This window comes from Reichenbachiella sp. (genome assembly GCF_965233835.1).
GTDB lineage: Bacteria > Bacteroidota > Bacteroidia > Cytophagales > Cyclobacteriaceae > Reichenbachiella.
The window spans coordinates 430,858-546,200 of the sequence record NZ_OZ247585.1; the positions used below are offsets into that span (position 1 = coordinate 430,858).

The window sequence follows — 115,343 nt, forward strand, 5'->3', positions numbered from 1 at the left end:
TATTATCAAGCCGGTGCCACCGGACTCACTTGGCAAACAGATGATCTCTATGGGTTATCTTCTTTGGGCTACACAGAGGTAAAACCACAGTTTGTTGACCTCAACAATGATCAAAAACTAGACTTGGTTTTTTCACTGGTGAATGATGCGCTTCAGGTTCAGCTCGCTTACATAATAAATGCTGGGGAAACGCTAGAATCTTTTAACACATCCCAAATTCAATTTCTTGATACCGAAATATCCAGACTTGATGACTTCGTGCTAGATGATGTAGATAGTGACGGTTTTCCAGATTTGTTAATAGGACTATCAAATGGGCAACTCAATTATTATGGAAATTCTGGTTCTCAAGAAAATCCAACCTTTGTTTTAGATAGTGAGGCCTTTCTGGGTGTTGCTGCGAATAACAGCAGAAGCAACTTATCCCTTGCCATAGGAGAGTTGGATGGCGATGACCAAGCGGATTTGATAACTACTGATCGGACTGGAGAAATAACAATTTATTCAGCCTACCAAACTGGCACTGGCACAGCACAATCTTCTTTGGTCAGCACTCCCTATTCAGACCTACTCACTTCCACACGACTAGGCCGAATATCGAAACCCGCTTCAGGAGAATTATTAGGCCGCAATGTGATTGCCATTGGTAGTATTCAGGGTGGTGTCAGGTTGTATGCAACTGGCAGCCCTTCTGGAGGAACTGGATTAACATTCGTAGCCTTTCCTGTACCAAGCAATGAAGACAAAACGGTTAGTTTTCAATCTAACTTTTCAAATACACAAGTTGAGATTTATTCCTTAACCGGAAACAAGGTAACCGAGTTTGTACTTTCTGCCAACGTACCACAATCAATTGATTTGAGTTTCTTAAAAGAAGGATTGTACTTGGCAAAAGCCGAGTATGAAAGTCAACATTGCACCATCAAAGTTGTGGTTAACTAAAAACTATTGACAAATCTAACAGCCAAAGGAAACCACTCTATTATTCACAAAGAGTCACGGTAAAATTCCCATTGACAGAGGAGGAATTATCGTCACCATCTCGAATATCAAGTCTTCCCCTTACTTCCGAACTCGAAACACTTAAAATTTCAATGGCACCTTCTACAGCAATAATATTCAATCCGAACTCTCCCCCATCAGGGTCATAGAAAGTGGCTGTTTGACTATTGTCGAGGTCTTCGAAATCAAATTTTAATTCATAAAGACCTACTTCATTGTCAACAGTAAAAAAAATATTCAAACCATTGATAGAAAAGCTCTCGCACGGCACATAATCAGTATCTGCACCTAGGCTAACTGAAAGTTCTCCATTTGAAACTGATGATCTACCAGAAACAAAGGACCAACTTTTACCATTAATCAGTCCTTGTGCTGTTTGGTCTTTAAAGTCATAAGCAGGTCCTTCATCGTCATCTCCACAACTGAAAACCAGAAATGCAAATGCTAATATTGTTATTCTTGAAAATAAACTCATAATCCGTATGGTTAATAGGTTAATGAAAAATTGTCGCTATCTGCTACAAAAGGAAATTTTGTTCTAAATTCATCTTGCTGAGCTTTGCTCAGCCTTTGTATAATAATACCTTCCTGATCATCCTTGAAATCTAGCGTCTCGCCTAAGTAATCACACACGCCACTATGGCCTACATAGGCGTATCCATTCCCGTCTTCACCTATTCGGTTGCAGCCCAACGTATAACTTTGATTTTCGATAGCGCGTGCCTTTAGCAAGGTATCCCAGGCATTGATTCGAGGCTTTGGCCAGCTGGCTACATATAGCAGCAAGTCATAATCAAACGATTGATTAGATGCGTCAAATTTGTTTTTGGCCCAAACTGGAAAGCGCAGATCATAGCATACTAATGGACAAATTTTCCATCCTTTGTATTCTACTACCAACCTCTCTGTACCCGCCTCAAAAAACATTTCCTCCTTAGCCAAAGAAAACAAATGTCTCTTGTCATACGTCTGAAAGGTTCCATCAGGAAAAGCCATAAAGAATCTGTTAAAGTAGTTCGTACCTTCCTTTACGATGTAACTTCCACCAACCAGGGCCTTCTTCTGGCTAGCCATTTGCAAGAGCCATTTATGGGTTTTCAGGCCTGGCACCTCCGCCAATTTTTCTGGCGTCATAGAAAAACCTGTGTTGAACATTTCTGGAAGTACAATGAAGTCAACCGTCTCATTAATACTCCAAATTTGTTCTTCAAACATGGCCAAGTTGGCATCGATATTTTCCCAATGGAGATTGGCTTGAAGGATGGCTACTGTTAGATCTGACATAGTTTCAAAGCGGCTTGTTTGAGTGTTTCTTCGCTCTTTGCAAAACAAAGGCGGATTTGCTTATTGTCTGAATGATCGGTGTAAAACGGAGATAATGGAATGGAGGCCACTTCATGATTCCGTGTGATCCATTCGGCCATTTCGCGATCAGGCTTATCGCTTATATCTGCATAAGAAAAACTCTGAAAATAAGTTCCTTTACAGGTCACCGGCTTAAACCTTGAGCCTTTCATCAAGCTTAGCAAAAGGTCTCTTTTTTCCTGAAAAAAAACGGGCAAGTAATTATAGTGCTTTGGTTCTTTTAGGTAGTCCGCCAATGCCCATTGGGTGGCTGTACTTACACTAAATACCAAAAACTGGTGTACTTTTCTGATCTCCTCGGTCAGAAAGTCAGGAGCCACAGTATAACCCATCTTCCAACCGGTAGCATGAAACGTTTTTCCAAATGAATAGATCGCTACACTCTTTTTCTTCAATTCTTCGTTTTTCAGTACCGAACAATGTGTCTCCCCATCATAAATCAGATGCTCATACACTTCATCGCTGATCACAAAGATTTCTTTATCACGGGTCAACCTTGCTAACTCCTTAATGTCATCCTCTCTTAAAATCGCACCACTTGGGTTGTGTGGTGTGTTAATAATGATAAGTTTGGTCTTGGAAGTAATTTTTCTTTCTACCTCATCCCACGGAATAGAAAAGTCATCTTTATCCAAATTAATATTGATCGGCACGCCTCCACAGAGTTGAATGGTGGGCAAATAACAGTCGTACGCAGGGTCAAAGAAAATCACCTCGTCTCCGGCATGTACAATAGCTGTGATCGCAGCGAATAAGGCTTGTGTAGCACCAGCAGTAACGGTAATGTTGTCCGGCGTTATGGCTACTCCGTAAGTATGGTCAATTTTATTCGCAATAGCCTCTCGTAATGCAGGCACACCTGGCATAGGCGCATACTGATTCATCCCTTTTTGCATATAATGATGAATGCCATCAATCAGCTCAGGGGCCACATCAAAATCTGGAAATCCTTGTGCCAAATTAATCGCACCACATTCATTAGCCATCTTCGTCATCACAGCGAAAATGGAAGTTTGGGCGTTGGGCAGTTTGGATATCATCTTATTTCTTGGATGGGATTTTTATTTTATAATCGGCATCGCACTTGCCCTTCGAGATATTGTTGAGTTTGCCCTTCAATACCCGTTTTTTAAAAGGGCTTAGATAATCTGTAAATAAGATGCCATCAATATGATCATATTCATGCTGGATGATTCTAGCTTTCATTCCATCGAATTCTTCTTCGTGCTCGACAAAGTTCTCATCGAGATAATTGATTCTCAATTTTGCAAGACGAGAAATTTCTTCCCTAATACCAGGAATACTCAGGCAACCCTCTTCAAAATTCCACTTGTCCCCTTCTTCCCAAACTATCTCAGGGTTGATAAATACTTTTTTAAAGTTTTCCATTCCCTCTTCCTCTAGAGGACTTCCGTCTACTACAAACATCCTAATGGATTTGCCAATTTGAGGAGCAGCCAAGCCAATCCCACTAGCCTCATACATGGTCTCAAACATGTCATCTTTTAGCTTGATCACATCCATGCTTCCTTCTTCAATTTCATCTGCCTCCCGCTTCAGCACCGGGTCTCCATATACTACAATGGGGTAAATCATAATCTCGATTCTAAATATGACTGCAAAATGATCGCTGCGCTTAATTTGTCAACGTTCTCTTTTTTTTGTCTGTCTTTCTTTTTCATTCCTCCTATAATCATCGCATCCATGGCCAGCTTACTTGTAAAGCGTTCGTCCACCTGATGGATTTTGTGATCAGGAAAATTTTTATTCAGCAAATTTATAAAAGACCTCACAGAAGCCGTACTGTCCGTGTCCTTATTCATCAAATTCTTAGGCATACCTATAACAAATTCATCAATGCCCTCTGTTTGATGATAGTTTTTAAGAAATTCAATGGCCTGAAATGTCCGAACGGTTTCTAGTGGAGAAGCAATAATTTGGAGTGGATCAGTTACGGCCAGGCCCGTTCTTTTGGTGCCAAAATCTATGGCCAAGATCCTGCCCATTTAGTTTTGGCTAAATGTATGTGACAGCTTTTGTTTTGCTTCTTTCTCCAACATTAGTGCCTTTGGAAAAAGAATGTTGTTTTCGATATGTGCGTGTTTTGAGAGTTCCTGATCAAATGCCTGCAACTCTTTGAACACCACTTTTAACTGAATATCCTCAATATTCTCTGTCTGGTATTCGCTCGTAATTCCTCTTATACCCTTCATTTCGTCATCAGAATCTCCATGATGTAAGGCAAATTCTTGAATTGAGAAAGATTCAATTTTGTTTATCATTTTGGCAGGAGCAATTTTTCCTGTGACAAAACATTCTAAATCCTGGATATAAGAAAACAAACGATCTTCTTCCTCATAAATGTGGTGAATAAAATCATCTACAAATAATGGTAGGACCATTTTTAGATCGTGAATAAGTTCTTTATCCAAAGGCGCTTCAATAGCATTTATTTGCTTCAGAATGAAAGGTAAGCGGTCTTTAATGAACAATTCATGAGTATGCTTGAGAAAACCAATAATCAATCGGGCAGGATACTCCTTGAGTTCTGATGATTCAAATGCAGATTGCTTCTCTGCACCCTCCATAATCTCTATCAGTTGATTTTTATTTATCTTATGCTCGTCGCAAACCTCTTGAAGTGTTTTGTTCTTTGACTTGTAATATTCTACACCAAAATAGTCTAACACTTTTGCGTAGACAAAGTTCTCATTTACTAGTACTTCGATCGATTTATTTTCCATAGGATAAATGTGCTTTCACAAATATAAAAAATTTGTAAGAGAGCTTAATACCCAACGATAAATTCAGAATGAAATTATTTAGAGTATGTCGCTAATAATTTTGCTTATTGAAACTCCTTCAGCCTCGGCTTTAAAGTTTCTCACAATTCTATGTCTTAAAATAGGCTCTGCCACAGTCTGTACATCCTCGATATCAGGAGAATACTTACCAGCCAAAAGAGCATTACATTTTGCCCCCTTGATCAAGAATTGAGAAGCTCTTGGTCCTGCACCCCACTCTAAATAGGACTTGGCAATATCAGAGGCTCGGTCAGAATCCGGTCGAGTTTTATGGACGAGGTTCACCGCATATTCAATCACATTATCAGCCACAGGCACTTTGTCTACCAGCCTTTGAAATTCAATGATTTGTTTAGCATCCAGTACAGCATTCACTTCACTAATAGCACCAGCAGCTTCGTTTTTGACAATATCAATTTCAGATTCATAAGACGGGTAATCCAGATTGATCATAAACATGAATCTGTCCAGTTGTGCCTCTGGCAATGGATAGGTCCCTTCTTGTTCGATTGGATTTTGGGTGGCCATCACAAAAAATGGCTCGTCCAATTTCCAGTGTTTCCCTGCTACTGTTGCGGAATATTCCTGCATGGATTCAAGTAGAGCCGCTTGTGTCTTAGGAGGTGTACGGTTGATCTCATCCGCCAAGATGATGTTTGAAAAAATTGGTCCTTTGATGAACTGAAAGTTTCTGTCCTTGTCCAAAGTTTCCGCACCAATAATGTCAGAAGGCATCAAGTCGGGAGTGAACTGAATTCTATTAAAATCCAAATGAAGCGCCGAAGATATAGTTCTTATCAAAAGCGTTTTTGCCAAACCGGGCACACCCACTAAGAGCGCATGGCCCTGACAGAAAATAGATGTAATCAACAATTTGACTACCTCATCCTGCCCTACAATAACTTTTGATATTTCTTCTTTTAATTTGGTATAAGCCTGATGTAAAGCATCAGCAGCTTCAACCTCGGTCGCATGTTCACTCATATAGACATTAATTTATCAAAATTCGGCAATTTTCATATTCAGGATCGACATGAATATATACTTCACCCTGAGCATCCTTAAACCACTTTGACATGATTTTGTTGCGTTTGTCAGCGACTGACGCAGCTCTAATTTTTTGGTAGTCCTGAAGTAAATTGGCCTGATGAGGAGCCACCTTATCTTTATACATAAGGATACGAACAGCATCGGTTCCATCGGCCATTCTAAATTCCATTGGCCTAGTGATACTTCCTACAGCCATCGTATCAATAGTGAAAAATAGCGTAGGGTCGATTTCTTCCACAGAAACCCTCATGGCACCCGTTGCATCACTGAAAAAACCACCATTACCTGCCGTAAGTTGGTCATCTGAATGTTCCTTGGCCAGTACTTCAAACCTCATGCTGTCCTCAATTACAGATGTTCTTAAGCTATCCAAAAAGTCTTTTGCCTCCTGAACATCACTTTCGGTAGATTTAGGAATAATAAGAATATGCCTGGAACTATAAGTGTTTCCTCTTCTTTCGATCAATTGGATCAGGTGGAAACCAAACTGTGACTCGACCGGTCTAGAAATTTCCCCTGGCTTCATGCTCAGAGCAGCAGCTTCATACTCTGGTGCTAGTTCTCCTCTTTTGAAAAACCCTAGCTCACCTCCAGCTGGTGCCGAGCCTGGATCCTGAGAATACTTTTTAGCCAATTGTCCAAAATCCTCACCATTTTCTATTCGCCTCTTCAATTCAAGCATTTGCTTGCGAATTTCACCCTTCCGGTTATCGTTTACCTCTGGGATTTTTACGATTTGTCCGATGGTCACTTCGGTAGAAAAGTAAGGCAAACTGTCGGCAGGTATTTTGCTAAAGAATTTTTTTACTTCGCCGGGCGTCACCGATACATCTTGTCCGATGGTGCCTTGCATTTTTTGAACGATCATCTGTTCTTTGATCTGATCAAAAAGTTCCTCTTTAAACTCCTCTATTGATTTATTATAAATCTCCTCCAGCCGTTCTTCTGAACCGATCTGCTGAATGAAATAGGACATTCTCCTATCCAAATTGCTTTCTACTTCAGCATCGAGCACATAGACTGAGTCAATTTCAGCCTTGGCCACCATCATTTTATTGATTACCAGAGACTCCAAAATTTGGCACTTGGCATTGCCCTGAGATAATTCGCCTCTTGACAAAAATTCGAGATAAGCCCTGTCCAACTCTGACTTCAACACGATGTAATCATCGACCTTGGCAATAATTCTATCTATCACTACTCCCTTATCATCAGATTGTGCATTGACACCTCCTACGAGGCCAATCCATAGTGCTACTAGCCCTACTTTAATATATTTCAAATTCATTATTTTCCTTCGCTACTTTATAAACCTCTTCTTCCAATTCCTTTCTCAACTCCACTTTTTTCTTGTTGATCAGAATGCTCTCAATATCATCCTTGATATAGGCTAATGGTGCAATCTGATCCGATATTTTATAATCCAATATGCGGATGAAATAGTAATAATTTTCATCGGATGTTTCTACAAAACTATTGTTCTTTAAAAAATCCGCCTTTTCTTGAACAGTTATCAATGGTGTATTACTTATTACTTCATCAAAATTGATCCAAAGTTCTGTCTCCAAAGAAGACTTAGATGCAAATCGATAACAGTATGACTGAATTTCTTCTAGGTTTGAGTCAGGATAGGTTCTAATCAATTTTCTAAAATTTTCTATCTGAGGAGCCTCTACTGGTACCATCGCAAACAAACATCTCATGATGTTTTGACGGAGTACAAAATTCTCAAACTTCTCATTATAATATTTTTCGATTTCTTCTTCAGAAGTCTCTTTATCCAAGCGTTGATTGATATAATGCATTTCAAATTCGTGGACCATTAAGGCATATCGATAATCGAGTATCTTTCGCTCAATCTTGGCTTCATCAAAATCCAATTCGGTAGATGCTCTGGCTATGGTTAGCTGTTTTTTAACCCAGGAGTCTACATACTTAGAGACAATCATACTGCTATCACCTTGGTTACCTCTGGGCGTTAAACTACTGATATCCTCATCATAAAGGAATATATCATTAACACGAGCGATTTTTACCCGGTCGTCCACTTCTTCTGTGGTATCTACCTGATAAAGATGCTCGCAGGATACGGTCAGAAACAAGGCGAGCCCGCCAGCTATGTAAAAGTTAATTTTCAAATTCTTCGATATATAATTTCAACACTGACCGATTCAGTTTCATTGGATACTTTTTACTCAATGTCTTCAGCCACTGTTTTTCTAATTCGTTCTGATAATCCGATATCACCAATCCTTTAATGCTTTCCAATGGCTTATAACCTTCTGCTTGAATCGACTCAAACGACCAAAGCGTATAATAATTTTCTCCTTTTTGAATGGAGGTACCTATCTCCCAGTGATCATCGAGCCAATCATTCTTTCGCTTCTCAATTTTTTCATCAAAAGTCTGCAAAGTTAATGGTTCTTGGCTATTGAACAGGCTATCTAATTCGGAATTTGACCTATCCAATTGAGTGCTAACACTTTGAAGCACAGCAGAATCCTTTGAAACGAACCTTCTCACCACAGCATGCTCAGCCAATTTATAGTTCTTCTTTTTATTCTTTTCATAGAACTCCTCAAGACCTACGCTATCCACCATCGCCTTGTTCCAAACTTCTTTCTCCATGAGATTGAATAGCAAAATGCCGCTGCGGTATTCATCCAATACCATTTGGTAATCGTAGTTGTTCGCTTCAACAAGCTTAAGCTCCTCATCAAAAATGCTCTTTTCTTCAAATTGGTTGTACAGCTGATCTACATACACCGGTAGCGAAGTCAGCTTTCGTTTCTTTTGTTTTTCAACAACAAAATCTAAAAAGTCATTCACGGTATAAGATACATTGTTGGTTCTAAACAACGTCTGTTTCAAATCGGCTTTTGTATCTGTATAACTCCAATTAGCCTCTAGTAAGGAAGAGTCAAAGTAAGTAATGAGCTGCTTGCGAACAGAAGAAAACGCCTTAAAACTTTGAGATGCTTTCAACTTTGACAATGCAGTAGATTTTTTGTCAGCGGCTCGAGTATCTCTAGATATTTTACTCTCAAGGTCAGCTCTCACTTCATCTAAAGGAGGGACACCCTTTTTATCAATTAGTTGTATAATGTGCCACCCGAATCTGGTTTGGATGGGAGCGGAAATATCTCCAGCGTTTTGCAAAGCAAAGGCAGCAATTTCAAATTCCGGCACCAAATTTCCAGTCCCAAACCATTGCAGCCTTCCGCCTTGTTTTTTGGTGCGAACATCATCGGAATAGAGTCTGCACTGCTCATTCCAATCGGCTCCAGCTTTCAGGTTTTCATAAATAGATGTCGCCTTGCTTTTTGCTGTCAACATAGTAGAGCTGTCCGGACTAGAGCGAATCATAATATGGGCAGCCAATACTTCTCCTCTGGCCTTTCTTTTCTCTTTGACTTCAATGATATGATAGCCGAATCGTGTTTTCACGGGACCTACGATTGAACCTGTCGCACTTTCATAAACTGCATTTTCAAATGGATAAACCATCTGCAATGCAGAAAAGTAACCCAGATACCCTCCATTTTGTTTGGCACTTGGGTCATCGGATTCTCTCGCCGCTAAAGTCGCAAAATCTTCGCCGCCCTCTATTCTCTTTTTTATATCTAAGGCTTTATTGTAGGCCTTCAAAGTATCTTCTGGATTGGCTTGTCCTTCTGACTTAATCAAAATGTGCGAAGCTGAAACTTCTTGTTTCATTCTTGCATACGCTTCCTCCACCATTTCATCATTCACCTTAGTCTGCATGAGGTATGGTTCGGCCAGCTGCTTTTTGTAAGCTTCAAACTCTTGTTTGAATTCTGGGGTTTGATCCTGGCCAAGAGTCACCGCCTCTTTTACTTTCAGTCTAAACTTCACATACAAATCCAGATACTCATTCACCTTGATTTTGGCACTATCCGCTGATGGCTCATCAGAGTTTTTTAGAAAGTAGTAATTGAATGATTTCAAATCATAAGACTCATCTCCTAATTGAAAGAGCATTTGATTCTCCAGGCTGGGTTGAGCGAAAGAGAAAATGGAGGATAAAGTAAAAATGAAAAGGAGTGAAAGTCGGGAGGGTTGGATCATTTGTCTTTAGTAAACTTTTTAATCATTCTGCAAATATTCTTATTTTCTTCATTTTTGAACTCTACAGTATCCATTATATTTTTTACTAACATGATACCCAAGCCACCTTTTTTCCTTTTGCGAATGATTTCTTCCAGATTCGGTTCTTTGTAATTGTTGTAATTGAAGCCAATGCCATAGTCTATTATTTCAAACAGAACACCGTCCTTGCCATGGTCCTCGATGAATAACTCTAAACACTCGGAAGGATTGCATTTGTTCGAATGAATAATCAGATTAGCACATACCTCGTCCACGGCCAGTATAACCTTATGTGCATCTATTTCGGATAAACCAATATCGGTCAGCACCTCCGCCACAAAGTGCCGGATTTCCTTGAGCCGCTCTCTTTTACAATTGGTTTTAAACTGATGCATTTTATTTAATGGCCTCCAAAGCCTCTTCTTTATTTTCTTTGATCGTGATCAATTGATTCAAACCTAAAATCTCAAACACCTCGTTCACCTTTGGCGCCATGCCATAGATCACGAACTGAATACCCTCATTTTCTAAGTCCTGAATGATAGACATGAATACGCCCAAACCGGCTGAAGAGATATATTCCAAGTCTGCCAGGTCCACGATAATCTTCTTACTGGACGCCATAGCATTTTTCAATCCTTCCTCTAAATGAATAGAGGACGAGGCGTCCACCTCACCCCCAATAGAAAGCTGGTAGTAAACCGGATCGTCATTGATATGATTATCTATTTTTATCATTCTAGTTAAATTTCACAATTAATAGGGTATAGTCATCATTCAATGATTCCTTACCACAAAACTCATATAGATCGTTGATTATGCCTTCTTGAATAGCACTAGGTGATTGGTCGGCGTGCTTGGTCAGAGCACTTTGTAGTCGATCGAAGCCAAATTGCTCCTTTTTATCGTTGCAGGCTTCGGTAATTCCATCGGTGTACAATACCAGCACGTCCTTGGCCTGATATGTAAACTCGTTTACCTGTACGTATTTATGGAAATTGAAGTTTCTCAAAATCCCTAATCCCAATCCTCTATTCTTAAAATATTCTGTTTTACTGGTTTCTGTACTGTAATAAAGTGATGGACAATGTCCTGCACGCGCAAAATGAACTTTTTTCTTTTTGCTATCAATCACAAAGAAAGAAACTGTAATGAACGAAGTACTTTCCAAACATCTACTTAATGCATTATTGGCGTGGACTAAAAACTCCTTGGGATCAAGATCTAACTGCACCAAACTTTGAAAGACTCCTTTCATTTGTGCCATGTGAAAAGCAGCAGAAGTTCCTTTTCCTGACACGTCTCCTATAATTAATGCTGTGCGGTCTTCGTCTAGCTGATATACATCGTAGTAGTCGCCACCCACCTCATCAGCTGCCTGAGAATAAGCGTGAATGTCGTAGGCCTCACAAGGCTCGAGTCGTTCAGGTAGCAGTTTATTCTGAACACGGTTGGCAATCTTAAGCTCCTCCTTATAGCGTTCATTAATGATAGCGTCATTGAGTAGACGAAAGTTCTCCACCGAAATACTCGCCTGATTAACGAAGGTATCGATGATGTCAATCATCTCTCTATTGAATCCATCATTTACTTCCTTGAGTAGAGCCAGCACACCAATTTTTTCTCCTTTTACCGTGACCGGAAATTGAAGAATGGATCGGAAATTGACATTCTTAAGATTCGCCGAAATTTTCAATGACTTTGGATTTCTGTCAAAGTCGGAGTTTAGTATTTTTTTAAAACGACTATTGTTGACTGCCTTGGTGATAACAGGAATTAGCTCTTGATCCAAATTGTGCGTGAGTGTTACTTCTACATTTTTACTTGGATCAGATATTTGCAACCAAGCCGCCTCAGAGTAGACGGCGCTGACCGAACTGTCTAACAGAATTTCATATACTTTTTCTTCGCTCTCTCCAGCAGGAATTGACTGACTTAATCGCTGGAAATTCACCGCTTCCTCTAGTTTCTTTTCGAATACAGAAGTAGTAGGGAGGTTAAACAGAATCACCAACAAGGCGATCACACAATAGACCACAATAAAAGTGATCAGTGCCAAAATAAATACACTATCCAAGAGGTCTCGAACCAGCTGCACTTTTTCTGAGAAGAACATCAAGGTCTTGAAGAAATACCAGATGTAGATTACTACCAAAAGGACAAACAAGATACTTCGCCACTTTTGCTTGAAATTAAGATACGCTATCCATTTGAGGTTGAATGAGAGATACAACCCAATGAGAACCAAAATTCCATACACCGATAGAAAGGCAGGATCTTGATAATCATGAGAAAACAAATCGAATATCAGCGTACCTAGCAAGGCATACTCATACAATTGCCAAGTAGCCAATAGGGTCTTCGACTTTTGATAAAGTATCAGTCTTTTCCAAACAATGAAGGTTGAGATCAAAAAGGCAATAACGAGCCCTATATTGACGTGGTAGAGAAAATTAATGATCAGGGTATTGCTTCCCACCTTACTTGAAGCGAAAATGGTAAAGAAAAACTCTATGCACAGCGTGACAACTGTGGCTATCAAACCAGACACAAAAACCCTCCAGAGCAGATCCACGAAATTGACACTTTCGGCCTGACCGATATTGAATCTATAGAACAGAATCAATGAGATGATAAACATGGCCAACAGAGCATTGGACACGAAAGGAGGGAAGCCAAAAGCGATACCATTGAGCTCACTAAATAGCGCCATCAGATCCACTATGGTAAATAGCGACCAGAAAATAATCCCGAGGATTACACTTAATCTAATGATGCCCTTTTGTGAAATCATTCAATGAGTTGATAACCGAGGCAATTTAGTTCAAACCTTATAGGTTTTCAAAAACCTATAAGGTTTAGAACAGAAAACCCCAGCCTCTTATAGAAACTGGGGTTTGAAATGTTTTAGAACAAAGGTCTTACCTACTATAATTTGGTGCCTCTCTCGTAATCTGAATATCGTGCGGGTGGGACTCAGCCATGCCTGCGCCGGTCACTTTCACGAACTTAGCTTTCTTCAAGTCTTCTACAGTTCCCGCACCACAGTAGCCCATGCCGGCCTTTAGTCCACCTGTCATTTGGTAAAGCACTTCAGATACCTTGCCTTTGTATGGCACCCGACCTACAATACCTTCTGGTACTAATTTCTTGACATCGTCTTCAGCATCTTGGAAGTAACGATCCTTAGACCCATCTTCCATGGCTTCCACAGAACCCATGCCGCGGTAAGTCTTGAACTTTCGTCCTTCATATATAATTACCTCACCCGGAGCTTCTTCTGTACCTCCCAGCAATGAACCAATCATGATACAATTGGCTCCAGCTACTAGGGCCTTCACAAAATCCCCTGAGAATCGAATACCACCGTCGGCGATGATTGGAATGTTTCTTCCTTCTACTGCCTTGGCCGCTTCATATACCGCTGATAACTGAGGCACACCCACACCGGCAATAATTCTAGTGGTACAAATACTTCCAGGTCCCACACCTACTTTGATAGCGTCTGCCCCAGCATCTGCTAACGCTGTTGCTGCTTCTGCAGTAGCGATGTTTCCTACGATTACATCTAGATCAGGATAAGCCGACTTTATTGTTTTGCAAGTATCAATTACTCCTTTTGAGTGGCCATGTGCTGTATCAATAGACACCACATCTACGCCTGCATCTATCAATTTTTGAATTCTTTCCTTAATGTCCGGAGTAACTCCTACAGCCGCACCTACTCTCAGTCTTCCAAACTCGTCCTTACATGCATTTGGCTTGTCCTTGTTCTTCAAGATGTCTTTATAGGTGATGAGGCCAGTCATTTTACCTGCATCATTTACTATCGGAAGTTTTTCAATTTTGTACTCTTGCAGGATTTCTTCAGCACCCTCTAATCCAATACCATCTTTGGCGGTAATCAGATTGTCCTTAGTCATGATCTCTTTGATCAGCAGTTTTTTGTTCTTTTGAAATCTCAGATCACGGTTGGTGATGATACCCACTAAAGTTTTGTCTTTGTCGATGACAGGAATACCACCAATCTTATGCTCTTTCATGGCAGCCAAAGCATCACCCACAGTAGCATCTCCATGAAGTGTAACAGGGTCAAGAATCATTCCACTCTGCGATCTCTTCACTTTACGTACCTGAGCCGCTTGCTGCTCAATGGTCATGTTCTTGTGAATAAAACCGATACCACCTTCCAAAGCCATGGCAATGGCCAAGTCTGATTCTGTAACAGTATCCATAGCCGCGGAGACTAAAGGAATGTTTAATTTGATGTTTTTTGTGAGATGCGTACTCGTGTCTGTATCTCTGGGTAAAACTTCTGAATAACCGGGGAGTAGAAGCACGTCGTCGTAGGTGAGTGCTTCAAAAACCAATTTAGAACTGTCGAAATGCATGTGCAAATAAGTGTTTTTATTTGCCGTGCAAAACTAGGGTCAAAAAAGTTATGATTACGCATGAACCCTCAGATAATTTTTAATGTTAGTGCGATTATTTATACAGATTCTAAATAACGACTGACATGATTCTCGTCATATAAAATATTCCTTTTTGGGTTAATTTTGCCAGTTCGAATAGTAAGAGTATGCACAATCAATTCAAGGCGGTCAGTTTATCTTATAAAAACACGCCAGTTGACGTACGGGAAATGGTAGCATTCGATGAAGCACAAAGCAAGCAGCTTCTCGAATTAGTTGAGGATTACGCAGAGATTTCTGAAGCATTGATTATTTCTACTTGCAACAGAACGGAAGTTTATTACTCCTCTCCTTCAGACCACTACGAAACTATCATCAAGTTAATTGGTGTGGTAAAAGGTATGTCTGACATTTCAGCTCACAAAAAATATTTCTCCAATCTTAATGAGCACAAACAAGCGGTTCAGCATTTGTTCAATGTGTCAATAGGCTTGGAAGCACAGGTCGTGGGTGATTTGCAAATCATCAACCAAATCAAGTCGGCTTATCAGATAGCGGCTGATCAAAATATCATAGGCCCTTTCTTACACAGGTTACTGCACACGATATTCTTCACCAACAAACGTGTAGTTCAAGAAACTGCATTTCGCGATGGCGCGGCTTCTGTCTCTTACGCTACTGTAGAGCTGATTAACGAATTGACCATCGCTCATGAGAAACCAAATATCCTGGTACTCGGTCTTGGTGAAATCGGCGAAGATGTTGTTCGGAATCTAGAACACATTGCTGAGAAAGAAGTAGTAATCTGCAACAGAAGTATTGAGAAAGCGAATGCCTTAGCAGAGGAATTTGACTTTACCGTGGTACCATTTGAAAATTACGAGCAAGCCATCTTAGATGCAGACGTGATTATTTCATCGGTCCGCGTAGAAAGCCCTTTGATCACAAAAGAAACCTTTGGAGATCATAAGATCCTGAGCCATAAATACCTTTTTGATCTATCAATGCCACGAAGTATTGATCAAGACATTGAAGAAGTAAATGGTCTTCTCCTATACAATATTGATGGGATTCAAGCGAAGGCTACTGAAGCCTTAGACAGAAGACTGGCAGCCATTCCTGATGTGAAAGCAATTATTGCAGAAGCCGTGGATGAATTTGGCAATTGGTCTAAAGAAATGGAGGTTTCTCCTGTCATCAATAAATTGAAGAATGCCCTTGAAGACATTCGTCAGGCCGAAATCTCTCGCTACCTCAAAAAGGCTAATGATGCAGAAGCTGAACTGCTGGATAAGGCAACAAAAAACATGATGCAGAAAATCATCAAATTGCCTGTATTACAATTAAAAGCCGCATGCAAGCGGGGAGAAGCCGATTCATTGATCGAGGTCCTCAACGACCTCTTCAACCTGGAAGAACAGTCGGAAAAAATCAAATCCAAAGGGTGAGTATAAAAAAGTATCCTACTTATTTATTCGCCTTCCTTTTTACACTATACCTACAACTTCAAGCAGAAATTGTGCTTTGTCAATCTGCTATTGACTTTTATAAGGAGGGAAAGAACGTTGGTTTAAAAAACAGCAATGACGAGGTTCTCATTCCTGCCACTTATGAACAACTGGGCTGGAGCAAAGGACTAAGCGTTCCTGTAAATGACATCATAGGCTACAAAAAGGAACACTGGGGACTCATCTCTATCAAAAACAAGATAATCACAGCGCCCAGATATTACTCCCTCGAAGCCTTTCACAAAAACCTTATCATTGCCTCGATAAAGGGGAAATTTTCTAACGAATTATTCTTTGGGGTCATTAACTTCAAAGGTGAAGTGGTAGTCGATTTTAAATACCACTCCATCAAACCCCTTCATGATCTATTGATTGTTTCAGAACGAAAGAGGGGTCAATCCTACTACGGGCTGCTTTCGCATCAAGGGAAAAAATTACTCCCAACTGACTTTCTTCAAATTTCTTATTTCAAAGGTGATCTCTTCGTGTTTACCAACACAAAAAAACAAAAAGGTATCATTCACAAAAATGGTTTAATCAAGATAGAAGCTACTTTGGACAGCATAGCACCTGCTTCTGACAGTTATTCGTTGATCATTAAAAGCGGTAAAATTGGTGCTATTGACTCATCAGGATCGGTACTTCACAAACCAATGTATAAAAGCATAGCTATGTTCAGTCAAACTGAGGAATTCAAGCACTATCAAATTTTTGATGCCAATCACAATTTACTCAAGGGCTTTTATTGTGATTCGATTTCTGAAATTTCTTCTGATTTGATCGCCATAAGTCGCAATGGTTTTTCGGAAATATTGAATTCTGATTTTGAAATGGTATATCGCGGGCAATCACTGAAGAAGCTCTCCGCTTTTCGCAAAAATGTTGTCGTAAAAAATGGTGTGTATCGTATCATCAAGTACAATGGCGTGCCTGTCAATGAAAGTGGATTTGACACCTTGGTGTTTGATACCAACTACATCTATGCTTCTAATAGGAACAGCTGGAGCATATTCAACAAGTTTGGTTCCAATATATCAACACTGCATTTTGACAGCCTATTGGCTGGCAGCAACAATCTGATTCCAATAAAAAGAAATGATTACTGGGGATATATCGACCATTCAGGGAAAATAGCCATTTCTTCCAAATTTGATGAAGTCGGGCTATTTATCGGCAATATTGCTCCCGTGAACTATTTGGGGTCCAAAAGAATCATTAATCAGTTTGGAGAATTCATCGGGGCCTATGAATACGATCATGTGGCTATTCAAAAATCGAACACAGCACTAGTTTCTAAAAGGGGGCGTACCGATCTGATCAACTATCAAGGAAAAATTCTGTTTCAGACTTACAATCAATTGGCTCCTAATCATTTTGGGTATTTAGAGTCTACGGCTGACGGGAAAGTTGGGCTCATTTCTCCCATAGGAGAGATTCTCCTTTATCCAGAATATGATAGTATTTCGGAACCGAAAAGTAGGCGCTTTGCGGTCGTCCACCAAGGAGATAAAGTAGGCCTAATCAATTCAAAAGGTTTTTGGATTATCCCACTCTCAGAAGACATGCAAGAGATTTGTCATGAAGGAGAGGGGTTCATCAGTATTAAAAAAAATGGACAGTATGGTTTTGTTGATTTTGGCCAGCGATTGCTCATTGCCAACAGATACGAAAAGACTAAACCATTCACCTCCGGTCTGGCGGCAGTATCCCTAAATGGCAAATGGGGATTTATCAACAAAAAAGAACAACTGATCATTCAGCCCACTTACGATGAGGTAACACCCTTCAAGAATGGAATCTCACTGGTCAACCGAAATGGAAAAATCGGAGCGATAGATAAATCAGGTAAAGTAAAAATCAAAATTGAATTTGATACCATCAACCCCACCACCCATGATTTTCTTCTTGCAGAAAAAAATGAAAAACTCGGACTCTTCAATCAAGTTGGCAGACTACTGCTCGAACCTTCCTATACAGATATTCGCCCTACCCTAGATGATCATTTTATTGTTGAGCGACGCGGGTTGTACGGGCTGATTGATTCTTCTGGTAGATACAGTATCCCATTAAGATATTTCAGCATTCAAGAAATTTCAAATGGGCGATATATCTGCTTAGAAACTGGAAATGAAGAGGTAGAATAACTAGTGATTTAATCCAACGATCACGGTGTATGCATCTTTAGGATTAAAGTATTTTTCTGTTGCTTCTCTGATGGACCCTTGATTCACTGTCCTCAAGGTTTCAAAATACTCATCGTAATAGGATGAGTCCAGGCCAGCTTCTTCTAGTTTTTTGAATTTGCCCATGAGCTGAAAAGGTGTACCGAGCGATGCTAAAAAAGATCCCGACAAATAATTGGTAAGTGTTTCTATTTCTTCTGTAGGGATCGGGTCTTGTAGCAATTTGTCGATTTCTGTTCGAATTTCAGTGAAGGTGTCTTGTGTATGTGCAGCGACTACATCGCCAGCGATCATTCCAAAAGAACTGTGTTTGAGATGGACAGGGTAGGCATGAATTCCATAAGTATAGCCCTTTTCTTCCCTTATATTCTTCATTAGTCTCGACCCAAAATAACCTCCCAACAGACTGTTTGTGATTTGATAATCAAAGTAGTCCTTGTCATTTCGGTCAGGAATAAGCCAGGCCATCCTGATAGATGATTGCATGCTGCCTTCTCGTTTTACATAAATGTCTCGAGTAGGTGATTCAAAATCAGCGGTCTTTTTTGTCGGCTCATTGGACTTAGGAAATACGAGGTTATTTTCAACCAAACCAACCAATTGATCATTTACCTGACCGGAGAGATAGATTTTAGGATTGTGAAATAGTCGGTCTGAGTAATATTGTTTTACATCAGACAATTGTACCTCATCAATATCTGAAATACTTAGTCCTTGTCCATAACTGAATTCTGCGCCATAAATAGCCTCTCTCAATTTTTTGGAGGCAAATAAATTGCTCTTGTTGTCATTCAGCGCAATCTGATCTTTACGATTCGATTTTAGGATTTCAAACTCCCTCTCTGGAAAAGTGGATTCATTGATAATCTCATTGAGCAAAGCAATGACCTGATCAAAATTTCTTTCCAAACCATACACTGCAATAGAAACATCGTCAAAGCCGGGGTTGATTTCTAGAAAAGCACCCAGTTTTTCAAAGCCCTCAGTAATTTGGTGAGCCGTTTTTTTACCTGTTCCTTCAGCTAACATTTTGGCTGTCAGCCAAGAGGTGGCCTTTTTGGATTCAAACCAAATCCCTGATTCAAATACGAGTTCTATTTTAACTACAGGCTGGTCTCCTGCACTGAGCCAAAACAATGAAGCTCCCGAGTCAAACGTTTGTCTATTGACTTTTGGTAATCCACCAAATACAATTTCACCTGCTGGTGGGGCAATGGCTCTATCTAGCATTAATTCAAAGTAGTATCTTGTACTTCTGCCTTTTCGAAGTTGAATAACAAAGAGAATCTCACAGTCTCAGCCAACGGATGATTGTTGTCTCCAGGAACCAGGTAAGAGAAGTCAATTCCAAACTTCTGATATCTGAAACCAAGACCCAAGGTGAGGTACTGTCTGCCTCCCTTATTTTGGTTTTCATAAAAGTAACCAAGGCGGGCGGCGAAAAGTTCTTTATACCAGTATTCCACACCTGTTGCTATCATAATTTCTTGCATTTCTTCAGAGAAACCATTTGGTGCATCACTAAAAGATCCGAACATTCCAGCCAATAAATTTCTGTTTGGGTCCTTGCCTTTAAAAATTACCTGATCTCCATTGTTGTCTACAACAGGTTCCCCTGTATCAGGATCTACGGCATATATTGGTGGTGTAGGCACCATCAGTTTGTTCAAGTCCAAAGCAAAGGTCAACGAGTTATAGGCATCCAGCCCTACCTTTAAGGCTGTACCTACTCTCAAGTTAATAGGAATAAAGTCAGCCTCACTTTCACTGCTATAGGTTACCTTCTGCCCGATATTAGTAATGGCCGCTCCAAAAGAAATCTCTGAATCTTTACCACTAATCACAATAGGGTTAGTATAATAAAAGCCCAAATCCACAGCGAAACTCTTCCCTGGTTTGGCAGCTCCAGTCACACTCCCAATTAAGTTCGACCAGATATATCTTGCGGTTACGCCGATACCAATTTTTTCTGTAAGCTTCCTTGAATAGGTCGCATCAAAAGCCATCTCTCTAGGGTTCTCAACACCCAATGCATTTCCTGAATTATCGGTCAATTGGATCTCTCCCAAATCAAAGTATCTCATGGATACTCCAATTGTTTGGATGCGATCCAATTTGTAATACCCAGAGAGATAAGAAAGAGACATGTCCCCTACGATGTTTTTTAGCCAGGGGGCATAAGAGAGGGAGGCACCATAGTCTTTATCAATGAAAGCCAATTTTCCATTATTCCAATGAACACTATTGGCATCTGGCGAAGTAGCAACTCCAGCATCTCCCATTCCCGAAGCTCTGGAATCTGGGGCAAAACTGATAAATGGTACGGCTGTAGTGATTACACGAGAACCCTCTTGTCCTGCTAAATCATCTAAACTAATTTGTCCAAACACAACTAGGCTAGGTAGTGAAAGGAAGGTGGTTATTAGAATCCTTTTAATTGTTGTCGTTGTCATAGATTAAAAATTAACGTGCGCAAGATAGCTAATTCATGATTACTATCCTCCTATACACTTCTCCAGCAGAATTATCTATCTGGCTTTGTACTTTGAGCCTATAAATATATATCCCTTTTCTTACTCTATCTGCACCTGCGCTATTCAAGTTCCAGTCCAATTGAAGTGTACTTTCAGAAACATTATCAAAACGATAAACTCTGGTATATATTTCTTGGCCCTGCATATCTGTGATCGTAAGAAAAACACGAAGGTCTTCTCCCAACCTATCATGCTCAAATCTTATGGTAGTTTTATCTGCAGCAGGTAGTATCGGATTCGGGTAACTCAGTACCTCGGTCAACTTAATGCCATTTTCTTCCGTGATGAAAAATTCAATAGTCTGACTGGTTTCATTATTGAGAATATCTGAAGCTTCCAAGGTCAATTGATGCCGGCCCATCTCAAGGTTTTCCAACGGATAGGTAATCCAACCTTCTTGATAAGTATCTAAAGATGCCTCATAGTATTCATTCAGGACGACAGGTTCCGAATCATCCAAATAAAGAAAAAGCTCATTCCCAAAACCAGCATTGGAAATGTTGATACCACTTTCATCTGTAAGCCTTGCAAGCAGAAGAGGTGATGGTCCTACAGTCCCTCCTGACTCAAAGGTGCTATCGTTGAGGAATAAATCAATTGCTGGCGGTGATTGATCAGAATTTTCTGACTTTTCCGATCCCCCCACAATCACTTCAGAAAAGGCGCCGTGAGCATCTATCGTAGTTAGATGATTGAGTGCATAAAAACTGAGTTTACCTTCTCCGAAGGAATAGTTGATGTTTTTGGGGACAATAAACTCAATGTCGAACTCTCCCTCTGTAACCGTAGCTCGACCCTGAAACAACAGCACATCTCTGATCTCAAAAATCTCCGTTGTCGTTTCATCACCTAAAGTCTGAAAATTAGCTGGTTTGTCATATGCAGTCAATGTCACCGCTCCACTAAATTTAGAGTCAAGAACGCCATTAGACTGAACTTCTCCGGTAATTTGATATTTACCAAAAGCCCTCAGGGTGTCTAATTGATCAATAGCTTTTCCATTAATTGACTTGAGGGTAATGGTTTGTTCAGGGTATGCAATCCGCATCATCGGGTCTCCCAGTAGCGCATAGTTCCTGTTGCCAGCACCCACGAGGCTATTGTTTTTTGTTTCTCTCATGATGTCTCCCAGCCTCTTGAATTTACCATCAATCTTTTCCATGGCCGAAAAATAAAAGGCCTCGTTGATTTGATAATTGGTATTAGAAAACACAGGTCGAGTTGCCGTGATCAAGGCAACCGATCCACCATAAGGAAGCAAAACCATTTTTTCTCCTCCTGACACTCTATTGGGGTCATCATAGTTGCCAAACTGACAAGTGGCGGTGATAAACAAAGACATCACAATGTTGTTACTCAAATCATTGATCATGAATTCATTAAAAATGTCTTCGTGCGTCAGCTGGCCTTCGTTACCATGCCCTGTAAAATTCACAATCAAGTTGCCCTGAGATATGGCTTTGAGAAAAGCTTCGGATGCTTTCGGTGATTTATTTTGATCCTGCTCATAAGCATCCAGATAGAGTTTGTTTACATTCAACTCTGTTCGTGTGGTATCCACATATTCGGCCATTTTTTCAGCGTCTTGCTGATGGATATTGCCATCACCGTCGTCAGCGATAAATGTTATTTTGTTTCTCCACTTACCGTAACCCAACCGGTTAGTTTGATACCGAATCATTTTGTTTACGACTCCTTCTCCTTCTTCATTGGTCTGAATAGGAATGCGTCCGACGCCAATTTCCATGGTGTGGTCTCCAGCAGAAGTCTCTACCCATTCGCCCTCATCATCTTCCATAAAACCAAAATAGTCATCCGACGAATAGCTCCATAGTTTATGCAAAGAGTTTCTAGACTCATATACCGGAACAAAATTGGTGGAGTTAATACTTCTATCTTTATAATCGAATGAGCAGTCTCCAAACATCAAAACGTATTTAAGCTGGCCATACTTTTCATATTGAAACCTGATAAAATCCCGGATTGCTGTCACATCCTGTGATCCACTTGAAAATTCATTGAGTATCTGATTTACGGTAACCACCTCAACTAACAAACCATCGTGCATTAACCTAAAATCTGCTAACCTTCTCGCTGATGCCAGAAAATTGTCGTGAGTGATGATAATACCATCTGCAGCAGGCAAACCATGAAGGTTTTGATTGACCACTTGTCCGACAAATAGAGGAGTCTCTTCCTGCCCTTCATTAAATGCTAAGAAATGTTGGGTTTCTGTTGTGACACCAAATGACAATTCATCAGACGCAGACAGTGCATCTATCTGATTTATCTCAGAAGGGTCTGAAATATCCCAGATTTGAGTTGATGATCCCGCTCCTGATATTTTGTACGCCTGATCGCTGGAAGTTTTGTGCCAATTCAATACGCCTGTAGACAAATTCAAACTTTTCTCAGAGAGCAAATGCGCATAATCCACGTAGCCATCACTGACTCCTGGCTCGTTAAAAGTCAGTTGTAGAGAGAGGTTATCCAAATTGCTAAGGGAAGAACTATTAATACTCAAAGTATCCTGCTTGATATCAGCCTGCGTCACATAGGTTCCAGAAGAAACCGGGTCCATTAAAACCGAACCTAAACCTTGTCCATTCAGAGACAAATCGAATGACGAAGACTCTGCAGACCGAGACATCAGACTTATATAAATGGAAACCTCAGAGTCACTCACTAAACCGTTGGCAGAAAATTCAATAGTTTGCGTTCTGTCAGAGCTTGTAAAGCGCTCACCAAACCAATGACGTCCGGAGCTAATAATTGTATTTTCCTCTAGTTCGTGTGTTTGTAGCTGTAAGTATGTATCTGAAACGGGAGCACCATTTACCGGCAGGCTGGCTTCACTTATCCTTTTACCATCCGATTCCTGAATGGTTAGAAAATAAAATGCCGTATCACTATAGACATTTCTTTCGAATTGAAACGAGTTCGATGGTAAGTCATAGCTCAGATGGTCAGAGGACTTCCCATAAAAAAGCAGATAATCGTCCGTATCAAATGTGCTATCCGATTCTCCAAAAACCAATATACTATTCTCAATAAGGTCATTAGGCCTAACTTCATCATTAGCCTGTGGTAACATTCCATTATAGAAGTTTCCATAAATGGCTAGTTTTCTAGGGTCGATGCTACTTGGATCCAATCCCATTTCTGTGAGAAAGGTATGATCAATTTTGTATGGCCCGTCTTTAAGCACAGCCAGTTTGTACCACTGACCACTGGCTAGCACTGATGAGTTTTGCCCCATTACATCATACATACTGGTAAACAAGAGCAAAAATGCCGATATGATATATAATTTCTTTTTCAACCTATTTCTATCAACGCCACCGGTTAGGTCTTTTGTTCCTTACGCTTTTGGAGCGATCAGATGTGCAAATACTGAACCAACTATATACATGACAATAATTAATGGCACAGCCACTAATTGAAAGAAAATGCCCATGACTAAACTCAAGAATAAAAAGACATATTTTGCTTCGTTGCCCTTCCAGCCATACTTACTAAACTTGAAAGCCAGCATAGGAATATCTGCTACCAAAAGAAAGGAGGTAGCAAGCGTAATACCCAATAGAGCCATCCAGTTGTTTACTACTTCATACCAAATGCCTTCTGTAGCCAAATGAGCCAATGAGATAATTAAAAAGGCATTGGCGGGCGTAGGCAACCCGTAGAACCGATCAGATTGACGTTCATCATTGTTGAACTTAGCCAATCGAAGTCCTGACATCACTGCAATTAATATGGCAGCATATTTCCATGGTGTATCTGGTGCACTAATCCATAACAATTGATACATGACCAGCGCAGGAACCACACCGAATGAAACCATATCAGCCAAAGAATCAAGATCTTTACCAATGTTGGAAGTTGATTTTAGCATCCGCGCTGAAAACCCATCAAAAAAATCGACCAAGCCTGATAAGAGTGTGTAATAAATGACAGACTCTAGTCTCCCTTCGAATATCTCCACAATAGCAAAACAGCCAAAGGCCAGGTTTAGACTCGTCAGAGCATTGGGGGTAAAGTTTCGAATATTCATTTCGACAAAGCGCAAAATGGATTGGATACTTTTTCTTTTCCTACTGTAGTAGTACCTCCATGTCCCGGGTAAACCACCGTGTCATCCTGTAAAGCAAAAACTTTCTCATGAATACTCTTGATCAAGGTATCAAAATCACCTCCTGGTAGGTCAGTTCGCCCAATGCTTCCATCAAAAAGCACATCCCCGCCGATACAAATGTTTTGTTCTTGATTGACCAATACCACGTGTCCTGGTGCGTGTCCTGGGGTAAAGAAGATATCTAAAGCAGAATTACCAAACTTTACTTGATCACCCTCAGCGAAGAATTCTTCTGCTTCCGTAGTTTCAAAATTCTGAAAGCCGTATGCAGGTGCATATACCTCCACTGACTTGAGTGTGGCTTCGTCCTCCTTGTGAATGACCAGCGAAACACCATATTTTTTCTTTACGAAGGCGTTGCCAAATACATGATCGATATGACAGTGTGTATTGATGAGTTTTACAACCTTTAGTTCATTGGACTCAATGAAGTCGGTTAGCTCATCTTTTTCGGCTTGCTCATAGCAACCCGGATCGATAACAATCGCTTCCTTGGTTTCGTCATACAATACATAGGTATTTTCCATGAAAGGATTGAAAACAAAATTCTGAATTTGGATCATATTCTTAGTAGTAAGTCCGCAATTTTGTTGGATTATTGCTCAATCGCAAATATAACATGTACGACTACTTAATCATTGGCCATGGCCTCGCGGGAGCCATACTTTCACAAAGATTGCTCGAAAGAGAGCAAAAAATCATGGTTTTGGATCAACCTGATCAAAACCACTCATCAACAGTGGCTGCCGGAATCTTCAACCCTATAACCGGCAGGAAGATGTTCAAAACATGGAAGGCGGATGAACTATTTCCCGAGTTGAATAGCTTCTACCCGAAACTGGAAAGTAAACTTGAGTCCAATTTTTTTCATCCCATTGGAGTCTATAGACCATACTTTGCCATAGATGACCAAAACGACTGGGAGGCTAAAAAATCGGATGAAAAATTTTATGCCTACATTGATAAAACCGCCACTTCTCATATAGAAGCCCACCAACTTCATGATCCACATGGAGGGTTGTTCTTGAATCAGGCCGGTTACGTAAATATTCTCAAACTTCTAAATGCCAATAAAAAGTATTTGATCGATAAGGGTTGTTATCAGGAAACAATGTTTTATGAACAGGATTTGAAGAGCCATTCTGATCACCTTTCTTTTGGTGATTTAAAATTCAAGAAAATAATATTCTGTAATGGTATTATGGCGCATCAATCCGAATGGTTTCACTGGTTACCCTTCCACCCAGTAAAGGGAGAAATAATGGATATCGAAATGGGTAAAAGACCTAAGACAATTTATAATCGAGGGGTTTTTATTTTGCCATTTGAAAATCAAAGTATTCGAGTCGGGTCTACCTATAAGCACCACTTTGATGACATGCAACCAACCGAAGCCGGACAAAATGAATTGAAAGAGAAATTGAGCGGATTGCTAAACGAAACATATCAGATAAAAGGAAGTAGAGCGGGGATAAGACCAGCCACAAAAGATCGACGGCCATTCATTGGAAAACATCCAGATAATGAACATATTTATGTCTTTAATGGTTTTGGATCTAAAGGCGTTTCTTTGATACCTGAGTGTTCAAAATTATTCACGACCTATTTGTTGGATGGCGAGGCGTTGGATACGGAGATAGATATTAGTCGTTATTACTCACATTATCCGACAAAACCCAAAAATTAACTGCATGCGTTTGAAAGCACTACTTATTGGTCTTCTTTTACTTTCTTCAATGGCTGTACAAGCTCAGGAGCATAGAAAGGTATTTGGCCAAAACAGAGTGCAATACAAAAGTTATGACTGGTACTACTACAGTACAGATGATTACGACATTCATTATTACGCGCTGGGAGAAGAATATGCCAAGTTAACGCTGGACTATCTCGACGAAGAATATGACAAGCTCACAGACATGTTGGGCTATGCTCCCTTTTCAAAAACAAAAATCTTTCTATACAATTCTCCTGTTGACCTCAAGCAAAGTAACATCGGTGTAGACGGAGCCACTTTCACCATTGCCGGTCAAACGAAGTTTGTTAAGCTTCAAGTAGAAATCGCTTACCCAGGCAGTATTGTAGAGTTCAAAAAAGAACTGAAATATCGTCTCACAAAAATGCTTCTAGACGACATGATGTTTGGCGGCAGCTTAGCAGAAATGTTCCAAAGTGCCTATCTACTTCATTTACCCGAATGGTTCATTGGTGGAGCGGCTAACTATGCAGCCTACGGGTGGAGTGTAGAGATGGATGACTATATGCGAGACTTCTTAACTAAGAGAAAAACCAAAAAATTGAATCGCCTTGAAAATGTAAGGGCACAAATGGTAGGGCAGTCAGTTTGGAATTACATCGCTGTGAAGTACGGACCAAGCAACATTTCCAATATCCTCAACCTCACAAGAATCATTAGAAACCCCGAGCACAGTATTGCTAGTTCATTGGGGATCTCTTTCAAGCAGTTTAAATACGAATGGGCAGAGTATTATAGAAATGCCAATGCCACATTGGATGCAGCCTACGATTCACCTGAAAAAGACAACAAATTGATTAACAAAACGGGCAAAGTGGCCAAGCTTACCAAAGTCCGTGTAAGTCCTGATGGAAAATATCTTGCTTACGTCAATAACTATCGTGGCAAGTACACGGTGAATGTAAGAAATCTCGACAACGGAAGAGAACGAACTGCGCTTCGTGGTGGCTACCATGTAATCAATCAGGAGGTAACTCTTGAGCTACCGATCATCGAATGGATATCCGAATCCAAATTGGGTATTATACAGAATTGGTATGGCACCAACTATCTTGTATCATATGATGTCCCAACCAGAACGAAACAAAGAAAATCACTGCTCAGGTTTAATCAAATTCAAGGCATCGGTTTCAACGATAATGGAAAACTCGCCGTACTTAGTGCTGACATTCAAGGCCAAAACGATCTGTATTTAATCAGTATGAGAAGAAATGCGGTGAAACGACTGACAAGAGATAAATATGATGATCTCAACCCAAAGTTCATCCCAGGTACAGACGCGATCGTATTCAGTTCTAACCGTCCAAGCGACACACTGAATCTTGAGCTTGACAATATCAACGATGCTCCTAACAACTTAAACTTGTTTGCCTACGACCTCGACACTACGACCAATGTAGTCTACAGAATGACTAATACACTGAGTAATGATTATTACCCTGTCCCTGTAGATCGAGAAAATGTATTCTACCTCAGTGATCAAAAAGGAATCTACAATCTTTACAAATACAACTTCTCTAACGGAATCTATAATCAAGTATCAAATTTTAGAGCCTCCTTGCAGGAGTACGATATTAATAGACAAAACCATGATTTGGCCTTTTTAATGCTGAATAAAGGCAAGTCCAGAATCTATCTTCATGAGAATTACAATTTAAATCAAACCACTTTTACACCACCTACTTTGCGCAATCAGATTGAGCAGGTAGAATTCATCAAAAAAAGAAGAGCGGAACAAGATAAAGATGATCTTCCATCTGAAGAATTGGAGTTGGGCGAGGGCCTATTTGATATTTCCTCCGAAAGCGAAGGGGTAGAAACAGAAGAGGAAGATGGCGCCTATGAAGATGTATTTATTGATACCGATGATTACCAATTCGAAGATGAACCAGAAGAAGATGAGGAAGATGGACAGGCGTTTTCTTTTCTTACTACTTATCAAAAAATGCAGCGGGAGCCCAGCGTAACTGGGCCACACCCCTATGAAACTGCTTTCTCTTCCAACAATGTTATCACCACTTTCAAAATTGATCCTATACGCGGTTTCGGGATTTTAATGGAATATGAAATGAATGATATTCTTGAAAATCATAAGTTCTACGGCGGATTTCTTGCCATCACAGACCTGAAAAGTGGCGACTTTTTTGCTGAATATCGCTTCCTAAAATATACTATAGATTTAATGGCCAGATACGATAGAAACGTTTATTTAGAAGAACGATTTGATTTCTCTGGTGCGGGAGATGAGATTATCCAAAAGTATAAAAAGAATACGTTCACGCTAGGCGCTTCATTACCACTTTCAGTAGCCACCCGATTTGATTTGCAGCCGTTTGTGACTTTCACAAGGTTCAACAATTTAAGTCCAGACGCTCTACAGAGAAACTTTCCTCCTCAAGAGCCCTATGTACTAGAATCAAAAAATACATTCACAGGAATCAAAGCCCACTGGGTGTATGATAATACATTGGCCAATGGACTAAATCTATATGAGGGAAGCCGTGCTAAAATATCCTTTGAACACTATCAAGCCATTTCCGATAACGACCTTACTTTCAGTAACTTCTCCATTGACCTACGTCGGTATCAAAAAATATCTCGAGAGCTGATTATAGCAGGCCGTATTTACTTCGGAAGATCATTTGGAAACAACCCAAAGACTTACATGCTTGGTGGTATGGACAATTGGGTAGCCAATGACAGTGAAAACACTGATCAGGTTAACTCACCACTGCACTTTAGTAACACCAAGGATAATACTGATATTCTTTTCGCTGAGTTCGTCAATTTACGAGGCTTCGATTATAACACCTTTAGTGGCTCAAACGTCTTGGCGATGAATGCAGAACTAAGGTTTCCAATATTTAAATACTTTTCTCGCGGATCCATAAAATCAAACTTCTTAAGAAATTTCCAAGCCATTGGTTTTTACGATCTGGGGTCCTCCTGGACTGGTAAGTCCCCGTTTAGTGACGATCACGAGGTAAATAGCAAGATAGTCAGAAGAGAAGGCTCTCCATTTGAGGCTGTAATCAGAACTTCGGACAATCCCTGGTTGGCAAGTTACGGATTCGGAATTCGTACTGTCCTTCTTGGCTACTATGCTCGATTTGATTTTGCCAAGCCAATTGCCGATTATGAAGTCGGAGATATGCAATTCTATCTTAGCTTAGGTTACGATTTCTAAGGCTGTTCCCAATCTGCTTCCATTTTTAAAACTGGTCTTATTTAGCGATTATTGCAAATGCTTAAATCTATGACAGGGTACGGCCATGCGAATTTTGAGAATGATCAAATGAGCATTGATGTGGAAATCAAATCCTTGAATTCGAAGTTTCTCGATATCTCTACAAAGCTGCCCAAAGAAGTGGCTGCCTACGAAAATGAAATTAAAAAAATTCTAACGGATAAAATTGTCAGAGGTAAGGTCAACTTTAATGTTGACATTACGCTGAAAAATGGTATTGGTAGTGCCGGCGTACTAAACCAATCATTATTTGATCACTACAAAAAGCAGCTGCGTGCTGCTGTGAGTCAGTCTGAATTGTCGGATACTGATTTGATCAAAGAAGTACTTCGACAACCAGATATCTTCGAATACTCTGACACCACCAATGACCTTGTAGATAAAAAGCAGCTCTTTGCCTTGATCAATCAAGCACTTGATGAGTGTGAAAAGTTTCGTATGCAAGAAGGACAAGCTGCTGAAGCTGCCCTAGGAACTTTCGCAAAGAAAATTGACGAAAAATTGACGCTTATCAAAGCCAAAGACCCAGAGAGAATTACAGCAATCAAGGACCGAATCAATGAAAGTCTGTCCGAATTAGCGGTCTCCGATAAGTCGGACCCTAACCGGTTCGAACAAGAATTAATCTACTATATAGAAAAGCTAGATATAGCTGAAGAAATTATCCGTCTACAAAACCATATTTCCTACTTCCACGAAACTCTGGCATTAAAGGAATCGCAAGGAAAAAAGCTTGGGTTCATCAGTCAGGAAATGGGAAGAGAAATCAATACTATTGGCTCAAAAGCCAACAACTCCGATATTCAAAAATTAGTGGTAGATATGAAGGATGAGTTGGAAAAGATTAAAGAACAGGTGCTTAACGTGGTTTAATCCACTCAAATTTTAGCATAAAAAAACCCTGATGGAATCGAATCCATCAGGGTTTTTTATTTCTTATCGATTCTATTAGCTCAACTTGAACGTAATAGGTAGAATCATTCTAACTTTTACAGGACGGCCTCTTTGCTTACCTGGTGTCCACTTTGGAGCATTTTTCAATACCCTTACCGCTTCTTCATCACATCCGGCACCGATACCTTTGATCGCTCTTACTTCAGTAAGATTTCCAGCCTTATCAACCACAAACTGAACGAACACTCTTCCTTCGATACCCATTCTACGCGCTTGGTTAGGATATTTCATTTCCTTTCCCACATACTTGTAGAACGCTGCCATTCCACCCGGAGGTCCTGGCTGGTCTTCCACGATATCAAAAATCTCATCCGCTACTTCTTCTTCAGGAGCTTCTTCGAATACGATATCTTCGATTACAGTTTCTTCTGTGATTTCCACATCCAAATCCACTTCGATCTCTTCTTCGATTTCTTCCTCATCAGGAATTTCTATAATCTTAGGCAATTCGATCTTTGGTGGTGGTGGTGGTGGTTGCTCGGTTGGAGGAATCTCCATGATATCCTCAAAATCATCATCCACTTGACCTAAATCAACTAATCCTCCATCATCATAAAATCTCCACTCAAAGGCAGTGATGACTAGCAATAAACTGACAGCAAGGCCAATGTTAAAAAACATCCCTGACTTTCTCTCTAGAGATATTTTCGGGTCTTTTTTTAGCTCCATGCTTATTTAATTAAATAAAATTTCTTTTCTAATAGCAACTTCAAATATACGAAAGTCCAGATTATATCTATGCTAATTCATTTTTTTTCAGCAGAATTAATCCACAATAAATCAACAATTGACAAGACCTGTGTTAAGTGTCTGATAATCTGGTACTAACTAAGTATATCGCAAGGAGCCCGCAAAGGGTTCCGCACACATCTGCCAAACCATCGTATATGTCGGTCTGCCGACCCGGTACATAAGCCTGCATCCACTCAGTAAATATTCCTAGAGTAATTCCTGTCAGCATACCCATGATAAGGCCCTTTTTAAGGTCTAGAGATAAACCAACAAAAATTGCATAGATCATAAATAGTCCAAAATGAACTATTTTATCAAAATGTGCGATGGGAATATCAAAGAGTGGTATACCGTCCGTTGGAGAGAGGGTAGCAAAAAGGATGGCGCCTGTCCATCCTATTGCTAATTTTTTTGATATGGATTTTGAAGGAATTATTTCCCGATCAACTCCTTGTAGGCATCTGCGGAAAGCAAACCGTCTTTTTCGCTCATGTCGGAAAGCTTGATTTTTATCATCCAACCATCTCCGTAAGCATCAGAATTAACAATCTCCGGTTCTGACTCCAACTCTTCGTTGAACTCTGCCACTTCACCAGACATAGGCATGAACAAATCAGACACCGTTTTCACTGCTTCTATTGTGCCGAATAGTTCACCTTTAGCAATAGTTTCGCCTTCGGTTTCGATTTCTACATATACAATATCACCAAGCTCGCCTTGAGCAAAATCGGTAATACCAACAGTGGCCACATCGCCATCTATTTTTACCCACTCGTGATCTTCTGTATAAAGTAAGTTTTCAGGAATATTCATCTTGAATCGATTTTGTTTAAATAAGAGTTCCAAAAATACGTCGATTTTCGTAAATCGATTAGCAATCTAATAAGATTATTATATCCAGATATGTGCAAAATTTATTGCGCTAAACTGAAGCGCATCTGGATACCAAATGCAGAGGAAGATCTAGGGAAAGTATTTGAAACTTTAGGTTCGTTGATGTTCTTTTCAAAGTACATCGTAATGTTCAATTTTTGATTGGCGACATAACTAACGGTGGGCCTTACCTGGTAATTAATATTTCCATTAGTCACGGTTTGAACATCTTCGATTTTTCTTTGAATCGTCTTTGTATCTCTTACGGTAAAGGTAAATCTGAACTGAATATCATTGTCTAGTGTAGTGGTTCTGCCTTTGATCTTAAACGGAATTTTCATCTTGCTTTTGGTAATTCCAAAATCAAATGCAATGTCATTACTACTCAGCTCGGTCACCTGAGAGTTGGAAAGATTAAGAGACAAGCTTCGCTCTTTTTTATACTCGATTTTCGACGTGATTTTGCTTTTAGTTCTAATATTGATTCCAATCAAGGGAGAGAATCTTTCTACCATATCCACTTGATTGATCACATATACAGGGGAAAGAGAGCCATTGTCTCCCAGCTGCGTAGCCTGAGGATAATCCAATATACTTTTATCCAGTTCGAGGTCGGATGGGTTGTTGTACAAAAGAGAATTCGTGTAATTCGTGATGCTAAAGGTCGATACATAGGCATGCGTCAAATTAATTGATGCAAACATTTCCTTTAGCGCCGGAATTTTACTCAACCCAGCATAATCTACTCGCCAATTCGGCACGGGCGTCTTTGGAAAAGGGGTCAACTTTACCGTCTCAGCACTTTTTCCACTGTATGCAGCAATAAACGCGGGTATCAAAACATCCTGCGAGTTAATATCATACTCGCCATTCGAGTTGAGCAAATTCAGTCGCTGACGAATGATATCCCGATTCTCCACGAATTTTTCAAAAGTAGGAGAGATGTTTTCCCCCTTATCTTTGGTAAAGGACGTCTTTATTGGAAGAAATGTAACTGTATAACTACCGGACCTGGATGGGGTAAGTGATCGATATGCTTGAGCTACGGTATCGTATCGATAGATTTCTTGATAGGCACTTGTCTCAGATCTTTTAGCGTCCAATTGGATTTTCAAATCCTTAAACGGCTCTACATTTGCGCGAATATTGAGGTCAACGGTCTGACTCTGAACAAATGGAGTAGTTAGCCTTCCATTTTCTACCAGCCAACCACTTTCTGCTGCTTTAAATCTGATGCTAGGATCCTGGCTACCAAAAATGAATGCCGAGCCTGGTGCATCAAAATCACTATCCATTCCAAACAAGTAGGGCACCGGAATAAAACCAGGCAGCTTGGTAGACTCTCTATGTCCATAGGTCATATTTATAGAGCGCAAGGACATGAGTAATCGCATAAAACCCTTCAAACCTGCACCTCCTCCAGAGGACTTGGTAGTGTCTACTCGTGCTGGAGCTCTAGATCTGGTGGAACTGCTTCTGGATCTTGAAGGAGAGTTGATCGATTTGAGATACTTCGACTTGTTATACAATTTGATCATATCAATTTTTCCATTCAAGTCTCTGGTACGACTATTCTCAACCAGGTTTCCAAATTCCTCTACCTGGCCAATGTTTCCTCCAGTCCACCGGTAATCTACATTGTATCTATAATCCGCACTCATCCAATCAGTCAGCGGGAGCTTATCGAGAGGTAATCTGTAGTTAGCACCAATGCTCTGATTATAGTTCTTCATTCTACCAAGCTTTTTGATGTTGTTCCAAATAGAGTCTCGCTTCGCCTGTGTATCAATGTCTCCCTCCGGCTCATCAATAATGGCATTCGCCGTGGCGTTGTAATTCACACTCAAACTTTTGAAAATACTCCAACGCACATTGTATGTCCTGTTGAAGGTAAAATACTTTTCGAAGTTCGGGTCGATTCCTGTTGTCGTTAGATCCGCATTTCTGAGCTGTCTTTTCCTAAACACCCTGTTCATAGAGGCACGCACGGAGAAATTATTGGGCAACGGAGAAAAATTGATGTCTTTGATCAGTTTCAGGTAGGGACTAGAAAGCGCTTTTGAATTTTTAAATGGTTCTAAGGATGGCGGTTGTGGGCTATAATTGTAAGACACATTTCCATCGTATTCTTTTCTAAAATCTTTTTCCGTATTTACGTCTTTGGATTTCTGTTCGGAGTAGGCATAGCTAAATGAAAAGTTCTCAATATCATAAACATGACTTTTGGCATCTGGCTTCACCTTTTCCTTATGTACATCTATAAAATTGATGCTTTTATTAACCGTCTGAGAAATTACTTTCTCTTTGTATTCGTCCCTTTGCTCTTGTTGATCGAATTTCAGTACGGAAGCCTCCAAAGGTATATCTGGATCTAGTGGATCATACTTAGGGGTTTGTCTTGACTTAGAGTAACTGACAAACATTGGAATCTTAATACCGGTGTTCCAGGGAATTAGTTTATCCACATTCATATTCATCGACAAATCATAGTCAACGGATTCGTCCCTTGTACGCTGGGAGATATTGTCCTGAATACCACCAAAACCAACACTCGTATATCTGGTCGCCGCATTAATAGTGGCAAAGTCTGCCAACTTTACGCTCATGCGCGCATTGGCCGCCCAGCCCTTTTCATCATCATAATCGGTCAATCGCATTTCGTTGGCCCAGATACAGAGAGAGTGAGGCTCGGCATTATTTTCAGATTTAGGATTTCTTATCCCAATCATCATGGTAGTTACATTATTGAGCTTCGGATTTCCTACAATAGTCAATCTGTATTTACCGTCAGATGATTGCCTACTAAATTCATCTTCCACATTCACATCACTTCCATTTCTAGCGGCTTTTACTCCATAAAGTTCATTGAGAGCAATATTGATTTCATTCTCCTCTGGCCACACATCGGTGTCTTGGTAGGGAGCGGCGTTATCCGGCGTAATTTTAAGTGGCACTTCAATTTCATAATAATTGGAAGTTTGATCCAATCCCAAACGAAGAAACCCGGTCATTTCATCATCGTTGACCATGTGGTCTTGAAATTGTTCGGCATGAAAAAACATTTTGATTCTGCCATAGTTGACTAAATCCTGAGCCACTTCTTTGTAGACTGCTCGAGCGTCTCCATCTTCCAAATCTTCCACACAAATCTTGAGAGACTGTTCGTTCACCTGGCGAGAGATGGTGGTAGTATTATCTTGATCTCTCGTAATACCTGGAGGTAGTACATAAGGTGGTTTTCCATCAGAAGGCAAACTGTTTTCCTCAATATTTACCACAGATACTTCAAAATCAGAAGTGCCTGTCTCTGGCAATACATCAAAACCCTGATCTTTTAGATTTTCGACTGATTTCCTCCACTGACTGGCTACCAATTGCATCTTCGCCATTCTAAGAACTACTGGCTGTTGCCAGCCGGTCATGTACATTCTAATAAACCTATTAGACTCTTCAGTGTATTCCCCAACGGTTCTCGTCGGTTGGTTGATTGGAATTCTAAACAAATACCAGGTGGCCTCTCCATCACTGCTCACCACCTTGTCCACAATATTGTGATTTCCAACCTGAAGAGAATTGACATCTGTCATATCTACTTCAAATTCTCGGTAAGCCTCCAATGTGTTGATATAATTGTCATCATTCAAATCTTCATTCTCTGGAATGTTTGTCGCCGATGCTGTAAAATCATTTGAGCCAGCACCAATAGGGGAGTTGCCCTCAATACCGTTGAATTTTTTATACCGTTCGAGGATTTTTGCGTTGCGCTCATCATAATTATCGCTTAGGAAGTATTCGAAATCATCTGCTGCAACATCATCTCTAGTTCTAGCCTGACCAGCGGCATTCATTCCGTCAAGACCAATGACAGACCCGAATTGTGCTCTCTCCTCTTCAGATTTAAGGCCATCTAGTCCTACATCCTGATTAGGTCTGGATGAAGCTGAGTTATCAAAAAATTCCGTCAGGTATTGTAAGGTCGTCGCCTTACCATAAGAGGTCGGCTCCGTATTTTCAAGACTTCCATCAGGAGGCAATCCATTCTCAAATTCATGCTTTCCTTCCTCAAGCAAATTCTCCGATACATCCCCCAAATTAAATATCAGTTTACCGCCCGTTGAATTGTTAGTGGGGTTGCCATTTCCATCGTCTATTACACCTCTCTCGCCTTGAATGAATGGGTCCATCATCCAAAATTCGATGTACTCCATATTATTTTGCCGAAAATTCACCTCACCGGTAATAGCACGAGTTATGGCTCCGTAGTTGTTTTGAGGATCTGGAAGTAGACCATCTTGAGTCAAGTTTGGGTTGTAATTGTATGGCCCTCTCTCTTGCGGATAGTAAGCTATATCGAAAACCGGAAGATTCGTGTTGACTACCTGTCGATCCTGCTGCTTGTAAATTTCCTGCGGCAGCACAGGTCTTACATAATGGTTTTCTAAATCTTCATCGGAAATGTTATCAGGTTTGTTGCCTCCACTCAAATAGAACGCGGACCGATCAATAATATACCAGGCCATTTTTGCTCTGCGGTAGTTGTCCGCCAGAGGGTCTGAACTATCCTGAAAACCAATCGGAGTAGAACCCAACTTCCATGGCAGGTGTCCTCCAGCTATATTGTAGGGTGTAACTGCACTCTCAAAGTCATCCAGATAAGAAGAGCTCTCTCCATTTACCTTATTCGATGTCCCAGGAAGAAGTTGTGCAAATTCCCCATTGAAGGTAACGGTTGATTTTTCCTTTGTGCTCAACAAAGGTAAGGCGTCCACCATTTTGGTCAGCATACGGGATTCTTCCTGATAATTTACATCAAATCCATACTTGGTGTTTTTTATGGGTTCGTTGCCAGCGGTATAGCGACTCACACCTCCCGGCCTTTCACTTAAATGAAATACGGTAGCCCCGAAATTGATTTTATCTGAAAAGCGGTAATCTAATCGAGCACCAGTCAACCATCTGGACCTAAAACTAAATAGATCATCTACCTCATAAGAAATATCGATTTGCTTACCTGAAGCGATCACCCCTTGATTCAGAATGGTTACCGTACCGCCTGTATTGTAATTCACTTGGTAATCTACACCCTCAGCCAGCAATTGGCTACCGGCCGTTACTCTTACGGATCCTTTGGCAATGTTGAATGCATTGAGCGGATAGACACCAGCCGCACTGGAAGAATAAGTACCATTGATAAAGAATTTGTTTTTTGCAATGTTCTGCTGTGCATCGATTTTGGATTTGTCATATAGGTCTTGAAAAACGTATTGATCCTTTAATCGCTGCTCATTATCCTCAAATTTGGATTCAAGTGTGGTGCCAAAAGGCTCTAACACTGGGAATATTACATAGCCATTGTCTACGTCAAAAGTCACCTCAGGGATAAAGTCAAACTTACCATCCTTTTGGTTGTCACCATTTACGTTCAATTGATCCAAGGCGAGTAGTTCAATCAATGGAACATTGTTGGTATTTGCTCCTTCGTTCAGGTTTGGTGCATCGTAGTTTTTAGTATCGTCACGATAATTGATTCGTAACTCAAAGCCTTCTTGGTTGATTCTGGGAGAATTGAGGGAGTAGATGTTTTTCATCATCAGATCCCAAGTCTTGATCTCCGTATTAATTCGACCGGGCCGAAGCATTTTAAGAAATATGAGGTCATCATCTGGTCGTCCGTTGTAAGACTCTGATAATTCACCCACTTTAAAGCTTTGGCCATTATAAGTATATTCAAAAGCCACCGCCAGCACCTCATCATTTTGTAGCTTACGTTGCAAACTGATATAACCCAATTTCGAGTGCCATTTGTACTCACGAGCATCTAATTTTCTTGCGGTGGGTCTTACTTCAAAATCAGTACCTACCATCATGTTTCCAGAAGCCGAACTACCTAAGAAACTCTCCACCGTCGAAATGTTCCTAACTTGACTTTCATTGGAGTTAATATAATTCCAGAGTCCATTGGCGTCATTGTCAGATGGGTCTCCCTGTGCACCTGCTCCCCATTGAATGCTATTCTGAATATTATCGACATTACCTTCTCCTAAATCCGTAAATCCAATAAAGTTTCGAACGTTGGCCGTCTCGTTGTTGGTGTTGACAACATATACCTCCACTCTGGTAATATTGACTCCGGAAGTAACTTGTGGAATATCTCGCAACCAGTTTTGGTAATTGTCTCTAAAGAAATGAGATAAGAAAAAGTGTCGTCGTTCGTCATAATCCGCCGCTCTCAGACTGAAGGGCTGACCCTCTGCGCCAAATTGGAAAGTTTTGCTTTGGGATTTGCCCTGCTGCCGTGAGGCCAAGGCTGTAACATAGAGTTTACCAAATTGCAATTGAGTTTTAATACCAAACAAACTTTGACCGCCTGTCATTAGAGAATTGGTCACATTCATACTCACATTTCCTATTTCGATCTTTTTGATAATATCCTCTTCGTATCCCGTGTACTCAACTTTCAAGTTATTTTGAAAATCGAAGGAATTGTTATTATCAAAGTTGGCGGTGATGGCTAATTTTTCTCCTACTTTTCCTACCACATTCATCGAAATTTGCTGGTTGTAGTTGAAGCCTCCGTTTCTTTGCTGGTTGATTGGGATGGCGGGATTTTCTATCCTTTGCCATCGGCCACCAAAATCAAGATTTACAAATCCATTGGGTTCAATGTCTACGTAACTTCCTCCAAAAATTCTATCGAACACTGGACTGATGTAAATCTTTGGAATGAGCCGTCTACCACTCACCGCACTTTCTCCGTCAAGACCAGCTGACCGATTCTGCCAATATTCCTTCTTCATTTCAGCATCTTGGAAGCGATTGAATTCCTCGAATGTCATCGTGGATCTTGGTCGATAATTAAGCGCACCTACTCGTTCATAGATGGTGTAATTCATCCCTGTATCTATTTCCAAATCCAGTTGCATAGAGGCGGGATCTTCTAATAGTAATGGGGAAGGGCTCTGTGTATTAGAAAAAGGATCTCCAAATCGATCTTGCTGTCTGAATGTCGGGCGATAAGAAGGCTCGTATTTTTGATTGATTACAGAATCGGCACTGACAGAATCAGCTGGGACTTGCTGATAACCGTAAGAAGAGTATGCTCCCAGCATTCCCACAAGGAGAACGAGTATTAAGGTAGGTGTTATTTGGAATTTGATTGGAGTCAAACTCTGTTGTTGCTGATTTAGGCCCTTTTCAGGGCTAATTTAATTAATTCCTCTAGACTCACTTGCTCCGCGGTTTCGTTCATAATTTTATCAATCGTTTTTTCTGCTGCTGCCTTGTTTATTCCCAAAGTTGTCAGTGCGGATAACGCCTCCGACTTGAGCGTATTGCCCGAAGAAAGTGATATCACAGGAGAAGCACCTTCCAGCTCCTCTTTACTCATTTTATCCTTCAACTCAAGTATGATTCTCTGAGCAGTCTTTTGGCCAATTCCCTTCACCCCACTAATGGTTTTTACATCACCATTTACTATCGCAGAATGGATCTCTTCAGGAGAAAGAGAAGACAATATCATTAATCCGGTAGAAGGTCCCACTCCCGAGATAGAAATCAGTTGTAAAAATCTCTTACGTTCTGATTCATCAAAGAATCCATATAAAGTATGAGCATCCTCCTTGACATGTAAGTGGGTATGAATCTTGCAGGCATCAAGTCCTTTGATTTGCCCAAAAGTGTTCAAAGTAATTTTGACTTGGTAGCCCATGCCTCCTACGTCCACAATAACATAGGTAGGATCCTTTTCTACCAATTTTCCTTCCAGATATGCAATCATTTATTTCTTCTTATTGGCGGTAGCCTGTGCGTCAACCACGGCAATAGCAGCCATGTTATAAATTTCTCTAACTGAGCTACCGGTTTGCAAAACATGTACTGGCTTCTGCATGCCCATTAGAATAGGCCCTATCGCTTCACTTGCCCCAATTTCCATGAGCAGTTTGTAAGCAATATTTCCTGAGGACAAATTAGGGAAAATTAATGTGTTAACCTGATGTCCAGCCAAATCACTAAACGGATAAGTTTTTGCCAGCATTTTTTTGTTCATGGCTAAGTTTGCCTGAATATCACCATCGATGATCATCTCAGGCCATTTTTCCTTAGCAATCTGAACAGCTTTAGCTGTCTTATTTGGCACGTCCCCTTTGGCAGAACCAAAATTTGAATAAGAAAGCATAGCCATTTTCGGTTCAAACCCGAAGAATTTAACCGCCCTATGCGTCAACTCAATAATATTCACCAATGCATCCACATCCGGGTTCACATTTACGGTAGTGTCAGCTAAGAAGAAGGTACCTTTCTTGTTTCGGACAATATACATACCTGCCACTCGCTTTAGACCTTCTTCAATACCTATGATTTGTAACGCCGGTCGAATGGTGTTTGGGTAATCACTATTCAAACCCGAAATAAGCGCATCAGCTTCTCCTGTTTCGACCATCATTGCACCATAGTAATTTCTATCGAGCATTTGATGGCGCCCCTCTTGAACAGTCGCTCCTTTTCGCTTTCTCTTCTCAAAATAGATATTAGCGAAGGAGTCAACTTTTTCTTCCTGATAAAATGGATCAATGATGGTACAATCCAAATCAAGATCTAACTCCCCTATCAGGCGTTTAATCTTTTTCTCGTTACCCAATAAGATTGGGATTCCCACTTTTTCATCAGCTACAAGCTGTGCCGCTTTCAGGATTTTTTCTTCATCTGCTTCAGCAAATACGATGCGCTGAGGGTTCTTTTTAGCAGCAGAAATGATACGTGAAATAATTCGCTTCTCAGCACCCACACGCTCCTCCAACTCAATCTTGTATTCATCCCAATCGACGATTGTAGTTTTAGCTACTCCCGAATCCATCGCAGCTTTAGCCACGGCAGAGGAGATATTGGCAATTAGCCTTGGGTCTAACGGTTTGGGAATCAAATAATCCTTGCCAAACTTGATCGATTTCTCGCCATAGGCTTTGGACACAATCTCAGGAACCGGCAATTTAGTCATTTCGGCCAGCGCTCGTACGGCCGCCAATTTCATTTCTTCGTTGATAGCCGTGGCTCTTACGTCCAATGCTCCCCGGAAAATGTAAGGGAAACCTAATACATTATTTACCTGATTAGGATGATCCGAACGGCCAGTTGCCATTACAATGTCATCACGCGTAGACATGGCCAGATCATAGGCAATTTCAGGGTCTGGATTTGCCAGTGCAAATACAATTGGCTTTTCGGCCATAGATAACAGGTCTTCAGGGGATAGCACGTTGCCCATAGACAATCCAAGGAACATGTCAGCATCTTTTACTGCTTCTGATATGGTTGAGATATCTCTGCCGGTAGCATACTTAGCTTTCATCGCATCCAGATTCTCACGATCCTTCCTGATTACCCCCTTGCTATCAAGCATGACTATGTTCTCTCGGGTGGCACCCATTTTGACATACAAGTCCGTACAGGCAATAGCCGCTCCTCCAGCACCGTTTACAACAATTTTAATATCCGCTATTTTCTTCTTCACCACTTCAAGTGCGTTCAATAAAGCCGCACTGGAAATAATAGCTGTACCATGCTGATCATCATGCATGACCGGAATGTTCATCTTTTCACGAAGTTCTCCCTCTATCTTAAAGCTTTCAGGTGCCTTAATATCTTCAAGGTTGATTCCGCCAAATGTTGGCTCCAAAGACTTTACAATTTTGATAAATTCATCCGGGTCTTCTTCGTCGATTTCAATATCAAAAACATCAATCCCTGCAAATTTTTTGAATAGTACACCCTTACCTTCCATCACCGGCTTCGAAGCCTCAGGACCAATGTTTCCCAAGCCCAAAACTGCCGTTCCGTTGGAAATCACACCAACCAGGTTTCCTTTGGCTGTGTACTTATATACCTTCTCTTTTTCTTCTGCTATTTCAAGGCACGGTTCTGCTACACCAGGGGAATATGCCAAGGCCAAATCGTGCTGCGTGGCCAGAGGTTTTGTAGGGGTAACCTCTATCTTTCCTGGTATAGGTTCTGAATGAAAATCTAGTGCGTCTTTCTTTCTTATTTTTAAACTCATAGTAGAATTCGTGGATTAATCATGTTGATGGCTTTTGAGCACATGGGGCAATGCTAAATGGGCAAAAACCAAGCTTCAAAATTGCTTAAATTCTACGAGAAATGAGCTAGAAAATAGGTATTATGTTATGCAGCTCTGGTGTCTTTAAAATAAGGCAATTATTTCAATTCTTTACCCGAACGGAAAGTGTTAATAATCACTTCCATCTCTTGCATAAATTCCCTCTTATCCTTAGAGGGGGCATACACGTAGCCTTCCAAATAGTAAAGCCTTTTTTGAGATTCATCTACGAAGACGTAGCTCACAAAAGGTCCGCCTCCCGAAATATCGCTGAGCTTCCATAAACCTCTTACTTCTTTCGCATATTTTCCTTTGAAGTTGGCCTCTCGAATGTTCATGTTCTCGTTTTGCAGGGTCATGAAAATATCAGGTTTCTGTACATCTCGCATATAGGATGATGTAATTTCTTCTCGAAATACCAAGACATCCTCAAAGGGCGCTCTGGTATTGAAAGGTCTGTAATGAACAAAAATGTTCTTTTCGTATTCTGGATCTAGCAGTCTGATCCAAACGAAGTCTCTTTGGTTCTTTGCTAAATCATAGCCATAGGGCACCTGAACATCAAAACCATGTGTTTCTCTTAGTGTTTTCTCAATCTGCTTTTCACGCACCTTAAAAATGGCTTTGGAAATCCTCTTGTTCTCAATATTCAGAAAATAGTTTCTCAAGAGTTCTTTATCTCTTTTGAGGTGATCGATTAGCTGCTTTTCCGTCTGACCAAAAAGGTGCAAAATCTCTTGTCCTCGAGCAAATTGATTCTTTTGAGGCAATCTATATAAAGCAGTGTCCTTTAAAATTTTCTCTAAAGACGAAGAGGTAAAATAATTTTGCATGGCTCTACTTTGAGCTCCATGATTGTCCATGGTACTCACAAAAATCATAGACTTGCCTGTTTTGAGAATGTTATTCATCTTCAATGGATTGATGTTTCTCAACTTGAAATAAGGCTCGTCTTGAGGCAAACCAGGAACATAATCTGAAAAAATATCTCTGAGTGCTTCACCCACTGGTCCGTTCCATTGGGTGGTGTCCATCACGCAAAGAATGGCATTGGCTTCACCTCGTGCCACTGGTAGGTGAGATTTACTTCCCCCATTTTTAGTAGCGTCCGAACCGCAACTTGCCGTTAAAAAAATGATCAGTAAAATGAAAAGGTTTTGTACGTTCCTTAATGTCATAGAAATTAAATGCTTTTAGTACTAATCCGGCTTTTGCCAAAAGTCACATATTAATCAATAATTTTTGCCCTGGCTTGATATTGGATGAAGTGAGGTTATTCAATCTTTTGATTTTTTCAATGCTCAAGTCCTCATAAAGCTTCGAAATACTCCAGAGGGACTCTCCGGATTTCACCAAATGGTAAGTCCCGCCAGCCACCACTGGAACCGATTTTGGAACGTTTTTCACCACATATGTCTCTCTAGTTTTTGAAGAGTAATGTGGCAATGTCCAGATATTCAATCGCTGCCCAACGCGGATCATATTGCTTTTTAAGTTATTCCACCTTTTGAGGTCTGATACCCGGACATGATAACGTTGCGCAATGGTGCCCAACACGTCTCCGCTTCTAACTCGATAAATCTGTCGTGTGCGGCCATAGGTACTACCTGGTGAATTTCGTGCCAAATACTCTAATTCTTTCTTACCTACCTTACTGGCAGAGTCCAATATAGTCATGCGATTCATCCTGATACCTTCGGCCAAATCTACTGGAACCCTAAGTGGAAAATTCAATGTGCCATCTGGTGTGGCACCTCGAATCACATGAGGGTTGAGAGAAATAAGATCATCCACGCAAAGATTTACGAGGTTGGCAAACGTTTCCATGTGCATATAGCCATTCACGTGAACTGTATCGTGAGCGACTTGATAATTCATATCAATTTCGTCTAGGATAAAATTATGCTCATCGAGGTAATTGAGCGTGTAGATCATAGCCACAAATTGAGGTACATACGAGCGCGTTTCCCTAGGGAGATAACGATAGATTTCCCAAAATGTCTTTTTGTATCCTGACCTTCGAATGGCCTTTCTCACATTGCCTGGGCCCGTATTGTAAGCGGCCAATGCCAACTCCCAATCTCCAAACATGTTGTAAAGGGCTTTCAAATATCTGCAGGCCGCTTGAGTGGCCTCGTAAGGATCCATTCGTTCATCGATATACCAGGACTGGGATAGTCCGTACGATTTTCCGGTAGCTGGCATGAATTGCCATAGACCTGCTGCACCCACACGAGACATGGCATTTGGGCGCAGACCCGATTCTACAATAGACAAATACTTCAATTCATCTGGCATTCCCCTTTCCGCCAATGCTTCTTCAAAAATGGGGAAGAAGAGGTCTCGATTCGCCAAAACAGATTTCGTATATTCTCTGTCACGAATAGTAAAGTAGTCAATGAAAGATTTGATTCTATCATTGAATACCAATGGAATACTTCCTTCCACACATTTCAAACGATCTTCCATTAGCTCGTAAGGAGCTTCTGGAAATTGATCCAATGTAGCATCTTTTTGTGCTAAGAGCTGAAAGGAGGGAATAAGCCCAAGAATAAGAAGTATGTTTTTGATCATTGTTTATTTGGCCAGTACGTGATCTACCAAGTACTTTGAAAAAGATAACAGCTTTTCTTCTTCAAAAGTATTAGCAATCACCTGAATTCCAATAGGCATACCATTTTTATCGTTTCCATTGGGAAGTGAAATGGCTGGTAATCCGGCTAAGGAAGCCTGAACGGTAAAGATATCTTCTAGATACATCTCTAGCGGATCGCGATCATGGCTGTTCAACTCAAAGGCCGTAGTAGGAGCCGTTGGGAGAATAATGAAGTCGTGATTCTCAAAGATTTTTTTTGTTTCATCACGGATCAGCCTTCGTACCTTTTGAGCCTTGGTGAAGTAGGCATCGTAGAAACCTTCGCTCAACACATATGTCCCGAGCAGTATTCTTTTCTTTACCTCAGCACCAAATCCTTCTGAACGAGATTTTTTGTACATGGATTCCAAGTCATGGCCGTTCTCACTTCTGTATCCGTAGCGAACACCATCGTATCGAGACAAGTTTGTACTAGCCTCTGCTGTTGTCAGGATATAATAAGTAGGCAATACGTGATCTAAATAATCAAACCCTAAATGGTCAACGCTATGGCCTAATCCCTGAAGTTTATTATAGGCTTGGTTAGTCGCTGATTTTATTTCCTCATCTATACCGTCATGAGAAAGGGTATTGTCAAAGCAAGCTATTTTGGCATTTCCATTCCAATCTATTTTACTAGAATAAGCCGGTACCTCAGTATGAGAGACAGTAGTGTCATATTCGTCTGCCCCTGCCATGATCTCTAAAGTCAATGCTGTGTCGTCTATAGAATGAGCGAGAATTCCCACACAATCGAAAGAGCTGGCATAAGCCGATAGGCCATGTCTTGAAATTCTTCCATAGTTGGGCTTGAAACCTACAATACCGCAATAGGCGGCTGGCTGACGTACAGATCCTCCGGTATCAGAGCCTATGGAAACCAAACACATATCTGCCTGAACCGCTACTGCCGAACCACCAGATGATCCACCGGGCACACGATTCATTCCTGCGGCGTTGATAGTCGGTCCAAAAACTGAGTTTTCATTAGACGAGCCCATGGCAAATTCGTCACAGTTGTTTCTACCTATTAGAATAGCATCTTCATCCAACAATCGCTGAACGCTTGTAGCTGTGAATTGTGATTTGAAACCTTCTAGAATTTTGCTACCACACTGGAGTTTATGCCCTTCATGACAATAGACATCCTTGATGGTGAAAACCATGCCAGCCAATCGACCTGCAGTTCCGTTTTTGATTTTTTGCTGTACTGTCGCAGCTGCAGCTAATGCTTCATCGGCATAAACTGCCGTAAGAGCATTGAGGTGTTCATGTTTTTGAATGTTGGAAAGGTAGTGGTTGACCAACCCTACACAGTCTATTTTGCCCGAATCAATGTCTGATTGAATTCGAGACAATGAATCGTATGTATTCAAAATTATTCTTTGTCGTCTTTGATTCCTTCTTGAATCTCGTCTTTGATTTCCTTAGACGCATCCTTGAATTCTCTAATTCCTTTTCCTAAACCTTTAGCCAATTCAGGAATTTTTTTCGCACCAAAGAGAAGTATAATAACCAAAACTATAATTACAAGTTCCCATCCGCCAGGCATCCCAAATGCTAATACTGTATTCGTCATTTTTGTTTTGATCTAGTGTGTATTGTTTTAAGATTGCAAAGATAAGCCAATTTGATTCAACTATACGTTCGTCCTATTTAATTAGTTATCTCCAAGCAGCTTTATTGAATATTTCAAAATCTTATTTGTAATTATTAAGAATTTGAAAAAAAACTTATAAAATCAGAACCTTATAATTCAACGGTCGTTAAATTTGTAATTACAACTATTGTATAGACATATATTTTACTAAACTATTTATCAAACATGTTAAACGTATTATTATTAGCTATTGGATTGAATTTTAATCCTGTTGAAACAACTGCCACTTATGAAACGAATGTATCAGAAAGTAGCGTCGTGTGGACTGCCACTAAAGTAGTGAGCGGAAGACATACAGGGACTGTAAAAATTTCGAAAGGTTCTTTAGAAATCGACGGTTCTGAGTTGAAAGGAGGATCTTTTGAAATTGATATGACCACTATTGCCAACACAGACATCGAAGGAGAGTGGAGAGCAAAATTGGAAGGTCATTTGAAATCTGACGATTTCTTCGCCGTAGAAACTTACCAGACTGCTACGCTTAAAATCACTGATGTGAAAAAATCTGCAAAAGGAAAGTATGAGGTTACAGCTGACTTAACCATCAAAGGAAAAACTGAATCTGTGACATTTTCTGCTGAACTAAATGTTCAGGATGAAAAAGCAACTGCTACTGCTAAAATCACAGTAGACAGAACTAAATATGATGTAAGATATGGATCGCCAAGTTTCTTTGATGATTTGGGTGACAAAGCCATTTCAAATGAGTTTACTTTGGATGTAAAAGTGGTTGCTTCCAAATAATGTTAAATCTATAGATACAGCTTTTCCAAAGTTTGGCACTTCTGAAAAGTTTAAGAGAGATAGCGAGGACCAAAGTCTTCGCTATTTTTTTTAACTTAACTTCAAAAACAATCATGACCCATAGCGACAAACGAACTTCTCTCGGTGCCATCTTTATTCTGATTGGTGTTTTATTTCTTTTGGATAACCTTGGGCTGCTACCATGGGAAATTCCATACTACTTCTTTACCTGGCAAATGGTACTCGTCTTGATAGGACTTTATCAATTTCTATCCGGGAATGCACGAGGTGGCCTTTTTTTTATTGCCCTTGGTATGATCTTCTGGCTTCCGGAGTACTTTGATATTCGGTTTAGAGATTATTGGCCAGTAGTTTTGATCGCTGTTGGCGTAGGTTTTTTAGTTGATAAGAGAAGACTTTAAAGTCTATTAATAATCTCTTTGATAGGAATCTTGATGCTCCACATTTCAGCTTGTTTTCGTTGGACACTGTCCAAACAATATTTATAAATATTGCTTGAAGCATCTATTGGGTAAGCATAGAGCACCGATTGAGCATCTAGCTTTTGAACAGAGGGGGTAGGGTCTAGATTATTTTCTAAGTTGTATTGATAAGCAGACAATAATTGTAAGTCAAGCTCCGAATTAGTTGGAAATTCCACATTGACTTTTTGGATTTCTACTTGATAGGCAGACTCCAAAGAATCCAAATCCCTCCACTCGCTTATTTCACAAAGCGCAGAGTCTTTCATCAAATTTGTAGCACTTATCGCTTGCACCAACTCCAATATTTCGTGCCCAATTTCTCCGCCCTTTTTCAGAATTTCAGCTTCAGACACTTTCCTTATCTCCCGAGACTTCATCAACTCGGCTGGGGATACCTTGTTCTTGTTTTGTTGGTGACAGGCTATTGTGAATAATACCGCTAAACTTAAAAGGCCAAAGTTCCTAACCTTTTTTTCTAATATACTGATCATGTTTTTTTGAGCTATTATACAGGACTACTCCTTTATAGTTGATCTTTCATGCAATTTTAGAAAAACTCGCATTAATTACATCCAAGTCCTTCAAGCTATCTTCCAATTCTGCCATAAAATCGATATTTTTAAGTAGACCCATTCTTGAACTAAACGCTTAAACCATGAAAAATTTAATCCTCCTATTTAGCCTATTGGGCTTTTTTCTGTTCACCACTGCATGCGGTGGTGATGATGATTGCGATGTTGATGCACTTGAAGACCAAGATGAAGATTTCTATGATGATTACTATGACGCATGTTTCATTGATCAGGACTGTGATGATTGTGAAGATGCCATAGAGGATTATATCGACTTTCTAAAGAATAATAAAGACTGTGCATCAGAGATAGAGGACGTAGATCAGGATGATATCGAGGACTTTATTGATGAGTTAGAAGACGCATTGGATGATGTCCAAGATCAATGTGAATAATTTTATTGACAGCTAAATCTGGGCAGACTTTGTGCTGTCCATTTTTTACCCATTCCCTAAAGTATATCCAGAATTTACTTATTTCTTGGTATTCCTCTTTTCTCAATTATCCCGTTCTTTTGTTAGTCAAATCTTTTAATCGAACGAATTACGAACCATGAAAAATTTATTACTGCTTTTAAGTCTATTTGGCTTTTTGATGTTTACTACTAGCTGTAGCGATGATGATTGTCCAAGTGATGATGAACTAGAAGAACAATTTGAAGACTTTGATGATGATATTTATGAAGCATGCATTGAAGATGAAGATTGCGATGATTGTGAAGACGCATATGATGCACTCATAGACTGGATTAAAGACAACAGGGACTGTGCAGATGAAGATGATATAGACGATCTAATCGATTCTCTTGAAGACTCAAAGGACTTTTACGATGATTACCTTGACTGTTAAGTCAAACAAGTAAAAAATTAAAAGACAACCAGTTGGTTGTCTTTTTTTGTTTCTAACCGAATAACATTAGGAATGTTCTTCGCTTATCGTTAATTTTTGACTTCAATGCTACAACAGGTCGAAGAAGAAGAAATTAACCCCCATATTCTCTGTCGAGAACTACCCGTTTTGGTCACTGGCGGAGCTGGATTTATGGCGTCTTGGCTGGTAAAATACCTGTTAGAAGATGGATACAAGGTTCGTATCACTATTCGTGATTTGAACAATGAAGACAAATACAAGCACCTCCAAAAAATAGCAGAAAACTCAAGGGGAACACTTGATATTTTTGAAGCCGACTTACTCAAACCAGATGGTTTCAAAGCCGCTATGTATGGTTGCAACATAGTGTTTCATACCGCCTCTCCATATCTTCTGAGTGGCATCAAAGATCCGCAAAAACAACTCATTGACCCTTCATTTGAAGGCACAAGAAATGTACTTGAGATGGTCAACAAAATCTCTTCCGTAAGAAAAGTGATATTCACGAGTGCGGTATCGGCCATATATGGCGACATTTCTGATATTGCTACTACCAAAGAGCACACGTTTACAGAAGAATATTGGAATAAATCCAGCAACCTCAAACACCAACCACTTGCCTTCTCAAAAACTGTAGCAGAGCGGGAGGCTTGGCGAATTCATGACGAGCAAAGTCGATGGAAAATGGTTGCTTTGAATCCGGGGATCATTCTAGGCCCATCACTAACCAACAACAGCAAATCAGGGAGTTTCGATTTTATAAGGAAAATAGCCAACGGAACCTATAAAACAGGTGTCCCCAATGTTCAGTATGGTTTTGTTGATGTGAGAGATGTGGCTCAGGCTCATATCTTTGCCTCGCAAGATCAATATGCAGAAGGCCGATTCATGTTGATTAGTGAGACCAAGTCTATGCTCGACATAGCCAACACGTTGCATGCGAAGTTTGGTGAGACCTTTCCTTTTCCAAGGAAATTGTTTCCTACCAAAATGCTCTATTTCTTTGGCTTTACTAAAGGCTTTTCCAGAAAATTCGTAGTCGAAAATGTCGACAAAGAACTAAAATTTGACAACAAAAAAAGCCGCCACGAAATCGGTGTCTACTATAAGCCTGTAGACGAGGCTGCCTGTGAAACACTTCAGTTTTTATTGGATAATAATATGCTGGATTGATGTTATTGATGCATCGTCCCTATCTTCTCTCCTCTTAGCGTCAAATACTCTTTCATCAGATTAGCGGTCAGACAAGAATGAATAGGTATGATGCCAAGTACATCACCTACCTCTATTTTTTCTATTTGATCTTTTGGCAAAGAGATTTTTCCATGTTCCTGCGAAAGGCCAATTACGCGGTATCCTTTGAGAGGAGCTGACCAGCCTTTTTCTTCCAATGCGACTATTTTTCCAAAGTAAGTGCCTTGTTCATCATCCAGTTTGTCTTTGCTCAAATGCACCGCACCAGCATGCACGACCACTTCTGATCGTTCGGGATAAACAGCTACAACAGGCGCAGCCAGACATACGGCAATATCTTCGAATTGACAAGAACCTATATGCGCTTGCATCGCATCATAGAATATGAAATTGCCTGGACGGATTTCATTTACATTTTCAAATTTTTCTATCAGACTGCAGGAAGGCGTGTCGCCTATTGAAATCTTCAGATTCTTGTCCAACTCTTCTCTCAGGCTATTTAGAGCTGCTAGTCCAGAGCTATAGATAGATTGTATTTCTTCTTTCTTCGTTTTGGAATATGTGTGACCGAAGTGGGCCAATAATCCTTTGAACTGATGAGGTTCGGCAATGGCTTCCCCGAGCTGTTTGATCTCTTCTGTGTTTTCATGCCAAACACCAACACGGTGGTAACCCGTATCTATTTTGATGTATACATCAATTGGACTCTCAATTTCAGCATTGATAGATTCAACAGCAGTATGTGAGTCGACCACCAATCCTAGCTGCACTACTTTTGCCAGATGTTTCAACACATCTATTTGCAAAATATTCACTGGAAAAGCTATAGTGATGTCATCCCAACCATGACTTGCAAAATATACAGCCATGTCGATTGAAGATACCGTAATTCTTTTTACACCCTGCTCACGATACCATTCTCCGATCTCTTTGGAAAAATGGGTTTTGAAATGTGGACGAAAATTGACACCAGAAGCCTTGGCTTTTTGAGCCATTGCTTTAATGTTCTTAATGGCCTTTTTTTTGTCAAGGAGAAGCGTAGGTTTGGTGACTTTGTACATAGCTTATTGGCGTTAAGACGCCAATAGACGTCTATGGTAATTAATCTGGCCGAGGTGGTACATCAGGTGACCAGTTAAATGAATTAGAAAATAAGAAAAAGTCATCGGTTTGCCAAACACTTCTATTGGATATGTGCTTTCCAAGTCTTGGTCTGATAATCGATCAAGTGCTGAAGTTATAGCGCTTTTCGTCCGTTCAATTTCAGCGAGCAAATCAGCTGCTGAAACATCTTTCTTGCCAAACTCTTGTTCGCGCTCTCGAACATAGCCATCCTCACCAATTACAGCTCCAACAAAATGCTGAAGGTTCCCGCAAATATGCAAAGTTAGATTTCCAGCAGTATTCTTAATGTCTGCTTCTAGCTTCCAAATGTCTTTCTCATTGGTATAAGAACGGATCTCTTTTTCAAGGCTAGTCAGGTCTCTGGAAAAAATGGATTTGATAGAATCAATGTTGGTTTTCATTTGGATTAAGCCGGTGTATTGATGTAGTTAAGAAATTCTTTTTTGGTGTCCTCATTGGTGAATTTCCCACTGAAATGAGCGGTTCCTGTTTTACTATTGGTATCTCCCACCCCACGAGACGAAACACACATGTGGTTGGCATCTATTACTACCCCCACATCTTCTGTTTTCAATACCTTCTTTAGCTCATTGGCGATTTGTACCGTCATACGCTCTTGCACTTGAGGGCGTTTGGCGTAGTACTGCACAATTCTGTTGATCTTGGATAAGCCAATGACTTTGCCACTTGAGATATATGCTACGTGAGCTTTTCCATAAATTGGAACAAAATGATGCTCACAATGGGAGTAGAAAGTAATGTCCTTCTCTACCAACATCTGATCATATCCAAATTTATTTTCAAACAGTCGAGCATGTGGTTTGTTTTTCGGATTCAGCCCGCTAAATACTTCTTGCACATACATTTTGGCCACTCGTTTTGGTGTTCCGTTGAGGCTGTCGTCTGTCAGGTCCAGACCTAACACTTGCATGATTTCTTTGAAGTGTTTGGCGATCAATTCAATCTTCAAGTCATCATCCATCTCAAAAGCATCTGCTCTGAGCGGTGTATCAAATGAAGTCGCTACATGATCCAAATCATCGATCACATCATCCGATGGGGTATTCGACATAGTTTCTTTCTGTTTCATATAGCTTTATTTTCAAATCGTATTTTTCATCAATTTCGCTGCGCAGCAGATTATAGATTACTACAACTATATTTTCCGCTGTTGGGTTCAGGTTTTTGAATTCAGCCACATCCAAATTCAAGTTTTTATGATCAAAACGATCCAAAACTCTTTCTTTAATCAAATCGCTCAACACCTTCAAATCGTAAACATAACCGGTATCGGGGTCGATTTCTCCAAACAGGCCAACTTCAAGATTATAATTATGTCCGTGATAGTTGGGGTTGTTGCACTTGCCAAAAACCGATTGGTTCTTGTCATCACTCCATTCGGGATTGTGCAGGCGATGTGCCGCATTGAAATGCTCTACTCTATAAACGGCTGCTCTCATAATGCAATGTTACGCCATTCTATCTAAATGGTTCTTTTGTAAATATTGAAACTTCCACCCACAAAAAATGAAAAGACTGTAACCTTATTCCGGACTCTGTGGTTTAGTATAGCCTTTTAAGTTCTAATTAGTGCATTTAATATATCTTCGCAACTTATTTAAATACCTGTCTCGATGGATTTTGATGAAATAAAAAGTCATATCATAAAGTATCAGGAGGAAGGTAAAAAATTATTTACCACCTCTTCTTTTCAAACCCACAGTATCGTACTGCTCCATTTGTTGAGCCGAATCGATAAATCTATTCCTGTATACTGTTTGAATACTGGCTTTTTATTTCCAGAGACGATGGCCTACAAAGACCAGTTGGCAGAGGAGTTTGGACTCAACATGATCGAGATCAAACCGGACGTGCCAAAGAGTTTGCAGAAGGACAGTGAAGGCAAATTGCTTTTTGCGTCTGACCCGGATAGATGTTGCTACTACAACAAGGTGCAGCCTATGGATCGACTACTCTCGGATTACGACATTTGGATTAATGGTATTCGTAGAGATCAAAATGCCAACCGTGCCAAAATGAAAGTAGAAGAGAAGTCAAAGTTTGACTCAGTTCGCTTTCACCCTATGCTCGAATGGACCAACAAAATGATCTTTGATTATATCCGAGAATATAAGCTGCCTAAGCATCCATTAGAGTCTCAGGGTTATAGCAGTATTGGTTGTGAACCATGTACTCGAAAACCAAGTCTCGAAATGATGGAGCGTGAGGCCCGTTGGTATGGAATGAACAAAACTGAATGCGGCCTTCATACCGAACTAGTCAGTAAATAACCACCTATTTAGATTTAGAAGAAATGAAAGTATTAATTACCGGCGGAGCCGGATATATAGGCACACGATTAATCAAGAATCTTAGCAGCAATAAAGAAGTTGAGAAAATTGTCGTATATGACAATTTGATGCGGGGCAATTACAACTTATTTCTAGGAGATAAGTTTATCAACCCTTTTGCCATTGAGTTTGTAAAAGGTGATTTATTAGATTCCAGAAGCTTGAAAAAAGCCATGGAAGGTATCGATGTAGTCATTCATTTGGCCGCAAAGGTGACCTCACCATTTGCCAATGTGAATCTTCACTTCTATGAACAAATCAACAACTGGGGAACGGCAGAGTTGACATACGCCATCGAAGAAAGTGATGTTAAAAAAGTAGTTTACCTCAGTAGCATGGGCGTGTATGGTTTTGACGATGAGCCCATCAAAGACGACCATGCCCTGAACCCTTCTTCCTACTATGCGATCTCGAAGCAAAGAGGGGAAGAACACATTCAGCGGTTGAGTAAAGAGAGAAACCCGATTGTACTTCGGTGTGGGAATGTGTACGGCTACAGCCGCAGCATGCGTTTCGATGCTGTGATCAATAAGTTTGTATTTGAATGTAACTTCAACGGCAGACTTCAGATCAACGGCAATGGCAACCAGCAACGTGCTTTTGTTCATGTCAATTCCATTGCCAATATTTTGGAAGATGTAATCAAAAAAGAGGTGCCTGCCGGAGAATACAATGTAGCTGAAAGGAACCTTTCGGTTTTGGACATTGTGGACGTACTCAAAGAGCTAAAGCCTGAATTGGAGTTTCTTTTTGTAAACCAAAACACCGAGCTCCAGCAGCAGATGGTAGACATGGACCAGAAGCTGATGCAGTACGTAGACTATGGCAAAGATCTACCTGACTTCAAATCTGAAATGATCGAGTTCTTAAATAGTTTTAGTTACTGATAGTCTGAAAACTTAAAAAAACAAGCCCTCTCAATACAATTATTAAGAGGGCTTTTTGTTGATTGCGGTTTGACTAGTTTTTAATAATTTTCACTCTAGATGTTTTTGAATCTTGCACAAGGTTCAAATAGTAGGTGCCAGCTTTCAGTCTTGAAACATCCATGGAAGAACCAGGAGCTTGTAAGTGTATTTCTAGCTGCCCTTTTTGATTATAGATCTTCAGATCATCTATCTGTTTCTTAAAATTGATCTGACCCAAGGACGGATTCGGATAAACTTCAATCAAATTACTTAAGTCCTCTACACTGAGTGGCTGACAACTCTGATCTATAATAACTTTTTGTGTTTGAGTGGAAGTGTTGCCATTTCCATCATCATAAGTCCAGCTCACCTCATGAGTGCCAACGGTTTCGATTGGGAATTCAGCATCTGTAGTGGCAAGAAGATGACCACCACATCCAATGGCAGTTGGTGGTTCCAGACTTTCTACAGAACAAAGCTCTGCTTGATCTTCAAGTACTAAATAGTTTGCAACTGGTGCACTGCTTGATGAGCAATCCAAGTGAAAGTAAAAATTAGATCGATAGGTATACTTCCACTCCCCATCTATCCAATTGTAGTAGTCACGAGATAACCTTTTGGCGTGATCATTGACCTCATAGGTGTATCTATACTCTCCTATCCAGGAGTTGGCACTAAAGTCCCAACCTTTATATCTCTCTTCATCAATAGTATACCCGCGATCATCATAAGTATAATTATACCCTCTAATACCTTCCCATGTATCATGTTCACTGTTCCATTGGAAATGACGATAATAAGAAACTCTGCCCTCTTCCGTATAGGTATGAACAGTTTTCAGACTTTTTACTTCTATATTCAATTCATCATTCCAATATGAGTGTTCAGATAAAGTTTTAAAACCATTATCATCATATTCATTTATTTCAAGGGTTGACAATATCCAAGAACCTTCCTCTGAGGTATCATCCCATTTATAATGATAATATTCTAAAACCTGATTATTGTCATTGTATTTGATCGTATTTTTAGTTTCATATTCCCGTGTATCGGGATCTGAATAATCATATCTTATTATAGTTGTATTAAACTGATCATTATATGTGTATTCGAATTTACTTTCTAAAATAAATGGATTGCTATAGTAGTGAGTTCTTGATTTGAGAGACGCATCCTCATTGTACTCATACTCATCTTTATATGCGCTAACCCAATCATCCTCTAATTCATCCCACTCATAAGTAATATGTAAAACCAATTGATCTGAGGCATTATAAGTGTACGAATTCTTTTTTGAATTAATCCAATTCCCGTCATCACTATTCCATACTAAGTCAACTCTTTCTATGACTTCATCTTCACTGTTATATGTAGATACCGATTTACTGTCACCAATCCATAATTTATTAGCTAAATCCCAATCATTGTAATGTTCATATAAAGTTCTATTTCCGTTTTCATCAAACTCGGAAACATCCTTATAATCTCCCTCCCAATCAGCGTGTTCTACATTCCAGTTGTAACGATCATATAAAGTTTTATTGCTATTTTCATCATAACTCTGAATGATTTTTAAACTACTAGCCCAAGATTCAGAACTTTCGTTCCAATCAGATCTCATGTAGAAAGTCTCAAAATTATCGTCATTAAATGTTCTTTCGAACTTAGAAGAGTTTTGCCAAGACTGTGATTCACTGTCATATAACTGATATAAATTCAACAATGTATTTCCTCTCTCATCACGAGTGTATGTGTTTTTGGAGTAAAATTCCCAAGATGCCGAACCCTCATTATAAACTTCCCAAATAAGACTATCAAAAATCAATCGATCGTTTTCGTTGGTAGCGCTTTGACCTATGTCGGCAATACGCTGTGTAGACAACTTATCTGGTAGTTCCTGCCTAACTGAAAGTGAATTATTCAGAATAGCCTCTGGGTCCGCCACGCGTTGATGTCCATGATCAGGCAAAGGTGCCGGGTAGTCCTGTAGGTTTTGCGCAAGAAGAAATGTGGAAGAAAGGAGGCAAATAGCCAATAATGTTATTCTCATAGGGTTGTTAATTAAACTTTTGAAAAATCAGCTAGTCCGGATCAAATAAGAACCTATTTATAGATTAAGAACAAAGCTAGAGTTCTTCAGAAAAACAAGCCGCAATTATAAATTACCCAACTTTTAATTTGTCTCCTATTAGAATAAAATTTTGTCAATCATAACAAACCATATAAAATCTTATTGTCTTATCGAATACTTTCCTCCTCCACTACAAAGCAAGAAGAAAGCAAAAGTGAGCAGGTGAATGGCCGGAGCTGTGTTGATATAGGCATCGCCGATGTGTACCATGATGATGGCAATGACAAAATTGGCCACCATGACTAAGGCTGACTCTCTAACCCACAGGCCTAATATCCAGCAAACCCCAGCTGCACATTGAAGATACACTGACGCAAAAGCTGACACCATTGGGAATAGAAAACCATTCGCCTCCAGAAAAGTTGCAAATTCTTGCATGCGTTCGAAACTTAGGATATTGTCTTGAGTGCCCCAGATTAGGCGTACGCCAAAAGCAATACGGAGAAAAAGAAGGGACAGGTTGGAGTATTTGGAAAAGGTCTTTTGTAGGTTCATGTCTTGAATTTAATTCAAAACAATCCTGTTTTATAATTCCCGTAGGGAATATAATTTGATCATCTGCCGATCAGTAATCGTGGTAGGTACAAGTCTCATTAAAAAATTGCGCAACCCACGGCCATATTTTATATGTGCCAACTTCCCAATACTTCTTGAACCTCTGACAATTTCGTTCACTTTGGGTCTTCTGTTTTTTTCAAATCGATCAAACGCCAAATTCAGGCTGGGCTGTTTTTCTAATACTTTGGCCAGATAATAAGCGTCTTCAACTCCCTGAGCTCCACCTTGTCCCATATTGGGCGTAGTCGCATGTCCGGCATCCCCTATCAAAAGCACACGGCCCTTGGACCATCTGGCTAAAGGTTTTAAATCCGAAATATCACTTCTAATAATTTTATCTTTTGGTGTAGCTTCAAGTATTGACTGAACAGGTTCTGAAAACGCCGCATACATTTCTCTCAGCTTTTTTTTAACTCTTTGACGATCCTCTTGCTCGCCAAATGGTGCTTGTGCAACAGCAAACCAATACACTTCATTTTCTGCTATTGCGGATATCCCAAATCGAACTTGGTTACCCCAAATTTCAACACAAGACGTTGATAACCCATTGGGTAGTTTCAATTGAGCCACTCCTCGCCAACAGGTTTGCCCAGAATATCGAAGTTTTGAATTAGGAAATAACTGATTTCTAACAACAGAATTAATTCCGTCTGCAGCTATCAAACCATCACAAAAAACATCAGACCCGTCCCGAAAGCTGACAGTTATTTTTTCATCATCTTGTGAAACAGACGAAACAGCCATTCCCAAATGAATCTTTTCGGCTGGTAGGTTTTCGAAAAGAGTTTGTTGAAGTTTTGCACGATGAATAGATACAATCGAATAACCCAAGGCATCAACTATTGCTTGCTGATTCGTTGTGCTAATAGTCTTGAAATTTTGATCTACTACTTCAACATGCTCAAGACACATGCCCTTTTTTTGTACTTCCTCAGCAATGCCCAACCATCCAAATACCTGCATGGCGTTGGAAGCCATCCATATGCCAGCACCAACCTCATTGAGTGCAGGGGCGGCTTCGTACACTTGATAGTCTATGCCTAGTTTCTCAAAGGCCAGCGCAGTCGTGAGGCCCGAAATGCCTCCTCCAACAATGGTGAACTTCATCTTTTGATTAGAGTTTATTTTCGATGATTTTTATCAATCGCTCCAAATGAGTTTGATCATCTCGATTGAAATCAGCCAATTGATCGCTGTCGATATCCAAAATTAACCGTACCTCATCGTTCTTGATTGCCGGTAATACAATCTCTGATTTAGAAGCGCTACTGCAGGCAATATGACCAGGAAACTGATCTACATCCTCTACCAACACCGTCCTTTTTTCTTCCCAAGCTGTACCGCAAACTCCTTTGCCTTTCTTAATTCTTGTACAGGCAATGGGGCCTTGGAAAGGCCCAAGAACTAACTCGCCTTCTTTTACCAAATAGAACCCTACCCAAAAAAAGTCAAGCCCTTCTTTGAGTGCGGCGGCTACATTCGCCAAATTGGCGATCAAATCAGATTCACCAGAAATAAGTGCTTCGATTTGAGGTATCAATGCCTCATATTTTTCTACTCGGCTTTCGGTATCAGGAAGGAAGAGGTTTTCGGACATATCTATTGGGCTTTGAAATGCAATTTTACGAGGAGTACTTCGATTTGTTGGTGAATTCTAAGGATATTTAACCTATGTACGATGTCATAATCGTTGGGGGAGGCATGGCCGGCCTTGTAAACGCCATATTACTTAGTCGGGCAGGCCTTCAAATTGCCTTATTTGAAAAGAACAGCTACCCCTTTCATCGGGTATGTGGAGAATACATTTCTAATGAAGTCAAACCTTTTTTAGTTAGAAACGGACTATATCCAACCGATCTGAATCCTATAAAAATTTCAAACTTCAAGCTTACATCTATCAATGGCAATTCAGCACAGCTACCCTTGACCATGGGTGGTTTTGGAATCAGTCGTTATTCATTCGACGAGTTTCTGTTGAGGCAGGCTGAGTCCTCTGGCGCTGAGGTTTTTCAGAATCATTCCGTATCTAACATCAACTTTAGTGAAGATGAATTTGAGGTGGTAGCTAATCATAGTAAGTATTGCTCCAAACTAGTGATCGGTGCTTTTGGTAAGCGCTCGAATCTAGACAAAGGACGAAACTTTATGAATCACAAGTCCCCATACCTCGGGGTGAAATATCATATTAAAACTGACCTGCTCGCCTCGGATGAAATTTCACTTCACAATTTTCAAGATGGCTATTGTGGTGTGAGTAAGGTGGAAAACGGTACTTTCAACCTCTGCTACCTTTCTCACAGAGGCAATTTAAAAAAGCACAAAAGCATTGATGTCATGGAGGCCAGGGTCCTTCAGGAAAACCCATTCCTCAAATCCATTTGGACAAATGCTCAATTCCTTTTTGACAAACCCGAGGTCATCAATGAGGTTTCATTCGAAAAAAAGGAGCCTGTTCACAATCATATTTTCATGTGTGGGGACACTGCTGGCATGATTACTCCACTGTGTGGCAATGGAATGGCCATGGCCATTCGATCTGCCAAGTTTTTGTCAGATCTTATCATTCAAGAGTGGAATAAGGGAGATTTCAATCGGGGAAAAATTGAGCAATCCTACTCATTTCTGTGGAACAAAAATTTTTCTTCGAGACTTTGGGTTGGGAGACAAGTTCAGAAACTGTTTGGGTCTGAATGGTCTTCAAATCTGGCTGTACGCCTAATTAGAAACCGACAACTTGGGAATACCATTGTTGGGTTCACTCATGGAAAAACATTTTGAGCTTTTGTGAAATAGGACCAGATGCCAAAACGAAAACAAGGGGCAAAACTGGAAGCACAAACCTTCCGTCCCAATTCTCACTTGTCAATCCAACAACTAACGTTTGAAGTCCAATAAAAAAGGACACAAACACTATTATACCTTTATCTTTTATTTGCCTGATTCCCAAAAATGAAAAATAATATATAGGATACAAATAGAGGACAATCACCATATTGTGAATCCAGGAGAAATAGGGTTTGATATTGGCAAGAAACAAGATGGATTTTAAACTAAATAGCTTCGCAAAATAAATTGGGTTGTAAAATGCAAACTGAATCAACTGCATCAGGGCTGGCAATCTCTGATCTGGTGTATATAAGGTTTCAGGAGGCAAAAAGAATAGCCTACGGTTCGGATAAATGATTTCTGCTTGAGCATAACTATTTATAAATGACCCAACATGTGGTTCAAGCAATTGATTGATTAACAACAGAAGAGCAATAGAAGTACCGAACAAGACACTTTTTCGAGAAACTTCGTTCAGGCCTTTTGGAAGTTTTGTAATCAAAAAACCAATCATTGCAATAAATAGTCCTATGCCATTTGGGCGAATAAAAACTGCAAAAAGAAAAACTATACTCGCCAAAAAGTAGTTTTTCTTGCTAGTGGAAAAATAAAATAGTACAAAAGAAATAATAGAAAAGCTGGTGAATAGGGAATCAGTGTAAATTATAAAATTCCACTGGTGAACCTTAACCCAAAGCACATACAATAGCGCAGCACATGAGCCTGCATGGTCACTCTTAAATAAAGATGATGCTAGCCTGAATATAGCCACCATTGCCAATAAAGAGGCTGCTAGTTGCAAAGTCACTATCCAAACAATATTCAACTCTACACCTTGCACCACAGCCAGTAGCATTGAGTAACTAACATACATTATACTCCGTCCGGACGGGAATTCTCCTCTTAGAATTGATTGAGCATCCAACAGATATAACTCAGAGTCAACTGAGTATAGAATTCCAAATTTTTTATAAGCAATGTACTGAATTGTGGCCCACAAGCATACTAGGCCAAACATCACATATCTTTGCCCACCCCAGTTCAATTGATTCATTGGTTTTTTTGCTCTTCCAACGACTCATTTATTTTGGCTACGACTTTATCCAGCTCCTCCGCACTCGACAACAATTCATGAACGAGCTTTTGATGTTTTTCCGCCTTCACATCTTTTGACACAATTTGAGCAAGGCCAAGAATTTTGGCCAAAGGCGCCCTTAATTCATGAGAGTTAATAAATGCATACTCAGTCAGTTTTTTATTATTAACTTGTACTTGTTCCAAAGCCTCCGTTAATTTCTTGTTGTTGGCTTTTAGTTCTTCACGATGGGTTTCTAGATCTTCATTTTTCTTTTCAAGGTGGTCAATCAGGTCTGATAACGCTCCGTTATATTGATTAGTAAATAATAGGATAACCAATGCAGCAATAGATAACACGGCCACACCTTCAACCCAATCACTGATAGACCCTAATCTCCTCATGTAAAATGATGGATCGTGAGTTTGATACAATTCAAAATAACCGATAAAGAAATACAAAGAAACTGACAGAAAAAAAGCAAACAGCGCAGTCCTTATTTCAAATACAAACAAAGTATAGAATGGGATAATCACGATCAGGATTTTATTCATAGAAAAGATACCCCAGACAAGTGTGTCGGAAACAATAAGGGTAATAAGAACCAATATTACAATAGTTGCCTTATCTCTTAATCTAATCTTATTTCTAAGAAGATATATTGCTAACAAAATTAGAATACCAACGAGGTCACTATAAAATATAACCTCTCTTTTACTGCTGTCAAACGGGTAGTATGCAACTAAAAAAGCGAATAGACCAACACTTATTCCCATCAACAAAGTTGAATCAATAATTCTATTTTTTATTTTATTGAGTGCCCGCCGTTTCGTTTTTTCCATCTTCCCTTTGAGATAAATATATCATCTGATTCCAAGACTAACTAGATTGTGTATTGAACTACTTAGTCAACAAGTTAACAATAGTAAAGGGGCATTAAAAAAATGCATGTCCATTTATCGGTTGAATAGAAATACGTTACCCAATACCTTAGCACATAAATAGCTAAATTTATGAATATGCAACTATCTCTTTTGCCCGATAAAAACACCATGTACCATGCACTAGTCAGCAAGGACAGCTCATTCGAAGGGGTGTTTTTCGCTGCTATCAAAACTACTGGGATTTTTTGTCGCCCTACTTGTCATGCTCGTAAGCCGAAGCCTGAGAATGTGGAGTACTTTGGCAATTCTAAAGAGGCATTAGATCATGGATACCGACCTTGCAAGGTCTGTCATCCTATGGAAATGAAAGGAGTAGTTCCAATCTGGCTGAAGCCGCTACTTGATGACATAGAGCAAACTCCAAACATCAAAGTAAACGATCAGAATTTAAGAGATAGAGGACTTGACCCAACAAGAGTGAGAAGGTGGTTCAAAAAAAATCATGGCATGACCTTTCAAGCCTATTTACGTTCTCTAAGAATTAATAATGCTTTTGGGCAAATAAGACAAGGAGACCAGGTGATTCAATCTGCCTACAGCAATGGCTTCGAATCTCTTAGCGGCTTTCTGGATAGTTTCAAAAATTCAACCGGTTTCACACCAAAAGAAAGCAAATACAAAAATGTAATATCAGTAACCCGGATTCCCACGCCACTGGGGCCAATGATAGCCGGTGCTACGGATAAAGGCATATGTCTTTTGGAGTTTACAGATCGTCGAATGATAGAAACACAAGTAGAAAGACTTAGAAAATACCTTAAAGCAGAGCTGATTCCAGGGCAAAGCCCATGGTTTGAATCACTCACCTCAGAACTTAATCTCTATTTCGAAGGAAAACTCAAAAACTTTTCTGTGCCTCTCGAGGCTCCTGGCACAACATTCCAACAAAAAGTATGGAAAGTCCTTCAAGACATCCCCTATGGAAAGACACGCAGCTACAAAGAACAAGCCATCGCTATCAACAACATCAAAGCGATCCGTGCTGTAGCCACAGCCAATGGTGACAATCGAATCGCCATTATCATTCCTTGTCATAGAGTGATAGGTTCAGATGGATCCATGACTGGCTATGGAGGCGGTGTTTGGAGAAAGCAAAAACTGTTGGAGATTGAGAAGAAAAATTCCTAATTCAGTTGATTGTAGAAGCTTACAATTTTAATCAAATCCTCAGGTTTGTTTGGCTTCAGTTTATTGTCTGATATAAATCTATCTACTTCCTTCTGATATCTACCCAATGCCTTCAAGAGCGGTTTTCTTGCCCCTTTTATTTCCTCAAGGCTTACTCCATTGTAAAGATAAAAATTGTCCTCTCGGCTATAAAACCCTGCACCTCTTCCTCCGGCAGTTGCCATGGTGGTTTTAGGAGGCTCACGAATTTCTACAATGGGTTGATACAAAAGGTTCATGTTTCCCGACACGAGTAATTGATAAAAGTCCAGGTAGGGTTCGGGTTTCTGGCCTTCCAGCTTCTGAACTCTCACGAAAGTATGGGTAGAATCTTGACCAACAAAAGCAAACTGAAGTAACTTGGAATCATCCATCAAAAATGAGTCCTTCGAATTCAAAGGTTGAACCATCAACTCTTTCTGGTACAAATTCAGTTTCAACCTAACATCACCATATCGTTCTCCCCGTACTGAAACAACCTTTCCATATACCCATTCATCCAAAAAATAGGGAGAGCCTTCTACTTTTGATAAGTCTTCGCCTTCTGGACGAATATCATTAAGCCAGGAAGTCAATAAGTCATTGTTTACTCTATTGATTCCATCCGAAACCGCACTGAGTTGCTGCTGTCCATAACCAAAAAAGCATACTGTGGATAAGAGAAGTGAAGCAATCCATTTCATGGTTGTAATAATTGGTTCAATATAAACCTAGGGGATTTATCTTCCTTTTCCAGAAACAAAAAGCAAAATTACAAGCTGATGTCAAAAAAAGACACTATCCTCATCCATCTGAATAAACTATCTTAGCCTTCAAAAAAAGAGCATTGAAACCACCGAAAGCCTTTCCAGAAAACAGCAAATTCAAAAATCTAAAAAAATTTCAGGCGTCTCCTATTGAATACATGAAGGAGGTCGCAGCCACTTATGGATCTCCAGTAGACCTAAACCTGCCAATAGGAAAATTTGCCCTCATATCGGATCCTGAACAAGCACAACACGTGTTGGCTACTAATCACGAAAATTACACCAAAAGCAATGGCTATAAGCAGGTAGCCTTAGTTTTGGGCAATGGGTTGCTTACAGCGGAAGGTGAAGAATGGCATAAAAACAGAAAAATACTGCAGCCGTCATTCCATAAAAATGAATTACGAAAGTTGTTGCCTGCTGTTTGGGAAACGGGAATTCAGTATTTATCGGGCTTGGCCGACCAGCAAGAACTACGGCTGGACACAGAAATGAATGGTCTGACGTTAACCATTTTATTGAACTCGCTTATTCATTCCTCAGATGAGGAAATCCTAACCAAAATGTCTGATCATGTGAATTTTGGTCAAGAGTTTATAGTCAACCGAATCCGCAACCCCTTCAAATGGCCAGTCTGGATTCCGACAGGTACTCATAGGAGATATCATGCCATGATGAGAGATTCCAATGAGCTGATCGAACGAACAATAAAAGAACGCACTTCGATCCATGGCCAAGACATTGAAGATTTGCTGAAAGTACTCTTGGAAAATTTTGATGCAGAAAAGGACTTTTTTCAAATACGTGATGAAATACTGACCTTCTTAGTAGCAGGCCATGAAACGTCGTCATTAGGGATGACCTGGACACTACACATATTGGCTCATCATCCAGAGTTGCAGACTCGTTTATTTGAGGAAGTTAAGAACCTGGATGTTTTTGAAAGTTTGGACTTGATGAATTTTTCGAATCTCAAATTCACAGGTCAGGTGATCAAAGAATCTATGAGGCTATACCCTCCTATTTGGAATATAGTAAGGAAAGCTAAGGGCATAGATGAAATAGGAGGTTTTAAAATTGAAGAAGGCTATCAGTTAATGAATAGCATTTATGAGTTTCATCACCATCCCGATTATTGGGAAAGTCCAGAAGAATTTAATCCAGATAGATTTGAGAATTACAACTTCAAACATAAGTTTCAATACCTACCTTTTGGAGGTGGGCCACGATTTTGCATTGGAAACAATTTTGCACTTTTTGAAATGACTATTCTATTGGTGCAGTTCATCCAATCTTACGAACTCAAACCACTTTCTCCCGAAAAAATTGGATTCAATCCATTACTGACACTGCGTCCTAATCAATCCATAAATATTAAGCTGATTAAAAGAAGCTAGTTACATTAAAAATGTAGCATAGATTCATTATATTACTAATAGGCCTACCGAATACAACCAGCTCTAATAATATCAACATTTAAATATTATGGAGCCTATTCATTTCAAGCAAAATCTTTTTACCCTTCACTTTCTGGATAAAAATCTAGAACAGCAGTATAGGCATAAGGCCTTCCCCAGTTTGCTCAAATCATTCAAGGTTGTTTTTCTTTTTATGCTCGCTCTTGATGTCTACATCATTGTTGTAGAGTTTTTTAGAATGGACGATCCCTTGTATGCAGTCGCTACAAGGTCTTTGATGCTTTTATTTTATGCCGCAGTAATACTGATTTCAAATTTTCTAGGAAAAATCGGCCCAAAGTATCATCAGAGTTTCGTGTTTCTTGCCCTGCTGATCATGTATCTCATTGTACTTGCTCAGGATATCAATGGCGATATGTACTACTTGTTCTTTTCTAATGTTGCGTTTACCCTCATATACATTGTATTTACGGTCAGCGGTCTCCGATTTACTAACGCCTTGATATTGGCACTAATATACTTAGTCATTTATGTATTTTATTGCTACTGGTGGTTCCCCAATGATTATCATGCCGGACAACTTCCTAATATCATGATCAACTGGGTAATAGCTTCAATGGCCGGGTATATTCTGGAAAAGAGTAGTCGCAAGGCATTTGCCAATGGCTATTTATTGAAGCAAAAAAACATAGCATCAGAAAATTACAACACCTTAAAAAACAAGTTACTTTCGGTAGTGTCGCATGACGTTCAGTCTCCACTGAATAGTATCAATTCGGTCCTAAGCATGTTCAAAGAAAAGGCCATTTCTCCAGCTGAATCGACAGAACTATTTCAGAAAATTCAAGAACAGGTATCTGGTACTATAGGTTATGTCCAGAAGATTCTTTTTTGGACTAAAAACCAAATGAATGGCTTTCAAATCAATAAACAGTCAATCAACTTACATACAGGGGTTGATAAATGCATTGAGGGTTTCAAGAGTTTGGCCGAAGAGAAAAATATCAAAATAGAAAATCATGTTGATCAGAGCTCGGAAATTTATGCCGACCTGGAAATGTTGGACATTGTTCTAAGAAACCTACTCGGTAATGCCATAAAATTTAGTCCTGAACATACAGCCGTGGAGGTTTCCTTTAGTTCAAATGGCGAATGGGATAAGTTAGCCATCCAAGATCACGGAGTAGGCATTGAAAAAGATAGATTAGAAAAACTTTTCACTTTCAATCATGCACATACCACTGGAACCAAACTCGAAAGGGGTTCTGGTATTGGGCTTTCTCTTTGTTCCGAATTCATGACCAAACTAGATGGGGAACTGACCGTAGAAAGTGAAATAGGCGAGGGCAGTACATTCTATCTTAAATTCAAAAAATCAATCTAGCTCTTCGATCAAATTTCCTTCTACTCGAAAAGTTTTCATAGGTTCAAATTTTCCTTGCAGCAAACTTCTTGTTCGCTCTTCCCGAGCATCAGTCACAAATACTTGCCCAAACGCTTCGGATCCAATAATACTCATGAGTTGAGAAATTCTATCATCATCAAGCTTATCAAAAATATCATCCAGAAGCAAGATAGGTGTAACTCCTAAGTGAGATTTGATGAACTCGAATTGAGCCAATTTAAGGCTAATAAGCAATGATTTTTGCTGACCTTGTGAACCAAATTTTTTAATAAGGTGCTTGTCAATTTCGAACAAAAACTCATCCCTATGAATTCCCAAATTGGTACGTTGGGTGATCACATCTTTTTGCAATCCTTTAGCATATTGCTGCCCATAATCTTTTGCCAAAACCTTAGTATTGTAGGCAATATCCACTTGCTCTTTCTTATCTGATATTAGATCGTAATTTGATTGAAGATGAGGAAGAAACTCCTTGATGAAACCCTTCCTTTTTTTTGCAATCTCAACTCCAAAAGAAATTAATGGCTTATCATAAGTTTCAACCATAACTTGATCTACCTTGCCACTTTCATTCATTGATTTCAATAGGGCATTTCGTTGTTTGAGTTGGTGGTTGTATTTGATGAGTGCGCGTAAGTATTGTGAGTCATACTGAGAAATAATACTATCGAAAAACCTCCGTCTGGTTTCATTACTTTCACGGATGAGTTCATCATCGTTGGGAGCAATCAACACCAAGGGGAATCTACCAACGTGTTCGCTCAACTTTTCATATTCCGCATCATCAACCTTAAATGTCTTACGGCTATTCCTTTTTAGGCTACAATGGACTTTGTTGATCTTTTCATCCTTCTTAAACTCGCCATTTACTACAAAATATTGCCCCTCGTGATTGATGCTTTGAGAATCCAGAGAATGAAAGGCACTTTTTGTTGTTGACAAATAATGAATCGCATCCAGCACATTGGTTTTACCACTTCCATTCATCCCAACCAGGCAATTGAAATGGTCACAAAATGAAACCTCTGCCTTTTCATAATTTTTAAAATATTGCAAGGAGAGTGATTGAAGAAACATAATGCTTTGCTGTAACTACTAATTTAACTAATTTCGCAGTTCGTAAAAACGAGCGAAACGACAATCCCAAAGTACTTAATTCAGTCAAACCGCTTAAATAACTTTTGAAATGGCAAGTGTAAAAGAAAAAAAGAAATCAAAAGCAACATCCAAAAACGAATTCTCTAAAGAAACCTATATGACATGGTATGAGTCCATGTTGATGATGAGAAAGTTTGAGGAGAAGGCGGGTCAGCTTTACGGTCAGCAGAAGATTAAGGGATTTTGTCACTTATACATTGGTCAGGAGGCTTGTGTAGCCGGCGCCGTTAGTGCACTCGAGGAAGGAGATAAATACATTACTGCATACAGAGATCACGCGCATCCAATCGCTTTAGGAACAGACCCTAAAAAAATCATGGCAGAGCTTTTTGCCAAGGAAACAGGTATTTCCAAGGGCAAAGGGGGGTCAATGCACATTTTTGATAAAGAGCATGGATTTTTTGGAGGACACGGCATTGTTGGTGGTCAGGTCCCATTAGGTGCTGGAATCGCTTTCGCTGAAAAATATAACAATACCGGTAAGCTTTGTATTTGCTACATGGGAGATGGCGCCGTAAGACAAGGGGCTTTTCACGAAGCATTGAACATGGCTATGACTATGAAGATTCCTGTAATCTTCGTAATAGAGAACAATGGCTATGCCATGGGTACATCTGTTCAAAGAACATCGAATGTAACTGGCCTTGACCAACTTGGTAGTGCTTACGAAATGCCTTCTGAATCAGTAGATGGTATGTCCGTAATAGATGTACACCATGCAGTGGCTAGAGCGGCAGATAGAGCTAGAAAAGGAGATGGTCCAACGCTCTTAGAAATGAGAACTTATAGATATAAGGGTCACTCGATGTCTGACCCTGCCAAATATAGAACCAAAGAAGAGGTAGAGTCTTATAAGCAAAAAGATCCGGTGGAAATGGTTAGAAAAGAGATCCTTACCAAGAAACTGGCGACAGAAAACGAATTAACAACAATTGACCAAAAAGTAAAGGAAGAAGTTAGCCTTTGCGTAAAGTTTGCTGAAGAATCAGCATATCCTGCAGCTGAAAATGCTTACACAGATGTGTATGCAGATCCGTCTTACCCATTCTTGGAAGACTAATCATGGATATAATTTGTGGCAATAAGTATTGATTTTAAAATATTGCTACATTTGCGGTCAGAATTTTTGAAATAGAATGACAAAGAAGAAAAAAAGCACGGAAGATCACGATCACGACTTGTTCGAGAATCCGGAAGCAATTGCTGAGCAGTTCTCAAGAACGGAGCAGTTTATCGAGAAAAATAAAACTTTAGTTTCTGTTGTTGCAGGTATCATTGTAGTAGCTATCGTTGGATACATGTTCTCCAACTACTACATCCAGGGACAAAATGATAACGCTCAGAGAGATATGTTTCAAGCAGTATATTACTTTGAAGCAGATAGTCTTGGCAAAGCGTTGAATGGAGACGGAAACAACTATGGATTCCTGGAAATCATTAGTGAATATGGTATGACCGATGCCGCCAATCTAGCAAATTACTATGCTGGTGCTACATACCTTAAACTTGGAGATTTCGAAAATGCTGTAAGATATCTAAGTGCATTCAGTGCCTCTGATTACATCATTCAAGCTCGGGCTTACTCCCTTATTGGAGATGCTCAAATGGAATTGGGTAATTATGCAGAAGCTGCTGCTCAATACGAAAAGGCCGCTGATTATAATGCAAACAAACAATTCAGTCCAACCTATTTGGTGAAAGCTGCTATTGCCAATGAACAAGCAGGTAACCTAAATTCTGCAAAAGATAATTACCAAACAATTGTGGACGACTTCTACGGTGTGGTAGAATATCAAGAGTCAGTGAAACAATTGGCAAGACTTGAAGGATTGGCTAACTAAGCCTAGACATAAAACATAATTGAAAGGGATGGGTTTTTACCTTTCCCTTTTTTATTTCAAAATAAAAATTAACCCATGGCAAGTAACCTTAAAAACCTAAGTGACTACAGTTCCAAAAATGTAATTGATATCTCTAACAAGACATTTGCAGTAGTAGTGTCGGAATGGAATGAGGAAGTTACTGAGTCTCTTTACAATGGAGCGATTGAAACATTAAAACAGCATGGTGCCAAGCCTAACAATATTGTAAGAGTTGATGTTCCAGGAAGTTTTGAGCTTAGCCTTGGTGCACAAAAACTGGCTCAAAGGGATGATGTAGATGCCGTAATCTGTCTTGGCTGTGTGATTCAAGGTGAAACTCGACACTTCGACTTCATCTGCGACGCTGTTGCCCATGGTATCACCAACGTCTCTCTTAAATATGACAAGCCTGTGATTTTTGGTGTGCTTACCCCAGAGAATCAAAAGCAAGCGACGGATAGAGCTGGAGGCAAACATGGCAACAAAGGGGACGAAGCAGCTATTACTGCTATAAAAATGTTGGCGCTTTAGTTTAGAGTATTCCCCAATAGAAGAATACCAACCACACAATCACAAATAGTGGAAGTAGGATAGGAATAGAAAACCTAATGATGTAGCCAAAAAATGATGGCATCTTTATTCCCACCTGCTCTGCAATTGACTTTACCATGAAATTAGGTCCATTTCCGATATAGGTCATGGATCCAAAAAATACGGCAGCAACGGATATGGCCTTCAACGACAGTATAGAGTTTACAAACTCACCGTTAGAAAACCCTACAACATCAGCCATAGTTGTGATTGATCCACCTTGTGATGCCAGTGCCGCAGTCAAGAAGTTTATATAAGTTGGAGCGTTGTCGAGAAAACCAGAAAGTAGCCCAGTTCCCCAATACAAAGTGTTATGGGTAATCATAGCTGCCCCTGCATCTGATTGAGCAAAGTTTCCTACCAGTTCCAGCGCAGGCATCATCGTACCAAAGATACCAATGAAAATAAAGGCGACTTCTCGAATAGGTTCAAAGTTGAACTCATTCCACTGTAGAGCTTCTTTATCAGCAAATTTGTAAGACAGAAAACCAGAAGTAAGCATAATGATCTCTCTAATATATGAGAACTTTTGTCCATCATAATGAATAGCTGGCACCCAATCCAATACATTCGGATCCAGGAAAACAGCTCCGACAATAACTGCCAACCATAGGAAATTTTTAGTGCCAACGAAAGTTACTGTATTTGATGGTTGATGTGTACTTTCACCAAAACTGTAGTCTGATTTGTTCTTTTTATCTGTGAAATAGAATACAACAGCCAAAGCCAAACAAGCAAAAATCCAAGGCAGCAAATTATACTTCAGCGTCCAGAAAAATGGCACTCCTTTAAGAAACCCAAGGAATAATGGTGGGTCACCAATTGGAGTAAGCGAGCCTCCGATATTACTTACCATGAAAATGAAGAAGATAATATGGTAAGGCTTAATTCTATTTTTGTTCAGTCGTATAAATGGACGGATCAAAAGCATCGAAGCCCCTGTTGTTCCTATAATATTTGAAATAAGAGCTCCAATCAATAATATGATCACATTAGTTATCGGCTTGGCCTCCTTATCCACTTCAATCATGATACCTCCAGAAGCAATAAAAAGACCGCTCAGCAAGGCGATAAACTGGACATATTCTGCTAGGGCATGAACGGGTGCATGAACATTATGCAAACCAAACAGGTAGTAAAGCACAACTAATGCTGCTAAAACACAGGCAACAATCGGGTAGTTTTTGTGCCAAAAGTGCTCATAGAATAGAGGGCCAGTAGCAATCATAATGAGTAGCAGTGCAAATGGAATGACACTCCACGAAGGCGCATGATGATGCGCGTCATCACTTGCCACTTCTACCAAGCTCTCGGAAACGGCACTGACCGCCACAGCATTGGCTTCCAAATTATTGGATTCTATATTGCTAGCATACCCCTTCAGGGTAAAACTCAACAAAATAAAAAGCACCAAATATTTGTACATACTGCTAAAGAATAAATGAGGGCAATTATATTAAATCTGAACCGATCATTTTAGTTTCAAGATGTAAATTTTTAAATCTTCTCATAGCAGGCTCTTAACAATGTAATAAAGATATTATCTGTTCAGATAAAACCAAACGTGTAGTATTAATATTTTACAATTATTGTACGTAATAAGTTCTCCCATTAATTTCACAGTATAGAAAAAGTACAATAACCCACGCCATCAAACATGAACGAAGACACTCTCAATATAGCCATCGATATCGGCAACTCTTTCATCAAAGTTGGCCTTTTTCGAGCGGGGTTGTTGAAAGAAGATTGGATATTTCAAGATTTGGATGATGCCATTCATATGGTCAAAAAACATTGTCCTAGTCATATCATTGCTAGTTCTGTCACCGGCAATGAAAACAAAGTGATTGACCGGTTACCTGATCATAAGATATTTATTTTAGATGCCAGCACACCTATTCCCTTCGAAAATCATTATAAAACAAAAAGCACACTTGGGGTGGATCGAATTGCCGCGCTTGCTGGTGCTGAATGTATAAATAAAGGGAAAAACAATTTGGTGATAGATATTGGCTCTTGTATTACCTATGATTTTTTAGACAAAAACGGCCTATACCATGGAGGTAGTATTTCCCCAGGGGTTGATCTAAGGTTTAAGTCCATGAATGACTATACCAAAAAACTTCCTCTTATTTCCAAATACGATTCAGCCACATTGATTGGACAAACCACTGAGCAAGCCATGGTCAGCGGTGTCATCAATGGTATTTCTGCCGAAATTGATGGTATAATAAGTCGCTATCAGTCCAAATGGTCTGATTTAGAAGTCATTATGTGTGGCAGAGCTGCAAATAGTTTTGAATCTAAATTAAAAGCAACCATCTTTGCATCCCCTAAATTGGTGTTGATCGGATTGAACAGGATATTGGAGTACAATGAGAAGAGTTAAATGGATGATGATTATTGCAGCTTTTTTAAGCTGCAAATTTGTTTTAGCACAACACAGTTACTCTCCGTATTCCGCCATTGGAATCGGGGATTTGAATGACATGAGTCTTTCGAACAATGCCGCAATGGGAAGTGTCGGAATTGCTTCCCCGTCGGTGTGGCACATCAATAATATGAATCCTGCCCTACTAGTTTACAATTCTCTTACAGTCTTTGAGATAGGAGTTGAAGCAGAAAATAGAACCGTTTCCAATAGCTTCAATTCGGTCAAAGTAGGATCTGGTGGCTTCAAATATTTGACTTTTGCGTTCCCAATAATTAATGGAAAATGGACCTCAAACATAGGCCTCATGCCATATAGCTCTGTCAACTATAGCTTTTCAGCTCGTGAAGATGTGCCTGGTACCAATGTAGATGCTCTGATAGACTTTGAAGGGAGTGGAGGAATCAATCAAGTCTATTTTTCAAATGGCTATCGTCTGACCAAAGAGTTATCTGTTGGACTTCGGATGTCTTACTTGTTTGGTTTGGTAGAATCAAGGAATACTACCTTTCTTGAAGGAGAAGGGATCACCCAACAATTCCCAACTGGAGTGTACGAAAAAACAAATTACTCAAGTTTTGATTTCGGCTTAGGAGTGTCCTACAGTAAAAGAATAACAGATAATGACCTTTTAAATTTCGGTGCAATTTATGATCTCGGAGGAGATATCAATGGAAAAAGGTCGGAACGACTTGAAGTAGAGTCAAGCACAGGAGCTACAGTAAAGGGAGACACGCTTATAGACAGAGCTACAGGATACTACCACCTTCCGACAAAATTAGGGATTGGGTTCTCTTGGCAAAAATTAAATAAACTCAGCATAGGAATAGATATAAAAAGATCATTCTGGAATAAAACAGCTGGATTTACCTTTGACGACCCCAGCTTACCTGGTGATAGTGAAGAGTACAGAAGTACATGGACGGTGGGATTAGGGTTCGAAATAACACCCAAATACAACGATGTAAATAGTTACATAAAAAGAATTAAATATAGACTCGGACTCGACTTCAAACAAGAACCCTATGTGATATCAGGGAAAACGCTAAATAATTTTGGCATCAATTTTGGCTGGTCTTTACCGGTAAAAGGAGTTTCCGCAGTCAACATGGCCTTTAAATATGGTCAACGAGGGGCAACAGATGGCACTCTTGTGAAGGAGCAGTACTTCAAATTTGTGCTGGGCGCCACGATCAATGATCGTTGGTTTGTTAGAAGAAAATACAATTAATTATTATGTTGCGCTTTCTTTTGTAAAATTCAATCGGCTTTGAGGCTGTTTTTTAAAACGGGAAAGACTATTAAAATTAGAAAATATGAAAAAGCTAGTACTATTAGGATTATTTATTGCGATAAATACGATCTCAATTGCACAGCAGGGGTGGAAATGGCCTGAAGACGTAGAGACGGCCAAAGAAAAAAATGCACTTTACGTTGATGCGGTAAAAAGCAAACAATTTGCAACAGCTGTAGAACCGCATCAGTGGTTGTTGGACAACTGCCCAGACCTTAACAAATCTTTATACATCAACGGTGCCAAAATTTATGAGGGCCTTGTAGATGCAGAAAAGGACGCTGCAAAGAAGCTCGAATACCAAGAGAAAGCACTAAAAATGTATGATGAAAGAATCAAATATTTTGGTGATGAAGCAAACGTCTTAAATAGAAAAGCATTCTCAGCATACAAATATTATAAGGGTACCAGATCAAAGTATCAAGAGCTAATGACCCTTTTCGATAAAACCTTCGAGTTGAACAAAGAAAAGACTTTGGACAATAACTTGATGGCCTACATGGATGTGGTGAGGAGATACAAGCTGAGTGGAGGTGCAATCACAGACGAAGAAGTAATCGATAGATACGGAATGATTTCTGACGTAATAGATGGAAAAATTGCTAAAGGCAGAAACGTTCCTCGATTGGAAAAAATTCAAGCCAACGTGGACAAACTTTTAACCGCTACTGTAACTGTAGACTGCGCATTTGTGGAAGACAAGCTTGCTCCTAAGATGAGAGAAAGTAAGGACCCTAAAATGGCGAAGAAAGTATTTCAACTTATGCTAACAGCGAAATGTTCAGACAGCCCTACTTTCGTAGAAGCTGCTGAGTTGGTTTACAGTAGCGAACCTGCTTTTGGGTTGGCAAAAGTCATCGCAATGAAGCATGCTTCATCAGGAGATATGGGTAAGGCTGGAGAATATTACGATCAAGCACTAGAGCTTACTGAAGACAACTTGAAAAAATCTGAAATTTATCTAAGCATGGCCCAGATGTATGCCTCGAATGGAAACAAGTCAGCGGCTAGAACCAGTGCTAGAAAAGCTTTGGCCAACGACCCTTCAGCAACCAAGGCCTACTCAATAATAGGCAATTTATATATGCATAGCTACAATGAATGTAGAGCTGGAGTAAGTAAGGTAGATGATCGTTTGGTGTTTATTGCCGCATATAACCAGTTTAAGAGAGCAGGAGATTCTAAGGCCATGACAGCAGCAAAAGAACAATTTCCTTCTATTGAAGAGATTTTTGAACTTGGACTAACTGAAGGTCAGTCTATGACTGTTGGTTGTTGGATCAACGAAACAGTTGTTCTCGAAAGAAGACCCTAGCAAAGAAATTTTTACTGATAAAAAGCACTCTGGAGGAGACAAGCCCTTTGGAGTGCTTTTTTCTTTTTATATAAATGATGACTTTTGCTTCGATGAATAAAGTGTGGATTATTGTTTGTCTGATAGGCTTATTTGCTAGTTGCAAAGAGCAGAAAAAAGTAGATCATGAAATCTACGATGGCCCGGAAGTGGCCATGCGTAATATTGATATGCTTGTATCAGACTCGGCCATCATCAAGCTTCGTCTAGTCGCACGCACTCAGTTGGTGCTACCTAATGAAGATCGTGACTTTCCAGATGGTATTTATCTAAGGTTTTATAGCCCTATTGGCTTGGTCACTTCCACTCTTGTGGCTGACAAAGGCTATTACTTCTCAGAAGAAGACTATTACCAGGCAGAGGGAAATGTAATTATGAGGAGTCTTTTTTCTGGGGACGAGTTATCCACGGAACTGCTAAACTGGGATCCAGAAAAGGAACAGATATATACCGACAACTTTGTAACCATTAAAACCCAAGATGAAGTGATGACAGGGGAAGGCCTGGAGGCCAGTCAGGATTTCGAAGAATATACCATACTAAAACCAAGTGGGGTTATGTCAATTATGCCAACCCCAAACACATCAGTAGAATAAACACTATGAGTCTTTTGCAAATCATTATTCTGACTTTTTCGGCAGCGCTGTTTCTCATCGGTTTGCACCAAACGATGACACTCGGCTTCATGCACTCTTATTGGATTTTTATGGTAAGTATTTCTCTTATACTTTTATACAAATTAAGAAAGGACAAGAAATAGTCAAATGGATCCATTTCTAATAAGTGTAATAATTATCTGTATTGTTTTTTCCGCTCTATTTTCAGGTTTGGAAATTGCATTCATCACAACCAATAAATTACACATAGAACTGCAAGGACAACAAGGAACGTTGTCTGCCAGAGTGCTTTCTAAATTTGCACGTAAACCATCTAACTTTATTGCCACTACCTTGATTGGCAATAACCTCACCCTAGTGGTCTATGGTATTTTCATGGCCATGTTGCTCGATCCCTGGTTGGTTAAAGTGCTTCCAGCGCAGTTTTCTAATGATTTGTTGATTCTATTGCTGCAAACCATAATTTCAACAATCATTGTTCTCTTCACGGCGGAATACATTCCAAAGAGTATTTTTTTGGTTAACCCCTATCGCCTGTTGTCCTTTTTGGCTGTACCGTTTTTAGTTATTTACTATTTCCTTAGCCCAGCAGTTTTTCTCATAGTTTTCGCCAGCAAATTCTTTATTGTAAAACTGCTCCGCCTTAATTACTCAGATGAAATTCCAGTTTTTGGTTTAACCGACCTCAACAACTACATCAAGAAAATAGCAGACGACCGAATAGACCAGGCCGAGCAGGATGTAGATACCAAATACTTTAATAATGCACTTGATTTCAAAACCGTGAAGGTAAGGGAGTGCATGATTCCTCGCACAGAAATCATTGCCATAGATGTCAATGCAACTATGGAGGAGCTGAACAATCAGTTTATTGAAAGCGGTCATTCAAAAATCATCATTTACAACGAATCAATAGACGATGTCATTGGTTATTGTCACTCTCTTGAGCTTTTCAAAAAACCTTCAGACATCAAAAGCATCCTAACCAAAATTATCATCGTGCCAGAGACCATGGCGGCCAATGAATTATTGCTCCAGATGATTACTGATCACAAGACTCTAGCACTGGTAGTAGACGAATACGGTGGTACATCTGGAATTGTGAGTATCGAGGACATTATTGAGGAGATTTTTGGAGAGATACATGACGAACATGATGAGAGCGATTTGTTGGAAGAAAAACTCAATGATCAGGAATACATCCTGAGCGCTCGGCAAGAAATCACGTATCTCAATGAAACCTATGGTTGGGTTCTCCCTAAAGGTGATTTCGACACACTTGGGGGTTTAATTTTGTCAATCAATGAAAATCTACCAAAAAAAGGCCAAATCATTGAAATAGAGGGGTTTTCCATTGAAATACTCTCAATGGAAGAAGCCAGAATCGAAAAGGTTCGCTTAAAAATAAACCCTCCGAACTTAACTCCGTGACAATCAATTTCCTAAGCATAGGAAAAGTTTTGATATTAACATCAGTCTTGCTTATTTTGCGCTTCGTTTTAAACAATTTTATACAATGGCAGCAATAAATACGCTAAGAGAGAAGGGGAGTAAGATCATTGTTTTCCTTATTGGATTTTCAATTGTGGCATTCGTAGGTGCTGACCTATTAGGCCCAAATTCAACTTTACTTGGCAATTCCAAAACCAATGTTGGCGAGATCGCTGGCACTACAATTTCCTATCAGGACTTTCTTGCCAAGCAAGACGAGATAGAGTACAACTGGGCCCAGTCTAACAGACGTACACCAACCTCAAACGATTTAGTAGGGATTCGAAACCTCACCTGGGATGCACTTGTTGCTGAGTATGCATTCAAAAATGAATTCAATACCATTGGTCTAGATGTTACAGAGGACGAAATGAAGGATATGGTTCAAGGGGATAATCTAGCACCTGAAATTGTACAATCATTTACAAATCCTGAAACGGGAGTATTTGATGAAGATGTTGTAACATCTTATCTTGTTAATTTAAAAAACCAAGGAACCCCACAGCAAAGAGCCAATTGGGTGAATTTTGAGCAGAATCTTGGAAAGGGCAGACTGAGATTAAAGTTTGACAACTTGTTGATCAAAACTAACTACGCTACCGAAGCTGAAGCTAAATACAAGTATCAGAACGAATCAAATACTGCCGAAATCAACTATGTGTATGTTCCATTCTTATCTATGGCAGACACAGCTATCGAAGTCTCAGATAGTGAACTGAACGCTTATCTAAGCGAAAACGAAAAAGAATACCAGAGAGAAGAGTCTAAGTCTCTGAAGTACGTTTCTTTTGACGTTGTACCATCTGCAGACGACACAGCGATGGTTGTTGAGCAAATTGAGCAGCTTAAGGAGCAATTGATCAGCACGGACAATGATTCAACTTTTGCGGTTGTTAATTCTGATGCTTCAGATGCTTTCAGAAATTATACACCAGGACAGCTTCCTTCTGTTTTTCAAGGAGAAGACGTAGTGATGGGAAGCGGAGCATTCGTAGGTCCAGTAGTAGAAAACGGAAGCTATGTGATCTACAAAGTAGCCACAATGAGACCGAGCGATACATACTCTGCTCGAGCAAGCCATATTCTTTTCAAATGGGCAAGCGACAGTGATGCGGAAAAAGCTAAAGCTAAAAAGGAAGCTAGAGATGTTTTGAGACAAATCAAGAATGGTGCGGACTTTGCTGAAATGGCTAGACTGCACGGCACTGATGGTACTGCTTCTAAAGGTGGAGACTTGGGTTGGTTCTCAGATGGGGCCATGGTTGCACCGTTTCAAGAAGCTGTTTATGGTGCATCAAGAAAAGGCGTGCTAAAAGATGTTGTAGAAACACAATTTGGTTACCACATTATTGATGTTACTGAAACCAAAACAAACGTAGTCTACAAAATCGCTAAAGTAGCTTTAGAGATTTTTGTAAGTGACGAAACCAGAAACAAATTTTATAGGGATGCCGAGCAATTCGCTTTGAATGCTTCAAACATTGAAGAATTTGAATCTACCGCTAAAGAAAATGGTTTGTCTATCAGAACAGCTGCGAGAGTTCGTAAGAACGATAGAAGAATCACTGGCATAGCTGAAGGACGAAGTATTGTATACTGGGCGTACAATACAGCGAGTCAGGGTGATGTTTCTGATGTATTCGAAATTGATGATCAATATGTAGTTGCAGTAATTACAGGAGAGCAAGAAGAAGGTCCTGCTGACCTTGAGTCTGTAAGGTTTGAAGTAACAAAAAAGGTAAGAGACCAAAAGAAAGCTGCCATCATTACTGAAAAACTAAATGGCTTGTCTGGAACAATGGATGAAATAGCAGCCGGATATGGAGAAGGTGCAAAAGTATACAACATGCCAGCACTTAAATTGAGCAGCAATTCATTGAAGAGTGTTGGTTTGGCTCCGGAAGCAGTAGGTGTGGCATTCTCAATGGAAAATGGTGAAACCACAAAACCTTTCGCTGTTGACAATGGCGTATTAATCATTGAAATGGTGAACAAACTAGAAGCACCCGAAATCTCTGACTACGAGTCTTACCGTACTCAAGTGTTGCAGCAGCGTCAGGGACGAATTGCTTATAGCACAGATGAAACGATTAAAGAGCTAGCAGAAATCAAAGACGAAAGATATAAGTTCTTTTAGTCAATAAAATTTTAAATTTAAAGTCCCGACAGCCTCGGGACTTTTTTCGTTTATATGGACTATTCAACAGACTCCTTCAAAGAAAAATTAGACAATACACATAGCTTCCCAACGCTATATGTCTATAAGTTTATTGTGAAGCCTGAACAGGTAGAGCAAATAGAAAAGCTATTTCCAAAACATGAGGTAGTGCAGAAACCATCAAGCGGAGGAAAATATATAAGCACCACTGTCAAAGTCATGGCAGCCTCCAGTGATGAAATTATTGGGCATTATAAAGAAGCCTCAAAAATCGAAGGAATAATTTCCCTCTAACGCACTAACTTCTTTGCCATTCAGTTTATATCTTGTCCTGTTAATTGATTAATCTGAAAATGAAACCTTTTCTTTTTCTTGTCTTTGTAGGGATGCTTTTAGGAAGTGTTGGTGCTTTAGCACAAAACCCCATAGAAGAGGATTTGCCTACCCGAAAGGTAAACAAGAAGGTTAAAGAGAATAAAAAAAGCAACTTCCCCGAGGAAAAATCCTATCGCTACATTTATGTCAAAGATGGAGGAAAGGTACTATTTGGCAATCCATGTGCCTTACAAGTCACCCACAAGATGGGCTTCGAATATGGTATAGAACACAGGCCTGAGCCTGGCTTCGGTCCCTGGTGGCGTAGATTTAAAACCAACACGTCAACAAAAACTATACTTTTCTTTACCAAAGGACCATGGTGGAAAGCCACCGTCAACAAACGCTTCAAAGCCTGCGCCATGACGAGCGGCGACAGACGGGGATAATTGTAACTATTCGTGGGCCTGTCCCGCGATCCTCCAGAAAATACTGCAGCTGTATCAGATACAAGTACCGCAATGATTTCGGCAGGTCAATTTCCTCATCCCTCTTCTCCAAGAGGGAGTTTTCCTCCTTAGAAAAAGGGGGCCAGGGGATTTACCCTAAAGGGTTAATCCCAGTATAATTAAACGGAGTAATCGATTTCAGCTGTTTCTTCAACTCATCCGAAACGTCCAGCGTATCTACAAAGTCCTTAATCACCTGATGCGTGATCTCCTGATTCCCACGAGTCAAGGCTTTCAAAGCTTCGTACGGCTCAGGATAAGCTTCTCTTCTCAAGATGGTCTGGATGGCCTCAGAGACTACCGCCCAGTTCTGATCCAAGTCATACTCAATGGCATGCTGGTTCAATTCCAACTTACCAATGCCCTTCTCCAGCGACTTTAAGGCAATGAATGAGTGACTGATAGGCACACCCACATTTCTCAGTACCGTCGAGTCAGTCAAGTCTCTTTGCAACCTTGAAATAGGCAATTTCCCTGATAAGAAATCATAATTAGCATTCGCAATACCCAAGTTGCCTTCAGCATTTTCAAAGTCAATAGGATTTACTTTGTGTGGCATGGCAGATGAACCTACTTCGCCTTTCACAATTTTTTGCTTGAAATAGCCCATAGAGATGTATTGCCAGATATCACGAGCAAAATCAATCAAGATCGTATTGATTCTCTTTAGGTTATCAAACAAAGCCGCCATATCATCATAGTGCTCAATCTGAGTGGTAGGATAGCTTCTTCTAAGGCCGAGTGTGTTATCTACAAAATTGTTAGCAAACTTGATCCAGTTGACTTCTGGATAGGCAATGTGATGGGCATTCATATTACCAGTAGCACCTCCGAATTTGGCGCCATATCTTACCCCATCCAGCATGTTGATCTGCTGCGTCAATCGCTCATGGAATACTAGAATCTCCTTGCCCAACATGGTTGGTGAAGCCGGCTGTCCGTGCGTCTTGGCCAGCATAGGAATATCTTTCCACTCTTCAGCCAAGCCCATCAAAGTGTCTGTAATTTTATTGATCAATGGCAGGTATTCCTCGTTGATCGCATGCTTCAATTGCAATGGAATCGCGGTGTTGTTAATGTCTTGAGAAGTCAACCCAAAGTGAATAAATTCTTTATGATCGGCCAGCCCCAAGTCATCAAATTTTCCTTTGATGAAATACTCAACCGCCTTCACATCATGGTTGGTGGTTTTTTCAATGTCTTTGATCGCCTGCGCATCGGCCTCAGAGAATTCCACTACGACTTGCCTCAACTTCCCAAATACAGAAGAATCCACATCTTTCAACTGTGGCAACGGGTGCTGACAAAGTGCAATGAAGTACTCCACCTCCACGTGAACTCTATATTTGATCAATCCGAATTCAGAAAAATACTCAGCCAACTGAGCCGTATGTCTTCTATATCTTCCGTCTACTGGCGAGATCGCCGTGAGTGCATTCAATTCCATCCTTTGTGTACTTATTATGAGCGGCTTGCGCCAAAATTATTGGACGGCAAAATTAGACAAATAAGACTAGAAGAGGAACTCTACTTTTTTGTCATTTCTAACGAGTCGAACGAGAGGGAGGTGACGAGAGAAATCCTATTTTCATTTTTATAATCAGTCGGATATAAATTTTGCAGAATGTTCAATATTAGTCTCCCACATAAACTAACCCTTTCACGTCTACTGCTTTGTATTGGCCTGCTGTCAATGTTGACCACCCGACCAATCCAAAGCCCGTTTTTACTAAGTATAAGGCTCTTGTTTGATTAAATGGCTTTTTTGACAACAACACTTCTATTTCATAATTGGCAGGAAGTTTCGCTATTATAGTTTCTAATTTAGTTGTTGAATAAACTGTAATCGGTTTCATTGTTTTACTCTTCAAACCAACATAGTACATCGGCTGATCAACATGTTTTAGTTTACCCCCAATGAATTCAAATTTTCTCCTTACATCAAAAGTTCCTTCCCCTCCTGAGGAATACAATTTTCCACTACCGTTTACATATAACTTATCTGCATTAATTTGTCCTATGATTTCATTTGGGTTTTCGGAGTTATAAATAACAAATTCTGGACCAGGACAAGTACTAAATACAATAGCATATTCTTTCTCGGAATTGTAATCGATTTTGCAAATAGCGACTAAAGTCATTGACTCACCTTCACACTCTTCGGCAAAGAAGGGATTATCCTTATCCAGGTTCTTCCGTTTTTTATTGTAAACTGTTGACTTATCTAATTCTACAAGCAAGTACTTCTCCTTATATCCTTCAATTTCCAGCTTGTCTAAATAAGAGAATGGCTGATTATTAGGCTGTGCATTCACTATTACTGAAAACAACAAAAGAAAAAGAACTACGATTGACTTGATCTTGGACATAGCGCTTTATTTTAACATCAAATAATTGCAAAATACGTGCTTCAATTTAAGTAAAACCTTTAACGGATGAGCAAACCAAGACCCCTATTTTCCTCCCCCTGGTTGGTCTTGTGACCAGCAAACCTCCAAACATTTCCAGAGTTTTGAACTTTGGAAATGTTAATCACCTAGTTTCAATTCCAATCCCCTATTTTTATAACCCTATAATTTATCGTAAACCACCATGAAAAAAATCCTCCTCGCCTTCACGGCAGCGCTAGTCATTTTTAGCTGTTCAAAAAAAGACAATCAAATAGAAGGCCCAAACTTCGATCAAGCCAAAAGCCTATTTGTAGATTATATCTCAGCCTACACTTCAGGTGTCATATCTGCCCAGTCTAAAATCAAAATAAAAATGGCCAAGCCATTGGAAGAGATCAAGCCAGGCACTGAAGTCACTGCAGACTTGTTTGCCTTTGAACCTAGCCTCAAAGGCAAAGCTTATTGGGAAGACAATCGAACCATTATCTTCGAGCCGGAGGAAAAACTACAAAGTGGAGCCAGTTATAGTGCCAAATTCGATCTGGCTGAAATCCTGCCAGATTCCAAAGACAAAGGCGAATTTGAATTTGCCTTCCGCATCATCCCACAAAATTTTGAAGTCAAAATGCTAGGCATGGCTTTGTATGATTCCAAAGATTTGTCCAAGGTAAAATTGAATGGGCAAGTGCAAACCGCAGACGATGTAGACAGCAAAGCAGTAGAGCAGATTCTTAGCGCCACTCAAAGTCAAACTAATCTGTCCATCACCTGGACACATACCTCTCCTACGCGCCACTCATTTATCATCGAGAGTGTAAAACGAGATGAAAAGCCAAGCCCAGTAAACATCGCCTGGAATGGCACCGAAATTGGAGTCAAAGAATCAGACGATTTGAATTATGAAATCCCTTCTATCAATGACTACAAGGTGCTTTCAGTTAACATTGCTCGAGGTGCGCAAGATTATATCTCTGTACTGTTTTCAGACCCACTGATGCCCAAACAGAACCTTAAAGGGTTCATCACCCTAGGCAGCAACCAACCCAGGTATGTCATTGACCAAAACGAACTAAAACTCTACCCAACTGCCGAAGTAGAAGGAAGCGTTTCTCTTAAGATTTTCTCCAAAATCAAGAACTCAGCTGGCTATACACTCAAAGAAGATTTCACCAAAGAACTAGAACTCACTCAGGCCAAACCAGACGTAAGAATGGCCACCAACAGCGGCACCATCATTCCTAATTCTGAAGGTCTAATCATCCCCTTTGAGGCAGTCGGTCTAAAGGCGGTAGACGTAACCGTCGTTCAAATATTTGAAGACAACATCCTGCAATACCTGCAAGTCAACAGCATGGGTGACGAATATGAGTTGAACAGAGTAGGTCGTCCCGTGGCTAGAAAAACGATCAACCTATTGGAAACAGGCGTCACCGACTTGAACCAGTGGAACCGATATACGCTGGACATTGCTGAATTTACCAAAGTGCAACCTGGAGCCATGTACCAAATCAAATTGGGATTCCGAAAAGGACAATCAGCTTACTTCTGTCCAAACGCTGAAGAAGGAGAATTAGAAAATCTCGACAACTGGGACAATCCAGAAGAAAGCAGCAATTGGGATAGTTATGAAAACTATTATTCCTACAACAATTACGACTGGCGCGAAAGAGAAAATCCTTGTCACGATTCGTATTACATGTATAGAAGTCTGCCAACCAAATTGGTCTTAGCTTCCGACTTAGGTTTGATGGCGAAAAGAAGCGATCACGGTGACCTCCACGTGTTCACTACCAATATGCTCGACACCAAACCACTTTCCGATGTGAATCTGGCGGTATATGATTACCAACAACAAGCCATTGGTTCCGGCTTCACCAATAAGGACGGACAAGCCAAAATCAAGATCAAAGGCAAACCATTTTTACTTGTTGCCAAATCGGGAAATCAAATGGGTTATCTCAAAATAGATGATGGCTCTTCATTGTCGCTCAGTAATTTCAACGTGACTGGTCAGAAAATACAGAAAGGCGTCAAAGGCTTTATTTATGGCGAGCGAGGTGTTTGGCGCCCAGGCGATGACATTTATCTCACCTTCATCTTAGAAGACAAAGAGAATGTTTTGCCTGAAGGCTATCCAGTGGTTCTGGAGTTCAACAACCCACAAGGACAGCAAGTCAAAAAAGTTGTAAAGACAGAATCAGTTTCTGGCATGTACGCTTTTCAACTATCCACGGCCGCAGACGCACCGACGGGAAACTGGCAGGCAGTGGTCAAAGCTGGAGGTGCCACTTTCTCTAAGTATCTAAAAATAGAAACCATCAAACCCAACCGTTTGAAAATAGATCTTGATTTCAAAAAGGATCGGTTGACTGCCTTAGACGAAACGATATCCGGAGACCTCAATGTGAAATGGCTGCATGGCGCAACCGCCGGTGGGCTCAAAGCCGAATACGAAATGTTCGTATCTCCCGTCAAAACCACTTTCGAAGATTACCCGAGCTTCAGTTTCGACGATGAGTCGAAATACTTTTATGCCGAAAGGCAGGAAGTATTCTCCGGTAGACTAGACGCCAATGGGTTCGCCAAAGTGAACTTAGACTTATATGTAGAAAATAATCCTCCAGGTGCACTGAGAGCAACATTCAGCGGTAAAGTCTATGAAGAAGGTGGCAATTTCAGTATCGACCAAGTGAGCATTCCCTATTATCCATACACCTCATTTGTAGGATTAAAAGCACCTGAGGGCGACAAGCGAGACATGCTGCTAACAGATGAAGATCACAACATCCGAATTGTCTCCGTAGATGCCAAAGGGCAACCTGTGAGCCGACGTAATGTAGAGGTGGAACTGTACAAGCTCGACTGGCGATGGTGGTGGGACAACAGTTACGACAACATTGGCAACTATGTGAGCAGGTCATACAATACGCCGCTACAAAGCACTACGATCAACACTTCAAATGGCGAGGGCAAATGGGATTTGAAAATTGAATATCCAGATTGGGGCAGATATTATGTGAAGGTAACCGACCCGGAATCAGGTCATAGCGCGGGTCAGGTGGTCTATGTGGACTGGCCGGGCTGGGCAGGAAAAGGCAAACGCGGAGACGCCGGAGGCGTGAGTATGCTCAACTTCGAAGTAGAGAAAGAAGATTACAAAGTAGGCGAACAGGTAAAATTGACCTTCCCAAGTACTAAAGGAGGAAGAGTCTTGGTCAGTTTAGAAACAGGCAAAAAAATCATCCAATCCTTTTGGGTGGAAACCGAGGAAAAATCTACGGCCATTCAATTTGAAGCTACTTCAGACATGTCGCCGAATGTGTATGCACATATTAGCTTAATCCAGCCCCATGCACAAACGGCCAACGACCTGCCAATTAGAATGTACGGTGTTCAGTCCATTAAAGTAGTGGACCCTAACACTACATTGAAACCACTGATCGCCATGCCTAAGGAATTGAATCCAGAGCAGACCTTTCAGGTGAAAGTAAGTGAACAAAATGGCAGAACAATGGCCTACTCCGTGGCGATGGTGGATGACGGTATTTTAGACCTGACTAAGTTCAAAACACCATCACCCTGGGAAACCTTTTATGCTAGAGAAGCCTTGGGTGTTAAAACCTGGGATTTGTATGATGATGTGATTGGCGCCTATGGTGGAAAACTAGAAAGACTATTAGCGATTGGGGGAGATGCACCATTAGAGGGGCAAGATGCCAAAAAGGCCAACCGCTTCAAACCTGTGGTAAAGTACCTCGGACCATTTCAATTAAAGGCAGGAGAAACCGCCACTCACGAAATTACGATGCCGCAGTACGTGGGCAGTGTGCGTACCATGGTGGTCGCCGCGCACGAAGGTGCTTATGGCTCTGTAGAGCAGACTACTGCAGTGAAACAAGGAGTAATGGTATTGGCTACTTTGCCAAGAGTAGCAGGACCTGGTGAGGAAATGGATTTGCCCATCACCGTTTTTGTGAATGATGCCAAAATTAAACAAGTGAGCGTTTCCGTGAAGGAAGAAGGGCAGTTGAAAATCTTGGGTCAAAAGAACCAGACCATATCTTTTGACAAACCAGGTGAGCAGGTAGTTTATTTCGGAGTGAAGGCCGCTGAGGCTCTTGGGTTTGGTAAGGTCAGTGTAAGCGCCAAGGGAGGCAGCATCACTTCCAACCATGAGATCGAACTCGATGTACGTGCCTCTAACCCTGAAATGGTGGATGTGCTCGACCAACTCATTTCGGCTAACGAAAGCTGGAATGCAAGCTACGAGCCACTGGGCATGATCGGTACCAATGAAGGGTTGATTGAGCTTTCCTCATTGCCTTCTTTAAACTTGGAGCAAAGGCTCAGGTATTTGATCAGATATCCACATGGCTGCATTGAGCAAACCACTTCTTCCGTTTTTGCGCAACTGTATCTGGAAGAATTTGTCGAACTCTCTGAAGAACGCAAAAAGCAGATCGCTGCCAACATCAAGGCTGCCATTCAACGCTTGGGTAGTTTCCAAACCTCGAATGGTGGTATGGCGTATTGCCGGGTCAGGTAGAGGAAAACGACTGGGGCACCAATTACGCGGGACACTTTTTGCTCGAAGCCAAAAAGAAAGGATATGCCGTACCAGAGGGACTGCTCAGCCGATGGGCCAAGTTCCAAAAACGTCAGGCCAATCAATGGTCGAAAGGAGGCCGAAGAGACAATGACTTGATTCAAGCCTACCGACTTTATACGCTAACACTGGCTGATGAAAAAGCACTCGGCGCAATGAACCGCATGAAGGAAATGGATAATATTAGCTCGGTAGCTAAATGGCGATTGGCTTTGGCGTATGCCCTGGCCGGACACAAAGGTCCAGCGGAAACGATGATAGACGGTTTATCTCAAACCGTGGAAAAATACGAAGGACCCTCCTATACCTATGGTTCCAGACTTCGTGATCGTGCCATGATATTGGAAACGCTATCCGTGCTCGAGAGAAAAGAAGAAGCTTATGCTATACTCGAAGAAATAGCTCAGCACATGGGAGACAAAGACCGATGGATGAGCACGCAGACTACGGCATATAGTTTGGTGGCCATAGCGAGCTACACCAAGGGTTCGGAATTGAATGAAGCTGTGGAGTTTGAAGTGAACGTAGGCAGTGCAGTGGCGAGTTTCCAAAAAGGAAAGTACGTCACACAAATTCTCATTGATGAGAAAGAAAAATCACAGCCTGTGATTATTAAAAACAAGGGCACTTCGCCGCTATACGCACGAATCATCCGAACAGGAATTCCATTGGTTGGAAATGAAACTGCTGGCGCTCAAAACATCAAAATGAACGTGAGCTACAAAGATCAAAATGGAAAGACTTTGACGGTTTCTGATTTGAATCAAAGCACAAATTTTACCGCGCAGGTGACTATACATCATCCAGGCGTAAGAGGAGAATATAAGGATCTGGCATTGACACAAATCTTCCCGTCAGGATGGGAAATCATCAACAGCCGCTTGAACGATACGCCCGATGCAGGAAGCGGAGATCAGCCCGACTACCTCGATATTCGAGACGATCGAGTGATGCAGTACTTTGATTTGAAGCCCGGTGAAAAGAAGACCTTCGAGGTGAAACTCAATGCTTCTTACAAAGGCAAGTTTTATCTACCGGCAGTAGCTGTAGAAGCGATGTACGACAATTCGATCTATGCTAGGACAGCAGGGCAGTGGGTGAATGTGAGGGAGTGAGTTGGGTTCGTGAGGACTCGAACCATGGCCTATCACCACCCAACGTCATTCCCCGGTTTATCCAGGGAATCCGTTTGGTTCAAGCAGCGAAGACTCGGGTTTCAGCTCTTTTGGAGACGGATCACCGGAGCATCCGCAGGGGATATCTCGCTCCTTTGTCGCTCGATATGACGCAGTCAAAAATGAAAAACAAAATCACAAAAATCTTTAAAAACCGATTCGTGCAGCTCTTGCTGCTCAGCTCGGTTTTGTTTTTGTGCTTGCCGTTACCAGACCCGCTTTTTAATGATCCTTATACCACCACTATAGAGTCAGAGGATGAGCAACTCATAGGGGCAAGAATAGCAGATGACGGACAGTGGCGATTTCCTATGGTGGATAGCTTGCCCACAAAATTTGAAACTGCCTTACTTCATTTCGAAGACGAATACTTCTACCAGCACCCTGGCGTCAACCCGGTTTCACTTTTCAAGGCATTGATCACCAACGTGAAGTCAGGAACCATAAAGCGAGGGGGTAGTACCCTCAGCATGCAGGTCATCCGAATGGCCAGAGGAAATCAACCCAGAACGATCTTTCAAAAATTGTTCGAAACACTGTTGGCGTTGAAATTGGAACTGTTTTATTCCAAAAAGGAAATCCTAAATCTCTATGCCAGCCATGCCCCATTCGGTGGAAATGTAGTGGGCATCACCGCGGCCTCGTGGCGTTATTTCAATCGTGCCCCGGAGCAACTCTCCTGGGCGGAAGCGGCCGGACTGGCTGTTCTACCCAATCAACCAGCTATCATATTTCCGGGAAAAAACGAAGGCGCGTTTAAAATCAAAAGAGACTTTCTATTGACCAAGCTGCACGAAAAGGGCGTGTTTGATGCCACTACTTTGGAGTTGGCCATGGCTGAAGAGCTACCCGGTCAACCACACGACTTGCCCCAACTAGCCCCACACTTACTGAGCCAATTGGTCAAAGACGGCCATAAAGGGCAGCGCAATCGGGTGACCCTAGACCTACGATTGCAAAACACGGCAACCAGACTCTTAGAAAACCATCTCCAAAACTGGAATGCCAATTATGTTTTCAATGGGGCCGTACTGGTGGTGGATCTCATGAGTGGTGAAACCAAGGCCTATGTAGGCAATGTAGCTACGGAAGAAATTCACAGCCCCTCGGTAGATATCATTCAGGCCAAAAGAAGTACAGGCAGTTTGCTCAAGCCTTTTCTATATGCCGCGGCCATCGACCAGGCATTGATCACTCCCAAGCAATTGCTGGGTGACTATCCTGTCTTTTTCGAAGGCTTTGCGCCTAAAAATTTCGATCTACAATATCGGGGAGCTGTGCATGCCGATGAGGCACTGACCCGCTCACTAAATTTGCCTTTTGTTATGCTTTTGAAGGAACTTGGCTATCAAAATTTTCACCAGAAACTACAACGAATTGGCATGACCAGTTTGGATCAGTCGGCCGACCATTATGGCTTGTCCATGATTCTGGGTGGGGCTGAGTCTAGTCTTTGGGAGTTGGTCAATATGTACGCCAATCTCTACCGTGTATATAGAAACTCCTTTGGCCAATCTATCAATGATCGTTACCATACGGACAACTATTTCCATCATCAATATCTCATCGATCAGCCCAAAAAACCTTTGGCCACCATGCAAAACAGCGAGGAGTTCAGTATCGCTTCGATTTGGGCGATGCTGGAAGCCATGAAGGGATTGCACAGACCGGATGACTTTGCCGGCTGGGAGCAGTTCCGGTCCTCCACGCCCATCTCTTGGAAAACAGGCACGAGCTTTGGCTTTCGAGATGCCTGGGCCATTGGGCTGAATGGCCGATACGCCGTAGGCGTATGGATAGGCAATGCCGATGGAGAAGGTCGACCTGGGCTAGTTGGAGGCAAGGCCGCAGCACCTTTGATGTTTCAGATGTTCGAACAGCTCACAAGTAATTCGTTTCTGGAAGTACCTACCAGCGAAACGCAAGTCTTTCAGATTTGTCAAGCAAGTGGACAAAAAGCTAACCCCAACTGTGAAAACACAGAAGAAGTCTCCCTACCACTTATGGTTGAAAATACCGGGGCATGCCGCTTTCATCAGTTGATACATTTGGACCAAACGGAACGCTACCAGGTCAACAGCTCCTGTTATGATGTAGATCAAATGGTGCATAAAGGCTGGTTTACACTGCCTCCTGTCCAGTCCTGGTACTATCGCCAATACAACACCGATTATCAAAGCCCACCAAAATTTCTGGCTGGTTGTGACCAATCATCAAAAACAACCACGCTAGAGATGATTTACCCAAAAGCCAACGCCAAAGTATTCATCCCCAAAGAACTGGATGGCACTTATGGACAGACCGTTTTTGAAGCGGCTCACAGCGATACCAAAGAAACCATCTTCTGGCATTTGGATGGCTTATATCTAGGCAGCACCAATCGCGTGCATCAGTTCGGCTTGTTTACAACGCCTGGCCTCCATGAGCTACAGCTGCTAGATGGCCAAGGGCAGGAATTGAATTTGAGGTTTGAGGTGATTGGGGAGAATTAAAAATACCGATTACTAGGTATTACTCTTGTCTTATCCCTTTGCTACTTTTGAAAGCAAATGTTGATAGAAGTAGCCAAACATATTGATCAGGTAAAGGAGCTTTGTTCCAAACACAAGGTGAAAGAACTGTCGGTCATTGACAACCCTACGTTGCAAAAAGACCAAATTCATTTTTTGGTGCGGTTTGACAGCAATATTTCAACCATCCACTATGCTGACAATTATTGCCAACTACAGGATGGATTCAACACATTGTTCGGAAAAACGGTAACGCTGTGGTTTGAAAAATCCTTCCCTGACCTGCAGCAGCTAGAGGAAGTGAAAAAAAGCAAACGGTTATTGTTTGAGGTGTAGAGGCCTTCTCAATTCACTTTCAAAATATACCCCACGCTGTGGACGTTTTCGATCTCAACAGTTGGATCTTCCTCTAGATATTTGCGCAACTTAGCTATAAATACATCCAAACTACGTCCGGTAAAATAATCGGCTGCGCCCCATATTGTCAGTAGTATTTCTTCTTTACTCACGATTTCATTTAGACTATTCGTCATCAGCTGTAGCACCTGATTTTCCTTTTTTGTCAATCGCTTAATTTTCCCGAATTGGGTTAAACTTTGGTTTTTGGGATTAAATGAAAAGCTGCCAATATGTACTGTGCTATTTTCTGTTTTATGATGTCCGTTGCTACTTCTCTTCAATATGGCTCGTATTCGGCAAATCAATTCATCGGGGTCAAAAGGTTTGGTGAGATAATCATCAGCACCCAGATCAAAACCCTTCAATATATCTTCTTTCATAGACTTGGCAGTAAGAAAGAGCAACGGCATCCTGCTGTGGTTCGATTTGATCAATTGAGCCAATGAGAATCCATCCATGCCTGGCAACATGCAGTCGAGTATGCACAAATCAAACTTTGCTCCAAGAAAGTCCCGAATGCCTTGCTCTCCGTCCTGAGCTAAAGTCACCACAAACCCTTCAGACTCCAGCAAATCTCGGATAAGTGCTCCGGCATGTTTGTCGTCTTCTACCAGCAGTAGTTTTGGATTCATTGCTTTCATGGCGCCAAGGGTAGTTCTATAGTAAATGTACTCCCTTCTCCAGGCTGGCTTTCCAAACCAATCGTGCCTCCGTATTGTTGAATGGTTTTCTTCACCACGAATAAACCTACGCCATAACCTGATGGAGCGCTTTCTTTCCTAAAATATTTTTCAAACACTTGACCGTGCAACTCTTTGGGAATACCTACTCCGTTGTCCGATACTCTCAATTTGATCCATTGATCGGTATGGGTTGTTTCGAGTTGCACTTCAGGCCTGTTCTCCACATAGGTAAGTGCATTGTCGAGCAAACAGATCAATACATTGATCAGCTCATTGCGGTCGCCAATAATTTCGCTTTTTTGTGCTTGAAGGCTTGTGGTAATAATTGCTGCTCTTTCTTCCATTTTCACGGATAGACGCTGAATAGTTGATTCAATCAAATCATGCAAATCGCAAATTTCCTGAGTCTGATTATCTAAGATTCTTTCAAGCTCAGCTGTACCGAGCACTGCATTGATCTTGCTTTGCAAGGATTGATTTTCTTCTTTAGCCACACTTAAATAGTGACTGACTCTTTCATCATCGTCATTCAATTTTTTACCTAACATGGTCAACGCCAGAGAAATGTTATTGACTGGTGTCTTCAGCTCATGACTCATAGCGTCGATATAATCCACCGTATCCATCTGAATTTTTCGCTGCCTAAACATCCATTGAAGCGTGACACTACAGATTACAATCAGGGTAGCTATAAGCAAAAAGGAAGTGACAAACATACCGTTAAGTTCGGATCGGATGAAATCCTGCTTCGAAGGAAAGTCTATGTGGATCGATGCATTCTTAGTGTTGGGCATTTTGGCCTGCACATACCCTAACTTTGTTTTGGCTTTTGATAAGGTCACATCGAAGGGTATATCAATTTGATAGTGTTGCAACTGCTCATTTATCGTGCCTTTTATCTCACCTCCGTTTTGTACACCTACAAACTCTACCAAACCTCCTCCTTGCTTTACTGAACAAGACGCGACGGCTGAGCAAACCTTCTTGTCCTTGCCCAGTTGCTCTACGGCAGAGCATAGCGCCAGTGTCACCCGATGACGAAACTGGTCTTCTTTGAGCTGTGCGGAAGTGAGTAGCCAATGGACTTGAAAGACCAAAAGGCTCAGCAGTACCACCACCAAGCAAACCACCAGACCCCAAAGTTTTTTTTTTTCACATCTGCAAATACGTATAAATCGATCAGAAAGTCATTTTTTTAACTTTTCATTAACGTTTGTATAACGATTCATTGGATAAAATTTCTTTGGTGTGGCTCTAATTTTGAATAAATCAAAAAAACAAAAGTCATGCGAATCATACTATTAAGCATGCTCCTCTTAGGAGCAACTGTTTCCACCAGTTTTTCTCAATCTAAAAAAGGCTGTGACCCAAAAGCTTGCGGGCCTACTAATACCAAAGTAGGTGAAGCTAAAGTCATCACGAAGTTGAGAGGTGAGGTGAGCGAAGTGAAAATGCTCATCGGTGATGCCAGTTTAGAAATCAAAGAAGCATCCCTCTCTCATCGAGCGCTCAAACATCTCCCTTTAGATATCGAAAATAATACTGAAGACGCCACTTTACTTATGCTATATATGGATGTGTCTTGCTTGAAACAAACCTTGAACTTCGATGATGGTTCGCCTAATTACAAAAGTAAGGCTCAACTGGTGGCAAGCATGCGCAGCGACCTGAGTGCCATGAAAACTCAGTTGGCAAGCAACTAGCATGAGGTACAAAAATCTGGTAAGTCTGCTAATGGCCTGTTGCTTTTTGGTGCTGGCCGTTAGCGGGATACTGTCATTTTTCATAGACTATTCCAGGCCTCTGGCCACTATACATACAGTATTCGGGCATCTCTTTATCGTCTGTACTGGCCTCCACCTGATCAATAATTGGCCTAGCCTGCGGTCATACAGCAGCAAAAAAATCAAATGAATATTCGTAAAGAATTAGTAGTGGCTGCAACAGGAACAGTCATAATTTTTCTGATGGCCTACCAAGAGGTCTCCCCTTTAGAGGAATTGATGAACTGGGGAGCAAAAATCAAATCTCGTCAAGCTGATACCACGCTTAGTCAGACCTATTCTACATATACAGAGGCTAAAATGACTGGGTCAAAGTTATTGCTGGATGTTAAGCGTGGCGCACATTTTTGGCATCCTCAAGTAGTCGTATGGGTCGAAGACACTTCTGGTATATTCATCAAAACACTTTTCATCACTGAGTCTTCAGCGAAAGGCCTCTTTATGTCTGGCCGCACAGCTGACAATTTCAAATCTTTTGATGATCCAAAAAGTGAAAGTAGGATTTCCAAAAATGAACTTCGCCTGGTGGATGCCTTGCCTTACTGGTCACACAAACGAGACAGGGAAACGCATCCGGGATTTTATGCGCCTACTTTTGATCAGCCTGAAACGGACGGCATGACGGGTGCCACTCCTCAGGGAAATTTTTACATCCGAAGTCATCTACCTGATTCACTTTATGAGTTCAACATCTACCTTGAAGTAAATGTGGCCTTCGACGACAACGAGTACTATTCTGAATATGACTTTCCAGAAGATAGTCTGTATCATGGAGGCACTGGTTTGTTAGGACAGCCATCGCTTATTTATCAAGCTACATGGAGTCGAGTAGATGACCACGCCTTTAAATTGATGCAGCTGTTGGGTCATTCGCACCACTCAGGTCAAAATGGTAAGTTGTACACCGATCTGTCCAATATCACAACCGCTCAAAAGATCATAGATCGAGTAGTGGTAGGATTCGAAAGGTCAGATTAAGTGTATAAACATTTGACCCATTACTACTCCTGTTTTCCAATCATAAGTCAATCCGAAAAACCCACCGAGATGAATAGCATTCGCTCGAATATATTTTCTTATTCCAGTTTGAAGAAATTCAACTTCCTTCTGATCAAAATTATACTGCGCGTCAACCAAAAAGCTGACACCTTCTTGAAGGTTGACAAATGCAGAAGTAGACAACTCTTCTTTTGAAGAATAGGTGATCAGGCTTTCAAGCCAAGTCCCATTAAAACTCAGTGCAGTGAAATAATCACCATCTTCCAACCGATATCCAGCGACACGCCATTGGTCAATAGTTAGATTCAAATGATGTCCCCATTTGTCTCCGTGATTGAAATAGCCATAAGTGATAGATGAGTTTTTGGCTACGGCGTATGCCACCTTTGTACCGGGCCGACCAGGAATAATGGTGCTTTGGGCTTGAGTTTCTACCTGACTCTCCCAAGTGGTGGGATTAGGTCTCAATACCGTAGTCGGTGTGGCAATCAAGCCAATATGCCAACTGAGCTTTGCCATAGGTTTGAGCATCAGTTCGAATGAATTATATCCCGCTACGGGTTGATTTTTACTCATTTGAATAGCCCCCCAAGTTTTAAATACCAGATTGTCACTCAGATTTAAGGAGGACTTAATGCCCAACCTAAAATTAACATCAGCGTAGCTCGAGATGCTATCTGTTGGGAATATGGTAGTTGAATTAACCCCTGCATAGATTCTTGACAGAGAAAATTGCTCGTCCTGATATACATTGGTCATTTGTCCGTAAACCTCCCAAGTCATCAAAAGACTCGTAAGTAGTAGAATAAAGTAATGTCTCATGTTTTGAATCTGGTAAAAACAGACGCAACCCGAAGGTCGCGCCTGCCTACTTCACTCACTCAATCCCAATAGTTATTTTTTGAAAGCGCATGTGCTCCAGCCCCTGAAAAGAAAACCGCCAGCCCTCCGAATAGATAAAAAGCTTGCAATTCAACCGCCCAGCCCCCGTATTGATTCAAGGCAAAAATATCTCCGCTGTGTGCCATCAAGGTAGCTATGAGCATATTGAATGCAAGAACAAGTGCGGCCAATCTCGTGCGATAACCAGCAATGATCAAAAGCGGCGCAACGATCTCACCAATGAATGCTGCGTAAGCGAAAAACTCAGGAAGACCATATCCAGCAAATACACTTTTGATAAACGCATATCCAGAGGTGAAATTGGCAATGCCGTGAAAGAGTAGAAGTATGCCTACTAGCACACGTTGAATGAAAAGTGCAAGGCCTTGGTTTTTGTCAATTTTTAATGTTTCCATGATATTTTGATTTGTTTAGGGTCATTGAAACGGAGGTTTGTTTCCTCGGTTAATGGACAAATCGGATGATATCATGGACTTTTGGACAGTCCGCAAATTAGGTCGGCACAAGTCGTTCCTCGACTACACCTTAGCCCACCACTTCCACTTGCTCCTTATAAAACTGCGGTGCAAGGCCGGTGTGCTTTTTGAAAAATCTGGTGAAGTAGGCCGGGTCATCAAAACCCAACTCATAGCAGATTTCTTTCACTCTCTTGTCTTCATGATAAAGAATTCTTTGGGCTTCCAGCAGCAGCCTCTCTTGTATTAATTCGCCCGTGGACCGTTCGGCATATTTACGAGCCGCTGTGTTAAGTACTCTAGGTTGTACATTCAGCGAATCAGCATAAAACTGAACCGAATGCTCTTCCTTATAATTTTTTTCTATGGCTATTTTTAAGGCACGAAAAACCTTGTAATCTGCATCATTGATTGGCACCTGATCACTTGATTTTTTTCTTTTCAGCCTATTGATTTGTGAGATCAGTATTTTCAGATAAGAGCAAATAATGTCATTGGCATTTACATCCTGAATCAGAAACTCTTCATGCAATTGCTGAAACAAATTATCAAAAATTGCTCTGCTGTTTTCATCCAATTGAATAACTGGACAGGAAGTATTGCTATCGAACAAACAGGTATCTAAGACATGGTTCATAAAGTCCTGCTCGTACTGAAAAACCGCTGGTGAAAACCGAACCACATACCCTTCAGACTCCGAAAACTGGTTGAGCTTGTGAATCTGGCCTGGCGCCAATACGAACATAACCGACCCTTCGTAGTAGTGTCTTTTTAAGTCTAGATCGTGCGTACCATTGCCATCCTTGAGCCATATAATAGCAAAACTCTTCTGACGGCTTCCTTCACCCAACACATTGAGCGCACAATGCATTGGAGAAAACGTATCTATTCTAAAGTTTTTAAGTTCGTTGAGGTCGTATTGATCGCTTGGTTTATTCATGATATGATTTTGTAAGTCCTTGAAAATACGGCAATCAACAGGATTGGTTATGCAGCATGTACCCTTTATGGTTGGGACAATTGTCAGTTGGTAGATTTAAGAGGAATCTCTAGTTTTATTGAAATTGTCACTGTGAAAAAGCTTATACTACTTACTCTACTGCCGATCAGCGTCTTTTCTTTTTCTGGCATTGAGAGCCCTTGGGTTTCTTTACTAGATCCTGAGCTCTCACAATGGGACACTTATCTAAGTTATCGCCACCAAACCAACTACAACGGAAATGAACCTTTAGACTCAAAAGGAAACATCATCGAACCTATCGGGCTGAACCCTAATGGATACGATGTATTCACTGTTTCAGAGAAAGAAGAGGTTCCCACACTGAAAGTGAGTGGTAAAATATATGGTTGCTTGATTTCGAAAAAGGAATACGAAAATTATCACCTCAAACTGAAAGTAAAATGGGGAACTAAAAAATGGACACCCAGAAAAGATAAACTCAAAGATTCCGGCATCTTATATCATTCGATTGGTCCCATGGGTGCTGAATATTGGCGGTCTTGGATGTTGTCACAGGAATTTCAAATCATGGAAGGGCATATGGGTGATTATTGGGGTCAGGCCAATTCAGCTATTGATATTCGCGCCTATATGCCCGAAGGAGTCATGAACCCTGTAGCGGACCCAAGGCCTGAGTTTATTGGTGTGGGGTTCGGCGAACAGGCGGGTGGCTATTGTATGCGCAGTGAGAATGCCGAAAAGCCTCATGGAGAATGGAATACACTCGAACTGATTTGTTATGATGGAAAAAGTCTACATCTCGTCAATGGAAAAATCGTCATGATCTTGAAAAAATCAAGGTATTTCGAGAACGGCAAAAGTATTCCTATGACTAAAGGGAAAATCCAAATTCAAAGTGAGGCTGCTGAAGTCTTTTTTAAGGAAATAAACATTAGAACCTTAGAATCCTTACCTGAGCAGTACCTTAGATACTTTTAAGCAAAACACTTTCCTGGCCTCCTATTTATTCTCTAATTTCATCCCATGGATCAATGGATGAACTGGCCTTGGATCGAAATGTTAATTGCAGGTACATGCCTTACAGGTATGATGTTGCTACTTTTCTTATTGCTCAGTAAATTTCCGGCTAGTCGTTTTTTAGGGCAATTGGTGTTGGCTTACCTTGGGTTTGCGATTCTGAATATCTGGTCCGTAGATAAAATTTGGATCAACCTCTCATTAGTTAGTCTGGCCATTTCTATTAATTGGTATGGCTCGACCTTCTTCACTCAAAACTCAAGAATTGCCGGCAAGCATCGCTGGTTCATTCTAGTTTTCCTTGTTACAGCAGGGGTGGCCTACTATTTCTCTGTGGCTTGGGTATTAGTCGCTTTTGTAGTTGTAATAGTCTTTGATTCCGTTCGAAAGACCAATCAAGAGGCAAAAAGTAGGGGGGTTTCCTGGTTTCAAAACCCAGGGTCAAGAATCGTTTGGTTCAGGAATTTCTATGGCTATAATCTGCTGCTTATTTTCTTTTTTCTGAGTTTAAATCCGCTTCTCCCTCTAGAAGTGATATGGGGAGGAATTTTTGTACTGTTTGGTCTTATCTACTTTCAAATATTTAAAGAATCTGGTTTTACCGCTCCTATACCAACTGCAAACAAATACAAAAAATCTACACTATCAGCTAGTCAGAAAGCGGCCATTGTAAGCAAGTTGGACAAGCTCATTGCTGAAAGTCGTTTTTATTTGAGAGATGACACCTCGTTATCAAGTGTTGCCGAAGAACTTCATACGAGCACGCACCATCTTTCTCAAGTCTTGAATGAAAACAAAGGAATCAGCTTTCAAGAACTGATCAGTCAGCTAAGGATTCGGGAAGCTCGTCACTTACTTAAGGGCCCTGAGCAGAAAGACACCAAAGTGGAGAGTATTGCTGCGATGGTGGGCTATAACTCCAAATCTGCGTTCAATACTGCGTTTAAACGCCATACGGGCATCACACCTAGTGAATACAGAGAAACTAAGGACGTTCTACCTTATCGGGAAGAACTGCTACCCGATAAGAAAAGACCTACTTCTTTCATTAGCAATTTTAGTTTGAGTCATCTTTTTACCAAAAAACTCAAACGCACCATGGTTATCAATTTTTTCAGAACATTCATTCGGGCGCTGAAGCGCAATAAAGTTTTTACGCTCATCAACCTATTTGGGCTCACGGTTGGTTTTGCCTGCAGTATGCTCATCTACCTGTTTATCGAGCATGAACTTTCGTATGATCGCTCAATTCCCAATCATGAAAATATCTATCGAGTCAGTTGGATTGCTGAGCATTCTCAAACGCGAACTCCACACCCCATGGCTCAGGCCATGCGGAGAGATTTTCCTGAAGTAAAAACAGCAGTAAGCATCTCCCCTTGGTATGGAGCTGGTCTTACCAAACAAGAAGTACAAGTAGAAAACAAAACCTTGGAGTTGAAATTTGATGAACCAGATTTCTTCTTTGCTGATTCTACGTTTCTGGATGTTTTTCAGTTAGCCATTGTAGCCGGAGATGTCAGGGCACTTCATGAACCCAACACGCTAGTGATCACAGAAGCCATGGCTATGAAGTATTTTGGAGAGGCGGATCCTATTGGGCAGATACTTACCATCAGCGATATGCCAATTGAGGTTTCTCTGGTGGTCGAAGGCATGCCCGAAAGCTCTCATTTCCATTTTAATGCCTTGATTTCTTATGAAACGGTGAAGGCTATAAACCCAGAAAGTCATTGGATGACTTGGGCTGACTTTGGACACTTCAACTATATCGTATTGGAAGACGGAGCCAACTCTTCGTCACTACAATCGAAAATAGGAGACTGGGTTTTTAAATATCTCAATTGGGACGAAGACGCCAAAGAAAGATTTGATACTGGAGAAATAAGGTTTGAACTTCAATCCATCGCAAACATTCACCTCCACTCGCACCTTCGATGGGAACTAGAGAGTAATGGCAACATTTTATACATCTACATCCTCACCGGAACGATGATATTTATTCTGATCATTGCAGGGATCAACTACATCAACCTCACTACAGCCAAATCTGTGGAACGTGCCAAAGAAATAGGTGTAAGGAAAACGCTTGGTGCAGTGTCTGGTCATCTCACGCTACAGTTTTACCTGGAGTCTATTCTCTTTTGTTTTGTGGCCATGACGCTAGCCATTGGACTAACCGGGTTGGTCATTGATGCATTTAACGAACTCAGCAACAAGACTTTTGCATTTAGTGATTTGTTTGGCCTCGGCTTTTTGGGAAAAGCCGGTTTACTCGCCTTGGTCATTGGGCTGCTGGCTGGTATTTATCCCGCACTTTTTCTTTCCGCTTTTAAGCCCTCGGATGTACTAAAGGGCAAATTATCAGTAAGCGGAGGAAACAACAAACTGAGAAGCGTGCTCGTAGTTTGTCAATTTGCAGTCTCTGCCATCTTGATAACTTCCAGTCTAATCATTTTGAAACAGATCGATTTTATGAAGTCAAAGGAGCTGGGATTCGATCAGGAAGCGGTTATTTCTATCCCTATTCCATCGAGTGTTGAGCATGGTGGGATCAACCTTTCCCAAACTCAAACCATCCAGCAAGAGCTCAGAAAAATTCCCGGCGTTCAGCATGTGTCCGCCGTTTCTAACCTTCCCGGGTCTCAGTTCGACAATCACCCCGTTCATTCAGTGAAGCATCATCCAGACTATCTAGATGCCAGTGAGATGTTTGTGGATTTTGGTATCACGGAGCTACTCGATTTTGAAATATTAGAAGGTAGAACCCTCGATCAAAGCTATGCTGCCGACTCTGCCGGAACCAATGTTTTGATCAATGAATCATTGGCTAGAGGGCTAAACTTCACCGATCCAATAGGAGAAAAATTCACTTGGCACTTAGGAGGGCATGATTTAGAAATCACCGTGGTTGGTGTGATTCAAGACTTTCATTACAAATCGTTGCATCAATCGATTAATCCACTAATTGTACAATACCAACCTTATATGATGAATGAAATGGTGATAAAACTGGAAGGTCAGCATTTTCAAAAAACACTGATTGCGATAGAAAAACTGTACGCTAGCCACGGCCAACAAGATGGTTTTGAATACCACTTTCTGGATGAGCAACTTAGCGATCTTTACAACAATGAGGTACGGACATTAGGCGTCTTCTCCATATTTGCAGGTATTGCGCTGTTTTTGGCTTGCTTAGGTCTGCTTGGAATGGCCTTGGCCATGCTTGGTCAAAAACTGAAAGAAGTGAGTATTAGAAAAATTTTAGGTGCAAGCCCGCTTCAAATTATACACATGATTTTTTCTCAGTTCGCCATTCTAGTCGGCATAGCGCTAGTTATTGGATTGCCGTTGGCTCATTTGCTCATGCAAGAGTGGCTGGGCGAGTTTCCCTATCAGGCCCCTCTAGGTTTCATTCCATTTATTGGGTCAGCTGTTTTACTACTAGCCATTGCACTGGCCAGCGTTAGTTTGGTTGTTGTCAAAATCGCCGCTACCAACCCTGTAGAAACTTTGAGGTACGAATAAGTTTGTCTTAATCTCATGAATAATTAATACCTTAGGTAGGTTATAATTATTCATGAGATTAATTTTAAAACTCACAGGCACAATTGCCATTCTGCTAATTCTCCCACTCTTGATATTGGAGCTGGTTCTGGGATTGTGGTATAAAAGTGAAATTGTTGATCGACTAAAAATTTTGGCTGACGAGAGTTTACAATCCACGCTATATTTTGAGGATATTGGCATTAGTACTTTTCCCAACTTTCCTCACCTCACCATCTCAATAAAAAATCTATCCATCAAAGAAAGTGGTTATGAAATTCTAAAAACGGAAAAAATTGCTCTTCATGCGGATTTACTCGACCTCTACGAAGACAATTATTCTCTAAGTAAAATTGAAGTACTGAAACCTCAATTTTATGCTCCGATAGATTCCACAGGAAAAAAATTTATGCTTCGTACTAAAAAAAAGGAGGAACAAAAAGCGGGGGTAAAGTTTCTGCTCGACATTCCGAAAATTGAAATTAGAGAAGCATTAATTATTGTTGACAATGCGTACAAAGGGAATCGTATCAGATTATCAATAGATCAAGGTAACTTTCGACTCAAGTCATTCGATGACTTACTAGAATTTAAAGGTGATGCAGTTGGCATTCTGGATACGATGATATCAAGAGGAAATTTGAACCAGACAGCGGTGCCCATAGCTGCTCATCGGGCCACCTTTCGGATAAATACCTTGGACGATAAAAAGCTGTTTGACGGTGTTATTCAGCTCTACAATGCACAGCTTCGGGCCTATGGCCTGCTACGGCCTGCTGGTAACGGAAACTTGCTAGATATTACACTCGAAGGAGATGAGGCCAGAATCAATGATTATTTGGCTCTAATTCCACAGTTCAGACCTCTGAAACTTATACAGCACAATCCAGACGCCCAGCTTACTTTGACCGTTCGAAATTCGGGCTTTGTAGATCCCGTCACCTTCCCCAATGTCGACATCTTGTTTGAACTGAAAAATGCTTCCTTTACCAGAATCGGATTGCCAGGCAAATTAGACAGCGTGAGTTTTCGGGGGCACTTTACAAATGGTAAAGAAAGAAATGCTTCAACAAGTGAAATGGTTATTGACTTTGGACATGCAAAAGTCAATAATAGCTTTTTTCAAATTGAAGGTTCAATTCGAAATTTTGAAGACCCATATCTAAATATTGATGCCAGTTCAGAATTAGAATTAGAAGACATCAAGGGTCTGGTAAATTTCCCCGATGTAGAAATGTCTGGATCCATAAAAATTCGGGCCGATATTGATGGAAAAATTTCAGAATTAGAGAAAAAAAGAAGGTCAAATCAAAACACATTTAACGGCCATATTGCATTTGACAACCTTCAGGTCAGAAAAACAACGTCTAACATAAAAGTTGAAAATTTTAGCGGGCTAATTACAGTCAAGAATAAACAGCTAACGTTATCTGCATTAACCGGTCGGTTCAATGACGCTAAAGTTAACATCGCGGGGTCAACACAGAACTTTTTTCCATTGCTTGAAAAAAAACCTGGTAAGACTTCTTTTGCCAACGTGGCCATCAACATGGACGAGTTATCTCTATCCAAATCTGACGTTGAGGCTATATCGAAGAAGGATGACATCGATACTAGTTCTAAAGGATTCACATTCCCGCAGTTTCTTCATCTCAACTGCGATGTAAACATGAAAGCGTTTACCTACGATGACTACCATGCGAAAAGCATCAAACTTAAATTAGCTCTTAATAACGATTCTCTATCCTTACAAACCAGTCATTTTAAGTTAGAAGAAGGTGATCTTTGGTTGGGAGCAGTATCCAGACCATCTACCAACGGTGAAAATTTTTATAACCTCTGGGTGAGGGCTGATTTAGATTATTTAGACACAAAAAAATATCTGCGTTCTGAGAAGAAACCTAGCTCAAAGGTGAACGATAAAGCCTTAGATTTTTCTAACTATTCCGTTCATACCGATATTCGACTCAAAAAGCTAAAGCACGATAAAGTAGAACTATCCAACCTGAGAATTTTGGCAGATTTGAAAGAAGAACAATTCCACGCGAATACTTTCAATTTTGATTTTCCTTTTGGAAAAACGCGCTCTGAGTTTAACATTGATCTGAAAGATTCCATTTATCAAATAAGAGGAGAGTCAAAGGTTGCTCTTCACGCTTTCAATATCGATTCGATAAAAAGATACTACAACACCCTTAAGCCCAAGCGGCCTCCTGCTGACTCTCTTCGGAATGATGGATCTTCGCGATTCTCCGTAGATAAGTTTAATTTCCATGTTTCAGCACCAAGTGCTACTTACCAGCACTATAAGATTAGTGCACTTGACGCTAACCTTCACGTACGTGAGAACCGATTACGGCTCAATAAGTCTTCATTCGAAATGTTTGATGGCCTGTTTGAGGTAGAGGGATTAATCCGAAGAAATGAAGCACATGAAGTTAAAGCTTTTTGTAATCTATCGGCATCAAATATTTCCCTAGGCGACATTACTTCCAACGTGGCGATGTCCAATAAGGAAATGTTTTCAGAGCAACATTTCAAAGGCGATGTAGGAGTAAACGGTCAGGTGCTCCTCAAGTATAATCATGAATTGGTGCATCAAGAAGATGAGATGCTTGGAAAGATGAGTGTTTCGTTGAGTCATGGCGAAATGATAAAGTTTAAACCTATAACCGAGTCTCTCAAGTTTATCAAACAAGCCAATCGTGACACAATCCTGCTAGCCAACCCTCATCTGGAGGTACTTTTTCATAATGACGAAATTGTATTACCAACCACCACATTCAAGACTTCCTTGTCCAACATCGAGTTTTCTGGCTATCACAGTTCCGAATTTGACTTCGGTTTTGACTTACAGATTAGTGTAAGTGATTTACTTTTCAAGTCACAAAAGAAAAAAAGAAAGCAGGTCAATGACGATGAAAAAGCTCGTTTCGGTTTAATCAAACACCACCTTCAAGCAAGAACTGTAGATGGAAAGTTGCATATCGAGTCTATGAAAAAGAAAGCCTATTACAAGGACCTTGAATTACTAAAGAAAAGATATAATCATGTAGATTCTGCACTAAAGCAAATGAGTATACAAATTGTGCAATAAAAAACCCCGACTCGTTTGCCGGGGTTTTCTCAATCGAACTAAACTGCAAAATCTTATTCCTCTTGGGGCACCTGACTCACGTCCAATCTTTTTCCATTGCCTTCCACTGCGGATACGCAGAAGAAACCTAAGGCTATATCATCAGAGGTCGTGTTAACAATATTTGTGGGCACGTTACTGAGCGGCGTATCGAACAAGGCCGCAAAGCCTCCTTCTCTATCTATTTGAATGTACAATTGTGTCAAAAAATTGTGAGCTGCAGGTGTGATAGAGTGAACTTCTACGTACAATGAATCACCATCCTCATATGGAGACAAAAAAGTATCTTCTTCATTAGGGTCCTCATCAAAAGGATTGACGGCATCTCGTATGGGAGGAATAAATATCAAACCGTCGATAGCTCCGCCGGCAGAAAACCCGGCGTCCCAAGCAATATTGATTTCACCTGGTTTGGCAAGATATTGCCCGTTTTTGTAAGATTTAATCCAATAAGTGTCTCCCGTGCCTTCAGGGTCTCTCGACCAAAATTCGCCCATATAAAACTCCTCCTCAGTACCAAAGGCGGACTCTTTTTCGAAGCGAAAGGTCACGCTATCCACAGTAGGCACACGATTCAACGCTGAAGTCGATGTAAATGTATTTCCGTCGGCAACTACGGTCAGCGAGTAAGAATTTCCAACAGTTCCAAAGGTCTCTGTAGCGTAGGGCCAAACATAGGCTCCATTTGTAGATTCAACAAAATCAAAGCGGGTGCCCTCATTGTCCACAATGTAAACTTCCGCACCTGCCACACCCACACTTTCTGAGTTGTCAAAATAGGGTTGAGTCCTGGTCACCTTAATGATTTGATCTTCGGGTTTATTATTCACCCAAGCATCTACCACGATTACCTCTGGGGCATCATTTAGTTCTGGGTATATCTGGTCATCGCATGACATAAGGAAGATACCCGTGATAAGAATATTGATATATTTTAAAGCTTTCATTGTCATTAAAATTTGAAGTTGTAAGAAACGGCCGGTATCATATTACCTATGATGGAAACTTGTCTGGCTTGGGTCTCTACCAAATCACCCGGCCCTGGCCTTACGTCATTATCTTGTGTGAAGTAGATGGAGAATGGATTCTTTCGACCGTACAGGTTATACACTGAAAACACCCAATAACTTTCATTCTTTCTTCTCTCTCCATTTCTTTTGAATCTTTTTCCTTGCAGTGTAGCAGAAATATCCAACCTATGATAAACGGGTATTCTAAAATTATTACGTCCATCGCCATGGTTGTATGGCACCACATAATCACCCATCTGGTAGCGAGACGTAGGAAACGTTGTAGGCGTACCAGTTAGGAAAGTAAAGTTTGTAGATAAACTCCACCGATCATTCAGATCGTAAAATGCAGCCATTTTTACATTATGTCTTTGATCGTAGCGTGTAGGGTACCATCGTCCATTATTAATCCCTTCGGTTTTTAATTCTGTCTTGGCAAGCGTATAACTGACCCATCCCGTTAACCTTCCGGTATTCTTTTTCGCGTACAATTCAAGGCCATAGGCACGACCTTCTCCACTCAGTAGATCTCCTTCTATGTATTCGTTGATTAAGAGATCTGCCCCATCGATGTAGTCGATTTGGTTCTCTGTTTTTCTATAATAGATTTCGGCAGAAAACTCCACGTTGTTGTCTGGTCCAAAGTTTCTAAACCAACCCAAGGCTACCTGCTGACCTATCTGAGGTTTGATATTATTGCTACTAGGTGTCCAAACATCAAGTGGGTTAGATGCTGTAGTATTTGATATCAAATGTAGATACTGGCTGGTTTTATTATAGCTTGCTTTGAATGAATTATACTTATTGAGCTGATACTTTACAGAAAACCTCGGTTCAAGGTTTGAATAGCTCTGGATTTTTTCGCGACTGTCATATTCCACTTCTCCCATGTATGGTTTTCTTACACCAGGAATCGTATCACCAAACATGAAGGCCTTGCCAGAACCAAGCAAACTAAAGTGTGAGTACCTCAAACCATATTGTACCTGGATATTCTGTCCAATCTTTTGATCATTGGAGATATAAAGCGCTGATTCTAGTGCATTTTTAGATGGCAGGCTAATGTCCTGAGACTCCCCATTACTCACCCCTACCGCATTGGCTGGCTCGAACTGAAGGAACAACAATTCTCCGCCAAAAGACACCTCGTTATTTGGATTTACGAAGTAGGTAAACTCAGGCTTAAAGTCATAGTTCATAATTCGAGAGTTCCAATCAAACTGATCCATCTCATCTTCACCAAAGGCCAATACGTAGTCGTAATCACTAAAAAAGGCTGTAAAGTTGGCAAAAATCCTGTCGGTAAAAATATGATTCCACCTCAGCGTCGCGGTCTTATTTCCCCAGTTAAAGCCTTGGTTCTCATCAAACTTAAAGTTATCTCGACCAAAATAACCCGAGAGATACACTCTGTTCTTTTCATTGATATTCCAATTGGTCTTCATGGTCAGGTCATAGAAGTTCAACGCTGCACCACCGTCTAAGGCATCAGTAAATGCCTTGGCAAAAACATCTATATATGACCTTCTTGCAGCAATAATAAAAGAAGCCTTGTCTTTCACGATTGGAGCCTCGACTGCCACTCGGCTAAAAATGGTTCCTATACCTCCCTGTGCAGCAAACTCCTTGCTGTTACCTTCTTTCATCCTGATATCTAGAACAGAAGATATTCTGCCACCATATCTGGCTGGAATACCTCCTTTGATCAGATTCACATCTTTCACTGCATCTGGGTTAAACACTGAGAAAAATCCAAGCATGTGTGAGGAATTATATACTGGAGCTTCATCGAGCAACACCATGTTTTGCCCAACACTTCCTCCTCTTACATTGAATCCTGATGCCCCTTCTCCTACGGTAGCCACACCCGGCACCATTTGAATACTTCTCAACACATCAGCCTCGCCCATAAATGATGGGATTTTGGTAATGGTCTCTATATCTAGTTTGTTGGTCGACATCTGAATACCTGATACATTAACATCTTCAGGCTCAGCAGATATCACTACCTCCTCGAGTTGTTGACTGTCCGAAAGCAGTTCTACATCTATCCTTCTGTTTTCAGATAGATCAACGGTCTGCGAAATAGCCTGATAGCCGATATACCTGTATTCTACTTCATATACATCTTGTGGAAGTGTAATGGAGTAAAACCCATACACGTTGGTGATTACACCCTGAGAACTGCCCTTGATAAGTACCGTGGCACCTATGAGAGTTTCTCCATTACTTGCATCTTTTACATAGCCACTTATGGTGTTTTGCGCCTGCGAGTAAAAAGCCAGGCAAACCAAAAGTTTGGCCAATAGAAATTTGTTCATTGAGTTTAGCGTAAGTTTTTATGCTTTAGTTTTTATTAACCTTTGGGAAGACGATAATGAATTCCAATTCACGTAATTATTGGTTATTACTTTTTGATGTGTAGAGTTTTCATAGAGAAAGACAGCTTTTACATCAAAGAGGTTACCTTTTTTTTGAAAAATTTATCGTTTTCCAGATTCAGGAAAACTATAATAGATTTTACCCCCACAAGAGTTTTAAAAAATTCTTGTAACTAGCCCTACTTTCTCCTATTCTCCTTGGCAAAGAGAATAAACGTTTCCATATCTGCGGCACCTATGGCCCACCCTATAACATCCAACGGAAGGTTATCTAGTTTCTTGAATCGAACGCAACTTTTTCCCATATCCATTTTTTTGCCGCTGGCTTTGTAGTCGTTTTCAAATTTTTCCCTTAAAGCTGGATCACAATAGATCCCACTGAGATAGACTGCCATATGATTCTTTTGGGAAGCCAATGCGGCGAACATTAGTGGCTTTTTGTTATAAGTATCTGGGTAAACTTCAAGAGGTACTTCGTAGCTGATCATGCCCCAGTTCATTGTTTCCTCAATGCCTTTGGGTAAGTTTTTAAGAATGATAGCTCTGACTTTTTCAATAGCGTCTTTTCGATCATTTGGCAGGGTTTCAAGATATTCTTGGACGGAAGTTGCTGAGCTTTGCATAATCGTGATTTGTGTGTTTAAATAAAATTAAGGTTTTCGTTGTCAAAAAAGAGTAACCAACAATCAAAATCCTCTGGATTTGGATAAGGGTATCTTGAAAAACCACCAAAGCCGCCCAATAGAGGCTTTTTTTGCCCCCTGTTGTCACTAGGATTCAACCTTTCATCACGGAATTTACCGTTTATCACAAAATCTCCTCACCCATACAGGATACCCGTTTATCTACTTGTTAAAAATTCAAATACCATAACCATTTATATTATGAAGACAAAAACTAACATGAAAGCACTTTTTACAGCTGCGATCGTCGCCTTGCTGTGTTGGGAAGTAAGTGCCCAAAACGTAACTACTCCAAGAGCAGTGGTACCTGCCAGTGAGATGACCCAGACCATCGGGATCTCTACAGTAAACATCAAATATTCAAGACCTAGAGTTACGCTCAGGGGAAATGATCGTACTGGAAACATCTGGGGCACATTGATTCCATGGGGATTTGAGGCTACCACATTCGTTGATGGAAGTAACATTCCATGGAGAGCCGGAGCTAATGAGAACACCATTATCACTTTCTCTGATGATGTAAAGATTGAAGGAAAAGATTTGGCTGCCGGCACTTACGGCTTGCACATGGCTGTATTCGAGGATGGAAAAGCAACTGTTATATTCTCTAACAACAGCAGTTCTTGGGGAAGTTTCTACTACAAAGAATCTGAGGATGCACTAAGAGTAGATGTGCAGACAATGGACGTACCACACACAGAAGTACTTACCTACGATGCCATAGCTATGGATAACACCAGTGCAACAATCGCCTTGAAGTGGGAAAAGAAAGCCATTCCATTTAAAGTGGAATATGACGTGCACAGCATCGTGATTGCTAATTTCAAGGACGAACTGAGATCAATCCCAGGCTTTGGCTGGCAAGGACTGAACCAGGCCGCTAACTACTGCGCCCAAAATAATGTAGAACTAGAGCAGGGGCTTGTTTGGGTAGATCAATCTATCGCTAACACAAAAAATTTCAACAACCTGTCGACCAAAGGGCAGTTGCTCACGGCTATGGGCAAAACAACTGAAGCACAGGCCATCCTGGATGAAGCTGTAACTACGGCTAATGTAGGGCAGCTTAATTTCTTAGGCTATCAAATGCTGGGACAACAGAAGTATGATAAAGCGATTGAGTACTTCGCCTTGAACGCGAAAAGAAACCCTAAAAATGCCAACTGCTGGGATAGCTTGGGTGAAGCTTACAAGACGAAAGGCGACAACAAAAATGCAATCAAGAACTTGAAAAAGTCTCTTTCTCTAAATCCAGCAGCCAATGTAAAGGCTAATTCAATTAAACTGTTGAAGGAAATGGGCGTAGACACAAGTGCTTACGGATCATAAGAAAATTCCAATTTTGGATATGTTTGGAAGGCCAGCAGTTGCTGGCCTTTTTATTTATTCAGATCTCAAAACTTCTGTCGGGTTCACTCGTGTGGCGTGCATTAGTTGTCCAGTAATTGTCAGCGATACGGTGATCACAATGAGGAAAACAGAAAATACAAATGGTGCTACACCAAAAATATTTGAATCAGGATAAATGACCTTTAAAAGCTGATTGATTAACATAGTTCCGGAAGGGGCACCAACAACGAAAGCAATCAGCATGATCCAGATGTATTCCTTATTGGCTTGTTTGATGATAGATAGTCTACCTGCACCTAATACTTTTCTTATCCCGAACTCTTTCATTCTTCGCTGAAGATTAAAACTCAAGAGGCCAAACAGTCCCAAACAAGCCAATATCATGGCAAAGGCTGAAATGGTACCAATCAAAGTGACATTCCCTCTATTCTCTCTATAGAAGTCGTCAAAAGTAAATCTCTGAAATGCTCGGCCATAGGGGTCATTGGGTGCAAAATCAAACCACGCAGCATGCATTTGATCATCCACATCAAAGAGTTTGTCTTCGGTTGTCTTCACCACAAAATAGTTAAATTCCTCTTCAGCTCCGATGCTGAAAAATGCTGGGCTAATTTCGTCATGAAAGTTATCCGTGTAGAAATTTTCTATGACACCGATGACAAAATAGTCTGTACTATCATAGGTGAATTTTTTATCTAGTGGCTCCTCCCAACTGAGCTTTTCTGCAAACTTCTCATTGATGACCGCAAAATTGGATGGATAGGTGGACCCCTCGTCGAACAACTTTCCTTCTACCAATCTTAGGTTCATTGTTTCCAGATAGTTGGGTTTTACTTCATAATGTAGTGTTTTGAGTTGTGCATCAAGGACCTTCACTTGAGTCAACCAATCCATTCGTCCCAAATGACCTTTCGATTCCGAATATCCATTTATGTCAGGGTTAGAGGCTGCAGCTTGTCGCAAGGACTGCAAGTGGCTTTTACTATTGACCTGAATGGAAAATACACCGTTTGCCTTATATCCCCAGTCTTTTTCATTCATATACCTGGCATTGTCTGTAAAGACTAAGCACCCCACTACCATCATAAAAGCCAAAATCAATTGCAGCGTAAGTAATATTTTGCTAAACCAGTTTTTCCCTCCAAGTTTTTGGTTTCCTTTCAAAATAGCCACGGGTTGAAATTTGGAAATATAAAACGCCGGGTACGACCCAGATGCAAAACCAATGACTAGCAGTAGGCCTCCGAAGAAAACCACCGCTGCCTGAAAAGATGAAAACGAAAAAGGAATGCTCACAGGAAATAGTGCATTAAAGCCCGGTAGGAAGAAAAAATAGCTCAACAAAACTCCCAGAAACAAGGCCATCAAACAAAGAATAAAGTTTTCGGTCAGGAACTGATAAATAATATTGCTCCTATTGCTGCCCATCACTTTTCTCATTGCAATTTCTTTGAGGCGTTTGGCTGCGGATGCAATGGCTATGTTCATATAGTTGAAACAGGCTAAGACAAGCAGCATAGCAGCAATTACTGTCAAAGCCAAGCGCCCCGCCGGGTGACCTCCACTTGAAACACTACTCTTAATTTCAAAGTCGCGAATCGACATCTGATCCAGTGGCACCATTTCAAATTTAGCAATCGTCCAATCAGAAGAAACTTCATTATGCCTCTTGACATATTTAGCCAACAGATCATCTAACTCTGAAGGGTGATGGCCTGGTATCAACTCTATGAAAATAGCGTTAGTCAAAAAGTTCCAATCTGGCTTTTCATTTCCTTTTATATCGAACCAGTTTGAAATAGGAACAACTAGATTAAAACTAAAGCTAGCATTAGAGGGATATTTTTCTAATACTCCACTTACTATGAATGACTGCATTTGGTCTCCCGGCAACTTAACCGAGAGTGTTTTTCCCAAAGGATCTTCATCACCAAAATATTTGATTGCATAGTTTTGACTAATCAAAATGTTCTGTTTGTCATCGAGGGCATCGCGTCGACCTTGAATCAACTTGAAATCAAACAGGTCTAGATAGGAGGGATCTGTGTACGAAATCCTTTCCGCAAATACTTTATCGCCAAACCGTACATTTCCCCGAACATATTCCATTCTCATTGTATTACTGACAGCCGCGCTATTGGCTTTTAAGTCTTCGGCAATCAAGATTGGGTTTGCTCCCCAGAGTTCCGTCCCTGATTCATGTTGCACATGATTGATCAAATGATAAATTCGATCCTTTTTGGAATGAAATTGATCCATATGCAGCATCATATCCACAAAAATAAAAGTGGTAATGGCACATCCAATGGCCAGCGCCAATCCAAAAATATTAATCATAGAAATGCCCCAATTTTTAGTGAGATTTCTAAATCCGATTTTTAAATAACTGTTAAACATAATGAGTGAGTTTATTTTGAGTTTGTTTGACCTTAAATTGGAAAGCCTGAAAAAGCGAATGACATCCCAAGCATATTTTCTTCGTGCAGATTTTATACCCTCTTCATCGACTCTCCGATAGAATAATTCCTGTGAATCACCCTGAATCTCTTCTAAAAGATCCGGGTCACAGTACCACTCTAAAAAGCGATCAGCCCATTGGGGAGGATGAATTTTCACGATTAAGAAAAGTTAAAAGTGAGATTTGGAATGGAATTGTAAAGTTCATTTCTCAGTCCTATGGAGTGATCAAGAGCTTTCTTTCCTTCAAGAGTGAGGGTAAAAAATCGTTTACGCCTTCCTCCGCGTTCGTTGGTAGCTCCGCCCATCCTGGACTGCACGAATCCCTTTTTTTCGAGCCGTTTTAGCACTTCATGAACCGCACTAATATTGACCTTTCGTCCGGTTTTCTCTCCGATTTCGTCCATGATAGCTACACCATAAGCTTCATCAAAAAGAGCTCCAACGGTAAGCAACGCTAATTCTTCAAATTCGCCCAAGTGATTTCCTTTTGTACTTCCCATTTTAAAATGATTTGTTATACAAACGTGAATTTAATGTATTAGTTTCAGTTTTGTATAATTAATGCGTGATGAATTTCTTAGCTGGTTTATACAAGACATTAATTGTTGTCTGAAGCAACTTTGTAAGAAAACATTGATATGAAGTTGAATACAAAAATGTCCAAAAACCTCAAACCCATTTATGATGACGAATTAACCAAGTATGACATCGCACGGAACAGGCAAGAAGTTGGCGCCGCCTGGTACCATCTAGAACGGGCACATATAATAGGGCAGCGTTATCCTTTTCAGCATACTGAGACCCATTGGAAAATGTTCCTTCTGGGTATTCAGACTGGAAACTTCAAAGAAATCGTTGGTCAAGTCATACGATTAATCTTTGGAGCCCCTTTATCATTGGTCAATAAGATACCTGTAGGAAATGTAGGCAGTAGCAGAGTTTCAATGACCAGACCCCAACCAATCCCTGAAGACTTACAAAAATTGTTAGCCGGAGTCGAAAAATAGTGTACCCATGACCCTCTATTTTCGTAGAAGCCAGGGAACCTACTCACCAATGCAATGAATCTTATTGAAGACTGGTCTAAAATCAGAAAACATTTTAACCAAAGTTTTAAAACCAACCTACACGTTTCCGTGGGCTCCGTTGATGAAAACAATTACCCTACCGTGACGCCTATTGGTACTCTTTTCTTGAATGACAACCAAGGAGGGTTCTATTTTGAAATGTTTCCTTCCAAATTACCGCAGCACGCCAAATCGAACAAAAATATCTGTGTGTTGGGAGTCAACAGTAGTCGCTGGTTTTGGATCAAGTCACTTTTCAAAAAAAGATTTGACAGCTATCCAGCAGTGAAGCTCTACGGACAACTTGGGAATAAAAGGAAAGCAACTGAACAAGAAATTGCTCGTTTAAAACGACGCATGCGATCCACAAAGAGCCTCAAAGGGCACCAATACTTATGGGGTCACATGGACATGATCCGTGAAGTATCTTTTCAAAAAGGTGAGTCCATAAATTTGAAGGA

96 protein-coding genes (2 of these 96 only partly in view) are annotated in these 115,343 nt (G+C 40.6%); 41 read left to right on the plus strand and 55 right to left on the minus strand.

Annotated features, from left to right (window positions below):
• Positions 1-942: the 3' portion of a T9SS type A sorting domain-containing protein gene (locus ACO6S2_RS01810; protein WP_422360807.1), read on the plus strand. It extends 1,200 nt beyond the left edge of the window; 942 of the gene's 2,142 nt are visible here — the last part of the coding sequence; its start codon lies off the left edge, out of view; the stop codon is at positions 940-942.
• A 40-nt stretch (positions 943-982) separates the two neighbouring features.
• Here the strand turns inward: ACO6S2_RS01810 and ACO6S2_RS01815 are convergent, their stop codons facing one another.
• The 14 genes from ACO6S2_RS01815 to guaB form a co-directional block, all read right to left on the minus strand.
• Entirely contained in the window at positions 983-1,477 is a 495-nt protein-coding gene (locus ACO6S2_RS01815; protein ID WP_422360808.1) for a hypothetical protein, read from the minus strand.
• Between the two features lie 11 nt (positions 1,478-1,488).
• On the minus strand, positions 1,489-2,286 hold the full coding sequence (locus tag ACO6S2_RS01820; RefSeq protein ID WP_422360809.1) for an amidohydrolase: 798 nt from the start codon (positions 2,284-2,286) through the stop codon (positions 1,489-1,491).
• Positions 2,274-3,407: a methionine aminotransferase gene (locus ACO6S2_RS01825; protein WP_422360810.1), complete on the minus strand. Its 1,134-nt coding sequence runs from the start codon at positions 3,405-3,407 to the stop codon at positions 2,274-2,276. The genes ACO6S2_RS01820 and ACO6S2_RS01825 overlap by 13 nt, the downstream gene beginning before the upstream one ends.
• A gap of 1 nt (position 3,408) precedes the next feature.
• Complete coding sequence (gene def / locus ACO6S2_RS01830) at positions 3,409-3,963, minus strand: peptide deformylase (RefSeq protein WP_422360811.1); 555 nt, start codon at positions 3,961-3,963, stop codon at positions 3,409-3,411.
• On the minus strand, positions 3,960-4,373 hold the full coding sequence (gene ruvX, locus ACO6S2_RS01835) for a Holliday junction resolvase RuvX (protein ID WP_422360812.1): 414 nt from the start codon (positions 4,371-4,373) through the stop codon (positions 3,960-3,962). The genes def and ruvX overlap by 4 nt, the downstream gene beginning before the upstream one ends.
• Complete coding sequence (locus ACO6S2_RS01840; RefSeq protein WP_422360813.1) at positions 4,374-5,111, minus strand: iron-sulfur cluster repair di-iron protein; 738 nt, start codon at positions 5,109-5,111, stop codon at positions 4,374-4,376. It abuts the gene before it with no gap.
• 78 nt (positions 5,112-5,189) lie between these two features.
• Positions 5,190-6,155, minus strand: a complete 966-nt coding sequence (locus tag ACO6S2_RS01845) for an AAA family ATPase (protein ID WP_422360814.1) — start codon at positions 6,153-6,155, stop codon at positions 5,190-5,192.
• 7 nt (positions 6,156-6,162) lie between these two features.
• Entirely contained in the window at positions 6,163-7,509 is a 1,347-nt protein-coding gene (locus tag ACO6S2_RS01850) for a peptidylprolyl isomerase (RefSeq protein WP_422360815.1), read from the minus strand.
• Complete coding sequence (locus ACO6S2_RS01855; protein WP_422360816.1) at positions 7,490-8,359, minus strand: peptidyl-prolyl cis-trans isomerase; 870 nt, start codon at positions 8,357-8,359, stop codon at positions 7,490-7,492. The genes ACO6S2_RS01850 and ACO6S2_RS01855 overlap by 20 nt, the downstream gene beginning before the upstream one ends.
• Positions 8,349-10,310: a peptidylprolyl isomerase gene (locus tag ACO6S2_RS01860; protein WP_422360817.1), complete on the minus strand. Its 1,962-nt coding sequence runs from the start codon at positions 10,308-10,310 to the stop codon at positions 8,349-8,351. The genes ACO6S2_RS01855 and ACO6S2_RS01860 overlap by 11 nt, the downstream gene beginning before the upstream one ends.
• A complete protein-coding gene (locus ACO6S2_RS01865; protein ID WP_318169876.1) occupies positions 10,307-10,726 on the minus strand; it encodes an ATP-binding protein in 420 nt (139 codons plus the stop codon). The genes ACO6S2_RS01860 and ACO6S2_RS01865 overlap by 4 nt, the downstream gene beginning before the upstream one ends.
• A 1-nt stretch (position 10,727) precedes the next feature.
• Positions 10,728-11,069 carry an STAS domain-containing protein gene (locus ACO6S2_RS01870; RefSeq protein ID WP_422360818.1) on the minus strand — a complete coding sequence of 114 codons (342 nt, stop codon included), beginning with the start codon at positions 11,067-11,069 and terminating at the stop codon, positions 10,728-10,730.
• Between the two features lies 1 nt (position 11,070).
• Positions 11,071-13,125, minus strand: a complete 2,055-nt coding sequence (locus ACO6S2_RS01875) for a GAF domain-containing SpoIIE family protein phosphatase (RefSeq protein WP_422360819.1) — start codon at positions 13,123-13,125, stop codon at positions 11,071-11,073.
• A gap of 127 nt (positions 13,126-13,252) precedes the next feature.
• Positions 13,253-14,722: an IMP dehydrogenase gene (guaB, locus tag ACO6S2_RS01880; RefSeq protein ID WP_422360820.1), complete on the minus strand. Its 1,470-nt coding sequence runs from the start codon at positions 14,720-14,722 to the stop codon at positions 13,253-13,255.
• A gap of 188 nt (positions 14,723-14,910) precedes the next feature.
• Between guaB and hemA the strand changes: the two genes are divergently transcribed.
• A complete protein-coding gene (gene hemA / locus ACO6S2_RS01885) occupies positions 14,911-16,191 on the plus strand; it encodes a glutamyl-tRNA reductase (protein WP_422360821.1) in 1,281 nt (426 codons plus the stop codon).
• Positions 16,188-18,395 (plus strand): WG repeat-containing protein, encoded by a 2,208-nt coding sequence (locus ACO6S2_RS01890; RefSeq protein WP_422360822.1) that lies wholly within the window; start codon positions 16,188-16,190, stop codon positions 18,393-18,395. Before hemA ends, ACO6S2_RS01890 begins: the two co-directional genes overlap by 4 nt.
• Here ACO6S2_RS01890 and ACO6S2_RS01895 read toward each other — a convergent pair whose 3' ends face one another.
• The 5 genes from ACO6S2_RS01895 to ACO6S2_RS01915 are packed head-to-tail and all read right to left on the minus strand — an operon-like array spanning position 18,396 to position 25,666.
• The gene (locus tag ACO6S2_RS01895; protein WP_422360823.1) at positions 18,396-19,664 is read right to left on the minus strand and encodes a M16 family metallopeptidase; all 1,269 of its coding nucleotides are present in this window, start codon (positions 19,662-19,664) and stop codon (positions 18,396-18,398) included.
• A complete protein-coding gene (gene porV, locus ACO6S2_RS01900) occupies positions 19,664-20,887 on the minus strand; it encodes a type IX secretion system outer membrane channel protein PorV (RefSeq protein ID WP_422360824.1) in 1,224 nt (407 codons plus the stop codon). The genes ACO6S2_RS01895 and porV overlap by 1 nt, the downstream gene beginning before the upstream one ends.
• Positions 20,888-20,915: 28 nt before the next feature.
• Positions 20,916-24,290, minus strand: a complete 3,375-nt coding sequence (gene porU, locus ACO6S2_RS01905) for a type IX secretion system sortase PorU (RefSeq protein WP_422360825.1) — start codon at positions 24,288-24,290, stop codon at positions 20,916-20,918.
• 39 nt (positions 24,291-24,329) lie between these two features.
• Positions 24,330-25,022, minus strand: coding sequence for a CDP-alcohol phosphatidyltransferase family protein (locus ACO6S2_RS01910; protein WP_422360826.1), 693 nt, complete (start codon positions 25,020-25,022; stop codon positions 24,330-24,332).
• Positions 25,019-25,666 carry an MBL fold metallo-hydrolase gene (locus ACO6S2_RS01915; RefSeq protein WP_422360827.1) on the minus strand — a complete coding sequence of 216 codons (648 nt, stop codon included), beginning with the start codon at positions 25,664-25,666 and terminating at the stop codon, positions 25,019-25,021. The genes ACO6S2_RS01910 and ACO6S2_RS01915 overlap by 4 nt, the downstream gene beginning before the upstream one ends.
• Before the next feature lie 56 nt (positions 25,667-25,722).
• Here ACO6S2_RS01915 and ACO6S2_RS01920 point away from each other — a divergent pair, with 56 nt between their 5' ends.
• The 3 genes from ACO6S2_RS01920 to ACO6S2_RS01930 all read left to right on the plus strand — a co-directional run bounded on the left by ACO6S2_RS01920 (position 25,723) and on the right by ACO6S2_RS01930 (position 30,976).
• Entirely contained in the window at positions 25,723-26,790 is a 1,068-nt protein-coding gene (locus ACO6S2_RS01920; RefSeq protein WP_422360828.1) for an NAD(P)/FAD-dependent oxidoreductase, read from the plus strand.
• A 4-nt stretch (positions 26,791-26,794) separates the two neighbouring features.
• A complete protein-coding gene (locus ACO6S2_RS01925) occupies positions 26,795-30,043 on the plus strand; it encodes a translocation protein TolB (RefSeq protein ID WP_422360829.1) in 3,249 nt (1,082 codons plus the stop codon).
• Between the two features lie 69 nt (positions 30,044-30,112).
• Entirely contained in the window at positions 30,113-30,976 is an 864-nt protein-coding gene (locus tag ACO6S2_RS01930; RefSeq protein WP_422360830.1) for a YicC/YloC family endoribonuclease, read from the plus strand.
• Between the two features lie 75 nt (positions 30,977-31,051).
• Here the strand turns inward: ACO6S2_RS01930 and ACO6S2_RS01935 are convergent, their stop codons facing one another.
• From ACO6S2_RS01935 to tatA, 10 genes are all read right to left on the minus strand, one after another.
• Positions 31,052-31,726, minus strand: coding sequence for an energy transducer TonB (locus ACO6S2_RS01935; protein ID WP_422360831.1), 675 nt, complete (start codon positions 31,724-31,726; stop codon positions 31,052-31,054).
• Positions 31,727-31,859: 133 nt separating this feature from the next.
• A complete protein-coding gene (locus ACO6S2_RS01940; protein WP_422360832.1) occupies positions 31,860-32,078 on the minus strand; it encodes a VanZ family protein in 219 nt (72 codons plus the stop codon).
• Between the two features lie 143 nt (positions 32,079-32,221).
• Positions 32,222-32,602: a glycine cleavage system protein GcvH gene (gcvH, locus tag ACO6S2_RS01945; protein WP_420580565.1), complete on the minus strand. Its 381-nt coding sequence runs from the start codon at positions 32,600-32,602 to the stop codon at positions 32,222-32,224.
• Between the two features lie 101 nt (positions 32,603-32,703).
• Entirely contained in the window at positions 32,704-39,771 is a 7,068-nt protein-coding gene (gene sprA / locus ACO6S2_RS01950) for a cell surface protein SprA (RefSeq protein ID WP_422360833.1), read from the minus strand.
• Between the two features lie 74 nt (positions 39,772-39,845).
• Positions 39,846-40,439, minus strand: coding sequence for a Holliday junction branch migration protein RuvA (ruvA, locus tag ACO6S2_RS01955; protein ID WP_422360834.1), 594 nt, complete (start codon positions 40,437-40,439; stop codon positions 39,846-39,848).
• Positions 40,440-42,713 carry an NADP-dependent malic enzyme gene (locus ACO6S2_RS01960; RefSeq protein ID WP_422360835.1) on the minus strand — a complete coding sequence of 758 codons (2,274 nt, stop codon included), beginning with the start codon at positions 42,711-42,713 and terminating at the stop codon, positions 40,440-40,442.
• Positions 42,714-42,871: 158 nt separating this feature from the next.
• Entirely contained in the window at positions 42,872-43,951 is a 1,080-nt protein-coding gene (locus tag ACO6S2_RS01965; protein WP_422360836.1) for a DUF4837 family protein, read from the minus strand.
• Positions 43,952-43,994: 43 nt separating this feature from the next.
• Positions 43,995-45,347: a LysM peptidoglycan-binding domain-containing protein gene (locus ACO6S2_RS01970; RefSeq protein ID WP_422360837.1), complete on the minus strand. Its 1,353-nt coding sequence runs from the start codon at positions 45,345-45,347 to the stop codon at positions 43,995-43,997.
• A gap of 3 nt (positions 45,348-45,350) precedes the next feature.
• Complete coding sequence (gene gatA / locus ACO6S2_RS01975) at positions 45,351-46,784, minus strand: Asp-tRNA(Asn)/Glu-tRNA(Gln) amidotransferase subunit GatA (RefSeq protein ID WP_422360838.1); 1,434 nt, start codon at positions 46,782-46,784, stop codon at positions 45,351-45,353.
• A gap of 2 nt (positions 46,785-46,786) precedes the next feature.
• The gene (gene tatA, locus ACO6S2_RS01980) at positions 46,787-46,987 is read right to left on the minus strand and encodes a twin-arginine translocase TatA/TatE family subunit (RefSeq protein WP_176214756.1); all 201 of its coding nucleotides are present in this window, start codon (positions 46,985-46,987) and stop codon (positions 46,787-46,789) included.
• Positions 46,988-47,233: 246 nt separating this feature from the next.
• On the opposite strand from tatA, the gene ACO6S2_RS01985 reads away from it, so the two are divergent.
• Positions 47,234-47,812, plus strand: a complete 579-nt coding sequence (locus ACO6S2_RS01985) for a YceI family protein (protein WP_422360839.1) — start codon at positions 47,234-47,236, stop codon at positions 47,810-47,812.
• Between the two features lie 113 nt (positions 47,813-47,925).
• On the plus strand, positions 47,926-48,234 hold the full coding sequence (locus tag ACO6S2_RS01990; protein ID WP_422360840.1) for a LiaF transmembrane domain-containing protein: 309 nt from the start codon (positions 47,926-47,928) through the stop codon (positions 48,232-48,234).
• On the opposite strand, the gene ACO6S2_RS01995 is transcribed toward ACO6S2_RS01990, so the two are convergent.
• Positions 48,231-48,788 carry a hypothetical protein gene (locus ACO6S2_RS01995; RefSeq protein WP_422360841.1) on the minus strand — a complete coding sequence of 186 codons (558 nt, stop codon included), beginning with the start codon at positions 48,786-48,788 and terminating at the stop codon, positions 48,231-48,233. The two genes, ACO6S2_RS01990 and ACO6S2_RS01995, sit on opposite strands and share 4 nt — an antisense overlap.
• A 164-nt stretch (positions 48,789-48,952) precedes the next feature.
• On the opposite strand from ACO6S2_RS01995, the gene ACO6S2_RS02000 reads away from it, so the two are divergent.
• From ACO6S2_RS02000 to ACO6S2_RS02010, 3 genes are all read left to right on the plus strand, one after another.
• Entirely contained in the window at positions 48,953-49,264 is a 312-nt protein-coding gene (locus ACO6S2_RS02000; RefSeq protein ID WP_422360842.1) for a hypothetical protein, read from the plus strand.
• 157 nt (positions 49,265-49,421) lie between these two features.
• Complete coding sequence (locus tag ACO6S2_RS02005; RefSeq protein WP_422360843.1) at positions 49,422-49,718, plus strand: hypothetical protein; 297 nt, start codon at positions 49,422-49,424, stop codon at positions 49,716-49,718.
• A gap of 105 nt (positions 49,719-49,823) precedes the next feature.
• Complete coding sequence (locus tag ACO6S2_RS02010; RefSeq protein WP_422360844.1) at positions 49,824-50,912, plus strand: NAD-dependent epimerase/dehydratase family protein; 1,089 nt, start codon at positions 49,824-49,826, stop codon at positions 50,910-50,912.
• Positions 50,913-50,914: 2 nt separating this feature from the next.
• Here the strand turns inward: ACO6S2_RS02010 and ACO6S2_RS02015 are convergent, their stop codons facing one another.
• Genes ACO6S2_RS02015 through ACO6S2_RS02030 form a run of 4 tightly spaced genes read right to left on the minus strand, consistent with a single transcriptional unit; the run spans position 50,915 to position 53,518 of the window.
• Positions 50,915-51,994: an alanine racemase gene (locus ACO6S2_RS02015; RefSeq protein ID WP_422360845.1), complete on the minus strand. Its 1,080-nt coding sequence runs from the start codon at positions 51,992-51,994 to the stop codon at positions 50,915-50,917.
• A 12-nt stretch (positions 51,995-52,006) separates the two neighbouring features.
• Entirely contained in the window at positions 52,007-52,459 is a 453-nt protein-coding gene (locus ACO6S2_RS02020) for a DinB family protein (protein ID WP_422360846.1), read from the minus strand.
• Positions 52,460-52,464: 5 nt separating this feature from the next.
• Complete coding sequence (gene folE / locus ACO6S2_RS02025; protein WP_422360847.1) at positions 52,465-53,148, minus strand: GTP cyclohydrolase I FolE; 684 nt, start codon at positions 53,146-53,148, stop codon at positions 52,465-52,467.
• Positions 53,108-53,518, minus strand: coding sequence for a 6-pyruvoyl trahydropterin synthase family protein (locus ACO6S2_RS02030; protein WP_422360848.1), 411 nt, complete (start codon positions 53,516-53,518; stop codon positions 53,108-53,110). Before ACO6S2_RS02030 ends, folE begins: the two co-directional genes overlap by 41 nt.
• A 174-nt stretch (positions 53,519-53,692) precedes the next feature.
• Here ACO6S2_RS02030 and ACO6S2_RS02035 point away from each other — a divergent pair, with 174 nt between their 5' ends.
• The gene (locus ACO6S2_RS02035; RefSeq protein ID WP_318169841.1) at positions 53,693-54,349 is read left to right on the plus strand and encodes a phosphoadenylyl-sulfate reductase; all 657 of its coding nucleotides are present in this window, start codon (positions 53,693-53,695) and stop codon (positions 54,347-54,349) included.
• Between the two features lie 23 nt (positions 54,350-54,372).
• Complete coding sequence (locus tag ACO6S2_RS02040) at positions 54,373-55,296, plus strand: NAD-dependent epimerase/dehydratase family protein (protein WP_422360849.1); 924 nt, start codon at positions 54,373-54,375, stop codon at positions 55,294-55,296.
• A 73-nt stretch (positions 55,297-55,369) separates the two neighbouring features.
• Here ACO6S2_RS02040 and ACO6S2_RS02045 read toward each other — a convergent pair whose 3' ends face one another.
• From ACO6S2_RS02045 to ACO6S2_RS02060, 4 genes are all read right to left on the minus strand, one after another.
• Entirely contained in the window at positions 55,370-57,367 is a 1,998-nt protein-coding gene (locus tag ACO6S2_RS02045) for a T9SS type A sorting domain-containing protein (protein ID WP_422360850.1), read from the minus strand.
• 180 nt (positions 57,368-57,547) lie between these two features.
• Complete coding sequence (locus ACO6S2_RS02050) at positions 57,548-57,943, minus strand: DoxX family protein (protein ID WP_422360851.1); 396 nt, start codon at positions 57,941-57,943, stop codon at positions 57,548-57,550.
• 30 nt (positions 57,944-57,973) lie between these two features.
• Positions 57,974-59,113 (minus strand): FAD-dependent monooxygenase, encoded by a 1,140-nt coding sequence (locus ACO6S2_RS02055; protein ID WP_422360852.1) that lies wholly within the window; start codon positions 59,111-59,113, stop codon positions 57,974-57,976.
• A 7-nt stretch (positions 59,114-59,120) separates the two neighbouring features.
• Positions 59,121-59,603, minus strand: coding sequence for a GAF domain-containing protein (locus ACO6S2_RS02060; RefSeq protein ID WP_422360853.1), 483 nt, complete (start codon positions 59,601-59,603; stop codon positions 59,121-59,123).
• A 74-nt stretch (positions 59,604-59,677) separates the two neighbouring features.
• Here ACO6S2_RS02060 and ACO6S2_RS02065 point away from each other — a divergent pair, with 74 nt between their 5' ends.
• Positions 59,678-60,784, plus strand: coding sequence for an NAD(P)/FAD-dependent oxidoreductase (locus tag ACO6S2_RS02065; RefSeq protein ID WP_422360854.1), 1,107 nt, complete (start codon positions 59,678-59,680; stop codon positions 60,782-60,784).
• Here ACO6S2_RS02065 and ACO6S2_RS02070 read toward each other — a convergent pair.
• Positions 60,762-61,886 carry a hypothetical protein gene (locus ACO6S2_RS02070; RefSeq protein ID WP_422360855.1) on the minus strand — a complete coding sequence of 375 codons (1,125 nt, stop codon included), beginning with the start codon at positions 61,884-61,886 and terminating at the stop codon, positions 60,762-60,764. The genes ACO6S2_RS02065 and ACO6S2_RS02070 overlap by 23 nt on opposite strands.
• Positions 61,883-62,749, minus strand: a complete 867-nt coding sequence (locus ACO6S2_RS02075; RefSeq protein WP_422360856.1) for a histidine kinase dimerization/phospho-acceptor domain-containing protein — start codon at positions 62,747-62,749, stop codon at positions 61,883-61,885. Before ACO6S2_RS02075 ends, ACO6S2_RS02070 begins: the two co-directional genes overlap by 4 nt.
• A gap of 177 nt (positions 62,750-62,926) precedes the next feature.
• Between ACO6S2_RS02075 and ACO6S2_RS02080 the strand changes: the two genes are divergently transcribed.
• Positions 62,927-63,979: a bifunctional transcriptional activator/DNA repair enzyme AdaA gene (locus tag ACO6S2_RS02080; protein WP_422360857.1), complete on the plus strand. Its 1,053-nt coding sequence runs from the start codon at positions 62,927-62,929 to the stop codon at positions 63,977-63,979.
• Here ACO6S2_RS02080 and ACO6S2_RS02085 read toward each other — a convergent pair.
• Positions 63,976-64,701 carry a hypothetical protein gene (locus ACO6S2_RS02085; RefSeq protein ID WP_422360858.1) on the minus strand — a complete coding sequence of 242 codons (726 nt, stop codon included), beginning with the start codon at positions 64,699-64,701 and terminating at the stop codon, positions 63,976-63,978. The genes ACO6S2_RS02080 and ACO6S2_RS02085 overlap by 4 nt on opposite strands.
• 143 nt (positions 64,702-64,844) lie before the next feature.
• On the opposite strand from ACO6S2_RS02085, the gene ACO6S2_RS02090 reads away from it, so the two are divergent.
• Positions 64,845-66,161: a cytochrome P450 gene (locus ACO6S2_RS02090; RefSeq protein WP_422360859.1), complete on the plus strand. Its 1,317-nt coding sequence runs from the start codon at positions 64,845-64,847 to the stop codon at positions 66,159-66,161.
• An 88-nt stretch (positions 66,162-66,249) separates the two neighbouring features.
• A complete protein-coding gene (locus tag ACO6S2_RS02095) occupies positions 66,250-67,566 on the plus strand; it encodes a sensor histidine kinase (protein ID WP_422360860.1) in 1,317 nt (438 codons plus the stop codon).
• On the opposite strand, the gene recF is transcribed toward ACO6S2_RS02095, so the two are convergent.
• Complete coding sequence (recF, locus tag ACO6S2_RS02100) at positions 67,558-68,664, minus strand: DNA replication/repair protein RecF (protein ID WP_422360861.1); 1,107 nt, start codon at positions 68,662-68,664, stop codon at positions 67,558-67,560. The two genes, ACO6S2_RS02095 and recF, sit on opposite strands and share 9 nt — an antisense overlap.
• Positions 68,665-68,773: 109 nt before the next feature.
• Between recF and pdhA the strand changes: the two genes are divergently transcribed.
• From pdhA to ribH, 3 genes are all read left to right on the plus strand, one after another.
• Positions 68,774-69,805, plus strand: coding sequence for a pyruvate dehydrogenase (acetyl-transferring) E1 component subunit alpha (gene pdhA / locus ACO6S2_RS02105; RefSeq protein WP_422360862.1), 1,032 nt, complete (start codon positions 68,774-68,776; stop codon positions 69,803-69,805).
• A 76-nt stretch (positions 69,806-69,881) separates the two neighbouring features.
• On the plus strand, positions 69,882-70,586 hold the full coding sequence (locus ACO6S2_RS02110) for a cytochrome C biosynthesis protein (protein ID WP_422360863.1): 705 nt from the start codon (positions 69,882-69,884) through the stop codon (positions 70,584-70,586).
• A 75-nt stretch (positions 70,587-70,661) separates the two neighbouring features.
• Positions 70,662-71,138, plus strand: coding sequence for a 6,7-dimethyl-8-ribityllumazine synthase (gene ribH / locus ACO6S2_RS02115; protein WP_422360864.1), 477 nt, complete (start codon positions 70,662-70,664; stop codon positions 71,136-71,138).
• A 1-nt stretch (position 71,139) separates the two neighbouring features.
• Here ribH and ACO6S2_RS02120 read toward each other — a convergent pair whose 3' ends face one another.
• Positions 71,140-72,624, minus strand: a complete 1,485-nt coding sequence (locus tag ACO6S2_RS02120) for a sodium:proton antiporter (protein ID WP_422360865.1) — start codon at positions 72,622-72,624, stop codon at positions 71,140-71,142.
• A gap of 231 nt (positions 72,625-72,855) precedes the next feature.
• Here ACO6S2_RS02120 and ACO6S2_RS02125 point away from each other — a divergent pair, with 231 nt between their 5' ends.
• The 8 genes from ACO6S2_RS02125 (at position 72,856) to ACO6S2_RS02160 (ending at position 81,307) form a co-directional block, all read left to right on the plus strand.
• Complete coding sequence (locus ACO6S2_RS02125; RefSeq protein WP_422360866.1) at positions 72,856-73,587, plus strand: type III pantothenate kinase; 732 nt, start codon at positions 72,856-72,858, stop codon at positions 73,585-73,587.
• Positions 73,574-74,860 carry a hypothetical protein gene (locus ACO6S2_RS02130; protein ID WP_422360867.1) on the plus strand — a complete coding sequence of 429 codons (1,287 nt, stop codon included), beginning with the start codon at positions 73,574-73,576 and terminating at the stop codon, positions 74,858-74,860. The genes ACO6S2_RS02125 and ACO6S2_RS02130 overlap by 14 nt, the downstream gene beginning before the upstream one ends.
• 85 nt (positions 74,861-74,945) lie before the next feature.
• Positions 74,946-76,238 carry a hypothetical protein gene (locus ACO6S2_RS02135; RefSeq protein WP_422360868.1) on the plus strand — a complete coding sequence of 431 codons (1,293 nt, stop codon included), beginning with the start codon at positions 74,946-74,948 and terminating at the stop codon, positions 76,236-76,238.
• Positions 76,239-76,330: 92 nt separating this feature from the next.
• On the plus strand, positions 76,331-76,873 hold the full coding sequence (gene lptC / locus ACO6S2_RS02140; protein ID WP_422360869.1) for an LPS export ABC transporter periplasmic protein LptC: 543 nt from the start codon (positions 76,331-76,333) through the stop codon (positions 76,871-76,873).
• A 168-nt stretch (positions 76,874-77,041) separates the two neighbouring features.
• Positions 77,042-78,325 (plus strand): hemolysin family protein, encoded by a 1,284-nt coding sequence (locus tag ACO6S2_RS02145; RefSeq protein ID WP_422360870.1) that lies wholly within the window; start codon positions 77,042-77,044, stop codon positions 78,323-78,325.
• Positions 78,326-78,410: 85 nt separating this feature from the next.
• Positions 78,411-80,522, plus strand: a complete 2,112-nt coding sequence (locus tag ACO6S2_RS02150; protein WP_422360871.1) for a peptidylprolyl isomerase — start codon at positions 78,411-78,413, stop codon at positions 80,520-80,522.
• Between the two features lie 54 nt (positions 80,523-80,576).
• The gene (locus ACO6S2_RS02155; protein ID WP_422360872.1) at positions 80,577-80,837 is read left to right on the plus strand and encodes a DUF493 family protein; all 261 of its coding nucleotides are present in this window, start codon (positions 80,577-80,579) and stop codon (positions 80,835-80,837) included.
• Between the two features lie 59 nt (positions 80,838-80,896).
• Positions 80,897-81,307, plus strand: coding sequence for a hypothetical protein (locus ACO6S2_RS02160; protein ID WP_422360873.1), 411 nt, complete (start codon positions 80,897-80,899; stop codon positions 81,305-81,307).
• Between the two features lie 151 nt (positions 81,308-81,458).
• On the opposite strand, the gene purB is transcribed toward ACO6S2_RS02160, so the two are convergent.
• Together purB and ACO6S2_RS02170 are read right to left on the minus strand one after the other, a co-directional pair.
• Entirely contained in the window at positions 81,459-82,814 is a 1,356-nt protein-coding gene (gene purB, locus ACO6S2_RS02165) for an adenylosuccinate lyase (protein WP_422360874.1), read from the minus strand.
• A gap of 187 nt (positions 82,815-83,001) precedes the next feature.
• Positions 83,002-83,736: a hypothetical protein gene (locus ACO6S2_RS02170; protein ID WP_422360875.1), complete on the minus strand. Its 735-nt coding sequence runs from the start codon at positions 83,734-83,736 to the stop codon at positions 83,002-83,004.
• Between the two features lie 223 nt (positions 83,737-83,959).
• Between ACO6S2_RS02170 and ACO6S2_RS02175 the strand changes: the two genes are divergently transcribed.
• The 4 genes from ACO6S2_RS02175 to ACO6S2_RS02190 all read left to right on the plus strand — a co-directional run bounded on the left by ACO6S2_RS02175 (position 83,960) and on the right by ACO6S2_RS02190 (position 92,384).
• Entirely contained in the window at positions 83,960-88,303 is a 4,344-nt protein-coding gene (locus ACO6S2_RS02175) for an alpha-2-macroglobulin family protein (protein ID WP_422360876.1), read from the plus strand.
• Complete coding sequence (locus ACO6S2_RS02180) at positions 88,288-89,478, plus strand: hypothetical protein (protein WP_422360877.1); 1,191 nt, start codon at positions 88,288-88,290, stop codon at positions 89,476-89,478. The genes ACO6S2_RS02175 and ACO6S2_RS02180 overlap by 16 nt, the downstream gene beginning before the upstream one ends.
• Positions 89,479-89,660: 182 nt before the next feature.
• On the plus strand, positions 89,661-92,030 hold the full coding sequence (pbpC, locus tag ACO6S2_RS02185; RefSeq protein WP_422360878.1) for a penicillin-binding protein 1C: 2,370 nt from the start codon (positions 89,661-89,663) through the stop codon (positions 92,028-92,030).
• Between the two features lie 57 nt (positions 92,031-92,087).
• On the plus strand, positions 92,088-92,384 hold the full coding sequence (locus tag ACO6S2_RS02190; protein WP_422360879.1) for a hypothetical protein: 297 nt from the start codon (positions 92,088-92,090) through the stop codon (positions 92,382-92,384).
• 8 nt (positions 92,385-92,392) lie between these two features.
• Here ACO6S2_RS02190 and ACO6S2_RS02195 read toward each other — a convergent pair whose 3' ends face one another.
• Positions 92,393-93,088 (minus strand): response regulator transcription factor, encoded by a 696-nt coding sequence (locus ACO6S2_RS02195; RefSeq protein WP_422360880.1) that lies wholly within the window; start codon positions 93,086-93,088, stop codon positions 92,393-92,395.
• Entirely contained in the window at positions 93,085-94,248 is a 1,164-nt protein-coding gene (locus tag ACO6S2_RS02200; RefSeq protein ID WP_422360881.1) for a sensor histidine kinase, read from the minus strand. Before ACO6S2_RS02200 ends, ACO6S2_RS02195 begins: the two co-directional genes overlap by 4 nt.
• A 168-nt stretch (positions 94,249-94,416) precedes the next feature.
• Between ACO6S2_RS02200 and ACO6S2_RS02205 the strand changes: the two genes are divergently transcribed.
• From ACO6S2_RS02205 to ACO6S2_RS02215, 3 genes are read left to right on the plus strand one after another with little or no spacing between them, the layout of a single operon-like run.
• A complete protein-coding gene (locus ACO6S2_RS02205; RefSeq protein ID WP_422360882.1) occupies positions 94,417-94,833 on the plus strand; it encodes a hypothetical protein in 417 nt (138 codons plus the stop codon).
• A gap of 1 nt (position 94,834) precedes the next feature.
• Entirely contained in the window at positions 94,835-95,044 is a 210-nt protein-coding gene (locus ACO6S2_RS02210) for a DUF4405 domain-containing protein (protein WP_422360883.1), read from the plus strand.
• Positions 95,041-95,892 carry a hypothetical protein gene (locus ACO6S2_RS02215; protein ID WP_422360884.1) on the plus strand — a complete coding sequence of 284 codons (852 nt, stop codon included), beginning with the start codon at positions 95,041-95,043 and terminating at the stop codon, positions 95,890-95,892. The genes ACO6S2_RS02210 and ACO6S2_RS02215 overlap by 4 nt, the downstream gene beginning before the upstream one ends.
• Here the strand turns inward: ACO6S2_RS02215 and ACO6S2_RS02220 are convergent.
• The 3 genes from ACO6S2_RS02220 to ACO6S2_RS02230 form a co-directional block, all read right to left on the minus strand.
• Positions 95,884-96,735, minus strand: a complete 852-nt coding sequence (locus ACO6S2_RS02220; RefSeq protein WP_422360885.1) for a hypothetical protein — start codon at positions 96,733-96,735, stop codon at positions 95,884-95,886. The two genes, ACO6S2_RS02215 and ACO6S2_RS02220, sit on opposite strands and share 9 nt — an antisense overlap.
• 59 nt (positions 96,736-96,794) lie before the next feature.
• Entirely contained in the window at positions 96,795-97,211 is a 417-nt protein-coding gene (locus tag ACO6S2_RS02225; protein WP_422360886.1) for a DoxX family protein, read from the minus strand.
• 130 nt (positions 97,212-97,341) lie between these two features.
• The gene (locus ACO6S2_RS02230; protein WP_422360887.1) at positions 97,342-98,211 is read right to left on the minus strand and encodes a helix-turn-helix domain-containing protein; all 870 of its coding nucleotides are present in this window, start codon (positions 98,209-98,211) and stop codon (positions 97,342-97,344) included.
• 132 nt (positions 98,212-98,343) lie between these two features.
• On the opposite strand from ACO6S2_RS02230, the gene ACO6S2_RS02235 reads away from it, so the two are divergent.
• From ACO6S2_RS02235 to ACO6S2_RS02245, 3 genes are read left to right on the plus strand one after another with little or no spacing between them, the layout of a single operon-like run.
• Positions 98,344-99,210 carry a 3-keto-disaccharide hydrolase gene (locus ACO6S2_RS02235; RefSeq protein ID WP_422360888.1) on the plus strand — a complete coding sequence of 289 codons (867 nt, stop codon included), beginning with the start codon at positions 98,344-98,346 and terminating at the stop codon, positions 99,208-99,210.
• A gap of 45 nt (positions 99,211-99,255) precedes the next feature.
• Positions 99,256-102,777 carry an ABC transporter permease gene (locus tag ACO6S2_RS02240; protein WP_422360889.1) on the plus strand — a complete coding sequence of 1,174 codons (3,522 nt, stop codon included), beginning with the start codon at positions 99,256-99,258 and terminating at the stop codon, positions 102,775-102,777.
• Between the two features lie 52 nt (positions 102,778-102,829).
• Entirely contained in the window at positions 102,830-105,892 is a 3,063-nt protein-coding gene (locus ACO6S2_RS02245; RefSeq protein WP_422360890.1) for a hypothetical protein, read from the plus strand.
• A gap of 53 nt (positions 105,893-105,945) precedes the next feature.
• Here the strand turns inward: ACO6S2_RS02245 and ACO6S2_RS02250 are convergent, their stop codons facing one another.
• The 3 genes from ACO6S2_RS02250 to ACO6S2_RS02260 form a co-directional block, all read right to left on the minus strand.
• On the minus strand, positions 105,946-106,878 hold the full coding sequence (locus ACO6S2_RS02250; protein WP_422360891.1) for a DUF4249 family protein: 933 nt from the start codon (positions 106,876-106,878) through the stop codon (positions 105,946-105,948).
• 5 nt (positions 106,879-106,883) lie between these two features.
• The gene (locus tag ACO6S2_RS02255) at positions 106,884-109,262 is read right to left on the minus strand and encodes a TonB-dependent receptor (protein WP_422360892.1); all 2,379 of its coding nucleotides are present in this window, start codon (positions 109,260-109,262) and stop codon (positions 106,884-106,886) included.
• Between the two features lie 239 nt (positions 109,263-109,501).
• A complete protein-coding gene (locus ACO6S2_RS02260; protein WP_422360893.1) occupies positions 109,502-109,945 on the minus strand; it encodes a DUF1801 domain-containing protein in 444 nt (147 codons plus the stop codon).
• A gap of 261 nt (positions 109,946-110,206) precedes the next feature.
• Between ACO6S2_RS02260 and ACO6S2_RS02265 the strand changes: the two genes are divergently transcribed.
• On the plus strand, positions 110,207-111,334 hold the full coding sequence (locus ACO6S2_RS02265) for a DUF2911 domain-containing protein (protein ID WP_422360894.1): 1,128 nt from the start codon (positions 110,207-110,209) through the stop codon (positions 111,332-111,334).
• A gap of 54 nt (positions 111,335-111,388) precedes the next feature.
• Here ACO6S2_RS02265 and ACO6S2_RS02270 read toward each other — a convergent pair whose 3' ends face one another.
• Both ACO6S2_RS02270 and ACO6S2_RS02275 read right to left on the minus strand, forming a co-directional pair.
• The gene (locus ACO6S2_RS02270) at positions 111,389-113,971 is read right to left on the minus strand and encodes an ABC transporter permease (RefSeq protein ID WP_422360895.1); all 2,583 of its coding nucleotides are present in this window, start codon (positions 113,969-113,971) and stop codon (positions 111,389-111,391) included.
• 2 nt (positions 113,972-113,973) lie between these two features.
• Positions 113,974-114,315 carry a PadR family transcriptional regulator gene (locus tag ACO6S2_RS02275; RefSeq protein ID WP_422360896.1) on the minus strand — a complete coding sequence of 114 codons (342 nt, stop codon included), beginning with the start codon at positions 114,313-114,315 and terminating at the stop codon, positions 113,974-113,976.
• A gap of 138 nt (positions 114,316-114,453) precedes the next feature.
• Between ACO6S2_RS02275 and ACO6S2_RS02280 the strand changes: the two genes are divergently transcribed.
• Positions 114,454-114,822 (plus strand): DUF3703 domain-containing protein, encoded by a 369-nt coding sequence (locus tag ACO6S2_RS02280; protein WP_422360897.1) that lies wholly within the window; start codon positions 114,454-114,456, stop codon positions 114,820-114,822.
• Positions 114,823-114,876: 54 nt separating this feature from the next.
• A protein-coding gene (locus ACO6S2_RS02285; RefSeq protein WP_422360898.1) for a hypothetical protein crosses the window boundary here: on the plus strand, positions 114,877-115,343 show its 5' portion. 19 nt of this gene lie beyond the right edge of the window; only the first 467 of its 486 coding nucleotides appear in the window; the start codon lies at positions 114,877-114,879; its stop codon lies beyond the right edge, outside the window.

Coding starts and splice junctions, on each gene's coding strand:
- ACO6S2_RS01815 (WP_422360808.1), bottom strand. CDS start 1,477: ATGAGTTTATTTTCAAGAATAACAATATTAGCATTTGCATTTCTGGTT.
- ACO6S2_RS01820 (WP_422360809.1), bottom strand. CDS start 2,286: ATGTCAGATCTAACAGTAGCCATCCTTCAAGCCAATCTCCATTGGGAA.
- ACO6S2_RS01825 (WP_422360810.1), bottom strand. CDS start 3,407: ATGATATCCAAACTGCCCAACGCCCAAACTTCCATTTTCGCTGTGATG.
- def (WP_422360811.1), bottom strand. CDS start 3,963: ATGATTTACCCCATTGTAGTATATGGAGACCCGGTGCTGAAGCGGGAG.
- ruvX (WP_422360812.1), bottom strand. CDS start 4,373: ATGGGCAGGATCTTGGCCATAGATTTTGGCACCAAAAGAACGGGCCTG.
- ACO6S2_RS01840 (WP_422360813.1), bottom strand. CDS start 5,111: ATGGAAAATAAATCGATCGAAGTACTAGTAAATGAGAACTTTGTCTAC.
- ACO6S2_RS01845 (WP_422360814.1), bottom strand. CDS start 6,155: ATGAGTGAACATGCGACCGAGGTTGAAGCTGCTGATGCTTTACATCAG.
- ACO6S2_RS01850 (WP_422360815.1), bottom strand. CDS start 7,509: ATGAATTTGAAATATATTAAAGTAGGGCTAGTAGCACTATGGATTGGC.
- ACO6S2_RS01860 (WP_422360817.1), bottom strand. CDS start 10,310: ATGATCCAACCCTCCCGACTTTCACTCCTTTTCATTTTTACTTTATCC.
- ACO6S2_RS01865 (WP_318169876.1), bottom strand. CDS start 10,726: ATGCATCAGTTTAAAACCAATTGTAAAAGAGAGCGGCTCAAGGAAATC.
- ACO6S2_RS01870 (WP_422360818.1), bottom strand. CDS start 11,069: ATGATAAAAATAGATAATCATATCAATGACGATCCGGTTTACTACCAG.
- ACO6S2_RS01875 (WP_422360819.1), bottom strand. CDS start 13,125: ATGATTTCACAAAAGGGCATCATTAGATTAAGTGTAATCCTCGGGATT.
- guaB (WP_422360820.1), bottom strand. CDS start 14,722: ATGCATTTCGACAGTTCTAAATTGGTTTTTGAAGCACTCACCTACGAC.
- hemA (WP_422360821.1), top strand. CDS start 14,911: ATGCACAATCAATTCAAGGCGGTCAGTTTATCTTATAAAAACACGCCA.
- ACO6S2_RS01895 (WP_422360823.1), bottom strand. CDS start 19,664: ATGCTAGATAGAGCCATTGCCCCACCAGCAGGTGAAATTGTATTTGGT.
- porV (WP_422360824.1), bottom strand. CDS start 20,887: ATGACAACGACAACAATTAAAAGGATTCTAATAACCACCTTCCTTTCA.
- ACO6S2_RS01910 (WP_422360826.1), bottom strand. CDS start 25,022: ATGAATATTCGAAACTTTACCCCCAATGCTCTGACGAGTCTAAACCTG.
- ACO6S2_RS01915 (WP_422360827.1), bottom strand. CDS start 25,666: ATGATCCAAATTCAGAATTTTGTTTTCAATCCTTTCATGGAAAATACC.
- ACO6S2_RS01920 (WP_422360828.1), top strand. CDS start 25,723: ATGTACGACTACTTAATCATTGGCCATGGCCTCGCGGGAGCCATACTT.
- ACO6S2_RS01925 (WP_422360829.1), top strand. CDS start 26,795: ATGCGTTTGAAAGCACTACTTATTGGTCTTCTTTTACTTTCTTCAATG.
- ACO6S2_RS01930 (WP_422360830.1), top strand. CDS start 30,113: ATGACAGGGTACGGCCATGCGAATTTTGAGAATGATCAAATGAGCATT.
- ACO6S2_RS01935 (WP_422360831.1), bottom strand. CDS start 31,726: ATGGAGCTAAAAAAAGACCCGAAAATATCTCTAGAGAGAAAGTCAGGG.
- ACO6S2_RS01940 (WP_422360832.1), bottom strand. CDS start 32,078: ATGATCTATGCAATTTTTGTTGGTTTATCTCTAGACCTTAAAAAGGGC.
- gcvH (WP_420580565.1), bottom strand. CDS start 32,602: ATGAATATTCCTGAAAACTTACTTTATACAGAAGATCACGAGTGGGTA.
- sprA (WP_422360833.1), bottom strand. CDS start 39,771: ATGCTGGGAGCATACTCTTCTTACGGTTATCAGCAAGTCCCAGCTGAT.
- ruvA (WP_422360834.1), bottom strand. CDS start 40,439: ATGATTGCATATCTGGAAGGAAAATTGGTAGAAAAGGATCCTACCTAT.
- ACO6S2_RS01960 (WP_422360835.1), bottom strand. CDS start 42,713: ATGAGTTTAAAAATAAGAAAGAAAGACGCACTAGATTTTCATTCAGAA.
- ACO6S2_RS01965 (WP_422360836.1), bottom strand. CDS start 43,951: ATGACATTAAGGAACGTACAAAACCTTTTCATTTTACTGATCATTTTT.
- ACO6S2_RS01970 (WP_422360837.1), bottom strand. CDS start 45,347: ATGATCAAAAACATACTTCTTATTCTTGGGCTTATTCCCTCCTTTCAG.
- tatA (WP_176214756.1), bottom strand. CDS start 46,987: ATGACGAATACAGTATTAGCATTTGGGATGCCTGGCGGATGGGAACTT.
- ACO6S2_RS01985 (WP_422360839.1), top strand. CDS start 47,234: ATGTTAAACGTATTATTATTAGCTATTGGATTGAATTTTAATCCTGTT.
- ACO6S2_RS01990 (WP_422360840.1), top strand. CDS start 47,926: ATGACCCATAGCGACAAACGAACTTCTCTCGGTGCCATCTTTATTCTG.
- ACO6S2_RS01995 (WP_422360841.1), bottom strand. CDS start 48,788: ATGATCAGTATATTAGAAAAAAAGGTTAGGAACTTTGGCCTTTTAAGT.
- ACO6S2_RS02000 (WP_422360842.1), top strand. CDS start 48,953: ATGAAAAATTTAATCCTCCTATTTAGCCTATTGGGCTTTTTTCTGTTC.
- ACO6S2_RS02005 (WP_422360843.1), top strand. CDS start 49,422: ATGAAAAATTTATTACTGCTTTTAAGTCTATTTGGCTTTTTGATGTTT.
- ACO6S2_RS02010 (WP_422360844.1), top strand. CDS start 49,824: ATGCTACAACAGGTCGAAGAAGAAGAAATTAACCCCCATATTCTCTGT.
- ACO6S2_RS02015 (WP_422360845.1), bottom strand. CDS start 51,994: ATGTACAAAGTCACCAAACCTACGCTTCTCCTTGACAAAAAAAAGGCC.
- ACO6S2_RS02020 (WP_422360846.1), bottom strand. CDS start 52,459: ATGAAAACCAACATTGATTCTATCAAATCCATTTTTTCCAGAGACCTG.
- folE (WP_422360847.1), bottom strand. CDS start 53,148: ATGAAACAGAAAGAAACTATGTCGAATACCCCATCGGATGATGTGATC.
- ACO6S2_RS02030 (WP_422360848.1), bottom strand. CDS start 53,518: ATGAGAGCAGCCGTTTATAGAGTAGAGCATTTCAATGCGGCACATCGC.
- ACO6S2_RS02035 (WP_318169841.1), top strand. CDS start 53,693: ATGGATTTTGATGAAATAAAAAGTCATATCATAAAGTATCAGGAGGAA.
- ACO6S2_RS02040 (WP_422360849.1), top strand. CDS start 54,373: ATGAAAGTATTAATTACCGGCGGAGCCGGATATATAGGCACACGATTA.
- ACO6S2_RS02045 (WP_422360850.1), bottom strand. CDS start 57,367: ATGAGAATAACATTATTGGCTATTTGCCTCCTTTCTTCCACATTTCTT.
- ACO6S2_RS02050 (WP_422360851.1), bottom strand. CDS start 57,943: ATGAACCTACAAAAGACCTTTTCCAAATACTCCAACCTGTCCCTTCTT.
- ACO6S2_RS02055 (WP_422360852.1), bottom strand. CDS start 59,113: ATGAAGTTCACCATTGTTGGAGGAGGCATTTCGGGCCTCACGACTGCG.
- ACO6S2_RS02060 (WP_422360853.1), bottom strand. CDS start 59,603: ATGTCCGAAAACCTCTTCCTTCCTGATACCGAAAGCCGAGTAGAAAAA.
- ACO6S2_RS02065 (WP_422360854.1), top strand. CDS start 59,678: ATGTACGATGTCATAATCGTTGGGGGAGGCATGGCCGGCCTTGTAAAC.
- ACO6S2_RS02070 (WP_422360855.1), bottom strand. CDS start 61,886: ATGAATCAATTGAACTGGGGTGGGCAAAGATATGTGATGTTTGGCCTA.
- ACO6S2_RS02075 (WP_422360856.1), bottom strand. CDS start 62,749: ATGGAAAAAACGAAACGGCGGGCACTCAATAAAATAAAAAATAGAATT.
- ACO6S2_RS02080 (WP_422360857.1), top strand. CDS start 62,927: ATGCAACTATCTCTTTTGCCCGATAAAAACACCATGTACCATGCACTA.
- ACO6S2_RS02085 (WP_422360858.1), bottom strand. CDS start 64,701: ATGAAATGGATTGCTTCACTTCTCTTATCCACAGTATGCTTTTTTGGT.
- ACO6S2_RS02095 (WP_422360860.1), top strand. CDS start 66,250: ATGGAGCCTATTCATTTCAAGCAAAATCTTTTTACCCTTCACTTTCTG.
- recF (WP_422360861.1), bottom strand. CDS start 68,664: ATGTTTCTTCAATCACTCTCCTTGCAATATTTTAAAAATTATGAAAAG.
- pdhA (WP_422360862.1), top strand. CDS start 68,774: ATGGCAAGTGTAAAAGAAAAAAAGAAATCAAAAGCAACATCCAAAAAC.
- ACO6S2_RS02110 (WP_422360863.1), top strand. CDS start 69,882: ATGACAAAGAAGAAAAAAAGCACGGAAGATCACGATCACGACTTGTTC.
- ribH (WP_422360864.1), top strand. CDS start 70,662: ATGGCAAGTAACCTTAAAAACCTAAGTGACTACAGTTCCAAAAATGTA.
- ACO6S2_RS02120 (WP_422360865.1), bottom strand. CDS start 72,624: ATGTACAAATATTTGGTGCTTTTTATTTTGTTGAGTTTTACCCTGAAG.
- ACO6S2_RS02125 (WP_422360866.1), top strand. CDS start 72,856: ATGAACGAAGACACTCTCAATATAGCCATCGATATCGGCAACTCTTTC.
- ACO6S2_RS02130 (WP_422360867.1), top strand. CDS start 73,574: ATGAGAAGAGTTAAATGGATGATGATTATTGCAGCTTTTTTAAGCTGC.
- ACO6S2_RS02135 (WP_422360868.1), top strand. CDS start 74,946: ATGAAAAAGCTAGTACTATTAGGATTATTTATTGCGATAAATACGATC.
- lptC (WP_422360869.1), top strand. CDS start 76,331: ATGAATAAAGTGTGGATTATTGTTTGTCTGATAGGCTTATTTGCTAGT.
- ACO6S2_RS02145 (WP_422360870.1), top strand. CDS start 77,042: ATGGATCCATTTCTAATAAGTGTAATAATTATCTGTATTGTTTTTTCC.
- ACO6S2_RS02150 (WP_422360871.1), top strand. CDS start 78,411: ATGGCAGCAATAAATACGCTAAGAGAGAAGGGGAGTAAGATCATTGTT.
- ACO6S2_RS02155 (WP_422360872.1), top strand. CDS start 80,577: ATGGACTATTCAACAGACTCCTTCAAAGAAAAATTAGACAATACACAT.
- ACO6S2_RS02160 (WP_422360873.1), top strand. CDS start 80,897: ATGAAACCTTTTCTTTTTCTTGTCTTTGTAGGGATGCTTTTAGGAAGT.
- purB (WP_422360874.1), bottom strand. CDS start 82,814: ATGGAATTGAATGCACTCACGGCGATCTCGCCAGTAGACGGAAGATAT.
- ACO6S2_RS02170 (WP_422360875.1), bottom strand. CDS start 83,736: ATGTCCAAGATCAAGTCAATCGTAGTTCTTTTTCTTTTGTTGTTTTCA.
- ACO6S2_RS02175 (WP_422360876.1), top strand. CDS start 83,960: ATGAAAAAAATCCTCCTCGCCTTCACGGCAGCGCTAGTCATTTTTAGC.
- pbpC (WP_422360878.1), top strand. CDS start 89,661: ATGAAAAACAAAATCACAAAAATCTTTAAAAACCGATTCGTGCAGCTC.
- ACO6S2_RS02190 (WP_422360879.1), top strand. CDS start 92,088: ATGTTGATAGAAGTAGCCAAACATATTGATCAGGTAAAGGAGCTTTGT.
- ACO6S2_RS02195 (WP_422360880.1), bottom strand. CDS start 93,088: ATGAAAGCAATGAATCCAAAACTACTGCTGGTAGAAGACGACAAACAT.
- ACO6S2_RS02205 (WP_422360882.1), top strand. CDS start 94,417: ATGCGAATCATACTATTAAGCATGCTCCTCTTAGGAGCAACTGTTTCC.
- ACO6S2_RS02210 (WP_422360883.1), top strand. CDS start 94,835: ATGAGGTACAAAAATCTGGTAAGTCTGCTAATGGCCTGTTGCTTTTTG.
- ACO6S2_RS02215 (WP_422360884.1), top strand. CDS start 95,041: ATGAATATTCGTAAAGAATTAGTAGTGGCTGCAACAGGAACAGTCATA.
- ACO6S2_RS02220 (WP_422360885.1), bottom strand. CDS start 96,735: ATGAGACATTACTTTATTCTACTACTTACGAGTCTTTTGATGACTTGG.
- ACO6S2_RS02225 (WP_422360886.1), bottom strand. CDS start 97,211: ATGGAAACATTAAAAATTGACAAAAACCAAGGCCTTGCACTTTTCATT.
- ACO6S2_RS02230 (WP_422360887.1), bottom strand. CDS start 98,211: ATGAATAAACCAAGCGATCAATACGACCTCAACGAACTTAAAAACTTT.
- ACO6S2_RS02240 (WP_422360889.1), top strand. CDS start 99,256: ATGGATCAATGGATGAACTGGCCTTGGATCGAAATGTTAATTGCAGGT.
- ACO6S2_RS02245 (WP_422360890.1), top strand. CDS start 102,830: ATGAGATTAATTTTAAAACTCACAGGCACAATTGCCATTCTGCTAATT.
- ACO6S2_RS02250 (WP_422360891.1), bottom strand. CDS start 106,878: ATGAAAGCTTTAAAATATATCAATATTCTTATCACGGGTATCTTCCTT.
- ACO6S2_RS02255 (WP_422360892.1), bottom strand. CDS start 109,262: ATGAACAAATTTCTATTGGCCAAACTTTTGGTTTGCCTGGCTTTTTAC.
- ACO6S2_RS02260 (WP_422360893.1), bottom strand. CDS start 109,945: ATGCAAAGCTCAGCAACTTCCGTCCAAGAATATCTTGAAACCCTGCCA.
- ACO6S2_RS02265 (WP_422360894.1), top strand. CDS start 110,207: ATGAAGACAAAAACTAACATGAAAGCACTTTTTACAGCTGCGATCGTC.
- ACO6S2_RS02275 (WP_422360896.1), bottom strand. CDS start 114,315: ATGGGAAGTACAAAAGGAAATCACTTGGGCGAATTTGAAGAATTAGCG.
- ACO6S2_RS02280 (WP_422360897.1), top strand. CDS start 114,454: ATGAAGTTGAATACAAAAATGTCCAAAAACCTCAAACCCATTTATGAT.